General features: G+C 62.9%; 90 protein-coding genes, 1 tRNA gene and 3 pseudogenes (2 of these 94 cut by a window edge). 41 read left to right on the plus strand and 53 right to left on the minus strand.

Annotated features, from left to right (window positions below; all coding sequences use genetic code 11):
• The 4 genes from V1288_RS03660 to V1288_RS03675 form a co-directional block, all read left to right on the plus strand.
• A protein-coding gene (locus V1288_RS03660) for an AraC family transcriptional regulator (RefSeq protein ID WP_442893908.1) crosses the window boundary here: on the plus strand, window positions 1-356 show its 3' portion. The gene continues 331 nt to the left of window position 1, outside the view; the window shows 356 of its 687 coding nt (coding positions 332-687); the start codon falls outside the window, past its left edge; its stop codon occupies window positions 354-356.
• Window positions 357-635: 279 nt separating this feature from the next.
• Window positions 636-1988 carry a malonyl-CoA decarboxylase gene (locus V1288_RS03665; RefSeq protein ID WP_334355777.1) on the plus strand — a complete coding sequence of 451 codons (1353 nt, stop codon included), beginning with the start codon at window positions 636-638 and terminating at the stop codon, window positions 1986-1988.
• A gap of 46 nt (window positions 1989-2034) precedes the next feature.
• Window positions 2035-3180 (plus strand): DUF418 domain-containing protein, encoded by a 1146-nt coding sequence (locus tag V1288_RS03670; protein ID WP_334355778.1) that lies wholly within the window; start codon window positions 2035-2037, stop codon window positions 3178-3180.
• A complete protein-coding gene (locus V1288_RS03675; protein WP_334355779.1) occupies window positions 3177-3608 on the plus strand; it encodes a GNAT family N-acetyltransferase in 432 nt (143 codons plus the stop codon). Before V1288_RS03670 ends, V1288_RS03675 begins: the two co-directional genes overlap by 4 nt.
• 45 nt (window positions 3609-3653) lie before the next feature.
• On the opposite strand, the gene V1288_RS03680 is transcribed toward V1288_RS03675, so the two are convergent.
• The 8 genes and pseudogenes from V1288_RS03680 to V1288_RS03715 all read right to left on the minus strand — a co-directional run bounded on the left by V1288_RS03680 (window position 3654) and on the right by V1288_RS03715 (window position 9999).
• Complete coding sequence (locus V1288_RS03680; RefSeq protein ID WP_334355780.1) at window positions 3654-4715, minus strand: hypothetical protein; 1062 nt, start codon at window positions 4713-4715, stop codon at window positions 3654-3656.
• A gap of 255 nt (window positions 4716-4970) precedes the next feature.
• Window positions 4971-5252, minus strand: a pseudogene (locus V1288_RS03685) (mandelate racemase); the annotation flags it as partial.
• A gap of 124 nt (window positions 5253-5376) precedes the next feature.
• Window positions 5377-5625, minus strand: coding sequence for a DUF3297 family protein (locus tag V1288_RS03690; RefSeq protein ID WP_334355781.1), 249 nt, complete (start codon window positions 5623-5625; stop codon window positions 5377-5379).
• Window positions 5626-5642: 17 nt separating this feature from the next.
• On the minus strand, window positions 5643-6119 hold the full coding sequence (locus tag V1288_RS03695) for a glutathione peroxidase (RefSeq protein ID WP_334355782.1): 477 nt from the start codon (window positions 6117-6119) through the stop codon (window positions 5643-5645).
• Window positions 6120-6134: 15 nt separating this feature from the next.
• A complete protein-coding gene (locus tag V1288_RS03700; protein ID WP_334355783.1) occupies window positions 6135-7526 on the minus strand; it encodes an amidase family protein in 1392 nt (463 codons plus the stop codon).
• A gap of 71 nt (window positions 7527-7597) precedes the next feature.
• Window positions 7598-8164: a c-type cytochrome gene (locus V1288_RS03705; RefSeq protein WP_334355784.1), complete on the minus strand. Its 567-nt coding sequence runs from the start codon at window positions 8162-8164 to the stop codon at window positions 7598-7600.
• 124 nt (window positions 8165-8288) lie between these two features.
• Entirely contained in the window at window positions 8289-9575 is a 1287-nt protein-coding gene (locus V1288_RS03710; protein WP_334355785.1) for a PQQ-dependent sugar dehydrogenase, read from the minus strand.
• A 166-nt stretch (window positions 9576-9741) separates the two neighbouring features.
• Window positions 9742-9999 carry a DUF6894 family protein gene (locus V1288_RS03715; protein WP_212420398.1) on the minus strand — a complete coding sequence of 86 codons (258 nt, stop codon included), beginning with the start codon at window positions 9997-9999 and terminating at the stop codon, window positions 9742-9744.
• A gap of 306 nt (window positions 10000-10305) precedes the next feature.
• On the opposite strand from V1288_RS03715, the gene pqqA reads away from it, so the two are divergent.
• From pqqA to V1288_RS03750, 7 genes are all read left to right on the plus strand, one after another.
• The gene (pqqA, locus tag V1288_RS03720) at window positions 10306-10386 is read left to right on the plus strand and encodes a pyrroloquinoline quinone precursor peptide PqqA (RefSeq protein WP_035635412.1); all 81 of its coding nucleotides are present in this window, start codon (window positions 10306-10308) and stop codon (window positions 10384-10386) included.
• Between the two features lie 147 nt (window positions 10387-10533).
• A complete protein-coding gene (gene pqqB, locus V1288_RS03725) occupies window positions 10534-11463 on the plus strand; it encodes a pyrroloquinoline quinone biosynthesis protein PqqB (protein WP_334355786.1) in 930 nt (309 codons plus the stop codon).
• A gap of 20 nt (window positions 11464-11483) precedes the next feature.
• Window positions 11484-12239, plus strand: coding sequence for a pyrroloquinoline-quinone synthase PqqC (gene pqqC, locus V1288_RS03730; protein ID WP_334361188.1), 756 nt, complete (start codon window positions 11484-11486; stop codon window positions 12237-12239).
• A gap of 6 nt (window positions 12240-12245) precedes the next feature.
• Window positions 12246-12557 (plus strand): pyrroloquinoline quinone biosynthesis peptide chaperone PqqD, encoded by a 312-nt coding sequence (gene pqqD, locus V1288_RS03735; RefSeq protein WP_334355787.1) that lies wholly within the window; start codon window positions 12246-12248, stop codon window positions 12555-12557.
• Window positions 12554-13762, plus strand: coding sequence for a pyrroloquinoline quinone biosynthesis protein PqqE (gene pqqE / locus V1288_RS03740; RefSeq protein WP_334355788.1), 1209 nt, complete (start codon window positions 12554-12556; stop codon window positions 13760-13762). The genes pqqD and pqqE overlap by 4 nt, the downstream gene beginning before the upstream one ends.
• A complete protein-coding gene (pip, locus tag V1288_RS03745) occupies window positions 13752-14738 on the plus strand; it encodes a prolyl aminopeptidase (RefSeq protein WP_334355789.1) in 987 nt (328 codons plus the stop codon). The genes pqqE and pip overlap by 11 nt, the downstream gene beginning before the upstream one ends.
• 12 nt (window positions 14739-14750) lie before the next feature.
• Entirely contained in the window at window positions 14751-15419 is a 669-nt protein-coding gene (locus V1288_RS03750; protein WP_334355790.1) for a hypothetical protein, read from the plus strand.
• Here the strand turns inward: V1288_RS03750 and V1288_RS03755 are convergent.
• Together V1288_RS03755 and V1288_RS03760 are read right to left on the minus strand one after the other, a co-directional pair.
• Window positions 15416-15571 carry a hypothetical protein gene (locus V1288_RS03755; protein ID WP_334355791.1) on the minus strand — a complete coding sequence of 52 codons (156 nt, stop codon included), beginning with the start codon at window positions 15569-15571 and terminating at the stop codon, window positions 15416-15418. The genes V1288_RS03750 and V1288_RS03755 overlap by 4 nt on opposite strands.
• 148 nt (window positions 15572-15719) lie before the next feature.
• Window positions 15720-15935 (minus strand): hypothetical protein, encoded by a 216-nt coding sequence (locus V1288_RS03760; protein WP_334355792.1) that lies wholly within the window; start codon window positions 15933-15935, stop codon window positions 15720-15722.
• Between the two features lie 93 nt (window positions 15936-16028).
• Between V1288_RS03760 and chrA the strand changes: the two genes are divergently transcribed.
• The 4 genes from chrA to V1288_RS03780 all read left to right on the plus strand — a co-directional run bounded on the left by chrA (window position 16029) and on the right by V1288_RS03780 (window position 22324).
• Entirely contained in the window at window positions 16029-17225 is a 1197-nt protein-coding gene (chrA, locus tag V1288_RS03765) for a chromate efflux transporter (protein WP_334355793.1), read from the plus strand.
• A gap of 293 nt (window positions 17226-17518) precedes the next feature.
• Window positions 17519-19318 (plus strand): FAD-dependent oxidoreductase, encoded by a 1800-nt coding sequence (locus V1288_RS03770; protein ID WP_334355794.1) that lies wholly within the window; start codon window positions 17519-17521, stop codon window positions 19316-19318.
• A complete protein-coding gene (locus V1288_RS03775) occupies window positions 19288-21138 on the plus strand; it encodes a 2-oxoacid:acceptor oxidoreductase subunit alpha (protein ID WP_334355795.1) in 1851 nt (616 codons plus the stop codon). Before V1288_RS03770 ends, V1288_RS03775 begins: the two co-directional genes overlap by 31 nt.
• A 130-nt stretch (window positions 21139-21268) precedes the next feature.
• Window positions 21269-22324: a 2-oxoacid:ferredoxin oxidoreductase subunit beta gene (locus V1288_RS03780; protein ID WP_334355796.1), complete on the plus strand. Its 1056-nt coding sequence runs from the start codon at window positions 21269-21271 to the stop codon at window positions 22322-22324.
• 18 nt (window positions 22325-22342) lie between these two features.
• On the opposite strand, the gene V1288_RS03785 is transcribed toward V1288_RS03780, so the two are convergent.
• Genes V1288_RS03785 through V1288_RS03795 form a run of 3 tightly spaced genes read right to left on the minus strand, consistent with a single transcriptional unit; the run spans window position 22343 to window position 27120 of the window.
• Window positions 22343-23887, minus strand: coding sequence for a SpoVR family protein (locus V1288_RS03785; RefSeq protein ID WP_334355797.1), 1545 nt, complete (start codon window positions 23885-23887; stop codon window positions 22343-22345).
• Window positions 23884-25164 (minus strand): YeaH/YhbH family protein, encoded by a 1281-nt coding sequence (locus tag V1288_RS03790; protein ID WP_334355798.1) that lies wholly within the window; start codon window positions 25162-25164, stop codon window positions 23884-23886. The genes V1288_RS03785 and V1288_RS03790 overlap by 4 nt, the downstream gene beginning before the upstream one ends.
• A gap of 12 nt (window positions 25165-25176) precedes the next feature.
• Window positions 25177-27120, minus strand: coding sequence for a PrkA family serine protein kinase (locus V1288_RS03795; protein WP_334355799.1), 1944 nt, complete (start codon window positions 27118-27120; stop codon window positions 25177-25179).
• 501 nt (window positions 27121-27621) lie between these two features.
• On the opposite strand from V1288_RS03795, the gene V1288_RS03800 reads away from it, so the two are divergent.
• Window positions 27622-27831, plus strand: coding sequence for a hypothetical protein (locus tag V1288_RS03800; RefSeq protein ID WP_334355800.1), 210 nt, complete (start codon window positions 27622-27624; stop codon window positions 27829-27831).
• A 42-nt stretch (window positions 27832-27873) separates the two neighbouring features.
• On the opposite strand, the gene V1288_RS03805 is transcribed toward V1288_RS03800, so the two are convergent.
• Window positions 27874-28323: a hypothetical protein gene (locus V1288_RS03805; protein WP_334355801.1), complete on the minus strand. Its 450-nt coding sequence runs from the start codon at window positions 28321-28323 to the stop codon at window positions 27874-27876.
• Window positions 28324-28578: 255 nt separating this feature from the next.
• On the opposite strand from V1288_RS03805, the gene V1288_RS03810 reads away from it, so the two are divergent.
• From V1288_RS03810 to V1288_RS03835, 6 genes are read left to right on the plus strand one after another with little or no spacing between them, the layout of a single operon-like run.
• Window positions 28579-31425 (plus strand): bifunctional transaldolase/phosoglucose isomerase, encoded by a 2847-nt coding sequence (locus V1288_RS03810; RefSeq protein WP_334355802.1) that lies wholly within the window; start codon window positions 28579-28581, stop codon window positions 31423-31425.
• A gap of 12 nt (window positions 31426-31437) precedes the next feature.
• Entirely contained in the window at window positions 31438-32433 is a 996-nt protein-coding gene (gene gnd / locus V1288_RS03815) for a phosphogluconate dehydrogenase (NAD(+)-dependent, decarboxylating) (RefSeq protein ID WP_334355803.1), read from the plus strand.
• Window positions 32434-32439: 6 nt separating this feature from the next.
• Window positions 32440-33951, plus strand: a complete 1512-nt coding sequence (gene zwf, locus V1288_RS03820) for a glucose-6-phosphate dehydrogenase (RefSeq protein WP_334355804.1) — start codon at window positions 32440-32442, stop codon at window positions 33949-33951.
• 3 nt (window positions 33952-33954) lie between these two features.
• Window positions 33955-34710: a 6-phosphogluconolactonase gene (gene pgl, locus V1288_RS03825; RefSeq protein WP_334355805.1), complete on the plus strand. Its 756-nt coding sequence runs from the start codon at window positions 33955-33957 to the stop codon at window positions 34708-34710.
• A gap of 22 nt (window positions 34711-34732) precedes the next feature.
• Entirely contained in the window at window positions 34733-35221 is a 489-nt protein-coding gene (locus V1288_RS03830; RefSeq protein ID WP_442894008.1) for a gluconokinase, read from the plus strand.
• On the plus strand, window positions 35218-36021 hold the full coding sequence (locus V1288_RS03835) for a Cof-type HAD-IIB family hydrolase (protein ID WP_334355807.1): 804 nt from the start codon (window positions 35218-35220) through the stop codon (window positions 36019-36021). The genes V1288_RS03830 and V1288_RS03835 overlap by 4 nt, the downstream gene beginning before the upstream one ends.
• Window positions 36022-36405: 384 nt before the next feature.
• Here V1288_RS03835 and V1288_RS03840 read toward each other — a convergent pair whose 3' ends face one another.
• Window positions 36406-38205: a glycoside hydrolase family 15 protein gene (locus V1288_RS03840; RefSeq protein ID WP_334355808.1), complete on the minus strand. Its 1800-nt coding sequence runs from the start codon at window positions 38203-38205 to the stop codon at window positions 36406-36408.
• Between the two features lie 118 nt (window positions 38206-38323).
• Complete coding sequence (gene malQ, locus V1288_RS03845; protein ID WP_334355809.1) at window positions 38324-40276, minus strand: 4-alpha-glucanotransferase; 1953 nt, start codon at window positions 40274-40276, stop codon at window positions 38324-38326.
• A 314-nt stretch (window positions 40277-40590) separates the two neighbouring features.
• Here malQ and treS point away from each other — a divergent pair, with 314 nt between their 5' ends.
• Genes treS through treY form a run of 5 tightly spaced genes read left to right on the plus strand, consistent with a single transcriptional unit; the run spans window position 40591 to window position 52634 of the window.
• On the plus strand, window positions 40591-43863 hold the full coding sequence (treS, locus tag V1288_RS03850) for a maltose alpha-D-glucosyltransferase (RefSeq protein ID WP_334355810.1): 3273 nt from the start codon (window positions 40591-40593) through the stop codon (window positions 43861-43863).
• On the plus strand, window positions 43863-46010 hold the full coding sequence (gene glgB, locus V1288_RS03855) for a 1,4-alpha-glucan branching protein GlgB (RefSeq protein ID WP_334355811.1): 2148 nt from the start codon (window positions 43863-43865) through the stop codon (window positions 46008-46010). Before treS ends, glgB begins: the two co-directional genes overlap by 1 nt.
• 3 nt (window positions 46011-46013) lie before the next feature.
• Window positions 46014-48089 (plus strand): glycogen debranching protein GlgX, encoded by a 2076-nt coding sequence (glgX, locus tag V1288_RS03860; RefSeq protein WP_334355812.1) that lies wholly within the window; start codon window positions 46014-46016, stop codon window positions 48087-48089.
• Complete coding sequence (gene treZ / locus V1288_RS03865) at window positions 48086-49840, plus strand: malto-oligosyltrehalose trehalohydrolase (RefSeq protein ID WP_334355813.1); 1755 nt, start codon at window positions 48086-48088, stop codon at window positions 49838-49840. Before glgX ends, treZ begins: the two co-directional genes overlap by 4 nt.
• 4 nt (window positions 49841-49844) lie before the next feature.
• Window positions 49845-52634 carry a malto-oligosyltrehalose synthase gene (gene treY, locus V1288_RS03870; RefSeq protein WP_334355814.1) on the plus strand — a complete coding sequence of 930 codons (2790 nt, stop codon included), beginning with the start codon at window positions 49845-49847 and terminating at the stop codon, window positions 52632-52634.
• A 3-nt stretch (window positions 52635-52637) separates the two neighbouring features.
• Here treY and V1288_RS03875 read toward each other — a convergent pair whose 3' ends face one another.
• Window positions 52638-52949 (minus strand): polyhydroxyalkanoic acid system family protein, encoded by a 312-nt coding sequence (locus tag V1288_RS03875; protein WP_334355815.1) that lies wholly within the window; start codon window positions 52947-52949, stop codon window positions 52638-52640.
• Between the two features lie 166 nt (window positions 52950-53115).
• Here V1288_RS03875 and V1288_RS03880 point away from each other — a divergent pair, with 166 nt between their 5' ends.
• Complete coding sequence (locus V1288_RS03880; protein WP_166056303.1) at window positions 53116-53280, plus strand: DUF3309 family protein; 165 nt, start codon at window positions 53116-53118, stop codon at window positions 53278-53280.
• Window positions 53281-53404: 124 nt separating this feature from the next.
• Here V1288_RS03880 and ligD read toward each other — a convergent pair whose 3' ends face one another.
• Window positions 53405-56077, minus strand: coding sequence for a DNA ligase D (gene ligD, locus V1288_RS03885; protein WP_334355816.1), 2673 nt, complete (start codon window positions 56075-56077; stop codon window positions 53405-53407).
• A gap of 101 nt (window positions 56078-56178) precedes the next feature.
• Between ligD and ku the strand changes: the two genes are divergently transcribed.
• On the plus strand, window positions 56179-57060 hold the full coding sequence (gene ku, locus V1288_RS03890) for a non-homologous end joining protein Ku (RefSeq protein WP_334355817.1): 882 nt from the start codon (window positions 56179-56181) through the stop codon (window positions 57058-57060).
• Window positions 57061-57182: 122 nt separating this feature from the next.
• Entirely contained in the window at window positions 57183-58790 is a 1608-nt protein-coding gene (locus V1288_RS03895; protein ID WP_334355818.1) for an AMP-binding protein, read from the plus strand.
• Between the two features lie 7 nt (window positions 58791-58797).
• Here the strand turns inward: V1288_RS03895 and V1288_RS03900 are convergent, their stop codons facing one another.
• From V1288_RS03900 to V1288_RS03945, 10 genes and pseudogenes are all read right to left on the minus strand, one after another.
• Window positions 58798-59403, minus strand: a complete 606-nt coding sequence (locus V1288_RS03900) for a pyridoxamine 5'-phosphate oxidase family protein (protein ID WP_334355819.1) — start codon at window positions 59401-59403, stop codon at window positions 58798-58800.
• Between the two features lie 219 nt (window positions 59404-59622).
• The gene (locus tag V1288_RS03905) at window positions 59623-60672 is read right to left on the minus strand and encodes a serine hydrolase domain-containing protein (protein ID WP_442894181.1); all 1050 of its coding nucleotides are present in this window, start codon (window positions 60670-60672) and stop codon (window positions 59623-59625) included.
• A gap of 52 nt (window positions 60673-60724) precedes the next feature.
• Window positions 60725-61183 (minus strand): annotated as a pseudogene (locus V1288_RS34035) (serine hydrolase); the annotation flags it as partial.
• A 114-nt stretch (window positions 61184-61297) separates the two neighbouring features.
• On the minus strand, window positions 61298-61987 hold the full coding sequence (locus V1288_RS03915) for a response regulator transcription factor (protein ID WP_334355821.1): 690 nt from the start codon (window positions 61985-61987) through the stop codon (window positions 61298-61300).
• Window positions 61984-64701 carry a sensor histidine kinase KdpD gene (locus V1288_RS03920; protein WP_334355822.1) on the minus strand — a complete coding sequence of 906 codons (2718 nt, stop codon included), beginning with the start codon at window positions 64699-64701 and terminating at the stop codon, window positions 61984-61986. The genes V1288_RS03915 and V1288_RS03920 overlap by 4 nt, the downstream gene beginning before the upstream one ends.
• 41 nt (window positions 64702-64742) lie before the next feature.
• Window positions 64743-65345, minus strand: coding sequence for a K(+)-transporting ATPase subunit C (locus tag V1288_RS03925; protein WP_334355823.1), 603 nt, complete (start codon window positions 65343-65345; stop codon window positions 64743-64745).
• Between the two features lie 106 nt (window positions 65346-65451).
• On the minus strand, window positions 65452-67566 hold the full coding sequence (gene kdpB, locus V1288_RS03930) for a potassium-transporting ATPase subunit KdpB (protein ID WP_334355824.1): 2115 nt from the start codon (window positions 67564-67566) through the stop codon (window positions 65452-65454).
• Between the two features lie 25 nt (window positions 67567-67591).
• A complete protein-coding gene (gene kdpA / locus V1288_RS03935; RefSeq protein ID WP_334355825.1) occupies window positions 67592-69295 on the minus strand; it encodes a potassium-transporting ATPase subunit KdpA in 1704 nt (567 codons plus the stop codon).
• A gap of 99 nt (window positions 69296-69394) precedes the next feature.
• The gene (locus V1288_RS03940; RefSeq protein WP_016846764.1) at window positions 69395-69484 is read right to left on the minus strand and encodes a K(+)-transporting ATPase subunit F; all 90 of its coding nucleotides are present in this window, start codon (window positions 69482-69484) and stop codon (window positions 69395-69397) included.
• Between the two features lie 13 nt (window positions 69485-69497).
• On the minus strand, window positions 69498-69662 hold the full coding sequence (locus V1288_RS03945; protein WP_334361474.1) for a hypothetical protein: 165 nt from the start codon (window positions 69660-69662) through the stop codon (window positions 69498-69500).
• On the opposite strand from V1288_RS03945, the pseudogene V1288_RS03950 reads away from it, so the two are divergent.
• From V1288_RS03950 to V1288_RS03960, 3 genes and pseudogenes are all read left to right on the plus strand, one after another.
• A pseudogene (locus tag V1288_RS03950) lies at window positions 69642-69925 on the plus strand (hypothetical protein). The gene V1288_RS03945 and the pseudogene V1288_RS03950 sit on opposite strands and share 21 nt — an antisense overlap.
• 29 nt (window positions 69926-69954) lie before the next feature.
• Window positions 69955-70971, plus strand: a complete 1017-nt coding sequence (locus V1288_RS03955; RefSeq protein WP_334355826.1) for a magnesium and cobalt transport protein CorA — start codon at window positions 69955-69957, stop codon at window positions 70969-70971.
• Between the two features lie 106 nt (window positions 70972-71077).
• Entirely contained in the window at window positions 71078-72256 is a 1179-nt protein-coding gene (locus V1288_RS03960; RefSeq protein ID WP_334355827.1) for a LysM peptidoglycan-binding domain-containing protein, read from the plus strand.
• Window positions 72257-72304: 48 nt separating this feature from the next.
• Here V1288_RS03960 and fdhF read toward each other — a convergent pair whose 3' ends face one another.
• From fdhF to mobB, 8 genes are all read right to left on the minus strand, one after another.
• Complete coding sequence (fdhF, locus tag V1288_RS03965) at window positions 72305-75070, minus strand: formate dehydrogenase subunit alpha (protein WP_334355828.1); 2766 nt, start codon at window positions 75068-75070, stop codon at window positions 72305-72307.
• On the minus strand, window positions 75067-76779 hold the full coding sequence (locus tag V1288_RS03970; protein WP_334355829.1) for an NADH-ubiquinone oxidoreductase-F iron-sulfur binding region domain-containing protein: 1713 nt from the start codon (window positions 76777-76779) through the stop codon (window positions 75067-75069). Before V1288_RS03970 ends, fdhF begins: the two co-directional genes overlap by 4 nt.
• A gap of 309 nt (window positions 76780-77088) precedes the next feature.
• Window positions 77089-78744: an OFA family MFS transporter gene (locus V1288_RS03975; RefSeq protein ID WP_334355830.1), complete on the minus strand. Its 1656-nt coding sequence runs from the start codon at window positions 78742-78744 to the stop codon at window positions 77089-77091.
• Between the two features lie 408 nt (window positions 78745-79152).
• Complete coding sequence (locus V1288_RS03980; RefSeq protein ID WP_334355831.1) at window positions 79153-81156, minus strand: sensor histidine kinase; 2004 nt, start codon at window positions 81154-81156, stop codon at window positions 79153-79155.
• Window positions 81157-81169: 13 nt separating this feature from the next.
• A complete protein-coding gene (locus V1288_RS03985; RefSeq protein ID WP_334355832.1) occupies window positions 81170-82603 on the minus strand; it encodes a sigma-54-dependent transcriptional regulator in 1434 nt (477 codons plus the stop codon).
• A gap of 95 nt (window positions 82604-82698) precedes the next feature.
• Window positions 82699-82950 (minus strand): sulfurtransferase TusA family protein, encoded by a 252-nt coding sequence (locus V1288_RS03990; RefSeq protein ID WP_334355833.1) that lies wholly within the window; start codon window positions 82948-82950, stop codon window positions 82699-82701.
• A 41-nt stretch (window positions 82951-82991) separates the two neighbouring features.
• Entirely contained in the window at window positions 82992-84248 is a 1257-nt protein-coding gene (locus V1288_RS03995) for a molybdopterin molybdotransferase MoeA (RefSeq protein ID WP_334355834.1), read from the minus strand.
• Between the two features lie 8 nt (window positions 84249-84256).
• The gene (gene mobB / locus V1288_RS04000) at window positions 84257-84784 is read right to left on the minus strand and encodes a molybdopterin-guanine dinucleotide biosynthesis protein B (RefSeq protein ID WP_334355835.1); all 528 of its coding nucleotides are present in this window, start codon (window positions 84782-84784) and stop codon (window positions 84257-84259) included.
• Window positions 84785-84965: 181 nt separating this feature from the next.
• On the opposite strand from mobB, the gene V1288_RS04005 reads away from it, so the two are divergent.
• Both V1288_RS04005 and mobA read left to right on the plus strand, forming a co-directional pair.
• The gene (locus V1288_RS04005; protein WP_334355836.1) at window positions 84966-85853 is read left to right on the plus strand and encodes a formate dehydrogenase accessory sulfurtransferase FdhD; all 888 of its coding nucleotides are present in this window, start codon (window positions 84966-84968) and stop codon (window positions 85851-85853) included.
• On the plus strand, window positions 85846-86463 hold the full coding sequence (gene mobA / locus V1288_RS04010) for a molybdenum cofactor guanylyltransferase MobA (protein WP_334355837.1): 618 nt from the start codon (window positions 85846-85848) through the stop codon (window positions 86461-86463). Before V1288_RS04005 ends, mobA begins: the two co-directional genes overlap by 8 nt.
• Window positions 86464-86624: 161 nt before the next feature.
• Here mobA and V1288_RS04015 read toward each other — a convergent pair whose 3' ends face one another.
• The 3 genes from V1288_RS04015 to V1288_RS04025 are packed head-to-tail and all read right to left on the minus strand — an operon-like array spanning window position 86625 to window position 90882.
• Window positions 86625-87755: an FAD-dependent monooxygenase gene (locus V1288_RS04015; protein WP_334355838.1), complete on the minus strand. Its 1131-nt coding sequence runs from the start codon at window positions 87753-87755 to the stop codon at window positions 86625-86627.
• Between the two features lie 51 nt (window positions 87756-87806).
• Window positions 87807-89768 carry a molybdopterin biosynthesis protein gene (locus tag V1288_RS04020; RefSeq protein WP_442893909.1) on the minus strand — a complete coding sequence of 654 codons (1962 nt, stop codon included), beginning with the start codon at window positions 89766-89768 and terminating at the stop codon, window positions 87807-87809.
• Window position 89769: 1 nt separating this feature from the next.
• A complete protein-coding gene (locus V1288_RS04025) occupies window positions 89770-90882 on the minus strand; it encodes a molybdopterin-binding protein (protein ID WP_334355840.1) in 1113 nt (370 codons plus the stop codon).
• Window positions 90883-91060: 178 nt separating this feature from the next.
• Here V1288_RS04025 and V1288_RS04030 point away from each other — a divergent pair, with 178 nt between their 5' ends.
• Window positions 91061-92272, plus strand: a complete 1212-nt coding sequence (locus V1288_RS04030; RefSeq protein ID WP_334355841.1) for an ABC transporter substrate-binding protein — start codon at window positions 91061-91063, stop codon at window positions 92270-92272.
• A gap of 78 nt (window positions 92273-92350) precedes the next feature.
• On the opposite strand, the gene V1288_RS04035 is transcribed toward V1288_RS04030, so the two are convergent.
• Entirely contained in the window at window positions 92351-93319 is a 969-nt protein-coding gene (locus tag V1288_RS04035; protein WP_334355842.1) for a TAXI family TRAP transporter solute-binding subunit, read from the minus strand.
• Between the two features lie 171 nt (window positions 93320-93490).
• Between V1288_RS04035 and V1288_RS04040 the strand changes: the two genes are divergently transcribed.
• Window positions 93491-93566 (plus strand) — tRNA-Ile (locus V1288_RS04040).
• 414 nt (window positions 93567-93980) lie between these two features.
• Here the strand turns inward: V1288_RS04040 and V1288_RS04045 are convergent.
• Both V1288_RS04045 and V1288_RS04050 read right to left on the minus strand, forming a co-directional pair.
• Window positions 93981-94664 (minus strand): TetR/AcrR family transcriptional regulator, encoded by a 684-nt coding sequence (locus tag V1288_RS04045; protein WP_334355843.1) that lies wholly within the window; start codon window positions 94662-94664, stop codon window positions 93981-93983.
• 37 nt (window positions 94665-94701) lie between these two features.
• Entirely contained in the window at window positions 94702-94953 is a 252-nt protein-coding gene (locus tag V1288_RS04050; protein WP_334355844.1) for a hypothetical protein, read from the minus strand.
• Between V1288_RS04050 and V1288_RS04055 the strand changes: the two genes are divergently transcribed.
• The 3 genes from V1288_RS04055 (at window position 94952) to V1288_RS04065 (ending at window position 97334) form a co-directional block, all read left to right on the plus strand.
• A complete protein-coding gene (locus V1288_RS04055) occupies window positions 94952-95845 on the plus strand; it encodes an NAD(P)/FAD-dependent oxidoreductase (protein WP_334355845.1) in 894 nt (297 codons plus the stop codon). The genes V1288_RS04050 and V1288_RS04055 overlap by 2 nt on opposite strands.
• A 199-nt stretch (window positions 95846-96044) precedes the next feature.
• The gene (locus tag V1288_RS04060) at window positions 96045-96908 is read left to right on the plus strand and encodes a class I SAM-dependent methyltransferase (RefSeq protein WP_334355846.1); all 864 of its coding nucleotides are present in this window, start codon (window positions 96045-96047) and stop codon (window positions 96906-96908) included.
• Between the two features lie 156 nt (window positions 96909-97064).
• A complete protein-coding gene (locus tag V1288_RS04065) occupies window positions 97065-97334 on the plus strand; it encodes a DUF7660 family protein (RefSeq protein WP_247383583.1) in 270 nt (89 codons plus the stop codon).
• A gap of 870 nt (window positions 97335-98204) precedes the next feature.
• Here the strand turns inward: V1288_RS04065 and V1288_RS04070 are convergent.
• The 4 genes from V1288_RS04070 to V1288_RS04085 are packed head-to-tail and all read right to left on the minus strand — an operon-like array spanning window position 98205 to window position 105256.
• On the minus strand, window positions 98205-98528 hold the full coding sequence (locus tag V1288_RS04070; protein ID WP_247831473.1) for a DUF2149 domain-containing protein: 324 nt from the start codon (window positions 98526-98528) through the stop codon (window positions 98205-98207).
• Window positions 98528-99004: a MotA/TolQ/ExbB proton channel family protein gene (locus V1288_RS04075; RefSeq protein WP_334355847.1), complete on the minus strand. Its 477-nt coding sequence runs from the start codon at window positions 99002-99004 to the stop codon at window positions 98528-98530. The genes V1288_RS04070 and V1288_RS04075 overlap by 1 nt, the downstream gene beginning before the upstream one ends.
• Window positions 99004-102912 (minus strand): cobaltochelatase subunit CobN, encoded by a 3909-nt coding sequence (gene cobN / locus V1288_RS04080; protein ID WP_334355848.1) that lies wholly within the window; start codon window positions 102910-102912, stop codon window positions 99004-99006. Before cobN ends, V1288_RS04075 begins: the two co-directional genes overlap by 1 nt.
• A 10-nt stretch (window positions 102913-102922) precedes the next feature.
• Window positions 102923-105256: a TonB-dependent receptor family protein gene (locus tag V1288_RS04085; protein WP_334355849.1), complete on the minus strand. Its 2334-nt coding sequence runs from the start codon at window positions 105254-105256 to the stop codon at window positions 102923-102925.
• A 169-nt stretch (window positions 105257-105425) separates the two neighbouring features.
• On the opposite strand from V1288_RS04085, the gene V1288_RS04090 reads away from it, so the two are divergent.
• Window positions 105426-106097, plus strand: coding sequence for a DUF1007 family protein (locus V1288_RS04090; protein WP_334355850.1), 672 nt, complete (start codon window positions 105426-105428; stop codon window positions 106095-106097).
• Between the two features lie 409 nt (window positions 106098-106506).
• On the opposite strand, the gene V1288_RS04095 is transcribed toward V1288_RS04090, so the two are convergent.
• From V1288_RS04095 to V1288_RS04125, 7 genes are all read right to left on the minus strand, one after another.
• Complete coding sequence (locus V1288_RS04095; RefSeq protein ID WP_334355851.1) at window positions 106507-107313, minus strand: enoyl-CoA hydratase/isomerase family protein; 807 nt, start codon at window positions 107311-107313, stop codon at window positions 106507-106509.
• Window positions 107314-107341: 28 nt separating this feature from the next.
• Window positions 107342-108886 (minus strand): AMP-binding protein, encoded by a 1545-nt coding sequence (locus tag V1288_RS04100; RefSeq protein WP_334355852.1) that lies wholly within the window; start codon window positions 108884-108886, stop codon window positions 107342-107344.
• The gene (locus tag V1288_RS04105; RefSeq protein ID WP_334355853.1) at window positions 108879-109397 is read right to left on the minus strand and encodes a (2Fe-2S)-binding protein; all 519 of its coding nucleotides are present in this window, start codon (window positions 109395-109397) and stop codon (window positions 108879-108881) included. Before V1288_RS04105 ends, V1288_RS04100 begins: the two co-directional genes overlap by 8 nt.
• The gene (locus tag V1288_RS04110; protein WP_334355854.1) at window positions 109394-110209 is read right to left on the minus strand and encodes an FAD binding domain-containing protein; all 816 of its coding nucleotides are present in this window, start codon (window positions 110207-110209) and stop codon (window positions 109394-109396) included. Before V1288_RS04110 ends, V1288_RS04105 begins: the two co-directional genes overlap by 4 nt.
• Entirely contained in the window at window positions 110206-113208 is a 3003-nt protein-coding gene (locus V1288_RS04115; protein ID WP_334355855.1) for a xanthine dehydrogenase family protein molybdopterin-binding subunit, read from the minus strand. The genes V1288_RS04110 and V1288_RS04115 overlap by 4 nt, the downstream gene beginning before the upstream one ends.
• A 131-nt stretch (window positions 113209-113339) precedes the next feature.
• On the minus strand, window positions 113340-114182 hold the full coding sequence (locus V1288_RS04120) for an AraC family transcriptional regulator (RefSeq protein ID WP_334355856.1): 843 nt from the start codon (window positions 114180-114182) through the stop codon (window positions 113340-113342).
• A gap of 49 nt (window positions 114183-114231) precedes the next feature.
• Window positions 114232-115343 carry the 3' portion of a thiamine pyrophosphate-binding protein gene (locus tag V1288_RS04125; RefSeq protein ID WP_334355857.1) on the minus strand. The gene runs 616 nt beyond the window's last position, so 1112 of the gene's 1728 nt are visible here — the last part of the coding sequence; its start codon lies off the right edge, out of view; the stop codon is at window positions 114232-114234.

Raw genomic sequence — 115343 nt, forward strand, 5'->3', positions numbered from 1 at the left:
AGGCGGAGGATTCCGCGACCTTCATCCCGCTACCGCGCGAGCCGCGCTGCCGGCGCGCCGCCGACATCGTGCTCGCGGACCCGACCGGCAACCATGAGATCGAGACGCTGGCGCGCGAGGTCGGCACCTCGGTGCGGACGCTGTCGCGGCTGTTCTCATCGGAGTCACAATTGAGCTTCAAGAGCTGGTGCCAGCGTGCCCGGATTGCTGCCGCCATCGAGAAGCTGTCGACGGACGCGAACGTCTCGGTCAAGCAGCTTGCCTCGGATCTGGGCTATGCCAGCGTACCTGCGTTTTCCCACGCCTTCCGGCAGGTTACCGGCAAAACGCCGACGGAATTTGCCGGGAAGGAGTGAGGCTAAATCGTCATACGCGGGCTTGATCCGCGTATCCATCACTCTTCACGAAAAGGCTTTTTCCAAGGATCGATGGCCGGGTCCCGGCTATGCCAAGGCTTCGCCGGGCATTCAAGCGTAAGGCCGGCGTAGCTTCAGCGAAGTCGGCAAGCCCGGCCATGACGACATATAGTTTCGAGACATGACATATTTCCGTACGATCCATGCGCTTGATTGTGATCGGCAGCGACCTAAATCCCGTATAAGATTCCGGCGCCCCCACTGGATTCGACCCACCATATGGCCAACGCCTTCTTCTCCGATCTTCTCGCGACCATTTCAGAACGCGGCCGCACGCTGCTCCGGCGAGCCGGGCCGTCGAACGATGGCCAGGATGCATCGGAGCTGATCGAACTATGCAAGGCGCTGCTGTCGGGCCGTGGCGAAGCATCCGGCACCGCGATGGCGCGCGATGTGCTCGACCGCTACCATAACCTCGACGCTGCCGGCCGGCTTGCCTTCTTCGAAAGGCTGGCCAGAGACTTCGGCCCCGACCGCGAGAAGTTGTCGCAGGCGATCGAGAGCTGGCGCAGCCAGCCGAACGACAGCGATGCCAGCGACCTTCACTTTGCATCCGAGCCGCAGCGGCAGGAGTTGATCCGCCGGCTCAACCGTGCGCCGGGCGGCACCAGCGATTTGGTGGCGATGCGCGCCGACCTGCTTTCCCTGATGAAGGGCAACAAGGATCTGGCCGCGCTCGACCGCGACGTCGTTCATCTATTGTCTTCTTGGTTCAACAGGGGATTTCTCGTGCTACGCAGGATCGACTGGTCGACGCCAGCGAATATTCTGGAACAGATCATCCGTTACGAGGCCGTGCACGAAATCCGCGACTGGAACGATTTGCGCCGCCGCATCGACCCGATTGACCGCCGCTGCTACGCCTTCTTCCATCCCCAGCTTGCAGACGAACCGCTGATCTTCGTCGAGGTTGCACTGACCGAGGCAATTCCGACCGCGATCGCGCCGCTGCTCGCGGCCGAGCGTCAGCCGGTGCCGATCGAACGCGCCCGCACCGCCGTGTTCTATTCGATCTCGAATACGCAAAAAGGTCTAGGCGGCATTTCCTTCGGCAGTTTTCTGATCAAGCAGGTGGCCGAGGAATTGCGGCGCGAATTGCCGAAACTCGATACCTTCATCACGCTGTCCCCGGTTCCGGGCTTCATGCAATGGCTGAAGCAGGCCGATGACGTCCCGGTCAGCGACGAGGAGCGGACGCTGCTGGAGGCCCTCGACAAGCCGGACTGGTTCGAGAACACCGAACTGACCGCGCAACTACGCGCGGTGCTCGAGCCCTTGGCCGCGCACTATTTCCTCAAAGCCCGCACGCCAAAGGGCCGGCTGATCGATTCGGTGGCGCGCTTCCACATCGGCAATGGCGCGCGGCTGGAGAAGATCAACTGGCTCGGCGACCTGTCGCCAAAGGGCCTGCGCGAATCCGCAGGAGTCATGGTCAACTACCTCTACCGGCTGGAAGACATCGAGAAGAATCACGAGGCCTACGCCAACCAGGGCGAGATCGCCGCGTCCAGCGCGGTGAAGAAGCTGCTCAAGACCGAAGGCCGGCGATTACTGGACATGCGGCTGTCGTAGAGCGTTCGCGGCTTTCATTCGCCGCTCAGTTGGAAATCATGCTGCCATGGCCGATGGCGTCGCACCTCTCCGGCCGATCGACCCCGCCGAGCGGATCGCCGCCATCGACGTGCTGCGGGGCATCGCCCTATTCGGCGTTCTCGCGATCAACGTCGTCAATGAATTTCGCGTCTCGATCTTCGAACAGTTCCTTTCCCAGAAGTCTCCGGCATCGCCGATCGACAGCGCCATCGAAACGATCTTGACGCTGGCTGTCGAGATGAAGGCATTTGCACTGTTTTCGCTGCTGTTCGGCGCCGGCCTTGCCATCCAGTTCGAGCGGCTTGCGAACAGTGAGCGCCGCACCTCGCTTCTCATACGCCGGCTCGCCGTGTTGCTGGTCTTCGGGCTAATTCATCTCTGCCTGATCTGGAACGGCGATATTCTCACCGAATATGCGCTGGCCGGCCTGATCGTGCTGCCGTTCCTGTTTGGCCCGCGCTGGCTGCTGGCCGTCGCCGCGCTGGCATTTGTTGGGCTTTATCTTGCGATGCAGGCCTTTCCGCCGGCTGGATTGTCTCCCGGCACGGCCACGATCACGCAGCATGTCGCGGACGCTATCCGCATCTATGCGACCGGCGGCTTTCTCGACGTAGTGGCGTTCCGGCTCCGCGAGATTCCGCTCATCGTTCCATTGCACGCCTTTGTTTTTCCGCGCACGATTGGGCTGTTCCTTCTCGGAGCGTTCGCTTGGCGCACCGGCATTCTGCAAAGCCCACCCCGGCGCCTGCTGTCGACCGGCGCTCCCTGTGTTGGCCTCGGCGCGGCATTGATCCTTGCTGGTGCCGACGCTCTCGGCACCATCGTGCTGGCACTGGGTTACGCTGCCACCATCATCGGTATCGCCAATCTCGCGAGCGGAAGGAGGCTGCTTGGCTGGGCCGCGCCGCTGGGACGCATGGCCTTCACCAACTACCTCGCACAGTCCCTGATCTTCGGCTGGATCTTTTATGGCTATGGTCTCGGCCTGTTCGGCCGCCTCGGTGTCGCCAATGCGCTGACGATCGGTATTGCCGTCTACCTAGCGCAGGTCTTGCTTAGCGCGTGGTGGCTTGGCCGTTACCGATATGGCCCGGTCGAATGGCTATGGCGCACGCTGATGTATGGCGTGCCGCAACCGATGTCGCTCTTGAAAGCTGAGGCCGCACGATGACGATTATCTGGACCGACGACCGGGCTGGCGTAGACTGGCAGGAACTTGAAGCCCTCTACCGCGCCGCGCCGCTCGGCAACAAGAATGCGGACGATCTCGAAGTGGTGTTTGGCAACAGCATGTTTTGCTGTTTTGCCCGCGACAACGGCCGGCTCGTTGGCGCCGGCCGCGTTCTGGCCGACGGGCGCGATTGCGCCTATCTCTGCGACGTTGCCGTGCTGCCGAGCCATCAGGGGCTCGGTCTCGGAAAGCAGATCATCGAAAGGCTGGTCGACCAATCGCGATCGCACACCAAGATCCTTCTCTATTCGGTCGCCGGCCGCGAGCCGTTGTATGCGAAATTCGGCTTCCTGCGGATGAAGACGGCGATGGCGATTTTCAAGAATCGGCAATCGGCCATCGACAAGGGGCTGGTGTCCGAGAACTGATGGCGGACGGCGGTCGGACCGCCGCCGTCATCACGAGCCGCGCCGTTATGCGGACGCGGGCCGCAGCCGCAATAGCGCTGTGGGAAGATGGGCGGAGAGCCAGGCCGCGATGGCGCGCTCCTTGCGATGATAGAAGAGACCGGCCGCGATCACGGCAATTCCGATCAGCGACAGCGAGAAGGGAAACAGCAGCGAGTTCTTGAATACGACGTTTGCGAGATGTCCGAGATAGAGAGAGACGCCGAACGTACCGAACACCGCATAGACACGCCGCATCAGGATCACGGCAAGCGCCAGCAATCCGACATTGAGCAGGCAATAAACCGCCCTGCCCAGTTCGGTTGCGCTGTTCGAGGCGGTAATTCCGCCCCAGAAAGCCAGCAGCCCGAACAGATGCAGCCAGAAGGCAAAGTCGCCATTGCGGCCGCGATAGTCCACGGTCCAGGCCACGGCGAGGACAAGAAATCCGAACCAGATCGACACCCTGCGCCGCATCGCGAAGTCGAGATGATCCACACCGCTGATCCATGGCGCCAGGTCCATCGACATGAACCAGAGCGCGACCGCGATGAGCGCGACGATGAAGGGAAACCGGAAATAGCGCAACGCGACAGCGCCGGCCGCAACAGTCGCGATCTCCATGAAAACCCAACTGCCTTTGATCCAGACGTAGAAGTCGTGCACGGTACCCGGCTTGCCGAACTTGCCCCACCAGCCAAGCTCGTCTTGGATGCCGTAGACCGCGAGCGGCGCCATCGAGACCGCGACGGCGACCAGCAATCCGCCGGGAACGCGCAAATTCTTTCGGTGCCAGAGGTAATGACCCGTCACGGCAAATCCGATCGCATAGCCAATCGCGCAGGCCGTGAGCGCCCCGCCGCCCATCTGCGAAAACGCCACGGTCGAAAACAGGCCCATGGCGCCGATCACGATCAATGCGCCGGCGTACCAGAGCAGATGCGCGGCATCGAACTTCGCCGGGCCTGCGCCGTTGGCCGGTTCTCGCGCCTCACTGGCCGACAGAAAGGCAAGCAGGCGCTCCAGATCAATCGGGCTGATCACCCCGGCGCTTGCCGCACCCCGTAAACCCTTCGCCGAATATTGCATGTGACTATCAATCCCGAGCAAGGGGGTGCGGCGGCTCGCGCCGCTGTCCCGAGAAAAGAGCAAGGCTGTTACAAACCTGAGTATAGCAAATCTTGAGCGACGCTCAAGAATTATTTGAGCAACGCTCACAAAATTGGTGAACAATCCGTTGGCAGACCCATCCGGCAATCCGAACTGCCTGGCCCGCTACGCCGCCAGGGCCTTCATTTCCTTGTAAAGATCGGATTCTCCTTCGAATCCGATGCCCGGTAGGTCCCAGACCTTGTCCGGATCGAGATTGTCGCCATCGGCATCGAGCAGCGTCTTTGGATCGGCCTCCTTGAGCCGCGGCGCAAAGCGTTCGCGGATCAGTCCGCCCTGCCCGTAGCGGCCATTGGAATTGAAGCCGTAACCGACCACGCGCTTGCCGTCGCGCACGGCATCGGTGACGACGGCGACCAGGCTCGTCGTCATCTTGGTGAAGTCGATATAGGCGTTGCGGATCGGCGAGGAGATCGGTTTTGTGATTTCGCAGACGTCGACGATACGGACGGACATGAGATTGGCCCCTTATGCCTCCACCGTCATTGCGAGGAGCGAAGCGACGAAGCAATCCATCAAGCAACGCGTACGGAGGTATGGATTGCTTCGCTTCGCTCGCAATGACGAACGAAAGACCGCGTCAAGACGAACTCTTGTCGCGGAAATACGGCTCGACCGGGCCGTGCACCTTGATCGTCAGCGGGTTGCCGTAGCGGTCCTTGGCGTTGCCTGCGGTGACGCGCACCCAGCCCTCGCTGATGCAATACTCCTCGACATTGGTTTTCTCGACACCCTTGAAACGAATGCCGACGTCGCGCGCGAGGATCTCGGCATTGTAGTACGGGCTGTTCGGATCGACCGAGAGACGGTCGGGGAATTGGTCGTTCATCGCTTTGTTGGTCTCGCTCACAGCAGTGCCTCGATTTCTCTTCGTAGTCCCTCGGGCGTCACGGTCGGGGCATAGCGCCCGACCACCCTGCCCGACCGGTCGACCAGGAATTTGGTGAAATTCCATTTGATCGACGAACCGAGCAGCCCGGATTTCTCATTCTTCAGGTGGTTGAACAACGGATGCGCATGGCTGCCGTTGACGTCGATCTTGGCGAACATCGGAAACGTCACGTCATATTTGCGTTCGCAGAACTCTCCGATCTGTTTGGCGTCGCCCGGCTCTTGCCCGCCGAACTGGTTGCAAGGAAAACCGAGCACCGCAAAGCCACGCGGCGCGAGTTCGCGTTGCAATTGCTCGAGGCCCTTGTACTGCGGCGTGAATCCGCAGGCGCTCGCGGTGTTGACGATCAGGAGCACCTGACCTTCAAACCGCTTCAGCGGCACCTCGTCGCCGGCGAGCGACTGCGCCGTAAAATCATAAACGCCTGGCATCTCGTTCTCTCGAAGTCAGCCGGCGGGATCGATCGCCGCCGACGGTGTTCCACCCGCTTCGACCGCCTCGCCTGCTGCGAGGCAGAGATCTTCACGGTAGCGGCTGGCGACGAGCTGCACGCCGACAGGAATGCGCCCGACCAGCCCGGTCGAAACCGTTAGCCCGGGCAGCCCCATGAAGGGAATGGCGATCTGCGGCAATTGCGCATGCCAGACGCGCGCAAACGACGCCTCGTCCTTGCGGTCGAGCTGATCGGGGAACGGCAATTCGCCGGATACCGGCATCAGCAGCACCGCATAGTTTTCGAAGAACGCCAGCCATTCGCGGGTCAGCGTCGCGCGGCGCGTCAGCGTTTTCGACAGGTCGAACGAATGCACTTTGGCGCGGTTGCCGCGCAGGCAGGCCAGCGCGCCGGGATCGCCTTCGCGCTCGGCCGCTTCCAGTTGCGCCTCGTAGCCGTCACCGAGCCAGAGTTTTGTCTGGAGATCGGCGGCCTCGCGCAAGGGCGGCGTGTTGGCGATCTCCTCGACGATCCAGCCAGCGCGGGCGAGCCGCTTGCCCGCATCGGCGACCGCGGCTTTCACCTCGGGCACGGGATCGAGTCCATCCGGGTTGAGACACATCGCGACGCGCTTGGGCATCGCCGGCCCCTCGAGCGGCGCCGGCACCCACCAGGGATCGCGATAGTCCCTGGCCGACATCGCAGCCAGCGCGATCCTGATATCGCCGACGGTGCGCGCCAGCGGGCCCGAGACGGCGCTGATCTGTGGCCCGATCGGCCGCTCAGGGAGCGCCGCGTTGAAAGCTGCAATACGTCCCATGGTCGGCCGCAGGCCATGCACGCCGCAGGCGTAAGCCGGATAGCGGATCGATCCCGCAATATCAGTGCCATGTGCGATATGCCCGATGCCGGCCGCGACCGCAGCCCCCGCGCCGCCGGACGAGCCGCCCGGGGTGATCGAGGGATCGCGCGGGTTCTTGGTGTCGCCATGAATGAGATTGGTGGTGAACCAGCGATAGGAAAACGCCGGGCAGTTGGTGCGGCCCAGAATGACGGCGCCGGATTTGCGCAGATTGTCGATCACCGGGCTGTTGCTTTTTGCGATAGCGTCGCGCTGCAGCTTCAGCCCGTTGGTGGTGGCAAAGCCTTCCTGGTCGATATTGACTTTTACCGTCACGGGCACGCCCGCCAGCGGACCGACATCTTCGCCGCGCCCGATCGCAGCGTCGATAGCGGAAGCCTGCGCCAGGACGTCCTCGGGCCTGTGGTCGACGACGGCGTTGATCCTGGGGTTGACCGCGTCCAACCGAGCCAGCGCCGCAGCGGCCGCTTCCTTCGCCGAGACGTTCTTCGACCTGATCAGCGAAGCCATTTCCGCAGCCGACAGACGCCATAGATCGTGCATGCAAAACTCCATCCGTTGCCGCCCTTGTAGCGCCGGGCGCAGGGCAGCGCCAGCGGGCCGCCGCCCGGATTTTAGCGCATACGGGCGATGAAATAGGCGAGATCGGCGATCTGCTCTGGCGAGATCGGCGCCATCACGTCGGCCATGCTGGCATCATAGCCGTGGCGGCTGTTGTCCTTGTACTCGGCAAGCGTCTTGGCGAGATAATCCTGGCGCTGGTTGGCGATGCGCGGGACGTTTTCCTTGCCCGACAAATCGGGATTGTGACAGGTGTCGCAGCGGTGCTGCTGCACCAGCGCCTGCCCGCGCTGCATCCGCGCTGGATCGCCATTTTCCGCTGGCGGCGAGGGCTTCGGTATCCTGGCGATGAAGTCTGAAAAGAGGCGAAGATCGTCGTCGGTGAGCGGCTTCGCCATTTCGTTCATCGGCTCGAAGGTGCGCAGCCTTTCGCGAAACATGAAGAGCTGGATCAGGGTGTAAGGCGCCTGCTGGCCGCCGAGCGAGGGCGTGTTCTCGGTCTCGGACTGACCTTTCTCGCCGTGGCAGGCGAGACACGGCACGATGCGTTGTTCGATGGTTTCAGCCGGTGCGCATGTTGAAATCAACGCAAACGCCAGTGCCGTTATTGTTTTACGCATCAGCCATTTCCGGTACGTCGTCATTCCGGGGCGATGCGAAGCATCGAACCCGGAATCTCGAGATTCCGGGTCTGGTGCTAACGCACCAGCCCGGAATGACCAAGTGGAGCGTTCGTCGCTTCTCCTACGACTTCCCCGCCACCTTCTGCTTGCCGTAGGTGATGCGGTAGACCGCACCGTTCCAGTCGTCGGAGACCAAGAGCGAGCCATCCTTCATCGGCAGCACGTCGACCGGACGGCCAATATATTTGTTGTCTTCGAGGAAGCCGGTGAGGAACGGCTCCATCGACTTCATCGAGCCGTCCTTGTTCAGCTTGACGATCACGACGTCACCGCCGACTTTCTTGGTGCGGTTCCATGAGCCGTGCCGCGCGATGATGGCCGCGTTCTTGTAGCCCTTCGGGAACATGCTGCCGGTGTAGAACCGCATGCCGAGCGCCGCGGAATGCGGTCCCAGCAGGCCGACCGGCGCGGTGTATTCGCTGCAGGATTTGCCCCAGCCGAATTCGGGATCGACAATATTGCCCTGCAGACAGTAGGGCGCGCCGAAATGTTCACCAACCTTGGTGATGCGGTTGAGCTCGTCCTCCGGCACGTCTTCCGACATCCAGTCGCGGCCATTGTCGGTGAAGTAGAGCTGCTTGGTCACCGGATGCCAGTCGAAGCCGACGGTCTGGCGAACGCCCCTGGCGATCACTTCCGCGCCCGAACCGTCGAGATTCATCCGGCGGATCTGGCCGTGCTCGTCGCTGTGCAGCACGTTGTTGCCGGGCTGGCCGACCGGAACATAGAGCTTGTTGTCGGGGCCGATGCCGATGAACTTCCAACCGTGGGCCTCGTCCTTCGGCAGCTTGTCGTAGATCAGGGTCGGCTTCGGCGGGTTGTCGATGACGTCTTCAACCTTGTCGATCTTGGAGACCTTCGACAGCTCCGCGATGTAGAGCGTGCCGTCCTTGAACGCGATGCCGTTCGGACGGTAGAGGCCGGAGGCCAGCACCTTGACCTCGCGCTTGCCGTCCTTGTTGACGATGGCATAGACCTTGTCGACGAGGCGGCTGCCGACGAACACCGTGCCCTTGTCGCCCACGGCAAGCGAGCGCGCATTCGCCATGCCCGCGGCATAGACCTCGATGTTGAAGCCGGCCGGCACTTTGAGCTTCGCCGTCGGCAATTTGTCCGGCGCCGCGGGAATCGGCGGCGGCGCATTCGGCGCGAGCTTGGCGGCGGCTTCGTTGCCCGCGGGACGTCCCATCAACGGCGATCCCGGCGGAAGCGCGGGTGCGGCCGCAGGCGGTGCGTCGGCGGCAGGTGGCGATGCGGCGGGCTGCTGGGCCGCGGCGCCGAGCGTGAAGGCACCGAGGAAGGCACCGGCCAGCAACAGGCTGCGCGGTGCCGACGAATGGCTGATCATGGGTGTTCTCCCTGGCGGAAGCCTGTTCTCTACACGCGGCACATGGCAGTGCCGACGCCGGTGGCTTTCCGAGCGGCAATCTCCGATATTTTTCCGTCGAAGCGCAACCGGAAACATGCTTCACGGAAACTGCGCCGGCCGAATCGGCGGCCGGCTTCATCGCACGTCAGTGCTTCGTGACCGAGCCGCCGGGGGCGTCGAGGATCGCTTCGGCGAACGGAAACTCCAGCACGATTTCACCGTCGTCGTCGGTCACCTCGATGATCGCGCTCAGCAGCGCGCCATCGGCGCCGTCGGTCTTGAGCAGCTCCCGGATCATGGCGCGCGCCATTTCCCAGGCGCGATCGGGATCGACAAGCACTTCGCCGTCGGGATCTGAGATCAGCTCGTCGCCGATACGGGTGTTGAAATAATATCTCGGCATCGGCTGAAACCTGGCTCCGGTTGATGGCCCCGCAACCGGAGGCCGCCTCTATCTCACAAGTTCTTTATCCGGAGCCGGCTGCGCTCCGTCATACCCAGAATCGCCATTCGCGGTGGCGCGAACAACCGCGAAAGGCTTGATCCCACGTTGTTTTGAGCAACGTCCTCCACACAACCCCGTGAAATCTCTTTGCGACGCAGCATAAACAAATGGGGTTCCAGGCAAAAGATTTAACTGGCGAACTTTTTGATCCGCAGTACCTTAACCTGCAAGGGTGGAATCGCCCGGGTAGCAAGGGAGAGCCAAATGGCCTGGAAAGCGCCGAAAATCGTCGAAGTATCGGTCGGCATGGAAATCAACATGTATATGTGTGCCACCCGCAAGTAAGCGGCGCGCGTTTCATAGTCTCACGCAGGTGGACCTCCGGGCCTGACACGTTCCCGATCGCGGGACTGTGTCCGACGCCGGTGTCCACTTTGCGGCGTTTGTAATTCAGTTTGTGTCTTCAAATCCGAAATCTCCAGGAGACGGATCATGCTTCGCGTCGTCGTCCTGGGCGCCGCGGCAGGCGGCGGTGTTCCGCAGTGGAATTGCGGATGTCCGGTGTGCGTGAAGGCACGAAGCGACAATCCTGAGCTGCGCAGTACCCAAGCCTCGATCGCGGTCAGCGCCGATGGCGCGCACTGGTATCTTATCAACGCCTCGCCTGACCTGCGTCAGCAATTGATCGCGACGCCGCAGCTTCACCCCAAGGCCGGACAGCTCCGGCACAGCCCGATTGCCGGCGTAGTCCTGACCAATGGCGAGGTCGACGCGGTCGCAGGGCTGTTGTCGATGCGCGAGGGGTCGCCCTTTACGCTCTATGCGCATCAGCGGGTGCTTGCGATTTTGCGATCCAACAGCATCTTTAACGTGCTGGGCGAAAATAACGTGAAACGGCGGCCGATTGAGGTCGACAGGGCGTTCGAGCCCGCCCTGCCTGACGGCTCCCCATCCGGCATGGAAATCCTTCCCTTCGCGGTTCCCGGCAAGGGCGCGTGGTATCTCGAAGGCAAGGCGCATCCGGCGGGCGGCGATGCCGCGGGCGATACGCTGGGCTTACGGATTCTGGACAAGGGAACCGGCAGGTACTTCTATTTCCTGGCTGCCTGCGCGAGGGTGACCGACGAACTCAAATCGCGCCTAGCGGGTGCTGCGCTGGTCTTCTTCGACGGCACCGTGTGGCGCGACGACGAATTGATCGTCCAGGACCTCGGCACCAAGACGGGACAAGGGATGGGCCATATTTCAATGTCGGGCGAACATGGCGCGATCGAGAGCCTTGCCGGCCTCGATATCGGCCGCAAGATGTTCCTGCATATCAACAACTCCAACCCCGCTCTGCTCTCCAGCTCGGACGAGCGAAAGGAACTGGAACAAGCGGGCTGGCAGATTCCAGCCGATGGAACGGAGATCACGCTGTGAATGTCATGGCCAAGGCGGAAATGACCGCCCACTCGATCGGCAAGGGCATCACGCTCAACAATGCCGATGAACTCGAAGCGATGCTCCGCCACATCGGCGCGACGCGCTATCACAACCTGCACCCGTTCCACCGGCTGCTGCATGGCGGCAAGCTCAACAAGGGGCAGGTGCAGGCCTGGGCGCTGAACCGCTATTTCTACCAGAGCACGATCCCGCTGAAGGACGCGATGGTGATTTCGCGCTTCCGGGACCGCGCCACGAGGATCGAATGGCGGCACCGGATCGAGGACCACGACGGCGACCAGGACAGTGAAGGCGGCATCGAACGCTGGCTCAAGCTGACCGAAGGCCTCGGGCTCGACAGCGCCTATGTGGAATCGACCGAAGGCATCCTGCCGGCGACGCGGTTTGCGGTGGAAGCCTACGTGCATTTCTGCCGGGACAAGACGCCGCTGGAGGCGATCGCCTCCTCGCTCACGGAACTGTTCGCGCCGAACCTGCATGAGGAACGCATTTCCGGCATGCTGCAGCACTATGATTTCGTCAATCCTGACATCATGACCTATTTCAGCCGCCGCCTGACGCAGGCCCCGCGCGATGCGGGCTTCGCGCTGGAATACGTCAAGGCCAATGCGAAGACGCCGGCGGAACGCGAGGCGGTCTGCAACGCGCTGATCTTCAAGACCAATGTGCTATGGGTTCAGCTCGATGCGCTGTATCATGCCTATGTCGAGGGCCATATACCGCCCGGCGCGTTCGTGCCCAAAGGAGAGTAGTGATCGATGGCTGCGAGCCGCAACATCAGTGTCAGCGAGGCGAGCCGGCCGAAACTGCCGCGACACGCCCGGCTGAAATTCGATGAGACGCGGCAGGTCTGGGTAATCCTGGCGCCGGAGCGCGTGCTGGCGCCGGACGAAATCGCGGTGGAAGTGCTGCAGCTCTGCGACGGCGTACGCAGCGTCGGCGATATGGCCGATCAGCTCGCCGCCAGATATGCCGCGGCGCGCGAGGCGATCCTGACCGACGTTATCGGGATGCTGCAGGACCTCGCCGATAAGGGTTTTCTGACCGAAGCGCGTGAGAAGACGTCATGAGCGACATTCTCGCAGATGGCAAAACAACCAGCGCCGCGCCCAGTGACGGGCTCGCGGTTCTGGAATCGCAGCGTTCGACCGCGGAGACGTTCGGCATTCCCCTCGCCGTGCTCGCCGAGCTGACGCACCGTTGCCCGCTGCAATGCCCCTATTGCTCCAACCCGATCGAACTCGACCGCGGCGGCAGCGAACTGACGACCGACGAATGGAAGAAGGTCTTGAGCGAACTCGCCGAAATCGGCGTGCTGCAGATCCATTTCTCGGGCGGCGAACCGACCGCGCGCAAGGACCTGGTCGAGCTGGTGCAGCACGCGACCGACGTCGGGCTGTACAGCAACCTCATCACCTCGGCGATACTACTGACCAAGGAAAAACTCTCCGCGCTGGCCGATGCCGGCCTCTGCCACGTGCAGATCAGCTTTCAGGGCAACGAGCCCATGGTGGCCGATCGCGTCGCCGGATTGAAGAACGCGCATGAGAAGAAGATCGAAGCCGCGAAATGGACGCGCGAGCTCGACCTGCCGCTGACGGTCAACGCCGTCATGCACCGCCAGAACCTGCACCAGCTCTCCGACATCATCCAGATGGCCGTCGATCTCGACGCCGACCGGCTGGAAGTGGCCAATGTCCAGTATTACGGCTGGGCCTTGAAGAACCGCGCCGCCTTGATGCCGACGCTCGAACAGATCGAGGAGACCAGCCGCATCGTCGAGGAAGCTGTGGTGCGGCTTAAGGGCATTCTCGCCATCGACTATGTCGTGCCGGATTATTACGCGCTGCGGCCGAAGAAATGCATGGGCGGCTGGGGCCGCCAGTTCTTCAATATTTCGCCAGCGGGCAAGGTCCTGCCCTGCCACGCCGCGGAGAGCATCACCGGGCTCAAATTCGAATCGGTGCGGTCCAATCATTCGATCGCCTGGATCTGGCAGAATTCCGAGGCCTTCAACCGCTATCGCGGCACCGGCTGGATGCCGGAGCCGTGCAAGAGCTGCGAATTCCGCGAAGTCGACTTCGGCGGCTGCCGCTGCCAGGCCTTTGCGCTGACCGGCGATGCCGGCAATACCGATCCGGCCTGCACGCTGTCGCCGATGCACGAGCAGATCTTCAAGCAGGCCGAACGCGAGGCGGCCGCGCACCAGGACCGCTTCCTCTATCGCAATTTCGCCGGCGGCACGCTGGAGACGGAAGGCGAGCATGGCGCCTGACGCCGACGCCGGCAAATCCATCAAACCCGCCGATCCGTTTGCCCCGCTGACGTCGGAGCAGTTCCCAGTCAGCGACAGTCACGATATCTACGTCGAAAGCGTCGGCCGGCTAGGCGGCATTGCCGCGGTCTATCTGCATGGCGGGCCCGGCAGCGGCTGCCAGCCCGACCATCGCCGCCTGTTCGATCCCGAACGCTTTCACGCGGTGCTGTTCGACCAGCGCGGCGCCGGCCGCAGCCGCCCCAAGGGCTGCCGCGAAGCCAACACGCTGCCGCATCTGATCTCCGACATGGAGGCGATCCGCGAGAAATTCGGCTTCGAACGCTGGATGATCGTCGGCGGCTCGTGGGGCGCGACGCTGGCGCTGGCCTATGCGCAGGCCCATCCCGACCGCGTCACCGGCATCGTGCTGCGCGCCACCTTCCTCGGCACATTAGAGGAAATCGAAAACGGTTTTCTCAAGGTGTTGCCGCGGTTCTATCCCGGCCTTTACGACGACTTCCTGAGCGTGCTGCCCGAAGATGAACGCGCACAACCGATCCAGACCTATTTTCGCCGTATCCTCGATCCCAATCCTGACGTGAATATTCCGGCAGCGCGGGCATGGGGCGAAACCGAACGCATTCTTTCCGAACACGCGCCGAACCGCACCCGCCTCGATCTGGCAGCGCTCAGTTCATCGCGGGGCCTGCCGGCCACGCCGTTCATGGAAGCGCACTACTTCGCCAATAACTGCTTCATGCAACCCAACCAGTTGCTGCGCGACGCGGGCAGCCTGAAAGGCATCCCTGGCATCATCGTGCAGGGCCGCTACGACCTGCTGTGCCCGCCCGCGACCTCGCATGCGCTTGGCGCGCTGTGGCGCGAGGCCGAGATCCGCTTCGTCGAGGGCGCCGGCCACACGCTGTACGATTCCGGTGTCCGTGATGCCGTGATGAAGGCGATCGCGGACATGGCTTCCAGAACTGGCAAATAGGAATCAAGAAAAATGCCAATAGCCGGTAAAGGCATGCTGCTGACGTCGATGAACATCGATGCATCCGACGAGGCCGAATTCAATCGCTGGTACGACCGCGAACATCTCGAGGAACGCGTGGCGATCGCAGGCTTCCTCGAAGCACGTCGTTATGTCGCCCACGACGGCAACCCGAAATATCTCAGCCTCTACTCGACCGAAACGTTTGAGGTGCTGGACAGCCCGGCCTATCGCACGGCGCTTTCGAACCAGACCGCATGGTCGATGGCCAACATCGCCCGTTTCAGGAACATGATCCGTTCTGTCGCGCGCATCACGGTCAGCCGCGGCACCGGCCGCGGTGCGGCGCTCGGCATCATCAGGCTGCGTCCCTCGGCTGGCGGTGAGGACAAATTGCGCACCGCGCTCGCCGAGCAACTCGATCCGGCGCAACTCGACGGAATCATCTCCATGCATTTGATCGAAGGCGACCCGGCGCTGTCGAAGCCGATCACCGACGATCCCTCTGCGCCCAACCCCGGCGCCGGCGACTGGTTCGTGCTGATCGATGCGACCGATGTTGGCGCGTTGCCCGCGGCCATGCTGCGCTTCAGCGGCAATATCGCATTGAAGCCGCTGACGATCTCGAGCGGAATCTACCGGCTGATGTGGGATCTGACGAAGAGCGATATCGGCGGCTAAGCGCCCCGGCCGCTGCTGGCGGCCGCCGGCAGCTTGAGCGGCCATCCAAAGCTGACGGCACGGCCCGACAGGAAATCCCTGACCCAACGCTGCGCGGGACGTAGCAGATCGAGCAATTCGACACGCGACGTTGAACTGGTGGATGGCGGCATGATCGGGACGTTCCGGCGCGGGAACAAGTGGCAATGCCGCTATCCTAGGAACCGCCAATGAAGGCCCTATTAACGGGAGATACTGCAAACCAGCGGTCGGTGTTTGCTATTTGGCAAGAAACTTCCGGCACCGGTCCAATCGGCCAGCTCACTGCTTGCGCCAAGCGGCTTCGTTCTTCTTCTCGTAATCGTCGAAGGCCTTGGTGAGGCCGGTCAGAACTTCCGCCGAAGTCTCGAACATCGCTTTCAGTTGGGGTTCATCGACCTTGCTGATGTCCTGTCGCAAATGCGTGATGGTTTCCTGGAAGCGCTTCTTCATGTTCTGGGTATGGTGCTGTGGGGACCGATCGGCTGGGGATGCCATGCGCATTTCTCCTTTGCTAAAGGTCGTCTGAACAAACGCTTGGTGACATTGCCGGTTCCCGATATCGTTGCCCCGATGACGGAGTCGAACTACATGGCGGAAAAATCTGCGGGCAATATCGCCGAGGTTTTCGCCGCCTTCCTCAAGCTGGGGCTCACATCATTCGGCGGGCCGATCGCGCATCTCGGTTACTTCAGGGCGGAATTCGTCGAACGGCGAAAATGGCTCAGCGAAAGCAGCTATGCCGACGTCGTTGCGCTCTGCCAGTTCTTGCCCGGTCCGGCATCCAGCCAGGTCGGTTTCACGCTCGGCATTTTGCGCGGCAACGGCCTGCTCGGCGGACTGGCGGCGTGGTTCGCCTTTACCATGCCGTCGGCACTCACTCTGTTCGCCTTCGCGCTCGGTGCGACCGCCTTCGCCGGCCCTGTCGCCGAAGGGGTTCTCCACGGCCTGAAGCTGGTCGCGGTTGCGGTGGTCGCGCAGGCGATCTGGGGCATGGCCAACAGCCTGACGCCGGACCGGGCGCGGGCGGCGATCGCGCTCGCGGCTGTTGCGATCGTGGTTTTCATCGGCGGATCGTTTGGGCAGATCGGCGCCATCGCGCTGGGGGCTGTCGCCGGGCTCTGGCTGTGCCGCGGAAATGGGCCTTCCCCTGCCGGCCATCTCGGCTTTGCGGTATCGCGCGGGCACGGCGCGGTCGCGCTGGTGCTGTTTGCAGCGCTGTTCGTGATCGCGCCGCTAGTGGCGACGAAGACCGGTTCGCAAGGCCTCGCGCTGTTCGACGCTTTCTATCGTTCCGGTTCCCTAGTGTTCGGCGGCGGCCATGTCGTGCTGCCGCTGTTGCAGGCGGAAGTGGTGACGCCCGGCTGGGTCAGCAATGCGGATTTCCTCGCTGGTTATGGCATGGCGCAAGCGGTGCCCGGACCGCTGTTCACCTTTGCGGCCTATCTCGGCGCCATAGGACCTGCTCCCAACGGTCTCGCCGGCGCGGTGATCGCACTTATCGCCTTGTCCCTGCCGGGCCTGCTGCTGGTCTATGGCATGTTGCCGTTCTGGGATGCGCTACGCCTGCGTCCCACCGCGCAGGCCGCCATGCGCGGCACCAATGCCGCCGTCGTCGGCATCCTTGGCGCGGCGCTCTACAGTCCGGTCTGGACCAGTGCCGTGCTCACCCCGCGCGATTTCGCCGTGGCGCTCGCCGGCTTCCTACTGCTTGCGGTTTGGAAACTGCCGCCGTGGATTGTCGTCGTCCTTCTGGCCGCGACCGGCGCCATCCTGCGTCTGATCTGAGCAGACGTCATCGCATCCACGCAGATTCGTCTGCTCGACATGCACGAACGCGTGACGTTCGAAAGTAGAAAGCTGCACTGCACATGTTGCACTGCCACATAACGCTGCGACACCAGGTCCAAGCTCCCATGCATTGAAAGCTGGTGATCTCGCAAAATTGGCTTGTGTGCCGCGTCTGGAATGGCTCTAATAAGATAAGCCTATGATCCAATTCAAAAACCACAAGAACGCTCGTTAAGCGTTCGCAGGCAAAATAAGGCCGCGTTGTCGTTGTTGGCGCGGACAAGGTAGGAATGAAACCGACTGATATCTCGGCGCCAGACTACTTTCACAAAGTGGTCGATTGCCAATGGGCCTGCCCCGCACACACGCCGGTTCCCGAGTACATCCGATTGATTGCCGAGGGGCGTTATAGCGACGCCTATATGATCAACTGGAAATCGAATGTGTTTCCCGGAATTCTGGGACGCACCTGCGATCGTCCATGCGAGCCGGCGTGCCGCCGCGGCCGCGTCGAGGAAACCCCGGTCGCGATCTGCCGCCTGAAACGCGTCGCCGCCGACTTCAAGGACGACGTCAAGCACCGCATGCCGAAGCCCTCGGCGAAGAACGGCAAGCGCATCGCGCTGGTCGGCGGCGGTCCCGCCTCGCTTACGGTGGCGCGCGACCTCGCGCCGCTCGGCTATCACTGCACCGTGTTCGATGCCGATCCGAAGGCGGGCGGCATGATGCGGAGCCAGATTCCAAAGTTCCGCCTGCCTGACACCGTCATCGACGAGGAAACAGATTACATCCTCAACCTCGGCGTCGAATTCAAGGGCGGTCATCGCATCGACAGCCTGAAGCAGCTGCTCAACGAAAACTACGACGCGATCTTTATAGGCTCCGGCGCCCCGCGCGGCCGCGAGCTTGACATCCCCGGCCGCAGGGAGGCCGCGGGAAACATCCATATCGGCATCGAGTGGCTGGCGTCGGTTTCGTTCGGCCATGTCGAGAAGATCGGACGCCGCGTGATCGTGCTTGGCGGTGGCAATACCGCGATGGATTGCTGCCGCACCGCGCGCCGACTCGGCGGCGCTGACGTGAAAGTGATCGTGCGCTCCGGCTTCGAGGAAATGAAGGCGAGCCCCTGGGAAAAGGAAGACGCCCTTCACGAGGATATTCCGATCCTCAATTACATGGTGCCGGTGGCATTCAAGCATGTCAGCGGCAAGCTCATCGGCGTCACCTTTCAGAAGGTGAAAGCCGAATACGACGCTAAAGGCCGCCGCAATCTGGTGCCCTCTGGCGAGCCGGACCAGACCATTCCGTGCGACGACGTGCTGGTCGCGGTCGGTCAGGAGAACGCGTTCCCCTGGATCGAGCGCGATTGCGGTATCGAGTTCGACAAGTGGAACATGCCGCAGGTCGACCCCACGACCTTCGTCTCGACCAATCCAAAAGTGTTCTTCGGCGGCGACGCGGCGTTCGGCCCCAAGAACATCATCTGGGCGGTCGCACACGGCCATGACGCCGCGCTGTCGATCCACAAGATGATCTCGGGCGAAGACATCACCGAGCGCCCGCTTCCCGAAGTGCACGTTTCCTCGCAGAAGATGGGCATCCACGAGTGGAGCTACGACAATGATATCTCCGGCGACAAGCGCTACAAGGTGCCGCATCGCGACAAGGTGATTGCGCTGAAGGACATCAAGACCGAGGTCGAGCTCGGCTATGACGTCAAGCTCGCGCTCGGCGAGGCGCAGCGCTGCCTGAATTGTGACGTGCAGACCGTGTTCTCGGCGCCCGCCTGCATCGAATGCGACGCCTGCGTCGACATCTGCCCGATGGACTGCATCACGTTCACAGAGAATGGCGAGGAAGAGGACCTGCGGCAGCGGCTGAAAGCGCCATCGCCGCATCACGACCAGGCGCTCTACGTCGCCGAAGGCCTCAAGACCGGGCGCGTGATGGTGAAGGACGAAGACGTCTGCCTGCATTGCGGGCTATGCGCCGAGCGGTGCCCCACCGGCGCCTGGGACATGCAAAAGTACCTCATCGATATGACTCACGCGGGATCAACATGCCAGTCCAAAGCCCGATCAGCAGCGTAAACGATTTCGTCGTCCGCTTCGCCAACGTCAACGGCTCGGGTTCGGCCAGCGCCAACGAACTGTTCGCGCGCTCGATCCTGCGCCACGGCGTGCCGGTTTCTCCGCGCAACATCTTCCCCTCCAACATCCAGGGTCTTCCGACCTGGTACGAGGTGCGGGTCACCGAGGCCGGCCATCTCGGCGCCCGCGGCGGCGTCGACATGATGGTGGCGATGAACCCGCAGACCTGGGACAAGGACGTCGCCTCGATCGAGCCGGGCGGCTATTTGTTCTACGACTCGACCAAGCCGATGCCGACGTCGAAATTCCGCGCCGATATCAACGTGATCGGTGTGCCGCTGACTGCGATCACCAACTCGACCTATACCGATCCGCGCCAGCGCCAGCTCTTCAAGAACATCATCTATCTCGGCGCGCTCTGTGCACTGCTCGACATGGACCCCAAGGTCGTCGAGCAACTCATCGGCGAGCAGTACAAGGGCAAGGAGAAACTGCTTTCCTCCAACGTCCATGCGCTGCACCTCGGCCGCGACTGGGCTCTGCAGAACCTGAAATGCCCGATCGGGCTGCAGGTGAAGAAATCGGACAAGGTCGGCGATCGCATTTTCATGGAAGGCAACAGCGCGGCTGCGCTCGGCGCCGTCTATGGCGGCGCCACCGTCTGCGCGTGGTATCCGATCACGCCGTCGTCGTCGGTGGCGGAGGCGTTCACGAGCCACTGCAAGAAGCTGCGGCACGATCCCGAAACCGGCAAGGCCAAATACGCGATCGTGCAAGGCGAAGATGAGCTCGCATCCATCGGCATCGTGATCGGCGCCTCCTGGAATGGCGCACGCGCCTTCACCGCGACCTCCGGCCCCGGCATCTCCCTGATGACCGAATTCATCGGCCTGTCCTATTTCGCGGAAATTCCGGCCGTAATCATGAACATCCAGCGCGCCGGCCCCTCGACCGGCATGCCGACGCGCACCCAGCAATGCGACATCATCGCCTGTGCCTATGCTTCGCACGGTGACACCAAGCATATCCTGCTGTTCCCGGAAGATCCCGCCGAAGCGTTCGAGTTCGCGGCGCAATCGTTCGATCTTGCCGAGCGGCTGCAGACCATGATCTTTTTGATGCTCGACCTCGACATCGGCATGAACCACCGGCTGTGCCGCCCGCTGAAATGGGACGACGCCCGGCAATATGACCGCGGCAAGGTGATGACCGCGGAAATGCTCGACGAGCCCGGCCGCGATTTCGGCCGCTATCTCGATGTCGACGGCGACGGCATTCCCTATCGCACCTATCCCGGCACGCACCCGACCAAGGGCTCGTTCTTCACCCGGGGCACCTCGCGCGACCGCTACGCGCGCTACTCGGAAGAAGGCGCGGTTTATGCCGACAACATGCAGCGGCTGGTGCGCAAGTTCGAGACCGCGCAGGACATGGTACCACGGCCGTTGCAGGCCAATGCCGCCAAGCCGACCAAATACGGCGTGATCTATTTCGGCTCGACCGCACCGGCGATGGACGAGGCGATCGGGCTGTTGGAAGCACGCGGGCATCAACTCGACCGCATGCGCATCCGCGCCTTCCCGTTCCACTCCAGCGTGGCGAGCTTCATCGCGGACCATGATTTCGTTTACGTTGTGGAGCAGAACCGCGACGGGCAGTTACGGCAGTTGATCGTCAACGAGAACGGCATCGATCCGGTTCGGCTGGTGCCGATCCTGCACTATGACGGCACGCCTATCACCGCCCGCTTCATCGCCAACGCCATCGGCGACCACCAGGACCACCTCAAGGTGACCCCTCTCCGCAAGGCCGTGTCATGATCGATGCGTCGACTTCTCCGGCGTCATGCCCGGCCTTGTGCCGGGCATCCACGTCTTCCTTTTTCTCGGCCAAGACGTGGATGGCCGGGACAAGCCCGGCCATGACGAGCCGGGAGCCGCAGGTGTTGTCATGACCTACATTGCAAAGCCCAAGTTTCATCATCCCGGCCTGCCGAAGAACGAGCTCGGCTATACCCATCGCGACTACGAGGGGAAAATCTCGACGCTGTGCGCCGGCTGCGGCCACGACTCGATCACGGCCTCGATCATCGAGGCCTGTTACGAGTTGTCGATCGAGCCGCATCGCGTCGCAAAAATCTCCGGCATCGGCTGCTCGTCGAAGACGCCGGACTATTTCCTCGGCAATTCGCACGGCTTCAACTCCGTACACGGCCGCATGCCGTCGGTGCTGACCGGCGCCAACCTCGCCAACCGCGACCTGATCTATCTCGGCGTCTCCGGCGACGGCGACAGTGCCTCGATCGGCTTCGGCCAGTTCGCGCACTCGATCCGGCGCGCCGTCAACATGACCTATATCGTCGAGAACAACGGCGTATACGGCCTGACCAAGGGCCAGTTCTCGGCCACCGCCGACCGCGGCTCGAAGTCCAAGAAGGGTGTGATGAATACCGATAACGCCATCGACCTGGTGGCGATCGCGCTGCAGCTCGGCGCGAGCTTTGTGGCGCGCAGCTTCTCCGGCGACAAGACCCAGCTCGTGCCGCTGATCGCTGCCGCCATCCGGCACAAGGGCGCGGCCTTCATCGACGTCGTCAGCCCCTGCATCGCCTTCAACAACCACGCCGGCTCGACCAAGAGCTTTGACTATGTTCGTGAGCATAATGACGCGGTGAACCGCCTCGACGTGCTCACCGGCCGCGACCCGATTACGGTCGATTATGCGCCCGGCACCGTGCAGGTGGTCGAGCAGCATGATGGCACGAGGCTGGCGCTGCGCAAAATCGACGCCGACTATGACGCCAACGACCGGCTGGCGGCCATGACCTTCCTGCAGAAGCACGCGGCGAAGGGCCAGGTGGTTACCGGGCTGCTCTACGTCGATCCGGACTCCGAGGACCTCCACACCCATCTCGACACCGTCGAGACGCCGCTCAACACGCTGGAAGCCAAGGATCTGTGCCCCGGCTCGGCGGCGCTGGAAAAGATCAACGCCAGTCTCCGGTAACTACGCTGCCGCGGGTAACTACGCTGCCACGGAGATATTCCGCGGGTGTGCAACGTACTCCTTCAACACCGTGCCGGCCGCGTCGGCCTCGACGAGCGAGACGTCGTAGCTCCAGAGATCGGCAAGGTGCTGCAGCACGCGCTTGGTGTCGGCTTCGTTGAGCTGGGCGCCCTTTACTACGGTATGGCGCAACATCAGCCGGCGATCGCCGGCGAGGTCGACGTCGACGACTTCGATGTTCGCGTCGATGAAACCGACATCGTATTGCCGCGCCAGTTCGCGCCGCAGCCGGCGATAGCCGCGCTCGTCGTGGATCGCATCGACCCGGATGCCGGCCCGCTCCTCCGGATCGTCATGCAGGTGGAACATGCGGAAATGCCGGATCAGCCGCGGGCTCATGAACTGGCTGATGAAGCTCTCATCGCGATAATTGGCCCAGATGTCGCGTAGCACACCCATCGTATCGCCGGAGCCGGCGATATCCGGGAACCACTCGCGATCCTCGGCCTCCGGATTGGTGACGATGCGCTCGATGTCCTGCATCATGGCAAATCCCAGCGCATACGGGTTGAAGCCGGAATAGCGCCGGTCGTCGAACTCGGGCTGGAACACGACGTTGGTGTGCGACTGCAGAAATTCCAGGAAATTGCCGTCCGTCAGCCGTCCCTGCTGGTGCAGCCGGTTGATGATGCGATAGTGAACGTAGGTCGCCGTTCCCTCGTTCATCACCTTGGTCTGGCTCTGCGGATAGAAATACTGCGCGATGTGCCGCACGATCCGCAGCAATTCGCGTTGCCAGGGGCGCAGGCGCGGCGCCGTCTTCTCGAGAAAATACAGCAGGTTTTCCTGCGGCAGACCGAGCATCTGGCGGCGCCGCTCGACGTCCAGTATTGCGCCGCTTTTCGCCGGGCCGGTCGGAACGGTGCGCCACAAATCGTTGAATGCGGCCTCCTCGTGGGCACGGCGCCTGCCCGCCCGCTTTTCCTCCGCGCGAAGATCGAGACTCTTCTTGCCGGGATAGCGATCGATGCCGTGCGACATCAGGGCGTGCGCGGCATCGAGAGTGTGCTCGACCGCCAGCCGGCCGTGGCGTTCCTCGCAATGCGCCACATAGCGCTTGGCGAATTCGAGATAATCGAGAATGCCGTCGGCGTCGGTCCATTGCTTGAACAGATAGTTGTTCTTGAAGAAATGATTGTGGCCGAAGGCGGCATGCGCGATCACGAGCGTCTGCATCGTCGCGGTATTTTCTTCCATCAGGTAGGAAATACACGGCGACGAGTTGATGACGATCTCATAGGCCAGTCCCATCAGCCCCTTGCGATAGGATGCCTCCTGAAAGGCAAAGTGTTTGCCGAACGACCAGTGCTTGTAGAACAGCGGCATGCCGACCGACGAATAGGCGTCCAGCATTTGCTCGGCGGTAATGACCTCGATCTGGTTGGGATAGACGTCGAGCTTCAACTCGTCCCGCGCAACCTGCTCGCAGGCGCCGCAGATCCGTTGCAGCGTCCGGAAGTCCCACTCGGCGCCCTCAAACAGCAGTTGGTCGGTCGCGGTCACGACGCGCTCCTTTCCTGCTGGCTACGGCGCTGGAAGAGATCGTGAAACACCGGGAATATCTCGCTGCGCTCGTTGACCTTGCGCATCGATAGCGGCGCGCCGTTCGCGCGCAGGCCCTCGTAAAGGGTCCACAGCGACGAATTGGGCATTTCGTAGGACAGGCCGTTTTCCTGGCCGACCTCCAGATAGGCAAAGAACTGGCTGACCGGCAGGATATTGTTGGTCAGCAGCCGGCTGGTGACCTCGCCGTCCGCGTAGGAATTGTCGCCGTCTGAAGCCTGCGCGGCATAGATGTTCCAGTCCGCCGGCCGGAATCGCGACCGCACGATGTCGTGCATCGCCTGCAACGCGCTCGACACCAGCGTGCCGCCGGAAGCCGGTCCGTAAAAGAACGTCTGCTCGTCGACCTCCTCGGCCCGATCGGTATGCCGGATGAAAACGATCTCGACGTGGCGATAGCGCCGCTTCAGGAACACGTAGAGCAGCATATAGAACCGCTTGGCGAGATCCTTCATATGCTCGGTCATCGAACCGGAGACGTCCATCAGGCAGAACATCACGGCCTGCGCCACCGGCTTCGGCACCGTCTCGAAACGCCGGTAGCGGATGTCGATCGGATCGATGAACGGGATGCGGCGCATCTTGGTCTTCAGCGCCTCGATCTCGGCCATGAGTTCGGCGCGGCGCGCCTCGTCGCGGCAATCGGCAAGCTCGGCTTCGAGCGCCGCCAGCACCTCCGGCCTTGGCCGCCGCAGCGCGACGCGCCGCGCCAGGGCGCGACTTACCGTTCGGCTCACCGAAATATTGGCGGGCGAGCCAGAGGTTGTGTAGCCCGCCCGGCGAATGCCTTGGCTTTCGACCTCGGCCAGCTTTCGCTTGGCGAGGTCCGGCAATTCCAGGTCGTCGAGGAACAGGTCGACAAACTCGTCGCGGCTGAGAACGAAGCGGAACGTATCTTCGCTGTCGCCCTCGCCCGCACCCCTCCCCTTGCCACCGCTCGGGTTCGGCCGCGGGAGAATATCGCCCTCGATGAACTTCTTGTTTCCAGGCAGCACCATGTCGCGCGTGCCGCCCTCTCGGCGAAAGCGCGGCTCGTCCATGCCGTCGATCGGGACGCTGACCTCGCCGCCTTCCAGGACATCCTTGATGTCCCGGTCCTGCGACGATTTCTTCACGGCCCCCTGAACCAGCGCCTTGGCACGGCGCAGAAAGCGCTGGCGATTCTCGAGACTCTTGCTACCCGGATTCAGGCGCCGGTCGACAATATGAATGGCCACGTTTCATCCGCCTCAGCCAGCCTGTTTTACGCGCATGTACCACTCGACCAACCGGCGGACTTGCCGCTCGGTGTAGCCGCGCTCGACCATGCGCGCGACGAAGTCGTCATGCTTCTTCTCGGTCTCGCCGTCCTTCTTCGAGCCGAAGGAAATCACAGGCAGCAAATCCTCGACCTGGGAGAATATCCGCTTCTCGATTACTTCGCGAATCTTCTCGTAGCTGGTCCAGGACGGGTTCTTGCCACCGTTCTGGGCACGCGACCGCAGCGAGAACTTGACGACTTCATTGCGGAAGTCCTTGGGGTTGGCGATGCCGGCCGGCTTTTCGATCTTGGTCAGCTCCTGATTGAGCAGTTCGCGATCGAGCAGTTGTCCGGTGTCGGGATCCTTGAAATCCTGATCCTCGATCCAGGCATCGGCATAGTCGACATAGCGGTCGAACAGGTTCTGGCCGTAGTCCGCATAGGACTCGAGATAGGCCTTCTGGATCTCATGCCCGATGAATTCGGCATAGCGCGGCGCCAGTTCGGCCTTGATGAACTCGATATAACGCTTCTCGACCTCGTCGGGAAGCTGCTCGCGCCGGATCGCCTGCTCCAGCGTGTACATCAGATGGACCGCGTCGGCACCGACCTCATTGGTGTCGTGGTTGAAGGTCGCAGCGAGAACCTTGAAGGCGAAGCGGGTCGAAACGCCGTCCATGCCTTCATCGACGCCCGCGGCATCCCTGTATTCCTGAACGCTGCGCGCCTTCGGATCGGATTCCTTCAGGCTTTCACCGTCGTAGATCCGCATCTTGGCGAACACGGTCGAGTTCTCGTGCCTGTGCAACCGCGACATCACCGAGAAGCGCGCCAGCGTTTCCAGCGTGGCCGGCGCGCACGGCGCGGTGGCCAGCTCGGACCCCTGGATCAGCTTCTCATAGATCTTCTGCTCTTCGGTGACGCGCAGGCTGTACGGCACCTTGATGACGCAGATGCGGTCGATGAAGGCCTCGTTGTTCTTGTTGGCCTTGAAGCTTTGCCATTCCGACTCGTTGGAGTGGGCGAGAACGATACCGGTGAACGGGATCGCGCCGATGTTCTCGGTCCCGATATAGTTACTCTCCTGCGTTGCCGTGAGCAGCGGATGCAGCATCTTGATCGGCGCCTTGAACATCTCGACGAATTCGAGAATGCCCTGGTTGGCGCGATTGAGACCGCCCGAGTAGCTGTAAGCGTCGGGATCGTTCTGGGCGAAGGTCTCCAGCTTGCGGATGTCGACCTTGCCGACCAAGGACGAGATGTCCTGGTTGTTTTCGTCGCCGGGCTCGGTCTTGGCGATTGCGATCTGGCGCAGCCGCGACGGCTGGATCTTGGCGACGCGAAATTGCGAGATGTCGCCACCGAAGGATTCGAGACGCTTGTAGCACCATGGGCTCATCAGCCCGCTGAGGCGTCGGCGCGGAATGCCGTACTTTTCCTCGAGCATCGGCCCGAGCGATTCCGGATCGAACAGGCTGAGCGGGCTTTCGAACACCGGACTGAGTTCGTCACCGGCCTTCAACACGTAAATGGGGTGGACTTCCATCAACGACTTGAGGCGTTCGGCGAGCGAGGATTTTCCGCCACCAACAGGCCCGAGCAGATAGAGTATCTGCTTGCGTTCTTCGAGGCCTTGAGCGGCGTGGCGGAAGAACCCGACGATGCGCTCGATCGTGTCCTCCATGCCGTAGAAGCCGGCGAAGGCCGGATAAAGCCGCATCGTGCGGTTCAAGAAGATACGGCCAAGGCGAGGGTCCTTGGCCGTGTCAATCATCTGAGGCTCACCGATCGCAGCTAGCAATCGCTCGGTTGCATTGGCATATCGCATCGGATCGCTTCGACACGACTCCAGATATTCCGCCATCGACATATCGGTCTGGCTTCTGGCTTCGAAGGACCGGGCGAAAGCATTGAACAGAGAATCGTTGTACATGATCCGTCTCTCCATGGTCACCTGTAAATGCCGGACGCACCACTCGGGTTCCAGTGTCGGAGCGTCACAGCTTCCGTTCGCGAATCACAATCAGCACATAGGTCGATTGGACACGCGAGCGACTTCACAATGCAATGCAATAGTCGTGCTAACGACCTCCACCTCGTATTGATACGGTCCCATTTGGCTCGCGTTGTAGCCGTGCTGCAACATTTTTTACCGGTTTAGTACGGAGCACGCTGTAAGGGATTTTTTAAGGAATCTGGGCGGTCGCGCGGCTCGAATCCGCATCCGCCTGGCAAACCCGAAACAGCCAAACGAAGCAATTCGGGCTTCTGAGCGGCCCGAAAGTGCGATAACGGCGCCTTTTGTGACCTTCGGGCGGCCGGCCGGCGGCAAAAAACGCCATATGAACACGCGTTCATTTGGGGTCGGTGTTTGAGCGCACGCGGCGCCAACTGCAACTAAAGTAATATGCCGCGCGTTTAATCCGAGTCTGCCATGAAATACGTCTGGATCGTCGCCGCATTTGCCTCCGTCCCCGGAGCCGATGCCTGTCACGCCCAGGGGAGCGTCGACAAAGCCAAGGCCACCGCCTTCGACACCCAAATGCTCGGCGGCCCGCTCAGCCAGAAGACCTATGCCCGCTTCGTGCGTCGCTATGACGCCAATCATCTGGCGCAACATCCGAGCAGAAAGGCAGCGCGATGAGGCTATTGGTGACGGCCGAGGACGTACCGGAAGACAAGATCGTCAATTACTCGTTCCGCCTAGGGCTTCAAATATCGCCACCGCGCCGGCAATTTCGATTCCAGCGGCTATTGCAATCACATCGTCTCCGAGAACACCGGCGGAGAAATCCGGCTTGGCTGCGGCGTCGATTGCGAAGGCGGCGGCATTGAAGTGGCGATGAAAGACGATAAATCTGTGCTGGTCCGGCTGGAGCGGATCAGGATCTGGGAACGCAACAAGGCCAACGACGACGCCAGCAATGATCTGGTTGCCGGCGCCGACGACAAGATCTTTCGCGTCGATCGCGCGGACTTGCGCGAATGCGCCGAACTGGCGTGGTGCGCATCGCCGAGCTGCAATTGCAAGGCTATCTTTATCTGCGACCGTGAGGTCTGAGGCCTTCATCTTGCCGATTGACGTGAATCTTTCGCATCGATCGCTTATTTGGGCGATTTGGTCGCCGTAGTTCAACTGCGCATGACGGCCTCCTTCACGACTTCGTGCTTGTGCCCGTTGGTGTCACAATTCGGGATGCCGGTTCGACCGATCCGCTGGGATCGAGGCCGGCAAGACCAGCCATTTTCGGGATCGAACCGGTGCCAATGGCGTTATCGTCCCGGACCGTCCCATTCCACCCGGCTGCATGCCCAACCAAATGTTGACTTTCCGGCCCTGCCCCCGAAAGCTGCCGGAAACCCAAAAAACTGACCGAACAGAACAGGCACCATGAATCCCGTCAAAGCACTCGAAAACCATGGCCAGGCGATCTGGCTGGACTTCCTCGCCCGCGGCTTCGTCGCCAAGGGCGATCTCAAGGCGCTGATCGACACCGACGGCGTCAAGGGCGTGACGTCGAACCCCTCGATCTTCGAAAAGGCGATCGGCAGTTCGGACGAATATGACGGCGCGATCGGTCACGCCCTGAAGGTGGGCGACCGCCCTGTCGCCGACCTGTTCGAGACGCTCGCCATCGAGGACATCCAGAATGCCGCCGACGTGCTGCGACCGGTTTACGACCACTTGAACGGCACCGACGGTTTCGTCAGCCTCGAGGTCTCGCCCTATCTGGCGATGGATACCAAGGCGACCATCGCGGAAGCCGAACGGCTCTGGAAGGACGTCAAACGTCAGAACCTGATGGTGAAGGTCCCGGCCACGCCGGAAGGACTGCCCGCGATCGAGCATCTTATCGGCGAAGGCATCAGCATCAACATCACGCTGTTGTTCTCGCAAGACGTCTATCGCGAGGTGGCGGAGGCCTATATCGCCGGCCTTGAAAAACTCGTCGCCAATGGCGGCGATCCCGCGCCCGTCGCCAGCGTCGCCTCCTTCTTCGTCAGCCGCATCGATACCGCAGTCGACAAGCAGCTCGACGAGAAGATCGCCAGGGCCAACGACCCCAGCGAGAAGGAGCGGCTGAGCGCGCTAAAGGGCAAGGTCGCCGTCGCCAACGCCAAGCTCGCCTATCAGGATTACAAGCGGCTGTTCGCCGGCCCCCGTTGGGAGAAGCTCGCGGCCAAGGGCGCAAAGCCGCAGCGTTTGCTGTGGGCGTCCACCGGCACCAAGAACAAGGACTACAGCGATGTGTTGTATGTCGAGGAACTGATCGGCGCCAACACCGTCAACACCGTGCCGCCGGCAACGCTTGATGCGTTCCGCGATCACGGCAAGCTGAGGGACAGCCTCGAGGAAAATATCGAGGACGCAAGGCGCGTACTGGAAGAGCTCGAAAAGTCCGGCATCTCGCTCAACGCCATCACGGAAGAACTGGTCAAGGACGGCGTCAAGCTGTTCGCCGATGCCGCCGACAAGCTCTATGGCGCAGTCGCGCAGAAGCGCGCGGCTTCGCTCGGCGGCGGTATCGACCGCCAGCAACTCGCACTCGGCGACGGCATCAGGAAAGCCGTGGCGAAGAGCACCGAGGACTGGCGTGCGTCAGCTACGATCCGCCGGCTGTGGCAGAAGGACAAATCGGTCTGGACCGATGACGACGAGGACAAGTGGCTGGGCTGGCTCAACAGCCCCGCGGCCGCCGACGTCGCCGATTACGAGGATTTTGCCCGCCGCGTGAAGGGACAGAATTTCAGCGACGCTGTGGTGCTCGGCATGGGCGGATCGAGCCTCGGGCCGGAAGTGCTGGCGGAAACGTTTGCCAAAAAATCCGGTTTCCCGAAGCTGCATGTGCTCGATTCCACCGATCCCGCGCAGGTGCGCGCGATGGAGGATACGGTCGACCTCGCCCACACGCTCTTCATTGTCTCCAGCAAATCGGGCGGCACCACCGAACCGAACGTGATGAAGGACTATTTCTTCGATCGGGTTTGCAGGACTATCGGCAAGGACAAGGCCGGCCACCGCTTCATCGCCATCACCGACCCCGGCTCGTCGCTGGAGAAGACAGCGATCAAGCAGGGCTTTGCCCGCATCTTCCATGGCGATCCCGCGATCGGCGGACGCTATTCCGTGCTCTCGCCGTTCGGACTGGTGACGGCGGCCGCCGCCGGTATCGACGTTCGCAGCCTGATCACGCACGCCCTCGCGATGGCGCGGTCCTGCGGCGCCGACGTGCCGCCGCATGAAAACCCCGGCGTGCAGCTTGGGCTGGCGATGGGGCTCGCCGGCCTCGACGGCCGCGACAAGGTGACGATCACCTCGTCGGAGAAGGTCGCCGATTTTGGCGCCTGGGCCGAACAACTGATTGCCGAATCCACCGGCAAGGACGGCAAGGGCCTGATCCCGATCGACGGCGAGCCGCTGGACGCGCCGTCGCTCTACGGCAACGACCGTTTCTTCATCGATATCCGCACCGATGGCGAGGACGACGCCTCGCATGATGACCGGCTCAAGGCGCTGGAGGCGGCCGGGCATCCCGTCGCCCGCATCGTCATGAAATCCATCGAACATATCGGCCAGGAGTTTTTCCGGTTCGAGATGGCTACCGCCGTGGCAGGCGCGATCCTCGGCATCAATCCGTTCAACCAGCCCGACGTGGAGGCGGCCAAGATCAAGACCCGCGAGCTGACGGCTGCGTTCGAGAAGACCGGCGCGCTGCCTGCGGAGAAGCCGGTGGTTTCAACCGATGAGGCCGATCTCTACACAGACGCGCACAACGCCGCCGAGCTGCGCAAGGCCGGCGCCGACGGCACGCTCGGCTCCTGGATCAAAGCGCATCTCTCGCGCTCGGACAGCGGCGACTATGTCGCCCTGCTCGCCTATATCGCGCGCCGCCCCGGCACGATCGGCTCGCTGCAGAAGATGCGGCTTGCGGTGCGCGACACGCACCACGTTGCAACCTGCGCCGAATTCGGCCCGCGCTTCCTGCACTCCACCGGCCAAGCCTACAAGGGCGGCCCCGACAGCGGCGTGTTCCTGCAGATCACCGCCGACGATGCCGAGGATTTGCCGGTGCCCGGACAGAAGGCGAGTTTCGGCATCATCAAGGCGGCGCAGGCGCGCGGCGATTTCGACGTGCTCACCGAGCGCGGCAGGCGCGCGCTGCGCGTCCATCTCAAGGGCGACCTCGGATCGGGACTGTCCGTACTCGATGCCGCGATTGCGGAAGCGCTCAGTTAGGAAAGTCAGGCTATGCAACTCGGCATGATCGGGCTCGGCCGGATGGGCGGCAATATCGTCCGCCGGCTGATGAAGAACGGCCACACCAGCGTGGTATACGACAAGGACGCGAAAGCGGTCGCCGCACTCGCCGCGGAAGGCGCCGTCGGCGCCGACACGCTGGAAGATTTCGTGGCGAAACTCGAAAAGCCACGCACCGCCTGGGTGATGCTGCCGGCAGGCAAGATCACCGAGGCGACGATCGAGGCACTGGCGAAGCTGATGCAGCCCGGCGACGTCATCATCGATGGCGGCAACACGTTCTGGCAGGACGACGTTCGCCGCGGCGCGGCGCTGAAGGCAAAGGGCCTACATTATCTCGACGTCGGCACCAGCGGCGGTGTCTGGGGTATCGAACGCGGCTATTGCATGATGATCGGTGGCGACAAGGCAGTGGTTGATCGACTCGACCCGATCTTCAAGACGCTGGCACCGGGCATTGGCGACATACCACGCACGCAGGGACGCGAGAGCCGCGACCCGCGCATCGAGCAAGGTTATATCCACGCCGGTCCATCGGGAGCCGGACACTTCGTCAAGATGATCCACAACGGCATCGAATACGGCTTGATGCAGGCCTATGCCGAAGGGTTTGACATTCTGAAGAACGCCAATATCGAGGCGCTGCCTGCCGAGCATCGTTTCGACCTGAACGTTGCCGACATCGCCGAGGTGTGGCGGCGCGGCAGCGTGATCCCGTCCTGGCTGCTCGATCTCACATCCTCCGCGCTCGCGGAAAATCAGACGCTGGATAATTACTCCGGCTTTGTGGAGGATTCCGGCGAGGGACGCTGGACCGTGAATGCCGCGATCGACGAGGCCGTGCCCGCGGAAGTGCTGACGGCGGCGCTCTACGCGCGCTTCCGTTCGCGCAAGGATCATACCTTTGCGGAAAAGATCCTGTCCGCGATGCGGGCCGGCTTCGGCGGGCACAAGGAGCCGCCGAAAAAACCTGACACGAAGGCTTGAGCGGTCATGGCGGTCGGTCAGACAACGCAGAAGAAACCCGATCCCTGTTCCTTCGTCATTTTCGGAGTGACCGGCGACCTCGCGCACCGGCTGGTCGTCCCTGCCCTGTACAACCTCGCGGCAGCCGATCTCTTGCCGGACAAGTTCTGCGTGGTCGGTATCACGCGCGAAGGGATGTCGAACGACGCACTTCGCGACAATCTGATGAAGGGCCTGCGAGAGTTTGCGACCCGCCCGGTGGATGATAAGATCGCGCGGCGTCTGCTCGAATGCGTCACCTGCATCGAGGCCGACCCAAAGCGTCCACCCTCGTTCGACGCGATGAGCAAGCAGCTCGCCGAATTGGAAGCCGCGCGAAACACAGGCGGCAACCGGCTATTCTATCTGGCGACCCCGCCCAACGCATTCCTGCCGATCAGCCGCGAGCTTGGCCGCACCGGCATGCTGGCCGAGAACGGCGCGTGGCGGCGGCTGGTGGTGGAAAAGCCATTCGGCACTGATCTCGCCTCCGCAAAGGCGCTGAACAGCGAGTTGCTCAGACTCGTCGATGAGCACGAGATCTACCGGATCGATCACTATCTCGGCAAGGAGACGGTGCAGAACATTTTGGTGCTGCGCTTCGCCAACGGCATGTTTGAGCCGATCTGGAACCGCAACCATATCGACCATGTTCAGATCACGGTCAATGAACAGCTCGGCGTCGGCCACCGCGGCAGCTTCTACGACCAGACCGGCGCGCTGCGCGACATGGTGCCGAACCATCTCTTTCAATTGCTGTCGCTGGTCGCAATGGAGCCGCCGATCCGCTTTGACGCGCATTCGGTCCGCACGGAAAAGGCGGACGTGCTCGCCGCGATCCAGGTCCAAAGCGAGGCGGAGGCGTTGCGCAATTCGGTGCGCGGCCAGTATCTCGCCGGCCGGATCGGTGAGAGCGAGATTGCCGACTACCGCAAGATCGAGGACGTCGCACCCGGCAGCACCACCGAAACCTATGCGGCGCTGAAGCTGATAATCGACAATTGGCGCTGGGCCGGCGTTCCCTTTTACCTGCGCACCGGCAAGGCGCTCGGCGTCAAGCGCACTGAAGTCGCGATCAAGTTCAAGCAGGCGCCGTTCGCGATGTTCAACTGCACGCCTGTCGAAGCGCTGGCGCAGAATTACCTCGTGATCGGCGTAGCGCCGAACGAAGGCATCGCGCTGCAGTTCAACACCAAGGTGCCCGGCCCCTCGATCCTGATCGACGGCGTCGAGATGAAGTTTCGCTACAAGGACTATTTCAAGGCGGAACCCTCGACCGGCTACGAGACGCTGATCCATGACTGCATGATCGGCGACAACATCCTGTTCCAGCGCGCCGACAGTGTCGAAGCCGGCTGGAAGGCGGTACAACCGTTCATCGACGCCTGGAAGAAGGCCGGCGCGGAGGGATTGAAGACGTACAAGGCCGGCAGCGAGGGGCCCGAGCAAGCCAACGAGCTCTTGGCCCGCGACGGCCGAAGCTGGCGAAAGCTCGGGTGAGCGATGACGGCGAACGACAACCGCCACGTGATTTTGGCCGCCGATCCCGCGGCGCTGGCAACAGTCGCGGCCGAGCGTATGCTGGCCCGAATAGCGGCGAATAATGGCCGCGTGGCGATCTGCCTGACCGGCGGTTCGAGCCCGAAGCAACTTTATCAATTGCTCGCGACGGATGCGTATCGAAGCCGGATTCCCTGGGAGCGTGTACACTGGTTCATCGGCGACGAGCGCTTCGTGCCCGCGAGCGACCCGCTCAACAACATGGGCATGGCGCGGTCGATCTTTCTGGATCGGCTCGCACCGGCGGCAAACATCCATCCGATTCCGACCGCGACCGCCGACCCTGCCGATCCCGACCGGGGCGCTGCGCTGTACGAGCAGGAGTTGAAGTCGTTCTATGGCGCGGATGCGCTCGATCACGCCCGTCCCCTGTTCGATCTCGTGCTGATGGGCGTCGGTCCCGACGGCCATACGGCCTCGTTGTTTCCGGATGATCCTGCGCTTGAGGAGATCGCGCGCTGGGTCGTCGGCGTTCCCCGGGCCAATGTCGAGCCGTTCGTCCCACGGGTCACCCTCACGCTGCCCACCCTCGCCTCCTGCCGCGAAATGCTGTTCGAGGTTGCCGGTGGGACCAAGCGCGCGATCTTGACGCGCCTCTTCGCAGGCGAGAACCTGCCCGCCAATCGCGTGCGATCCACCGGCGAGACGGTCTGGCTGGTGGACCGGGAAGCGATTCCGGAGAATTTTGGTGGGCAGTAAGACTCCTTGTGCGCTGGTGGTGATGGGCGTTTCCGGCTCCGGCAAGAGCACCATCGCCGATCATCTCGCTGGACGACTCGGCTGGCGTTACGAGGACGGCGACAGGTTTCACCCGGCAGGCAACGTCGCGAAGATGAGCGCCGGCCATCCGCTGACGGACGAGGACCGCTGGCCGTGGCTGCAGGCGATTGCCGATGAGATCGACCGTCTCTCGGCCGCCGGTGAGCGCGCCGTCATCGCCTGCTCGGCGCTAAAGCGCGCCTATCGCGACGTTCTCGTCCACGGCCGCGACGACGTCTGCATCGTCTTTCTCGACGGCACGCAGGATCTGATCGCGGCCCGGCTTGCGTCCCGCAAGGGACACTTCATGCCGCCGGGCCTGCTCGCCAGCCAGTTCAGGACACTGGAGCGGCCGGGAGCGAACGAACGGCCGATCACGGTATCGATCGATGCACCGGTCGAGCGAATCGTGGATGATATCGTCAGTCAATTGAACCTGGTTCCCCAATGACCCGCATTGCGCTTGTTGTTTCCGACGTCGACGGCACCCTGTTGACGAAGGACAAGGTTCTGACCGATGGCGCAAAGGCGGCCGTGCGCAGGCTGCATGCGGCCGGCATCGGCTTCACCATTGTCTCCAGCCGGCCGACCATCGGAATGGGGTTTCTGATCGATCCGCTTTCGATCACGCTTCCCGTCGGCGCCTTCAACGGCAGTTCGATCGTCGACGCCGGGCTCAGACCAATCGAGCAGCACCTGATTCGGCCTGCGGTAGCGCAGCGCAGCCTCGACGTGCTCGCCGCGTTCGGCGTGGATATCTGGCTGTTCACCAACGCGCGGTGGTACACGCGCAATCCCGACGGCGAATACGTTCCGCACGAGAAACGCGCGATCAAGGCCGATCCGACCATCATCGCCGACTTCACGCCGTATCTCGCAGAGACCTGCAAGATCGTCGGCGCCAGTTCGGACGCCGCACTGCTGCAGCGTTGCGAGGTGGCGATGAAGGAAGCCGTCGGCCTGGAGGCGACCGCGGTCCGCTCGCAGACCTATTATCTGGATGTGACGCCCCCCGGTCATGACAAGGGCACCTTCGTGGAAAATATCGCCCGGCGACTAGGCATCCCGGCCGACGCGATGGCTACCATCGGCGACATGGAGAACGACCTGCCGATGTTTGCGAAAAGCGGCGTCTCGTTCGCCATGGGCGATGCCGCCGACAACATCAAGCAGCACGCCACGCATGTGACCGACAGCAACGAGCGCGACGGATTCGCGGCGGCAATCGAGACGGTGCTGCAGCTCGGATAGGAATTCTTTTTCGACACGTTTTCTTCACGCGCATCCGGCATTCACGTCGCTCGAAAATGCCATACGCCGGCGTGTCAAGCCTGGGTGAAGGATAAATCGAGGAATTCTCAAAGTCTTCGCACCGCGAATCCGCTTCTGTCGTCAGGCACGATCGGCAAGCGCGAGCCGGTGCCCGACCGCCGCCTCCTCCCATGAAGGCAGGTTCATCCCAGCCCGGGCCTGCCGCGGCCAGGACGGGTGCCGGCTCGCGCGACTCGTTGAGGCACAAGTTTTTAGAGGCGCAAGTTTTTGCCCGGCCTCGTCGGGCATTCTCCCGTCGTCCCTGCGAACGCAGATGGGCCGTCATTTCGAGCCGTGCGAAGCACGAATCCGGAATGACGGCCGCTATTTCGAGCGCTGCTTCGCCGGCTTCTCGGCCGATTGCTTCGTTACACTCAAATTATGCGCGGTGTTGATCAGCGCGATGTGCGTCAGCGCCTGCGGGAAATTGCCGGTCTGGCGGCCGGCCGCCGTATCGTACTCCTCGGCCAGAAGGCCGAGATCGTTGGCCACCGCGACTACGCGGCTAAACAGCTCTTGCGCGCGAGCGGACTCGCCCGCCAGCACATAGGCGTCTGCAAGCCACAGCGTGCAGGCGAGGAACGCACCCTCGGCCGGCTGCTTCTCCACTTCACGGGGATCGTGCCGCAGCACAAAGCCGTCGCGCATCAGATGCCGTTCGACCGCGGCGATCGTGCCGCGGACGCGCGGATCTTCCGGCGGCAAAAAGCCTACCGACGGCAGCAACAGGATGCTGGCATCGAGCATCTTCGAGCCGTAGGACTCGACGAAGGCGTTCAATTCCGGATCGAAGCCTTTTGCGCAGACGTCGAGATGGATGGTGTCGCGCAGCGCGCGCCACTTCTCGAGCGGCGCCTTGAAGCCGAACGTCTCGGCGCTCTTGATGCCGCGGTCGAACGCGACCCAGGTCATCACCTTCGACGAGACATAATGCCTGCCTGCGCTGCGGCGCTCCCAGATGCCATGATCCGGCTGATCCCATCGTTCGGCAAGGTGCTGCAGCACCGCACATTCCAGCGACCAGCTCGTTTCATCCAGCCCTAACTTGGCGGTGCGCCACTGGTGAAAGGCATCAATCAGTTCGCCGTAGACGTCGAGCTGCAGTTGTGCGTGCGCGGCATTGCCGACCCGCACCGGCCTTGCACCTTCGTAGCCGGGCAGCCATACGGCCTCCCATTCCAGCAGGCGGCGCTGGCCCATGATGCCGTACATGATCTGCATGTTGGCGGGAGAACCCGCCGCCGCCCGCAACAGCCACTGGTGCCAGGCGGAGGCTTCCTCGGTATAGCCCGAATTCATCAGCGCCAGCAGGGTGAAGGTGGCGTCGCGCAGCCAGCAGAAGCGATAGTCCCAGTTGCGTGCGCCTCCGAGCTTTTCCGGCAGCGAGGCCGTTGGAGCTGCGACAATGCCGCCGGTCGGGGCGTAGGTCTGCGCCTTCAGCGTTATCAAGGAGCGCATCACGAGGTCACGGCGCTCGCCCTGATAGGTGCAACGGCTGCACCATTCGGTCCAGAACGCTTCGGTATCCTTCAACGCATAGGAGGGGTCGATCGGCTTGGGCACGGGCAGATGCGAGGGACCATAGGTCAGCACGAAGGGAACGGTATCGCCCTCGCCGACCTCGAAATCGGCGACCGTCGTCAGATCTTCGCCGCGGGTCTCGACCGGTGTCCGCAGCACCGTCATATCCTGCCCGCAGATCGCGAGCAGCGCCGAACCGTCCTCGCTTTTCTTAACCCAGGGAATGTCGATGCCGAAGCCGAAACGGATTACCAGTTGCATATGCATCTTGACCCGGCCGCGAACGCCGCGCACCAGCCGCACCACATCGGAGGCATTGCCGCGCGGCGGCATGAAATCGATCAGGTCGACCGCGCCGTCGGCGGTCTCGAATCGAGTCTCAAGGATCAGCGTGTCGTCCCAATAGCGGCGCGAGGTGCCGGTAACTTCACCTGCCGGCGCGATCAGCCAGCGGCCGTGCTTCTCGGTGCCGAGCAGCGCGGCAAAGCAGGCATCCGAATCAAAAGCCGGCCAGCACAGCCAGTCGATCGATCCGTCCCGGCCGACCAGCGCCGCGGTTTCGCAATCGCCGATCAGCCCATAGTCTTCGATACGGCACGGCACGATGCTTCACCACTGGAGCGGGATGGCAGTTCCTCGAACTGTCATCCCGCTCTACCTTCATCCTTGAGCATGATCTTTTCGAAAAAACCGGCAACTACTTTTTCCGGATCATGCTGTATCAGAGCGCGGCGCGCGACCGCTCATGGGTTGCCGCCTTGAGCGCGGCGACGTCTACCGTGGATGTCATTTCCTCGATCGGCACCGGAAGCCGCCGCCGCCAGTTCGGATGCTCGTCGACGGTGCCAGGAATGTTGGGCTGATCCACCACCCCGAGCAGATCCTCAAGCGAGACCGCGAGCAGGCGCGATTTGGTGCGCGCCAGGAAATTCGTCACTGAATAGAGATCGTTGCGATCGATGGTGTGATGGTGGAGCACCTCGTCCAGCATCGCCAGCGCATGCCAGCGCGCATCGTCGCTCTCGCCGGGATCGATCCCGAGCGATCGCTTCAGCTTGAGATCGCCGAACGAGCGCCAGCCGGCGTAGGTTGAGAGATCGTGGGTATTGAAGGTGACGAGCGCATTCGTCAGGTAATGATCGATGTTGCGGAACGACCCGGCATCGTCGCGCTCGAACATCATCACGAGATACGACCAGATGCCCCAATCGGCAATCTGGTCGCGAAAGCCTTCCGGCACCGTGCCGAGGTCTTCGCCGATCACGACGCAGCGATTGGCAACGCTTTCCTGCGCGGTCGCCGCCAGCAGCGCCTCGAACGGCATCTGGACATAGACGCCGTCGCGGGCGCTGAAGCCTTGCGGCACCAGATAGAGCCGCTTCAGCCCGAGCACGTGGTCGAGACGGATGGCGCCGGCGTGGCGCATCGAGGCGCGCAGCATGTCGCGGTACGGCGCAAAGGACTCAAGCTCAAGCCCAGCGGCATTGAAGCCGGCGAGGCCCCAGGTCTGGCCGGCGGTGTTGAGCGGATCGGGCGGCGCTCCGACGCCGAGATGGCGGGAGATCGCCACCTGCTCGTTCCAGGCATCGAACCCGTCGGCTTGCACGCCGACCGCCACGTCGAGATAGAGCCCGACCTTCATACCGAGCTTCTTCGCCAGATCGGCCGCCGCCCCCAACTGCCGGTCGGCGGTCCATTGCGCGAATTCGACGAACTCGATCTCGCTGGCATCCTCGCCCTGGCGCATCGCAGCACATCGGGCATCGTCCGGCTGCCGCCACTCTACCGGCCATTCCCACCATGGCTTGCCGAATTTGTGCCGCAGCACCTCGAAGCAGGCAAAGTGCGACAGCAAGGTGCCGCGCTCGGCGCGGAATTTGTCAAAATCCTGTCGGCGGTCCGGCTTGGCGTTGGCCTTGAAGGCAGCGAAGGCGCTGCGGAGCGCCCGCCACTTCAGACCGGCGACGCCGACGTAATCGACGACATTGCCCGCCCGCAACGGCGCCAGCGCCTCGCTTGTTTCGGAATCGGGCCGAAATTCGGGAAGCTTTTCGACGTCGATATAGAGCGCGTTGAGAAACAGCCGGCTGTTCGGCGAATAGGGGCTGCAATCGGCCGGGCGATCGTCAAACAGGGCATGCAACGGATTGAGGCCGACGCCGTCGGCGCCGAGATGATCGGCGAGTTCGATCAGGCTGGCGAGGTCGGTGAAGTCGCCCATGCCCCAGTTGCGCGCAGAACGGACGCCATAAAGCTGGACCGCAAGCAGCCAGCAACGGTCGAATTCGCCGCCAAACGCCCGTTCCGGCGCCGAGATCAGCGGCACGTCCTCGGCGGTCGTGGCGTTGCTCACCTGCAGCCGGTAGACGCCATGCGGAAGGTCCCTGGGCCAGTCGATGGCGTGATCCGAGCTCTTACCCTTGGCGATAACGACGCCCGCCCCCGCAACGATTTTCCATTCCACCGGAAGCTTGGCCGTAGCCGGCAGTTCGGTTCGCGACGGCCGCCCGGAGCGGACCACCACGGGGTGTCCGACCAGCGGTCCCGGGGCCTGCGGCGGCAGGGCATCCAGGATGATTTTGAGCGCGGCAGCGTCCGTCACACGGCGGTGACCTTGGCCGTCCAGGAACTCGGTCTGGATTCCCTGGGCTTTGGCTTGAGCAAAAAGGTCCATTCGGCACGTACTTTGCACGCAAACATCAAACCGATGTCGCGAAATTGTCCAATTACGGGAAGGAGATAGAGGATGCGTAACGCCCGGACCCAGCAACGGTTCCACTGGAACCAAAGCGAGCCGAGCGGATTCTATCTCAGTCCGGAACGTCCCTTTCTGCAAACGAAACGGGGACGTCATTTCCATGGCACAATGGCATCACCGTGAACAAAAAAGCGCAAACCGCCGAGAGCTCCACCCCCGGCGTCTCCCTCGCTATCGAGGGTACCTATCCCCTGGATAAAGATGGCAGCATTGTACTGGAGGCAAAGAAGGTGCCAGCCATCGACGCCGTCACCGACGAGCTCTGGTACAAGGACGCCATCATCTATCAGCTCCACGTCAAGGCCTTTGCCGACAGCAACAATGACGGCATCGGTGACTTTGCGGGGCTGACCGAGAAACTCGGCTATCTGCAGGATCTCGGCGTCACCACGCTGTGGCTGTTGCCGTTCTACCCCTCCCCTGGCCGCGACGACGGCTACGACATCGCCGATTACGGCGACATCAACCCCGATTTCGGGACGATGAAGGATTTCCGCCGCTTCATCCAGGAAGCCAAGAAGCGCGGCCTGCGGGTGATCACCGAACTCGTCGTCAACCACACGTCCGACCAGCACGACTGGTTCAAGCGCGCCCGCCGCTCGGACCCGAATTCCTCTGCCCGCAACTGGTATGTCTGGAGCGATACCGACCAGAAATATCAGGGCACGCGGATCATCTTCACCGACACCGAGAAATCGAACTGGACCTGGGACCCGGAGGCCGGCCAATTCTACTGGCATCGCTTCTTCTCGCATCAGCCGGACCTGAATTTCGACAATCCACGCGTGGTGAGCGCGCTGGTGCAGGTGATGAAGCGCTGGCTCGACACCGGCGTCGACGGCTTCCGGCTCGACGCGATCCCCTATCTCTGCGAGCGCGACGGCACCAACAACGAGAACCTGCCCGAGACGCACGCCATCATCAAACGGCTGCGCAGTGAGCTCGACAATTACGCAAGGGGCAAGGTGCTGCTGGCCGAGGCCAATCAATGGCCGGAGGACGTGCAGGAATATTTCGGCCGCGGCGACGAGTGCCACATGGCCTATCACTTCCCGCTGATGCCGCGCATCTACATGGCGATCGCGCAGGAGGACCGCTTTCCGATCACGGACATCCTGCGTCAGACACCGGACATCCCGGGCAATTGCCAGTGGGCGCTGTTCCTGCGCAATCACGACGAGCTGACGCTGGAAATGGTCACCGACGTCGAGCGCGACTATCTGTGGTCGACCTACGCCAACGATCCCCGTGCGCGCATCAACGTCGGCATCCGCCGCCGGCTGGCGCCCTTGATGGACAATGACCGGCGCAAGATCGAACTGATGAACTCGCTGCTGCTGTCGTTCCCGGGCACGCCGATCATCTATTACGGCGATGAGATCGGCATGGGCGACAATATCTATCTCGGCGACCGCAACGGGGTGCGCACCCCAATGCAATGGACGCCGGACCGCAATGGCGGCTTCTCCCGCGCCGATCCGGCAAGACTCTACGCGCCGACCATCATGGACCCCGTCTACGGCTATGAATCGGTCAATGTCGAGGCGCAGTCACGCAGCCTGTCGTCGCTGCTATCGGCCACCAAGCGCCTGATCGCGGTCCGCAAGTCGACGCTCGCCTTCGGCCGCGGCACCATGACGTTCATCCGCCCGGAAAACCGCTCGGTGCTGTGCTACGTGCGTCAATATCAGGGCGAAGTCATCCTGTGCGTTGCCAACCTTTCGCGATCGGCGCAGGCGACCGAACTCGACCTTTCCGCCTTCAAGGATCGCATTCCGCTGGAAATGCTCGGCCGCACCCGCTTCCCGGCGATCGGCGAACTGCCCTACATGGTCACGCTCGCACCTTACGGCTTTTACTGGTTCGAGCTGCAGGAGCGCGACAAATCGGCGCCGCCGCCGCAGCGCGCGGTGCCCGAATTCGAAACGCTGGTGGTGCCGCTGAACGCGACCTGGGTGTCGCTGGCGCGCGAACGCGGCGTGTTCGAGCGCGACGTGCTGCCGGGACATCTGGCGCGCAGCCGCTGGTATCCGGAACGGTCGGCGAAGGCGATCCGGCCGACGCTGACGTCGGCCATTCCGTTCTGCGACATCGGCGACAACCGGCCGTGGCTCGCCTTTTTCGAGACGACGCAGCGCAATGTCACCACGCGCTACGTGCTGCCGATGCAAATCGAATGGGTACGCTTCGACCGCGAGCGCTACAATCCGCAAGCGCTGGCCGCCGTTCGGCAAGGAGCCCGCGAAGGCACGCTGCTCGACGTCGCCAACGACCAGATCTTCATCTCCCTGCTGTTGCGCAACCTGCAGCAATCGCTGACGGTCGATGAGAGCGAACAGGGCTTGCGGCTCGAATTCCGGCCGACCAGCCGCTTCGGTGACAAGCCGATCCGGCAGCCCGAACACATCCGCACCGTCGAGTCCGACCAGCCGCGCAGCACCGCCCTGGTGGACAACGACTATGTCGTCAAGATCTACCGCACGCTTCAGCCCGGCCCCAATCCCGAGATCGAGATGGGACGCTTTCTCACCGATGTCGCCAACTTCGCCAACACGCCGGCGCTGCTCGGCAGCGTCGAGTTGGTCGAGGGCAACGAGAAGAGCGCGGTCGGCGTCGTCCACGCCTTCGTCGCCAATCAGGGCGACCTCTGGACCGTGAGTGCGGCCTATCTCGATCGCTTCGTCGAGGAACAGCGTCTCTTGACGGAGAGCATCCACCCCGGCGAGCGCGAGGAAGAGATCCCTTATCTGCGTCACATGTCGCAGGCCGGGCGGCGCGTGGCCGAACTGCACGTTGCGCTGGCCGGCAACAGCGAGCCTGCCGAATTCGCGCCGGAGCCGACTGCGCGCGACGATGTACAGCGCTGGATCGACGATGTGACGCTCTGCGCCGGGCGCGTTTTCGATGCACTCAGGCAGCGGCGGGATACGCTGAAGGAAGCTGACCGGACGTTGGTCGATCAGGTGCTGGCGTTGCAGCCAACCCTGCCGGACCGGCTCGAAAGGCTGCTGCCGCGCGAACTCGACGCCGCCAGCATCCGCTGCCATGGCGACCTCGACCTCAGCCAGTTGCTGATCGTCAAGGACGACATCTTCATCATCGACTTCGAGGGCGCGCCGCGGCGCACCATCGCTGAACGCCGGCGCAAGGCACCCGCTGCGCGCGACGTCGCCAGCCTGATCCGCTCGATCGATTATTCGGCAACCGCTGCCCTTGAGCGCGCGCTCAAGGTAGCCCAAGATGAGCAAGGCAAGCTCGGCGCGGCGCTTGGCGAGTGGCGCGACCGGGCGACCGTCGCATTTTTCGCCGCCTACAGCGAAGCCATGGCCGATCAACGGCTGTGGCCGACCGATCCCAGTGCCGCCGAGGGCATCCTGACCTTCTTCCTGCTCGAGAAGGCCCTGAACGAAATCGAATACGAATTGTTATATCGACCAGACTGGCTACGCATGCCGCTCACCGGAATTATCCGAACGTTGTCGCAACCACCATTCGAGGCCTAATGACCAAGCTACCCGCTGAGGCCTATGCAATCATCGAAGGCAAGCATTCCGACCCCTTTCATTACCTCGGCTTGCACAGCGAAGGCGGTCGCAGCGTGGTGCGCGCTTTCATTCCCGAAGCCTCCAACGTGGAGGCGATCGGCGAGCATGGCGAGACGGCGCCATTGGAGCGAATTCACGATGCCGGACTGTTCGCAGGCGCGCTGCCGAACGGCGCCAAGCGCTACCAGCTCCGGGCCCGCTTCGGCGAAAACGTCGTCGATCTCGACGATCCCTATCGCTTCCCGCCCGTGCTCAGCGACTTCGATCTCTATCTCCTGGGCGAAGGCACCCACCGGCGGATCTACGACAAGCTCGGTGCCCATCCGATGACGCTCGACGGCGTCGACGGCGTCGCGTTTGTGGTGCTGGCGCCGAACGCGAAGGCCGTCAGCGTGGTCGGCGATTTCAATTTCTGGAACGCGCGGCGGCATCCGATGCGGGTGCGCGGCGTCGGCTATTGGGAATTGTTCGTGCCCCATGCCCGCGCCGGCGACCGCTACAAGTTCGACATCACCGACTCCGACGGGCGGCATCTGCCGCTCAAATCCGATCCGGTAGCCTTTGCGGCTGAAGTGCGCCCCTCAACGGCCTCGATCGTCGTCGACGAAAGCAGGATTCCGCATCCGCGCGCCGCGCCGTCAGGCATCAACGCGCTGGGCGCGCCGATCTCGATCTACGAGGTGCATCTCGGCTCCTGGCGGCGCAAGAACGGCAATGAATGGCTGAGTTATCGCGACCTCGCCGAACAGCTTCCGGCCTATGCGAAGGATATGGGCTTTACCCATATCGAGTTTCTGCCCGTCAGCGAACATCCGTTCGACGGCTCCTGGGGCTATCAGCCGACCGGCCTGTACGCCCCGACCAGCCGGTTCGGCATGCCGGAGGACTTTTCCGCCCTCGTCGATGCCTGCCATCGTGAGGGGATTGGTGTTTGGCTCGACTGGGTGCCCGGACATTTTCCCGACGATCCGCACGGGCTCGGCTATTTCGACGGTACCGCGCTCTACGAGCACGCCAATCCGCTGCAGGGCCGCCACCTCGACTGGGGCACGCTGATCTATAATTACGGCCGCACCGAAGTGGTCAACTTCCTGGTCTCCAACGCGCTGTTCTGGCTCGATCGCTATGGCGTCGACGGCCTGCGCGTCGACGCGGTCGCCTCGATGCTCTACCTCGACTACAGCCGGCCCGCCGGCGAGTGGATTCCGAACCGGCATGGCGGTCGGGAAAATCTCGAAGCCATCGAGTTCCTGCGACGCTTCAACATCGAACTGTTCGGGCATTTTCCGGAAGCCACCACGGCTGCGGAAGAATCCACCGCATGGCCGCAGGTTTCGCAACCGGTCGAATATGGCGGGCTCGGCTTCGGCTTCAAATGGAACATGGGCTGGATGCACGACACGCTGAAATATGTCGGCAAGGATCCGGTGTACCGCAAGCACCATCACGGCGACATCCTGTTCGGCCTGCACTACGCGTTTTCGGAGAATTTCATTCTGCCGCTGTCGCATGACGAAGTAGTGCACGGCAAGCGGTCGATCCTCGGCCGCATGCCCGGCGACGAATGGCAGCGTTTTGCGAATTTGCGCGCCTATTACAGCTTCATGTTCGGTCATCCCGGCAAGAAGCTGTTGTTCATGGGCTGCGAGTTCGGCCAGGAGCGCGAATGGAATCACGATCATTCGCTCGACTGGCACCTCCTGGGGCAGCGCCGCCATAGCGGCATTCAGAACCTGATCCGCGACCTCAACCGCCTCTATCGCAGCGTACCGGCGCTGCACGAGATGGACTGCAACCAGGCCGGATTTGAATGGGTCATCACCCATGATTCCGGCGGCAACGTCTTTGCCTGGCTGCGCAAGGGCTTCGATGCGAAGGCGCGCTGTCTCGTGGTCGTGAACTTCTCGCCGAATGTTTATCAGAATTATCGCGTCCGGGTGCCGTTTGCCGGCAAGTGGAAGGAAGCGCTCAATTCCGACTCCGCCCATTATGGCGGCAGCAATGTCGGCAATGTCGGCGAAGTCCATACCCTGGAAGGCAGCATCCCCGAGCTCTCACTGACCATTCCGCCGCTGGCCGCGATCTTTCTCGTACCGGAAAGCTGACGCATGCGATTGTCCGCGGGAAGCCCTGCCCGCCTCGGAGCAAGCTGGGACGGACGGGGCACAAACTTTGCGCTGTTTTCGGCCAATGCGGAAAAGGTCGAGCTTTGCCTGTTCGACGGCCAGGGACGGCGCGAACTCGAGCGGATCGAACTTCCCGAGCGCAACGAGGACGTCTGGCACGGCTACCTCAACGACGTCTCGCCCGGCCAGCTGTATGGCTATCGCGTCCACGGCCCCTACGCGCCCGAGCGTGGGCACCGCTTCAACGCCAACAAGTTGCTGCTCGATCCTTATGCCAAGCGGATCGCCGGGCGCCTGGTGTGGAGCGATGCGCATTTCGGCTATCGCACCGGCAGCGCGCGCGAGGATCTTTCCTTCGACCGCCGCGACAATGCGCGCGGCATGCCGAAGGCGGTCGTGGTCGACGAGACCTTCAACTGGGGCCGCCGCGAGATCCGGCCGAACGTCGCCTGGGAAGACACCATCATCTACGAAGCCCACGTCAAGGGCCTGACGCAGAAGCGCGACGACGTCGCGCCGGGTTGGCGCGGTACCTATGGCGGGTTGTGCTCGCCGGCGATGATCGACCATCTCAAGAAGCTCGGCGTCACCACCATCGAATTGCTGCCGATCCACGGGCTGATCGATGACCGCGTGCTGGTTGAGCGGAAGCTTGCCAACTACTGGGGTTACAACACATTGGCGTTCTTCGCGCCGGAACCGCGCTATGCGCAGGACAACGCGCTCGACGCGTTTCGCACTACGGTAGCGCGGCTGCACGACGCCGGCATCGAGGTGATGCTCGACGTGGTCTATAACCATACCGCCGAGGGCAATCATCTCGGACCAACGCTGAGTCTCCGCGGCATCGACAACGCGTCCTATTATTGGCTCAACAAGGACAATCCGCGCTACTACGACGACTTCACCGGCTGCGGCAGCTCGGTCAACCTCACCCATCCGCGCGTATTGCAGATGGTGATGGATTCGCTGCGCTACTGGGTCGAGGTCTGTCACGTCGACGGCTTCCGCTTCGACCTCGCCACCACGCTGGCGCGGATGCCGAACGGCTTCGACCGCAATTCCGCGTTTCTGACCGCGGTGCGGCAGGACCCGGTGCTGGCAACCGTAAAGCTCGTCGCCGAGCCATGGGATCTCGGCATGGGCGGTTATCAGGTCGGCGCGTTTCCATCGCAATGGTCGGAATGGAACGACCGTTATCGGAGCGCAATGCGGCGCTACTGGAGCGGCGAAGGCAGCCTGATCGGCGAAGTATCGCGCCGCATGACCGCTTCATCCGATCTGTTTCATCACGACAACCGAGCGACGCGCGCCAGCATCAATCACATCACCGTCCATGATGGGTTCACGCTGGCCGATCTGTTCAGCTACAACGAGAAGCACAACGAGGCCAACGGCGAGGACAATCGCGACGGCTCCAACGACAACCACAGCAACAATTGCGGCCATGAGGGCCCGACCAGCGACGCGGCGATCGTTGCGCTGCGCCGGCAGCTCCGCAAGAACCAGCTCGCCTGCCTGTTCCTTGCGCAAGGCACGCCCCTGATGCTGGCCGGCGACGAGGTCGGCAATTCGCAGAACGGCAATAACAACGCCTATTGCCAGGACAACGAGACCGGCTGGGTGAGCTGGGACAATCTCGGCAAGCCAGGCGATGATCTCACCGGTTTCGTCGGCTACATGACCGCGCTCCGCCGGCGCTTTCCCCAACTCCGCTCCCAGCGCTGGCTCTCCGGGCGGAGAAAGGACGGCTCCTTTGGCGTGCTGTGGTTGACGCCCGCAGCCGAGGAAATGCAGGAAGCCGACTGGAATTTTCCGGAAGGCCGGTTTCTCGCTTACGTGCTGGGGCCATTGGAACAAGGACAGCCGCCGATCTTTATCGTCCTGAACGCCGCCCCTGAAGAGATTGCTTTCACTTTGCCCAGGATGCCCGAGTACAAAAACTGGCAGCAGCTGCTGAACACGACTGAGGCCGTTGAGGCCAACAGCGAATTCGCATCCGGCGCCAAGACCAGCGCACCGCCGCGGTCGGTGCTTGCCTTTGCGGGCGCGGCATGAATGACCGGCAATTCGGCCCCTGTCTCGCCAACTACGGCACGCGGTTTCGGCTGTGGGCGCCGGCGGCGAAACGCGTCGATGTCATGCTGGAGCAGCCTCACGCGATGAAGCGCGGCGAGGACGGCTGGTTCACCGCCGACATCGCAGGCATAAAGGCCGGCGCGCGCTACAAATTCCGCATCGATGATGAGATCGACGTGCCGGATCCGGCGTCGGCGTTTCAGCCCGATGATGTCTTTGGCCCGAGCGAGGTGATCGATCATGAAGCCTATCCGTGGCAGGCCGCGGGCTGGCGTGGGCGGCCGTGGCAGGAGGCCGTGATTGTAGAGGCCCATGTCGGAACTTTCACCAGGCAAGGCAGCTATCGCGCGATGATCGACAGACTCGATCATCTCGCAGAGACCGGCATTACCGCGCTGGAATTGATGCCGCTGGCGGATTTCGCGGGTGCGCGCAACTGGGGCTATGACGGCGTCCTGTGGTACGCGCCCGACAGCGCCTATGGCCGCCCCGAAGATCTCAAGGCGCTGATCGATGCAGCGCATCTGCGCGGACTGATGGTGATGCTCGACGTGGTCTATAATCATTTCGGCCCCGAAGGAAACTATCTCGGCCGCTACGCGCCCTCCTTCTTCACCGAAGCCCACACGCCCTGGGGCAGCGCGATCGACTATCGCGTGAAGGAAGTCCGCGCCTTTGCGATCGAGAATGCGCTCTCCTGGCTGCGCGACTATCGCTTCGACGGGCTGCGGCTCGATGCCGTCAACTCGATCGTCGAGCCGGGTGGGTTGTCGCTGCTGCACGATCTCAGCGCTGCCGCCGGAAAGCTCGCCGCGGAAACCGGCCGGCATATTCACCTCGTGCTGGAGAACGGCGACAATCGCGCCAGCATTCTGGACGCCGCGCAGGATCCGCCGCAGGGAAAATACCGCGCGCAGTGGAACGACGACTATCATCACGCCTGGCGCGTGATGATGACCAGCGAGAAGCAGGGCTATTATATCGACTACCAGCGCTCGCCGATTTCGGATATCGCGCGCTCGCTGTCGTCAGGCTTCGTCTACCAGGGCGAGCCATCGGCGTTTCGCGGCGTCAGGCGTGGCGAGCCAAGCGGCCATCTCGCGCCGACAGCCTTCATCAACTTTCTGCAGAACCACGACCAGATCGGCAATCGCGCGCTGGGCGACCGGCTCGAAAGCTACGCGGATGGGCAAGCTATCGAAGCGGCACTCGTAGTGCTGCTGCTGGCGCCATCCATTCCCATGCTGTTCATGGGCGAGGAATGGGGCTCGAAGGCGCCGTTCCCGTTCTTCTGCGATTTCGGTGGCGATCTCGCCGACGCGGTCCGCAAGGGCCGCCGCGCCGAATATGCCTGGGCCTATGCGGAATTCGGCGACGAGGTGCCGGATGCACTCGACCCATCGACGCGCGATTCCGCCGTGCTCGACTGGAACGAGCGCGACGTGCCGGCGGCACGGAAGCGGCTAGCGCTGGTGCGGGACCTGTTGAAGGTTCGCCGGCAGGAGATCGTCCCACGGCTTGCGGGCGCCGCCTTCGGCGAGGCGCACGCAGCCAATCGCCTGCTGACGGCCCATTGGCGGATGGGCGATGGCGCAACGCTCCGCCTGCGCGCCAACCTGTCGGACCAGGCCATCAGCCATGCGGCCGGAGCGCCCGCGGGAACCCTGATCTGGGGCAGCGAGTTGGGCGACAGCGTCCCGCCATGGACGGTGCTCTGGCGCATCGGATAGGAAAATGCCCCCGGCGATCCCGATCGCGACCTACCGCCTGCAATTGTCTGCGGATTTCGATTTCGACGCCGCCGCTGCCGTGGTGCCCTACCTGAAGGCGCTCGGCATCACCCATCTTTATGCCTCGCCCTTCATGCGCGCCCGCAAGGGCAGCGCGCACGGCTATGATGTCACCGACCACGCCCAGTTCAATCCGGAGCTCGGCGGCGAAGCCGGCTTCGAGCGGCTGAGCGCCGTGCTGCGGCAACACGATCTCGGGCTGATCCTCGACTTCGTGCCCAACCATGTCGGCGTGCACTACGACGATAATCCATGGTGGCTCGATGTGCTGGAATGGGGCCCCGCCTCGCCGCACGCAGCCTCCTTCGACATCGACTGGGAGCAGTTGCCATACCGCGCACGTGGCGGCGTGCTGTTGCCGATCATCGGCTCATCTTACGGCCAGGCATTGGAAAACGGCGAGATCGAACTGCGCTACAATTCCGCCGAAGGCAGCTTTTCGGCCTGGTATTTCGAGCATCGGCTGCCGATCGCGCCGGAACGCTACGGCGAAATCCTGCGCATGATTCTCAAGGACGCGAGCGCGGAAGCGAGCGCGCCCGGCAAAGCCATGCTTGCGCTGGCCGCCAATTATCAGGGGCCGCGACGGCCCAACCGCAAGGAAGCGCCAGCCTTCAAAGCCGAACTGAAAGGCACTCCGGGAGCCGCCGAGATCATCGCGCGCGGGCTGGACGCCTATCGCGCCGGAGAGGATCGCGCCGCGCAGACACTGGCGCTGCACCATCTGCTCGAGCGCCAGCACTACAAGCTCGGTCACTGGCGGCTTGCCTCCAGCGACATCAACTACCGGCGCTTCTTCGATATCAATACACTGGCGGGCTTGCGTATCGAGGACGCCGGCACGTTCGAGGCGATTCACCGGCTGGTTAAACGGCTCATTGCAGAAGGAAAGCTGGGGGGATTGCGGCTCGACCACATCGACGGCCTGCGCGATCCCGTCCAGTATTTCCAGCGCCTGCGCCGGCTGATCCGCGAAGCGCATGGCGGCCGCAACCGGCCGTTCTACGTGGTGATCGAAAAAATTCTCGGCGAACACGAAAGGCTGCCGTCATTTGCCGGCGTTCACGGCACCACCGGCTATGAGTGGATGAACGCCATCACCCATGTGCTGACCGACGGAAGCGGCCTGGAGCCACTCGACGAGATCTGGCGGCAGGTCAGCAACCAATCGCCAAAACTCGAACCGATCCTGCGGGACGCAAAACGCCGCGTGCTGGAAACGCTGCTGACCAGCGAGTTCACGGTGCTGACGCGCCTGCTGGCGCGGATCGCCAGCGGGCATTACTCCACCCGCGACTATTCTGCCGACAGCCTGCGGCAGGCGCTCGAACTCTACGTGCTGCACTTTCCGGTCTACCGCAGCTACCTGACATCGTCGGGCCCATCCGCGCATGATCGCCAACTGATATCCGGGACAATCGAACGGGCACGCGCCGACTGGTTTGCCGCCGATGACGGCATTTTCGACTTCCTGCGCGACGCGTTGACGATGGATCTGATCAAACCCGGGCGCGCGCACCACAGCGCGCCGCGCGTGCGACGTTTCGCGCTGAAGGTGCAGCAGTTCACCGGTCCCATGATGGCGAAGTCGCTGGAGGACACGACCTTCTACCGCTACCACCGCCTGCTCGCCCTCAATGAAGTCGGCGGCGATCCGGCCGCAAAAGCGCTTTCGGCCGGCGATTTTCACCTGATGATGCAGGCCCGCGCCGCCGAGTGGCCGCATGGGATGACGGCCACTGCGACGCATGACACCAAGCGCGGCGAGGATGCGCGAGCACGCATCATGGCACTTTCGGAAATTCCGGGCGAATGGACCAGCACGGTGGCCCGATGGAAGCTGCTCAACGCGCCGCATCTGCTCGTCGATGGTGATTTGCGCGCGCCGTCGGCGACATTCGAATACATGCTGTATCAGGCGCTGCTGGGGGCATGGCAGCCGGACGAGGCCTCGTTTGCTGAACGGATGCAGGAATATGCGCTGAAGGCCGCGCGCGAGGGCAAGCAGGAAACGAGCTGGCTCAATCCCCACACGGCCTATGAGGAGGGCGTAAAAGACTTCATCGCCAAAATCCTCGATCCTGCTCTCTCAGGGGAATTCTTGAACTCCCTGCAAACGTTGGCGCAGCGGCTGTCACTGCTGGGCGGCTTGAATTCGCTCAGTCAGGTCACGCTGAAGGCCATGATGCCGGGCGTGCCGGATTTCTATCAAGGCACGGAGCTTTGGGATTATTCACTGGTCGATCCCGACAACCGGCGGCGGGTCGACTTTGCCGAACGCGCAGGGCGGCTCGACGCGCTGGAGAAGCCGGATTGGAATCGGCTGATCGAGAAGTGGCCGAGCGGTCATCTGAAGCTGGCCTGGACGCGACACCTGCTCCAGCTTCGAACCGAAAGCGCCGATTTATTCACGAACGGCGACTACGAGCCTTTGCCAGTGAGCGGACCGCAGCACGATCATTTCATCGCGTTCGCCCGACGGCGCGGCCGCGAGGCTGCGATAACCGTGGTTACGCGTTGGTTTGCGCCGTTGACCGACGGCGGCAGACACTGGCCTGGACCGGAGAATTATGACGCCGCACTCAACGTCGGCGGCTATGCGGTGGAGGGTTTTGCCGACGCCGATGCCACGCAGTTGCGGCTGTCGGATCTGCTGGCGCATCTGCCGGTCGCCGTGCTGAAAGCCAGGTTCAACGGCGCGACAACGCAGGCACGAAAGCGCAACCGTACCTAAGCGTCAACTTTTCTTGGTTAGCAACAGCTTGCCGCGGTTCTGGATCGCGGCCTGGGCCACCTCGGCAAAGCGCTGCAACAGCCATGGCAGCACGACTTCTACCTGCACATGATCTTCCGCAACATCGACATGGCCGGCGGCGGCCTGCCCGAGGGCGCGAACGCGGAAGATCATGCGGTTGTCTTCCCATCGCTCCTCATCGACGCTCAGCACCGGCACGCTGGAAGCGGCGCGCGAAAGCCCGGTCTTCAGGCGGCGCATGGCCTCGTCGCGTCCCAGACTATGCGGAATGGAAACTACCAGCGGCTTAGTCATCGCAAAAATCCTCTCCTCAACTTAAGCGTATGTAACTACACACGGTTCGAAGGGAAGAGGCGCAGGGACCGTCGCGACGCAATAAGGAACTTTGATGAATCCGATTTGTTGTTCCTGTCACAGGGCAGAACAAACAAGAGGGCCCTACCGGGCTGAGGAGAGACTCATGTCAATCGGCACCATCATCCTGATCATTCTCGTCATCGCCCTGCTGGGCGGTTTCAGCGGCATCGGCGGCGGACCGTTCTATGGCACCGGCTACTACGGCGGCGGTGGGCTGGGCCTGGTGATCGTGATCCTGCTGATCCTGCTGCTGCTCGGAAAGCTTTGAGCGGAATCGCAAGGTGGGCAAAGGCGCGCTTGCGCCGCGCCCACCTTTTCTTACGCGATCAAAGACGTTGGCATGCTTCCGCCTTCGCTCGTTAAGCTACGGCGGACAAGTCGCTTTGCCTACCTTATTTTCCAGCGAGCTTTTTCATCGCCGCCTTGATCGACGCTCCGGCGTCATCGTAGCCGTCCCACGCCTTGGTCTTTGCCAGCAGCGAAGGCACGGTGCGAACCGTGTACTTCTTCGGATCGAGATCGCCGCGCACCTGCGTCCAAGTCACAGGCATCGAGACAGTAGCGCCGCCGCGCGCACGCGGCGACAGCACGGCGACCGCCGTCGACATCCGGTCGTTGCGAAGATAGTCGAGGAAGATTTTTCCCTTGCGCAGCTTCTTCGACATGTTGAGCAGGTAGCGCTCGGGGTCATCATTGGCCATCCACTGGCAGATGCCTTGCGCGAAGGCCTTGGCTTCCTTCCAAGTGACCTTGTCCCTTGCGCCGTAGAGCAGTGGCGCCACCACGTGCAGGCCCTTGCCGCCGGTGGTCTTGCAGAAGCTTTCGAGGCCAACGGCCGTCAACCGCTCACGCATGTCCTTTGCTGCTTCGATCACTTCGGAGAATTCGACCTCCGGCGCGGGGTCGAGATCGAACACCAGCCGGCCCGGCGTGTCATAGGCATCGGGTGCACAATTCCAGGGATGCAGCTCCAGCCCGCCGATCTGCGCCACCGCGGCCAACCCCTCGATCCGGTCGATCTGCAGATAGGGTTTGCGGTCGCCCGAAACCTTGGCCAGTTCGAACAGGTTGGACGCGCCTTGCATGGCGTGGCGCTGGAAGAATTTTTCGCCGTGGATGCCATCGGGCGCGCGAACGATCGAGCATGGACGGCCCTTGAGGTGGCCAATCATCCATTCGCCGACCGCCTCGAAATATTGTGCAAGATCGAGCTTGGTGACGGCCTCGCCGTCACCGGCATCAGGCCATAGCTCCTTGTCGGGCTTGGAGATCACGACGCCCATGACTTCGCCGGTCTTCTTGTTCGTGGCTGGCTTTGCCCGGGTCGCTGCTGCCTTGCCCTTGCCCCCAGCCGGCTTGGGCTGTGCGACCTCGGCCTTGGACGGTGTTTCGGCCTCCACCTCTTCGGCCGGCTTGTCCTGCCGCAGACCCTTGAACGCGGCCTGGCGGATATTTCCATCCGCCGTAAAGCCCGCGAATTCGATCTCGGCGACCAGTTCGGGTTTCAGCCAATGCACATCTCGGGTCTTCTTCGGCGCGTTCTTGCCGCCAAACGGGCTCTTGTCGGAGGCTGCTGCCTTCAGCGCCGGCATGATGCGGCGGACCTTGTCTTGCCCGAAGCCGGTGCCCACGATGCCGACAAAGGCGAGATGGTCGCCGCGATAGACGCCCGCCATCAGCGAGCGGAATTTGCCGTTGGTGGTCTTCCAGCCACCCAGCACCACCTCATGCCCGGCCCGGCACTTTGTCTTGGTCCAGATCTCCGTACGCCCCGAGCGGTAGGGCGCGTCGAGCTTCTTGGAGACAACCCCTTCCAGTTCGAGCTTGCATGCCGACTGCAGCACGGCATCGCCGCCGCTTTCGAAATGCTCGACATAGCGGATCTGCTTTCCCTTGCCCTTGCGCGCTTCCAGGAGCTGCTTCAGCCGCGCCTTGCGCTCGCCGAGCGGCAGGCCGCGAAGATCTTCGCCCCCGGCGAACAGCAGGTCGAATGCATAGAAGATCAGGCTCTCGCTGTCGCCGTCCGATAGTGCCGCCTGCAGGGTGGAGAAGTTGGGCGCGCCGTTGTGATCGAGCGCGACGATCTCGCCGTCGATCAGCACGTCCGGAAGCGACTTCGCCTCGTTGGCGATCGCCTTGAACTTGTCGGTCCAGTCGAGCCCCTTGCGCGTGTTGAGTACGGCATCGCCGTCCTCAACCCGCAACTGCACGCGATAGCCGTCGAACTTGATCTCGTGGCACCATCCCTCCCCGCCGGGCGGGCGCCCGACCACCGTGCAGAGTTGCGGCGCGACGAAATCCGGCATCGCCGCGACCTTCCTCGGCTTTGCTGCTGGCGCCGGTGTGCGCGTCTTGGTCTCCGGGGTGGCTCGCAGTGCCACGGTCTTCCTGCTGGCGCGCGCCTCGGCGGCATCGCCACGATTCGACTGCCAGACCGCGTCGGCCTTTGTTTTGCTCGCCAGCATGAACGGTGTTGGCGCCTTGCCCTTGCCTTGCGCGATCTGCACCATGGTTCGCCCCGAGGCCACGGAGCGATCCTCCTCCAGGAGGTCGTTGGCCTCGCCTTCTTTGGCGTACTCGTCGCGGTGCTTGATCAGGAGCCAGTTGGTGCGCTTGCCGCCGTAGCGGTCGCCCTTCATCCGCACCAGAACCCAGCTTCCCTGCAGCTTGTCGCCCTGCAACGTGAATTTCAGGTCGCCCTTCTTGAAGCCGCGCTCGGGATCGTCGGACTCCCAATAGCCGCGATCCCACAGCATGACGGTGCCGCCGCCATACTGGTCTTCGGGAATGGTGCCTTCGAAATCGCCATAATCGAGCGGATGGTCCTCAACTTCGACCGCCAGCCGCTTGTCATGCGGATCGAGCGATGGCCCCTTGGTGACCGCCCAGGATTTGAAGACGCCATCGAACTCCAGCCGGAAATCGTAGTGCAGCCGGCTCGCGTCGTGCTTTTGAACGATGAATCGCCGCTGCCTTGCCGGCGCGACCTTGACCTCGCCGGAGGGCTCCGTCGTCTTGCCGAAGTCGCGCTTCTTCCGGTACGTGCTGAGTTTCTTCAACGCCACGGCCAAACCTCAATCAACACCCGCGCCCCTGCGGCAGTGCCCGGAACGAAAACCCATACTAGCCGTTGAAGTTCCTAAACCCAACTATGCCGGAGATTGCAATGCCCCCCCGCGCCTATTGGAAAGGCACGTTAAAACTCTCCCTGGTGTCATGTCCGGTGGTGCTGTATCCGGCCTCGACATCGGTCGAGAAAACCCGCTTTCACATGATCAACAGAGAGACCGGCAACCGGCTGAAGCAACAGATGATCGACGCCGAGACCGGCGACGTCGTCGAGAGCGACCAGAAGGGCCGCGGCTATGAGCTAAAAAAGGGCCAGTATGTCGAGATCGAAAAGGAGGAACTCGAAGCTGTCCAGATCGAGAGCAATCACACCATCGAGATCGACAGTTTCGTGCCGAGGGAAGAAATCGACAAGCGATATTATAACCATCCCTATTACGTCGCCCCCGACGGCAAGGCGGCGGTGGACGCCTTCGCCGTGATCCGCGACGCCATGAAGGATGAGGACCGGGTCGCGCTGGCGCGCATCGTGCTGACCAACCGCGAGCACGTCATGGCGATCGAGCCGCTCGGCAAGGGCCTGCTCGGCACCACGCTGCGATATCCTTACGAACTGCGCGACGAGGAGGACTATTTCGACGGCATCAAGACGCCCAGGATCACCAAGGACATGGTCGAACTCGCCGGCCATATCCTGCATACCAAGGCCGCGCATTTCGATCCGTCGAAATTCAAGGACGAATACGAAGACGCGCTGAGGGCGCTGGTGCGCCGGAAAGCCTCCGGCAAGCCGGTCAAGGTCGCTGAGCGCGAGGAGAAGCCCGACAACGTCATCAACCTGATGGACGCGCTCAAGGCGAGCCTTAAGGGCAAGTCGGCGAAACGGCGGGCGCATGCCTCGACCGCGCGGCGAGCACCGGCACGCCGGACGGCAAAAAGGGCGCACCGCTCCGCGGCCAGGCATCGCAAGGCAAGCTGACGACTCTTGGGCCGCCGCCACGCCGCCAGTCCACTCCCGCTTGCATTGATGGCCGCCGGAAGGCATTTTCCCCTGAGAACCTGACGCCACGACAATAATGGCGCTGGACCGGGGAGGATTTGATGGCATTAACGAAGTCGCACGTCGCAGGCCCGACGACGCCTGCGGTGCGGGAGATGACGTTCGGCGACCTCTTGCGCAAGGCGGCTGAGGCGGCGCCCGATCGCTTGGCCCTGATTGCAGGCGTGCCTGATCCGAAGCTGCGCCGTCAATGGACCTACGCGCAATTCTATCATGAAGCCCAGCGGACCGCCCGCGCGCTGCTGTCGCGCTTTCGGCCGGGCGAGCGCATTGCCGTCTGGGCACAGAACCTCCCGGAATGGGTGATGCTCGAATTCGGCGCCGGCATGGCGGGCATGATCCTCGTCACCGTGAACCCGGCCTTTCGCGCCCGAGAGCTCGAATATGTGTTGAAGCAGTCGCGCTCGGCCGGAATCTTCGTCGTCGACGGTTTTCGCGGCAATCCGATGCTGGAGACGGTGCAGGCGGTGGCGCCGAACTGCCCCGAACTGCGCGAGATCATCTGTTTCGACGACTGGAATGCGTTCATCGCCGCGGGCGATGACGAGCACATCAAACTGCCGGCCGTCAGTCCCGACGATCCCGTCATGATCCAGTACACCTCGGGCACCACGGGCTTTCCGAAGGGCGCCCTGCTCCGTCATCGCGGACTTCTCAACAACGGCGCCGATACCGCCGACCGGATGGGCGTCGATGCCGGCGACGTCTTCATCACCACGATGCCGCTGTTTCACACCGGCGGCTGCGTCTGCTGCGTGATCGGCGCGGTATCGAAAGCCTCGACCCAGGTGCTGGTCGAAGCGTTCGAGCCCGGGCTGGTGCTGGAAATGCTCGGAACCTATCGCGGCAATGCGATGCTGGGCGTTCCCACGATGCTGGTCGCGATGCTGGAGCATCCGACATTCGCGGCGACCGACCTCTCCTCGGTCAAGGCGATCTGCTCGGGCGGCTCGACGGTGCCGGCCGCGCTGGTGCGGCTATTGGAAGAAAAGCTCGGCGCGCCGTTCACGATTGTTTTCGGACAGACCGAATGCTCCCCGGTCGCGGCGCAAACCCGCACCACCGACAGCGTCGAGGACAAGGCCAATACGATCGGCCTGCCGCTTCCGAACATGGAAACAAAGATCATCGACCCCGCGACCGGCGAGACCGTTCCGGTGGGCACGATCGGCGAGTTCTGCACCCGTGGCTACCACGTAATGCTCGGTTACTTTGAAATGCCGGATGCGACCGCAGCCGCGATCGATGCGGACGGCTGGCTGCATACCGGCGATCTCTGCGCGATGGACGCGCGCGGCTATTGCACGGTGGAGGGCCGCCTCAAGGACATGATCATCCGCGGCGGCGAGAACATCTATCCGCGCGAGCTGGAGGAGCTCTTGTTCAAACATCCGAAGGTCGGCGAAGTCGCCGTGATCGGCATTCCCCACGAGAAGTGGGGCGAAGAGGTCGCGGCCTTCATCCGCCCGGCGCCCGGCGCAACAATCGAAAAGGAAGAACTGATCGACTACATGCGCGCCTCGCTCGCCCCGCACAAGACGCCGAAGCACTGGTTTGTCGTGGACGCGTTCCCGCTGACGGGATCAGGCAAGATCCAGAAGTTCAAGCTGCGCGAAGCCTGGAGCAAAGGTGAGATGGCGGCGATCTAGGTCGCCGCTAACCCTTGAATGTCGGCTGCCGTGGATGAATGCAGTCCTTGAAGTCCGCAAAGCCCTTCCACGCCGGCTCCGGCGCGGCCTGTCCGGCGGCGGGTACGTACATCGACGGTTCGATCGAACTCATCGTCGGAATATAGCGCGGACAATTCGGAAAGATCGCCCGCGCGGTGACACGAACGACAAGCTGCGCGCCGACGGTCTCCGCAAGCAGCGGATCGCGGTCACTCACGCGTGCGCTGCCGTTGACCCGCAGACGCCGTGGCTTGTCATGCATGGCGATGAAGAGCAAGCCGACATCGGCATTGGCGACGATGTTGCCGAGACTCTTGAACATGCCGTTGCCGTCATAGTCGGGGAATGCGATCTCGGAAGGTCCGGTGATGCGCACAAAGCCCGGTGCCCCGCCCTTGAACGAGCAATCGGGCCGCCCCTCGGCGTCGGCCGTCGCCAGGAAAAAGTAAGGAAGGCCTTCGATGAACTGCTTGTCGTCAGCCGAAAATTCCTTGCGCATCAACTTCTCTTCCAGCCGGTCCGAAATCCGGCGGCTGTCGAACTGATCCTGCAATTGCCGGTTGCCTTCGTGATACATGACGCTCTCAGCCATGGCCGTGCTTCCTCCTGCCTGAGTTTCCTGCGCGCGAGCTCAGTCTGGATCAAACTGCACGATTGAGCATACCACTTTACGGTTGCAGCGCGTGCGGCAAGCTGACCCGCACGCTCGATGGCAAACCGGCGCATGAGGAGCTATTGGCTCTGGCTGCCGCGGCCGTCGGGAAAGTAACGTCAGAATTGAAAGATGGTTTCGGCGAGAGGCGGCCGCCTCTCACTCCTTCACTTCTCCGTACAGCGTTGCCTTGGTGCCATCGGTATTTTCAAAGGCGATTTCAACCTTGTTGCCATCGAAAGCGAGAATCCAAAGCTGCGTTTCGCTACGTCCGAGTATTCGGCGCTCCAATGCAAATCTACGCTCGTCGAGCCAGCGTCCCTTGGATGCATTGATCCCATAATTAACCGGCGGGCTTCTTCGATAAATCCCGTCAAGTCCGAGAAGTCCTGAAAAGTGCCCCTCAGGCTGGTCCGCCCTTCCAGCATAGGTGATGATTTCCCAGAACGGATCCGGATCGGTGAGGTTCAGCGCGAACGTCTTTACTCTCAGAGTGTTGCTGCTCACCTGATAGGTCTTCCCCGATATCTGTTTCGCCAGTTCGGGGGTCTTGCCGAGCGGCGACGGCCGCTCCGTGGCCGCTTCGCGAACCGATGCCGCGAGCAGGGATTGCGCAATAACATCAGGCGGCAGCGGCTGGTCCGACTTGACGGCGCTGGCGATATCATCGATCAGCCTGATTGTTGGATAAAACTGGTCGTCGCGCAGAATGCCGGTCATGACGGCAACAATATCCAGCTTCGGAAGAACGAGGATCAGTTGCGAATGGCGACCTCGCGCCATGTAGGCCCCCTTTTCGGGCAGCGACCACCACAGATTTGCGTAGCGAAACCCGAAAGTCGCCGTAACCTTTCCTTCCCTCGCCCGATCGACCCATGACGATGGGATGATCTGCTTGCCGTCCCACATTCCGTTGCGGAGGTAGAGATAGCCAAATCGGGCCATGTCGTGCGGCGCAAGCGACAGTCCGGCTTCGCCGTCGATGACTCCCTGGGCGTCGGGCCGGCCCCAGCGAGCGCTGGTGATGCCAAGCGGCCCGAACAGTTCCCTCTTCGCAAAGTCCAGCGCGTTCTGACCGGTCTTCCTGTTGATGAGCGCGGACAGCACGTATGGATTGCCGCTGTTGTAATAGAATTTGGCACCGGGAGTATCCGACATCGGCTGGCTTAGCACGAAAGCGGTCCGATCCGGCGCCTGATACATCCGCATGAGGGTCTCGTCGGGGCGTATAGGATTTCTCCTGCCACTCGAAGCCCGAGGTCATGTCCAGCAGGTGCTGAACGGTAATCGCCTTCTTGGCTTCGTCGATGTTGGGAATTTGCTTGTCGGCGAACAAGTCCATGACCGGATGATCAACGCTGTCGAGCAGGCCCTGTTTGATTTCGATGGCCGTCAACGTGCTGACAACACTCTTCGTTACCGACCTCAGGTCGTGGGTAATGTTAGGCTGATAGGGTGCATAATAAGCATCAAGCACGATCTTCCCGTGCCGGGCGATCAGCAGGCTGTCCTGCTTGTAGCCCCCGACGGTCTCTACCAGCCGGGCGAGCGTACCGGATTGCATCCCCTGCTCTTCGGGGGTTGAGACCGGCCAGGCCTTGGTGGGCCATACCGCTTCCTGAACCTGATTATCCGCCGTGCCTGCAATCGAACCGGAGGCGGTGAAACATTGAAGCCCGGCGAAAAGCACTACGGCTGTCGCGTGACGCAGACGCAGCATCGGAGGTCCCCCTATGATCGCTATTATCTTCTCGAACGGAAAACTTTCTTCAGTAGAGCGTTTCTTTTTACGCTACGCAAGATTGTTTCGTGCTCAAACGACATCGTGTGCCCCTTAATCCGGCGCGCGCAACCGATAGCCGATGCCGGTCTCGGTCAGCACGAATTGCGGGCGCTCGGGATCGGCTTCGATCTTCTGCCGGAGCTGGCGGACATAGACGCGCAAATATTGCGCGTCCGTCAGTTCGTCCCAGAGCTCCTTCAGCAGAAAGCGGTGGGTCAGCACCTTGCCGGCGTGCTGCACCAGCACGCGCAGCAGATCATATTCCTTCGGTGAGAGTTTTACCTCTCGCTCACCGACCTTGACGATGCGGCGGACCAGGTCGACCGAGAGATCGCCGGCGCGAAACACCGGCCGCTCGCCCTGCACCTGCAATTGGTGCCGCAGCGCAGCGCGCATCCGCGCCAACAGCTCATCCATGCCGAACGGCTTTGTCAGATAGTCGTCAGCGCCGAAGTCGAGCGCCTGCACCTTGCCGGCCTCGTCGCCGCGGCTCGACAGCACCACGATCGGCACGCTGTCGTTGCGGCCGCGGATCATGCGCAGCAGGTCATGGCCCTGGATGTCGGGCAGGCCCAGATCGAGGATGATCAGCGCCGGATTTTCGGTCAGCTTCTCCAGCGCGATCTTGCCGTTCGAGGCTTCCAGGATGTCGTAGCCTTGCGTGCTCAGCCCCATCCGCAACAGCTTGCGGATCGGCGGCTCGTCGTCGATGACCAGGACCTTGATGGCGGGAGCATTCATGCGGCGGTATCCAGCGCACTGTCGGTGGCCGGGACTGGCAGCCGAATTGATATCACCGCCCCACTGCGGTCGCTGCGATTGGCGGCCGAGATCGTGCCATGCATCGCCTCGACAAAGCCACGGGAAATCGCAAGGCCAAGACCGGTGCCGGGACGAACGTGATCGCCCTTCTGCGCGCGATGGAATTTGTCGAACACGCTCTCCAGCTCTTCCGGCGGGATACCGTTGCCCTCGTCCAGGATCTGCAGCGAGACCTTTCCCTGATCGCGCGTTCCCCTGATCGAAATCGTAGTGCCTGATGGCGCGTACTTGGCGGCGTTGTCGAGCAGGTTGAACAGCACCTGCTCGAACAACACGGCATCGAGCTCCAGCATCGGCAGATCGGAGCCGAGTTCCAGCGACACCTTGTGATGCACGAGGATCTTGCCGGCGCGGCGCAGCGCGCTGCCGACGATCTCGCCGACATCGTGCCGCGCGGTATTCGGCACGATCGCGCCGGATTCGAGTTTGGTCATGTCGAGCAGGTTGGCGATGAAGCGGTTGAGCCGCTCGGATTCGTCGATCATGGTGACGAGCAGATCGTTCTTCTGTGCATCGTTAAGGCCGGCGCCGAGATCGCGCAGGGTAGAGGCGGCGCCGAGCACCGAGGCCAGCGGCGTCTTCAGATCGTGCGAGATAGAGGTCAGCAGCGCGCCACGCAGCCGGTCAGATTCTACGGTGCGCTTGACGCGATCCATGTCCTCGACCAGCAGCACCCGCTCGATTGCGAGCGCGCCCTGATCGACCAGGGCGTCCAGCAGGCGACGCTGATCCGGCGTCAGCAGCGGTCCGGTCCGATCGTCGTCGATGCCGATGACGCCGATCGGGCCGCGTCCGGTTCGCATCGGCAGGAACAGCCGCTTGGCGCCCGGCAGTGTGTCCGAGCCGCGCCCGGCCGGACGGTCGTTGTCCCAGGCCCAGTTGGCGGCGGCGAGATCGGCCTGGTCAAGCTGGTCTTCCGGCGGATAGCCGGACTTCACGGTCAACACGCCCTCTTCCGGCAGCAGCAGCACCACACGCACCTTCAGCATCAGCGCGGTCTGATAGGCGGTCGCCCACAGCACGTCGTCGAGCGTCGCGGTGCTGGCGAGTTTACGGCTGAAGGCGTAGAGCAATTCGGTGGTCCGCATCCGGCCGATCGCGGTATCGGCCTGCGACCGCACCCGCGCAGCGACGTTAGAGACCAGCAGCGCAATCAGCATGAAGAAGAAGAACGCCGCGACATTGGTCGGGTCGGCGATGGTGAAGGTATAGTACGGCGACATGAAGAAGAAATTGTAGCACAGCGATGCCGCGACGCTCGCCAGCAGTGACGGCCATAGCCCAAAGCGCACCGCAACACTCACCACGGCGGTGAGGAACACCAGATCGACATTCTCGACGCCGCCGAACAGCGGCTGGATCACCGCGGCGGCGGCAAGGCCGATCGCGACGAACAGCAGCGCCATCAGATAAGGCCGCGCGTTGAACGGTTCCTGCCGCGCCGCGGTCTGCACCGCCGGCTTCGCCACGCCCTGTTCGTCGCCGGCGATCACGTGGACGCTGATGTTGCCGGCGCGCCGCACCAGATCGCGTACGACAGAACCGCGCGTCAGTTCGAACCACCATGAACGCGTCGACTTGCCGATGATGATTTGGGTCACGTTGTTGGCATGCGCGAAATGGATGACGTCGTCGGCAATACGGCGGCCAACGCCGGGAATGGTGAGCGCCTCAGCCCCGAGCGCTTCGGCAAGCCGCATGGTGTCGGCTAGCCGGTCGCGCTGCTCGTCGGTCAGTTGTAAGCTGCGCCGCGTCTCGATGCTGATCGCCGTCCATTGCGCGTGCAGCCGGTCCGCCAGCCGTTTGGTGTAGCGCACGAGGCCGGCTGCGCGCGGGTCTTCGCTGACGCAAACCAGAATGCGCTCGCCCGCCGCCCACGGACCTGCGATAGCGTTTGCCTGCATATGGGTGAGCAACTGCTCGTCGACCCGCTCGGCGGTGCGCCGCAGCGCCAGCTCGCGTAGCGCGGTCAGGTTGCCCGGCGAGAAATAATGCTCCAGCGCGCGCTCGGCCTGTTTGGGGACATAGACCTTGCCCTCCTTCAGCCGCTGGATCAGGTCGTCAGGGGTCAGGTCGATCAGCTCGATGGCGTCGGCCCGGTCGAACACCTTGTCCGGCACGGTTTCGCGCACCCGCACATGCGTGATCTGCGCGACCACGTCGTTGAGGCTTTCGATGTGCTGGATGTTGACCGCCGTATAGACATCGATGCCATGGGACAGCAGTTCCTCGACATCTAGATAGCGCTTGGGATGGCGGCTGCCCGGCGCGTTGGTGTGGGCGAGTTCATCGACGAGCGCAATCTGCGGCCGCCGCGCAATCAGCGCATCGAGGTCCATCTCCTCGAGTATCTGCTCCTTGTAGGCGAGCCGCCGGCGCGGCAGCACTTCGAGGCCGTTCAAAAGCGCTTCGGTTTCGGCCCGGCCATGGGTTTCGACGATGCCAACGACGACATCAGCGCCCGCTTTTTTCTTGGCGTGAGCGCTCTGCAGCATCTCGTAGGTTTTGCCGACGCCGGGAGCGGCGCCGACGAAGATCTTGAGCCGGCCCGCGCGGCTGTCCTCGCGCCGGGCCGCTTCCAGGAGGGCTTCCGGCAAGGGACGCTGTTGGGGGTCGCGGCGGGTTTTGACCATGCGGCAATATAGTCCTCACCCCTCGGCGGGCCTAGCGGGTCTCATTTGGAAGCCTCGTCCAATGCGAGATTCAACGCCAATACGTTAACGCGCGGTTCGCCCAGCAATCCAGCCATGCGGTCCTGGATGTGCTCGGTGACCAGCTGGCGGACCCGGGCTTCTGGCAGGTTGCGCGCCTTCGCCACCCGCGGCACCTGGAACAGCGCGCCCTCCGGCGAAATATCCGGATCAAGCCCGCTCCCCGAGGTCGTGACGAGGTCGACAGGCACAGCAGCGGACGGATTTTCGGCCTTCAGCTTCTCGACGTCCTCCTTGACCCGGTCGTTCAGCGCCTTGCTGGTCGGCCCGAGGTTGGAGCCGCCGGAATTGGCGGCGTTATAGGGCGCGGACACGGTCTTGCTCGAATCGGCTGGGTCCGGCGCCAGCGTCGCCGAAGGGCGGCCGTGGAAATACTTGTCGTCCTTGAACTCCTGCCCGATCAGGGTGGAGCCAATGATCTTGCCGTCCCTCTCGATCAGGCTGCCTTGCGCCTGCTTCGGAAAGATTACGCCGGCAATCGCGGTCATGGCGAGGGGATAGGCGAGGCCGATGATCGCGGTAAGCAGCAGCAGGATGAGGATGGCGGGACGAATTTCTCTGAGCATTGTGCGTCTCCTTGGTTCTCATTGCGAGCGAAGCGAAGCAAGCCATGGGGCGGCAAAGAAAGAATGGATTGCTTGGTCGCTCCGCTCCTCGCAATGACGGCTAGAGTTAGGCTAAGCCCAAAACCGCGACGGCGAGGTCGATGGCCTTGATGCCGATGAAGGGAACGATGATGCCGCCCAAGCCGTAGATCAGCAGGTTGCGGCGCAAAAGCGCCCCGGCGCCTACGGCGCGGTACGCCACGCCTTTCAGCGCCAGCGGGATCAACGCGATGATGATGAGCGCATTGAAGATGATCGCCGACAGGATCGCGCTCTGCGGGCTGGCGAGGTGCATGACATTGAGCACCTCAAGCTGCGGATAGAATGCCAGGAACATCGCGGGGATGATGGCGAAATATTTCGCGACGTCGTTGGCGATCGAAAACGTGGTCAGCGCGCCACGCGTCATCAAAAGCTGCTTGCCGATTTCGACCACCTCGATCAGCTTGGTCGGGTTGGAATCGAGATCGACCATATTGCCGGCTTCCCGTGCGGCCTGCGTGCCGGTGTTCATGGCGACGCCGACATCAGCCTGCGCCAGCGCCGGGGCGTCGTTGGTGCCGTCGCCGCACATCGCAACCAATTTGCCCTTGGCCTGTTCGTCGCGGATCAGCTTCAGTTTGTCCTCCGGCGTCGCCTGCGCCAGGAAATCGTCGACGCCGGCTTCGGCGGCGATGGCGGCCGCCGTCATCGGATTATCGCCGGTGATCATCACGGTGCGGATACCCATGCGGCGCAGCTCGGCAAAGCGTTCGCGGATGCCGCCCTTGACGATATCCTTCAGGTGCACCACGCCGAGGAGGCGACCATCCCTGGCCACCGCGAGCGGAGTACCGCCGGCTTTCGCGATCTCGTCTGCGATGCTCTGGAGTTCGCGGGCCGCCTCCGAGCTGACGGTCGGCTGCAGCGCGCGAACCGCGTTGCCGGTGGCGATAGTTTGGGCATTCCCACCGCCGATATAGTTCAGGATCGCGTCCACCGCGCCCTTGCGGACCGAGGAAGATCCGGCATCGATGCCGCTCATGCGCGTCTGCGCGGTGAACGGAACAAATGTCGCGGCAAGCTCATGCATCTCGCGGCCACGAATGCCGTATTTCTCCTTGGCCAGGACGACGATGGAGCGGCCTTCGGGCGTCTCGTCAGCCAGCGAGGCGAGCTGCGCCGCATCGGCGAGTTCCTGCTCAGTGGCACCCCGAACCGGACGGAAAGCCGCGGCCTGACGGTTGCCCAGCGTGATGGTGCCGGTCTTGTCCAGCAGCAGCGTATCGACGTCGCCAGCGGCCTCGACCGCGCGGCCGGACATCGCCAGCACGTTGAAGCGCACCAGACGGTCCATGCCGGCGATGCCGATCGCCGACAACAGGGCGCCGATCGTGGTCGGGATCAAGGTGACGAACAGCGCCACCAGAACGATCACCGATATCGAGCCGCCTGCATAGGCCGCATAGCTCGGGATCGTCACGGTCGCGAACACGAAGATGATGGTCAATCCAGCCAGCAGGATGTTGAGCGCGATCTCGTTCGGCGTCTTCTGCCGTTCGGCGCCTTCGACCAGCTTGATCATGCGGTCGATAAAGGTCGATCCTTGGGCTGCGGTGATGCGAACGCGGATCCAGTCGGACAGCACCTGCGTTCCGCCGGTCACCGCCGAGCGGTCGCCGCCGGACTCGCGGATCACAGGCGCAGATTCACCGGTGATCGCGGCCTCGTTGACGGAGGCGACGCCTTCGATCACCTCGCCGTCGGAGGGGATGTTGTCGCCGGCCTCCACCAGGACGATATCGCCGACCTTGAGCGCGGTGCCGGGCACGAGACGATAGGCTTTGTCCGATCCCGTCAGCAGCTTGGCCTGGCTCTCGGTGCGGGTCTTCTTCAGCGATTCGGCCTGCGCCTTGCCGCGGCCTTCGGCGACGGCTTCCGCGAAATTGGCAAACAGCACCGTGAACCACAGCCATAGGATGATCTGAAACGTGAAGCCGAGATTTGCACCGCCCGTGACGAGGTCGCGCAGGAAGATGACCGTGGTCAGCGCCGCCACGACCTCGACCACGAACATCACGGGGCTCTTGATCATCAGGCGCGGGTCGAGCTTGACCAAGGCCGATTTGATCGCAGGCACGAGGATCTTGGGGTCGAGCATCGCCGACGCCGTCGCCTTTTTCTGTAGCTTCATGGCTTCCATGGACGTAACTCCGAAAAGGAATCTATCAGAACAGCGTGTTGGCATTGCCGGCGAGGTGCTCGACGATCGGCCCGAGCGCCAACGCCGGGAAGAAAGTGAGGCCGCCGATGATCAGGATGACGCCGACGACGAGGCCGACAAAAAGGCCGCCGGTGGTCGGGAACGTGCCCACCGATGGCGGGATTGATTTTTTCTCCGCGAGCGAGCCTGCAATCGCCATTGCCGGCACGATCATGAAGAAGCGGCCAACGAACATCGCCATCGCACCGGTCAGATTGTAGAAGAACGTGTTGCCGGTGAGGCCCGCGAAAGCAGAGCCGTTATTGCCGGTTTGAGAGGTGTAGGCGTAAAGCACTTCGGTGAAGCCATGCGGACCGCCATTGGCCATTGACGCCACCGCCGGCGGGAACACGACCGCGACGGCCGTCCAGCCAAGGATCATCAGCGGCAGCACCAGGATCGCGAGCATCGCCATCTTGACCTCGCGCGCCTCGATCTTCTTGCCGACATACTCCGGCGTGCGGCCGACCATCAGGCCGGCAACGAAGATCGCCAGCACCACGAACAGCAGCATGCCGTACATGCCGGCGCCGACGCCGCCGACGATGATTTCGCCGAGCTGGATGTTGATCAGCGGAATCATGCCGCCAAGTGCGGTGAAACTATCGTGCATGGCGTTGACCGCGCCGCACGAGGCCGCCGTGGTGATGACCGCGAAGAGTGAGGAAGCGACGATTCCGAAACGGACTTCCTTGCCTTCCATGTTGCCGCCGGACAGGCCGAGCGCGCTCAGCGCCGAGGTGCCGTTGGCTTCGGCCCAATAGGTGACGGCGACACCCGACAGGAACAGCACGCCCATCACGGCGAGGATCGCCCAGCCCTGACGCTGGTTGCCGACCATGCGGCCGAACACGTTGGTCAGCGCCGCGCCAAGCGCGAAGATCGAGATCATCTGCACGAAGTTCGACAGCGCGGTGGGGTTTTCGAAGGGATGCGCGGCATTGGCGTTGAAGAAGCCGCCGCCATTGGTGCCGAGCATCTTGATGGCGACCTGCGAGGCGACGGGGCCTACAGCAATGGTCTGCTTGGCGCCTTCCAGCGTCGTCGCCTCGACATAGGCACCGAGTGTCTGCGGCATGCCCTGCCAGACCAGGAACAGCGTATAGATGATGCAGATCGGCAGAAGCACATAGAGGGTGCAGCGCGTCACATCGACCCAGAAATTGCCGATGGTGCGCATCGAGGAACGGGAAAAGCCACGGATCAGCGCTACCGCAAGCGCGATGCCGGTCGCCGCCGACAGAAAATTCTGGTGCGTCAGGCCGACCATCTGCGTCAGATAGGACAGCGTGCTCTCGCCGCCATAGTTCTGCCAGTTGGTGTTGGTGAGAAACGAGATCGCCGTGTTGAAAGACAGATCCGGGGCGACGGCGGATTGCTCTACCGGATTGAGCGGCAACAGGGCCTGCAGCCGCATCAGGCTATAGATGACGAGGAAGCCGCCGACATGGAACAGCAGCATGGCGACCGTATAGCTCAGCCAGTGCTGCTCCCGCTTCTCATCGACGCCGCCGATCCAGTACAGCGCCGTCTCGACCGGCCGCAGGACGGGAGAGAGGAAAGTGCGCTCGCCGTTGAAGACGCGAGTCATGTACCAGCCGAGCGGTTTGACCAGCGCGACTACGATGGCGCAATACAGAGGAATTTGAATCCATCCGATGACGGTCATTGTCAGGAACCCTTCAGCAGCAGGCGAATGAGCTCAATCAATGGCGCCGAGGCGACGACAAACGCCAGGACGACCTCGACCAGCGTGATCGTGGCGCGCTCAGAAGCGCTCGGGCCGCAGCAGCGCGTAGGTCAGGTAAAACAGCAGGCCGAGCGAGACGAGACCGGCAAGCGAGTAATCGAAGATCATGGTGCTCTCCTCTCTACAACCGCTCGCAGGCATAGGCGTAACCAATGCCTGCCACGAAGAAGCCGAAGGCGAGCGCCAGCATGAGAATGTCCAGCATGGGAATGTTCCTGCGCGACTTGATTCGCGAACCGAATGGACGGTTTCGCGTTTTGCTGGACTGAGGTGCCACCGGCTGCATAGGTTTTCGAGACGGAGGGAATGGCAACGTTATAGGAATCTCATAAAGACGCGCCCGTCGTCCTTGCGCACGCCCCAGGCCATCAAGTATGCACTGTTCGAGAACGGGCATCATCCCGAGACCATCATCCCGAGACCATCATCGAATTGTCGCGCGAGATTGAGCTCGATATGCGGGGCGGCGCCCTATCCCGATCGACCGGCCGGCTGGACATTCCATTTGACGCCGCTTGCTCGGGTGCTAGCTTCATCGAAGGCAAATGACCATAACACAGCGATCGATGGAGGAAGCCATGAACGTAGCATCGTCTCCCTCCCCCGTGACAGAAGCGGTATCTTCAGAAGGCGTCGTGGCCGCCGGTGTCTATGTCGATGGCCGGCGCATCGCCAACATCAATATCGATGAAGCCTCAAGCTGGCGCAGCCGGCCGGGCCATGTGGTCTGGATCGGACTGCATGAACCTGACATCACGGTGCTGCACCGCGTGCAGCAGCAGTTCGAGCTGCATGATCTCGCCATTGAGGACGCCGACCACGCCCATCAGCGGCCGAAGATCGAGCAGTACGGCGACGCCCTGTTCATCGTGGCGCGCACCGCGCAGCTCGATGGCGACAGCATTGCATTCGGAGAGACGCATCTGTTCGTCGGCGAAGGATATATCGTCTCGGTCCGCCATGGCGCCTCGACGTCCTACAAGCCGGTACGCGAACGATGCGAAAGCTGTCCGCGGGCACTGGCTCGTGGGGAGGACTACATCCTCTACGCCATCCTCGACTTCATCGTCGACAACTACTCCCCCGTTCTCGAAACCATTCAGGAGGAGGTCGAGACGATGGAGGCGCAGGTGCTCGCGAGCGCGATGACGCAGGCGCAGATCGAGCGTCTCTATCAGCTCCGACGCGACCTGTTGCGCCTGCGCAATGCGGTCGGGCCGCTGGTGGAGGTCTGCCGCCGGCTTGAGCATGACAATTTGCCGATGGTGCGATCCACTATGCAACCGCTGTTCCGCGACGTGACGGACCATGTGCGGACCGTTCAGGAGCAGATCGACTCGCTCCGCGAGGTATTGGCGTTTGCTTTCGAGGCGAGCTTGCTGGTGGGCCAGGCGCAGGAGACCGCGGTATCCAAGAAGCTGGCGTCATGGCTTGCCATCATCGCGGTGCCGACCGCGATCGCCGGCATCTACGGCATGAATTTCAAGCACATGCCGGAGCTGCAGTGGGAGTACGGCTATTTCAGCGTGATCGCCGCAATCCTGCTCGTATGCACCGGCTTGTTCTGGCGCTTCCGACGCGTCGGCTGGTTGTAGGCTGACGAGTGGAAGGCCCGGTTTTCGCAACGCAAAGTGGTACCCACCTTGCTCGAGAAAGCATAGAGTATTGACGAACCAGCGATCCGGCAGACGGGCGAATATCATGACAGCCACTTCGACGAGCCGAACTATCATACCCATCATGGCGCTTGTTGCAGCCTGTGGCGTGGCAGTGGCCGGCACCATTTTGTACGTCCGCCGCGGGCCGCCGGCCGACACCAGCACTGCAGCCGTCGCGCCGACGATCTCAAAGCCTGCATCGGACGCGCGAGAGCAAAGCCCCGCCCCGCTCGCAACGGCGAAAGCGGAAGCCAACGCCATCGTGGACGCGCTGGCAGGATCACCCCCACCACCGGAGAACAGCGACGGCGTGCCGACGTTCGATGTTGCCCGCATCGAACCGACGGGCGAAGCCGTCATAGCCGGCCGGACAGCGCCCGGCGCGACGGTGGAACTGCTGCGTAATGGCGAAGTGCATGATCGCGCGGTCGCGGATCAATCCGGACAATTCGTCATCGTCCCGCCGCGGCTTCCATCTGGCACCTACGACCTGACGCTGCGCTCCAGGCAGCCGGACGGCAAGCAGACCACGTCCAAACAGAATGTGACGGTGGCACTTGAGCCGAAAGCGACCGACCGGCCGGTCGTGGCGCTGATCACGCCGAACAAGCCAATCGTCATGCTGTCGCAACCGGCGGCGGCAAAACCGGCGGCTGGCGCCGTGATCGTGGAGACGGTCGAGATCGAGCCGGGTGGCAAGTTCCACGTGAGCGGCCAGGCACGCCCCGGCGCGGCATTGCGGCTTTATCTCAACGACAGCTTTATTACGTCGGTATCGGCCGCCGCTGATGGGCGTTTTGCGGTCACAATCAATGAAGGGGTCGCACCGGGCAGCTACCGCGTGCGAGTGGACGAGGCATCGACTTCCGGCTCTGTACGCGCACGTGCCGAGGTGCCGTTCAATGTTCCTGACACGGTGACCGCATCTGTGCCGGCGCAGACCACAGCGTCGAAGCGCCCGGAGTCTGCCGCTGCGCAACAACCACAATTGGCGGCTGCAGGGGCTGTCGTTCTGCCAGACGGAGGTTCGCCTTCATCCACCGTGGTCGTGCCAAAGATCACGACCACGACTGTGTCACGCGGCGACAGCCTCTGGCGTCTCAGCCAACTCTCGTACGGCGCGGGCACGCGCTATGCCATCATCTACAAGGCGAACCGGGAACAGATCCGCAATCCCAACCTGATTTATCCCGGCCAAGTCTTTGTCCTTCCGGCGAAGTGAAGCGCATCCATCGCGCCGTCACATCGCTGCAAGACGATTGCCTCTCGCCTACTCCGCGGCCGACTGCAGCGCCACCTTTTCGACCCGCACGGCGCAGAACTTGAATTCGGGGATCTTGCCGAATGGGTCGAGCGCCGGGTTGGTCAACAGGTTCGCCGCCGCCTCCGCGTAGCAGAACGGCATGAACACCATGTTTTCAGGCACGTCGCGGTCGGAGCGCAGCTTGACCTCGACGGCGCCGCGGCGGGTCTGCAGGCGAATGAAGTCGCCGGGCCAGACGCTGAGCTTGCGCATGTCCTTCGGTGACATGAACGCCACCGCTTCCGGCTCGATCTGATCGAGCACGCTGGCGCGGCGGGTCATCGAGCCGGTGTGCCAATGTTCGAGCACGCGTCCCGTGGACAGCACCATCGGATATTCGGAATCGGGCACCTCGTCGGGCGCGATCACCTTCGCCGGCACGATCTTGCCGCGGCCACTCGCGGTCGGGAAGCCCGTGGTGAAGATGATCTCGTTGCCGGGCTGGTCGGAAGCGTCCACCGGATAGGTCACCGCGCCCTCGCGCACCAGCCGATCCCAAGTGATGTTGTTCAGCGACGGCATCACCTGCGTCATCTCGGTGAACACGTCGGCCGGGCCGTTGTAATTCCACGGCAGGCCCATGCGCTTGCCGATCTCCTGGATGATCCAGAGATCCTGCCGTGCATCGCCCGGCGGCCTGATCACCTCGCGTGCGAGTTGCACGCGGCGATCAGTGTTGGTGAAAGTGCCGGATTTTTCCGCAAAGGCCGAGGCCGGCAGGATGACGTCGGCATGGAACGCCGTTTCCGTCACAAAGAGATCCTGCACCACCAGATGATCGAGCATGGCCAGCGCGTGGCGTGCGTGCTGCAGATCGGGGTCCGACATCGCGGGGTTTTCGCCCTCGATATACATGCCGGTAATCTCGCCGGCGTGGATCGCGTTCATGATTTCGACGACGGTGAGGCCGCGCACGGGATCGAGATCCTGATGCCAGAGCTTTTCAAAGGGCTCTCGCAGATCGGTTCGCCCGACCGGCTGGTAGTCCGGCAAAAACATCGGGATCAAGCCGGCGTCGGACGCGCCCTGCACGTTGTTCTGGCCACGCAGCGGATGCAGGCCGGTGCCGGGACGGCCGACCTGGCCGGTGGTCAGCGCCAGCGCGATCAGGCAGCGCGCGTTATCGGTCCCGTGGATATGCTGGCTGATGCCCATGCCCCAGAAGATGATGGAGGCCTGCGAGCGGGCATAGACGCGCGCGACTTCCTTCAGCGTCTCGGCAGGGACGCCGCAGATCGCTTCCATCTTCTCCGGCGGGAATTCCTTGATGCGCTCGGCGAGTTCGTCAAAGCCTTCGGTATAGCCCGCGATATACTGCTGGTCGGTCAGCCCTTCGGTAATGATGGTGTGGAGCATCGCGTTCAGCATCGCGACGTCGCTACCGGGCTTGAACGCCAGATGCCGCCAGGCGTGGCGCGACAGAGACTGCCGGCGCGGATCCATCACGATCAGCTTGGCGCCGCGCTTGGCTGCATTCTTGATATAGGTCGCGGCGACCGGATGATTCACGGTCGGATTGGCGCCGATCACGATGATGACTTCGGCATCCATCGCAGCCGCAAACGGCGCCGACACCGCGCCCGAGTTCAACCCTTCCATCAGCGCCGCCACGGATGAAGCGTGGCATAGCCGCGTACAGTGATCGACATTGTTGGAGCCGAAGCCGGTGCGCACCAGCTTCTGGAACAGGTAGGCCTCTTCGTTCGAGCCCTTGGCGGAGCCGAAACCGGCCAGCGCCTTGACGCCCTTTTCGTCGCGGATCTTGACGAGGCCCTTGGCTGCGATATCGAGCGCCTCTTCCCACGAGGCTTCGCGGAAATGGGTGAACGGATTGGCCGGATCGACCTGGTCGTTGGCATCCTTCTTCGCATTCGGCAGCCGCACCAGCGGCTTTGTCAGGCGATGCGGATGATGGATGTAGTCGAAGCCGAAGCGGCCCTTGACGCAGAGACGGTTGTGGTTGGCCGGGCCATCGCGGCCCTCGGCGTAGATGACCTTCTCGTCCTTGACCTGATAGGTGACCTGGCAGCCGACGCCGCAGAACGGGCAGAGCGAGTCGACCTTCTTGTCGGGGTAGGTGACGCGGGTCTGGTTCTCGTCCAGCATCACCGAGGGCATCAGGGCGCCGGTCGGGCAGGCCTGCACGCATTCGCCGCAGGCAACGCAGGTCGATTCACCCATCGGATCGTCGAAGTCGAACACAATCTTGGCGCCGGCATTGCGATAGGCCATGCCGATGACGTCGTTGACCTGCACCTCGCGGCAGGCGCGCACGCACAGGCCACACTGGATGCAGGCATCGAGATTGACGCTCATCGCGGGATGGCTGGTATCGCCTTGCCAACGCTCGGCCGCCGGAAAACGGCTCTCGGTGACGTCGACCTTTTCGGCCCAGTGCCAGAATTTCGAATCGGGATCATGCGAGGTTTCGCGCGCCGGCTGGTCAGCAACCAGCAACTCCATCACCATCTTCTGCGCCGCGACTGCACGCGCGCTCTCGGTCTTTACCTTCATGCCGACGCTCGGCGTGCGTTTGCAGGACGCGGCCAGCACGCGCTCGCCCTCGATCTCGACCATGCAGGCGCGGCAATTGCCGTCGGGCCGGTAGTCCGGCTCCGGCGAATAGCAGAGATGCGGAATTTCCTTCTGGTGGCGTTTCGCCACTTGCCAGATGGTCTCGCCGGCGTTGGCCTCGACCTGTTGACCGTCGAGTTCGAACTTGATCTTGGTCATTCCGCGGCCTCTTTCGGCACGAATTCTTCCGGAAAATATTTAATCACTGACGTCAGCGGATTCGAGGCGGCTTGGCCAAGCCCGCAGATCGAGGCATCGCGCATCGCCTGGCTCAGCTGGTCGAGCAATTCGCGGTTCCAAACTGGACGCTGCATCAGGAGTGCCGCCTTCTGGGTGCCGACCCGGCACGGCGTGCACTGGCCGCAGCTTTCGTCCTCGAAGAACTTCATCAGGTTCAGCGCCGCGCCCTTCACGCTGTCCTGCTCGGATAGGATGACGATTGCGGCGGAGCCGATGAAGCAGCCGTATTTTTCCAGCGTGCCGAAGTCGAGCGGGATGTTGTCCATCGAGGCCGGCAAAATGCCGCCCGAGGCGCCGCCCGGAAGGTAAGCGTGGAAGGTGTGGCCGTCAGCCATGCCACCGCAGAACTCATCGATCAGTTCGCGCACGGTGACGCCTGCCGGCGCCAGCTTCATGCCGGGATTTTTGACGCGGCCCGACACCGAATAGCTGCGCAGCCCGTGACGGTCGTTGCGGCCGTGGCTCTTCCACCAGTCGGCGCCCTTCTCGACGATGTCGCGCACCCACCACAGCGTCTCGATATTGTTGATCAGCGTCGGCAGGCCGAACAGGCCGACTTGGAACGGATAAGGCGGCTTGTGCCTTGGCAGGCCGCGCTTGCCCTCAATGGACTCCAGCAGCGAGGATTCCTCGCCGCAGATATAGGCGCCGGCGCCGCGGCGCATGTGCAGCACGGGGCCGCCCGGCGGCAGCTTCGCAATTTCGCGCGTGAGGATTTCGCGCGAGGCCGGGTATTCGTCGCGGATGTAGATGTAGACGTCGGTCGCCTCGACCACATGGGCGCCGATCAGCATGCCCTCGATGAAGCGATGCGGATCGGTTTCGAGGTAATAGCGATCCTTGAAGGTGCCGGGTTCGCCCTCGTCGCCATTGATCGCCATCAGCCGCGGTCCGGGCTCACCGAGCACCGCGCGCCATTTGCGTCCCGTCGGGAAGCCGGCACCGCCAAGCCCGCGCAGCGAGGCGTCGTCGAGCGACTTCAGCAGGTCTTCTCTCGTCATGGCGCCAGAGCGCAGGCGGTTCAGCAGTGCATAACCGCCGCCGGCGACATAGGCGTCGTAATCGACATATTTCGGCAGATGCGCATGCGTTTCGCCGCCCTTCGCCGCGGCGAGCACGGTTGTGACCGTGGCATGATCGACGAAGTGATGACCGACCTCGGCCGCAGGCGCGGTATCGCAGCGGCCGACGCAGGGGGCGCGCACCACGCGAATGCCCGGGCCTGCGCTGTCCTGCAGTTCGTGCAGCAGCTTTTCCGCGCCCAGCATCGCGCAGGTGAGCGAATCGCAGACCCGGATCGTCAGCGGCGCGATGTCGGGCGCGCCTTCCTTCACCACGTCGAAATGCGCGTAGAAGGTCGCGGTCTCGAACACTTCGGCAAATGACAGCTTCATCTCGTCGGCCAGCGCCGCGAGATGCGCCGCCGAGATCTGGTGATACTTGTCCTGGATCAGGTGCAGGTGCTCTATCAGGAGATCGCGGCGCCGCGGCCGATCGCCGAGCAGCAACTCGATCTCGTGGGCGGCGGTGGGGTCAACCTGTCGGCCCTTGGGGGTCGCCTTGGCCCGCTTCCGTCCCGCGCCGGGATGTTCGAACGAGCGGACCTCGTGCACGTTATGGATGGTCATTGATAAGCGTCTCGTTCCCTCGACCTGAATTCGATCAACTCTAATCTCTGGTATGCCAGATGCCAAGCGAATTGTGATGTCTTGATAGGTATTTAAGTCGCTGGCGGTGGGCGTGGTTCGGGCGTTCGAACGCCCTCGGCGATCCTCGCCGGTGTAGACTTGCCTGACCGAGCAATGAGAACGCGAAACGACCGCAGGATCAATAAAGCTGTTCCATGCTGCGATTGCGAAAACATATCGACCGGCGGCCCGAGCAGACATTGGAAGACGCCGCGGGAAGCAAGTTCACACCCCGCGGCGTCCTCGGCGTCATAGGATCTTGACGGCGCTTTCCAGCGTCTTCCACACGCCCCAGGCCAAGGGAACGCCCACGAAGGCCCAGAACAGCGCGGCCTTGGTGTCGAGCCCGCCGAATCCGATGCCATAGGAGCCTGACGGACCCGATGCGCCCGCGCTCGCCGTTGCCGCCTGCAACTTGGCAACCTCGGCTTCGCTCATGTGCCACTTCGCATCGACCGGCTTGATCAGGTAGTTGCAGATCAGGCCCGCGATCAGCATCGCGCACAGGATGTACATCGTGGTGTTGTAGAGCTGGTCGCGCGGCACGCCTGCGGCAAGCTGGAACTCGCGAATGTAGTTCACGACCACGGGACCGATGATGCCCGCCGTCGACCACGCCGTCAGCAGACGGCCGTGGATAGCGCCCACGAACTGCGTGCCGAACATGTCGGCGAGATACGCCGGCACGGTGGCGAAGCCGCCGCCATACATCGACAGGATGATGCCGAAGCCGATCACGAATAGAAGCTTCGAGCCCATCGCCGCGAATGTCGGCGCCAGCGCATAGAGCACGATGCCCAGGATGAAGAACGTATAATAGGTGTTCTTGCGGCCCATCTTGTCCGACAGCGACGCCCAGAAGAAGCGGCCGCCGATATTGAACAGCGACAGCAGGCCGGCGAAACCAGCCGCGATGCCGGCAATCGTCGCCTTCTGCGCCGCGTCGAGTTGGTTGAAGCCAATGTCGGGCAATCCGATCAGCTTGCCGGCGAAGATTTCCTGCAACATCGGCGAAGCCATGCCGATCACGCCGATACCTGCCGACACGTTCAGGCAGAGCACCCACCAGATCAGCCAGAACTGCGGCGTCTTGTGCGCGTCCTTCAGATGAACATGGTTCTGCGAGATCATCGCATTGGCTTTGCTGGGCGGAGTCCAACCCTCGGGCCGCCAGCCCGCCGGCGGAATGCGATAGCGGAAGGCGCCGATCATCATGAACACGAAATAGATGGCGCCCATCGCGATGAAGGTTTCCCAGGCGCCGACCGAGGTCGGCGACTTGAAATAGTTCATCAGCAGGTTCGCCAGTGGGGCACCGATCATGGCGCCGCCGCCAAAGCCCATGATGGCCATGCCGGTCGCCATGCCGCGCCGGTCCGGAAACCATTTCACCAGCGTCGATACCGGCGAGATGTAACCGAGGCCGAGCCCGATGCCGCCGATGACGCCGGAGCCGAGCCACAACAGCCACAATTGATGGGTGATGATGCCGATCGCACCAAGCACGAGACCGCCGCACCAGCACAGCGCCGACACGAAGCCGGCCTTGCGCGGTCCGACGCGCTCCAGCCAGCCGCCCCAGATCGCGGCGGAAACGCCGAGCAGCACGAAGAACAGCGTGTACATCCAGCCCATGCTGGCGACTTTCCAGTCGCAGGTGGTGGTGAACAATTCCTGCATCAGCGTCATGTCGGGGCAGGCCTTCGGCGCGGTCACGCCGATCGCGCGCGACAGCGGCAGCCAGAACACGCTGAAGCCATAGGCCATGCCGATGCACAGATGAATGCAAAGCGCAGCCGGCGGCACCAGCCACCGGTTGAAGCCGGCGGTCGCAATCGTCCGCTCCTTGTCAAGGAATCCCGTTCCGGCACCGGGTATGCTCCCGGCGCTGCTGATTGTTGTCATCGCTATTTTCCCCTGCGGCCCACTGTTGAACTGGGCGTTTTTGCCGTCTTCGATCCCGTCGTCTTCAGCCATGCAGTGGAACAGCCCCATCCGCTGTTCCATGCAGTTCCGGAACGCGCGGGGATCGCCGCGCGCGTTCGAGAATCCACCCTGATATTTTGATTATGCCCGCAAGCCATGCCGGCCAATTGAGGTGAGAATTTGCCGGCATGAGAAGCGCGGCCGACAGCTCATCTCAATTGCACACCGCTGGTCATCGCTCCTCCCCTTTCAACTTGTTGAAGAGGAGTGAGCAATCCGTGTGCCAAATCGCACGATGCAAGAAATCAATGACTTGTGAGTGACGCCACCGCGGATCGGGACAAAATGTCCGGACTAGCTGGACAAAATGTCCAGCCCGGCCGGCGATCAGTCGGCTTCCGGAAGCCACACGCGGAATCTGCTTCCGCGGCCGACTTCGCTTTCCGCCGTAATCTGGCCGCGCTGGCGCTTGATCAATGTCTGACTTATGGAAAGACCAAGGCCGGTACCCTCCCGGCGCTTCGTCGTGAAGAAGGGATCGAACACTTTCCCCACCACATCCGCTGGCATGCCAACGCCGGTGTCGGCCACTTCGATGATGATACCCGGATTGCCGTCTCGCTCGGCATCGAATGACCGCAGCGCGAGCGTACCGCCGTCCGGCATGGCGTGGATTGCGTTGACGATCAGGTTGATCACAACCTGCTGCAGTTCGGTGCGGTTCATCAGGACCAGACGGCTGGCCCGGTCCTCTCTCACCACGGCGATTTCCGTCTTGTTCAGGAGATGCTGCACCAGTGGCAGGCAGTCCGCGACGACGCTTCCGGGCGCATGACGCTCGACATAGCCGGCATATTCTTCCGGCCGGGCAAACTGCAAGAGCTTGGTGACGATCTGGCTGATGCGGTGGATCTGCTCGTCGACCAGGCGGAATTCGACCTTGGCTTTTTCGGTGTCGGCGCCGATCACGCTGCGGATGACGTCGAGATTGCCCTGCATCACCGCGATGGGGTTGTTGATCTCATGGGCGACGCCGGCAGTAATTTCGCCGATTGCGGCAAGCTTCTCGGACATGATGAGCTGCTTGGTGGTCGCCTCCAGCTTCAGATTGGCGTGCTCGAGGTCCCGCGTTCGCTCGCGGACGCGGATATTCAATTCCTCGTTCCACTCGCGCAACTGGCGGTCGCGTTCCTGGATCTGGTCGAGCAGGGTATCGAGATGGATCGCCACGCGACCGATCTCGTCGGCCGACGCCGGCAGTTTGGTGCGGGCGGACAAATTGCCGCTCTCCACTTCGCCGATCGTCGCTGTGACCCGCTCGAGCGGCATGAATATCGACTGCGCCCAGCGCAGGAAGATCGGCACGGTTGCCGCCGTGATCACGATGAATGCCAGCGCGACGATCAGCAGCGTCTCATACTTCGCGTCGCTGAAGGGCTTTTGCAGAAAGCCGACATAGAGCATGCCGACGCGCTTGCCATAGGTGTCGACGAGCGGCTCGTAGGCCGAGATGTACCAGTCGTTCACCACGAACGCGCTGTCGAGCCAGGTACGTCCCTCACCCATCACCGCGGAGCGGACCGCCGCCGATACCCGTGTTCCCAGCGCGCGCCGCCCCTCGAACAGGCGCACATTGGTCGAGATCCGCACGTCGTCCAGGAACAGCGTCGCCGTTCCCTGGCTGCCCTCGGGCAGGCTGGCCTCGCGATAGACGAGGTCGTTGATCGTATCGATGAATTCAAGATTCTGATTGAGAAGAATGCCGCCGACCAGGGCAGCCGGCGCTCCCCCGGGGGTCGTCGCCCGGCTCGCCGCATGCACGACCACGCCGTGGGTTTCCGCGCCGCGGTCGGTCGGTACGGCGTTCGGCGTCGGCACGAGGTCGAGACGCGCACGTTCGGCGAGATCAGGCGAAATCGCCGCAAGCTCGTCATTGGTGAAGACGTCGACGCCGGCTGACGGGGCCTCTCCCGACAACGCCGCGGTGATGATCGGCCAGTCGCCCTTTGGCCGTCCCGGAAACACGGGCGACGAGGCGAGGATCTTTCCGCTCGCGTCCACCAAATAGAGAAAGTCGAGACCGATCTCCTTGCGGGAGGTTTCGAGCAGTTCGGCCACGGCGGACAGTGGATCGTGCTCCTCCACATCGCGGAACCGGGCGGAGAGGCTGAGTGCGCGGATCTGAACGCCGGTTTTTTCGAGAATGCGGGCCAGATATTGATGAGCGATGGTGAGATCGCCATTCACCTTCGAAATCAGGGTGGCATCGAACCTCGCATTCCAGCGGTAGATGGCAACCCCGAGCAGCAGCGGCAGGATGACCAGCATGGGCAGCAGCGCGATCGCCAGCAGCCGGAAACGAACGGAGCGACCGCGCGCCGGCCCGTTCATGCTGCTTGCCCGCTCAGACATTCCATAGCGCGAATTTGCGGTCGATGGTCTTGCGGGAGATTCCAAGCCTGCGCGCGGCCTCCTCGCGGTTGCCGCCGGTCTCTTTCAGGACAGAGAGAATGTGCCGGCGCTCCAGATCAGCCAGGCTGTCGGCGGCGGCCGGCTGGCCATCGCTTCGCGGCCCAGCGAAATCGTCCGGGAACGCGCCGAGAATCAGCGTGCGTTCGATCAGATTGCGCAGCTCCCGCACATTGCCCGGCCAGTCGTAACTCGCCAATGCGGCGCGGACCGAGCTGTCGATCGGAACCGGCGGCATACCGAGCTGCGCCGAGAGCTTGCTCATGAAGATGGTGGCGAGTTCCTGCACGTCGTCGCCGCGATCCTTCAAGAGCGGCAGATGAATCTGCATGACGTTCAGGCGGTAGTAGAGGTCGGCCCGAAAGCGCCCCTTCTCCACTCCCTTCTGCAGATCGGCATTGGTCGCAAAGATGAAGCGAAGATCGACCGGCACTTCACGCTCGGAGCCGACTGGGCGGACGCGGCGGTCCTCCAGAACGCGGAGCAACTTGCTCTGCATCGGCAGCGGCAGCTCACCGATTTCATCCAGAAATAACGTGCCGCCGTGCGCATAGAGGAACAGGCCTTCACGGCCGCTGTCCGCGCCGGTGAAGGCGCCCTTGATGTGGCCAAACAGTTCGGCCTCGATCATCTCGGGCGGAATTGCTGCGCAGTTCACCGGCACGAACGGCTTGTCGGCGCGGTCGGATAGCGAATGAATTGAGCGCGCGGCGACTTCCTTGCCGGTGCCGGATTCGCCGGTGAGCAGGATCGACGTCGGCAGGCGGGCGACGCGGGCAATGGTTTCCCGCACGCTTCGGGCGGCCGGCGATGCCCCGATCAGATTGTCGCGCAGGAACGTCCTATCGGATGAAGCGCGCAGCGCATAACGCAGCACGTAGTTTTCGCGCTGCAGCCGGACCCGGTCGAGACAACGCGCCACCGCATTCAATATCTGGTTCGAACGGAACGGTTTCAGCACGAAATCGGCCGCGCCGGCACGCAGCGCCTGGATCGCCGTGTCGAGATCGGCATAGGCCGTGATGAGGATGGCATCGGCAAAGAAGCCGACGGCCCGCTGCTCCGCCAGCCAGTCGACGCCGTTCTTGCCCGGCATGATGTTGTCGAGGATGACGACATCGAACCGGCTCTTGTCGAGCAGGCGCGAGGCTTCGTCCGTGTCGGCCGCCTCCGCCACATGCTTGCAACGCGGCCCCAGCGTGCGCATGAGGAAATTCCGCATGCCGGGCTCGTCGTCGACGATCAGAATCGAGGCCTGCGCCAGCGCACCGAACTCGGGGCCGCCGGCCGATTTGCCAAGTTTTGCCGCCGGTTCATTGGCCGCGGCAGGAGATGCCGATGCGCTCGCCTTCGATGTCAGGAGGTTCATGCAGGGATTTGTAGGACCGAATGTCGCACCCGGCAATCATGCGTTCTAATGAAGTCGTCTAATTGACGCGCGAGGGTTGTGCCCAACGAAACGGCTCAGGCATTCGCCTTTTCTATCGAGCCATTTGATTTTTCTATCAAGAAAACGATGCGACTTTGGCTGCGCTCAGTGATTTCGACCTTGTCGCCGGTCTCGCGAATGAGGTTCGGGATGTCGATTACCGACAGCGGATCGGTGCAGAGCACTTCCAGCCGATCGCCGGGCGGCAAGGTCTTCAGCGCCTTGCGCGTCTTCAATGCCGGAAGCGGGCATTTCAGCCCGGCAAGATCGAGTTTTGTCGTCGTCATGCGCCGACCATGGCGAAGCGAGCCCGCATCGTCAACGGACTTCAATTGAACAAGCCTGCATAGGACAGGAACCCGATCATCTCACCGGGCGCGACCTGCGTGATTTCTTCGCCAAGCTCGACCAGGCCGTCGGTATCCGCCAGCGAGGACAAAAGGCCAGCGCCTTCGCGTGGAAACTTCACCGCTTCGAGCGCGCCATCGGCACCCTTGCGCAGGGTGACGCGGACATATTCGCGGCGCGAAATCTTTTTCCTGTAGCTGAAGGCGGCGCGAACCGGCATCGGCATCAGCTTCTCCGGCTGCGCGCCGGACAGCGCCAGAATCGTCGGCCGCACCACATGGACGAAGGTAACAAAACTCGCCACCGGATTGCCGGGCAAGCCGATGAATGGTGTGCCGCCGATGATTCCCATCGCAACGGGGCGGCCCGGCTTGATCGCCATCCGCCACAGCACCAGCCTGCCGACGCTTTCGACGCTCGCCTTGACGTGATCTTCCTCGCCGGTCGAAACGCCACCGGTGGTGAGGATCAGGTCGTGCGTGCCGGCGACCTCCTGCAGGGCACGGGCGAGCGCGGCGCGGTCGTCCCTGAGGATGCCGAGATCGCTGACCTCGCAGCCGAGCCGGCTCAACATCGCCATCAGCATGAAGCGGTTGGAATCAAACAATTGCGCCGGGGCACGCGCTTCGCCCGGCGAAGCCAGTTCGTTGCCGGTGGAGAACACGGCAACGCGAATGCGCCTGACGACATCGAGTTGCGCCAGGCCGAAGGCTGCGGCGAGCGCGACATCCTGCGGCCGCAGCCTTTGGCCGGCCTTCAGTGCCGCGAAGCCTGCCGGAATATCTTCACCCGCGGGCCGCACATTGGCGCCGGGCTTGAGGCCGGCAGGCACCACGACCTTGTCGCCTTCGACGCGCACGTCTTCCTGCATGAACACGGTATCGGCGCCTTCGGGCATCGGCGCGCCGGTAAAGATGCGTATCGCCTGCCCCGGCTTGACCGGCGCAGATACGGAGCTGCCTGCCTGAACGCGGCCGACCACCGGAAACGTCCCCTCTTCCTTCTGCGGCAGGTCGCGGCTCGAAACCGCATAGCCGTCGACTGCGGAATTGGTGAAGGGCGGCAGCGGCAGCGGCGCCAGAATGTCGTGCGCGAGAATGCGGCCATCGGCGCGGGCGAGCACGACGGTCTCGATATCCACGACCGGCGTCACGCGCGTGGCAATGAGACCCACGGCCTCATCGACCGACATCATCGGACCACCGAAGGCAAAGCAATCGTCGGACAATTGCGCCATGTGCCTGATCAGCCCTCAGCTTCGCATTTCGCCAGCACGTCTTCGAGCGAGATCGCCGATTTCAGCATCATCGCCGCCACCGCCTCGATATCGTCGAGATGGGCGGTCGGCAGGGCGGTTTCAACCGCCGTATCGGTCGCAATGCCGACAATGCCGGGATCGTCCGGAAACAGCAGCGGCTTTTCATTCGCGGCGCGATAAACCTCGATTTTGCGGTGCGGCTCGCGCTTAAAACCCTCGACCACGACGAGATCGACCGGCGTCATCTTTGCCAGCAGTTCCGGCAGCCGCGGCTCGGCCGCGCCACGCAGCTCGTGCATCAGGGCCCAGCGCTGGCTGGAAGATACCAGGACTTCGGCCGCACCAGCCTCGCGATGCTTCCAGGAATCCTTGCCGGGCATGTCGACGTCGAAGGCATGATGGGCGTGCTTGATGACGGAGACGCGCAGGCCCTGCTTTTGCAATTGCGGGATCGCCCGCGTCAGCAAGGTGGTCTTGCCGGCGCCGCTCCATCCCGCGAGGCCTATTACCTTCATTACGTTCTCCGGAACCGGCTCTGACCGTCATTGCGAGGAGCGAAGCGACGAAGCAATCCACGCTTTCTTTGCTGCGCTATGGATTGCTTCGCTTCGCTCGCAACGACGGTGTTGGCCACATTGTCCATACCCTGAAATGCTTTATATCGGCTGGAAGCCATTGTCATGCTAACCTGCGGGTATGATGAAAATCGACAAAGCCCCAGCTCCCCTGATCGTGCCGAATCCCGAGGATCCGCGGCTGACCGAGCGCGTCGCCGGGACCGACCAGACGGGTGCGGCGGTCGAAATCCAGGTGCCGGTGGAACGGCCGCTGACCCTGTATCTGAACGCCCAGGAGATCGTCACCATGATGACGATCGGCGACTATCCGGAATACCTGGCGCTCGGCTATCTCCTCAACCAGAACATGCTGAAATACGACGACGTCGTCACCGAGGTCGAATATCACGACGACCTTCAGGTGGTGGTGGTGCGCACCGAGCATCACACCAACTTCGAGGCAAAACTGAAGAAGCGCACGCAGACTTCCGGCTGCGCGCAGGGCACGGCGTTCGGCGATCTGCTCGAAGCGGTTGAAAGCGTCGCGCTGCCTAAGGCGGAATTACGCACCTCCTGGCTCTACCAGATGACGCGTACGATCAACACCATGCCCTCGCTCTACCTGGAAGCCGGCGCGATACATGGCTGCGTGCTGTGCAAGGAAGGCGCGCCGGTGTGTTACACCGAGGATGTCGGCCGCCACAACGCCGTCGACAAGATCGCGGGCTGGATCTATCGCCACGGCGTCGATCCCGCCGACAAGATCCTCTACACCACCGGCCGCCTTACGTCGGAGATGGTGATCAAGACGGTGCGGATGGGAATTCCCATTCTCGTCTCGCGCTCGGGATTTACGGCATGGGGCGTCGAACTGGCGCGGCAGGTCGGGCTGACGCTGGTCGGGCGCACGCGCGGCAAACGCTTCATCGCGCTGTCCGGCCAGGAACGCATCGTGTTCGACCAGGACCTCGACTATGTCGCGGAAGAATCGGCGCGGCACAAGCGCAAGGGCGAAAGCGATGACTAGTATCCCCGGCGTGCTGCTGGCCGGCGGCCTCGCGCGCAGAATGGGCGGCGGCGACAAGCCGATGCGCACGATCGCCGGCCGCACCATCCTCGATCGCGTGATCGCGCGCCTGAAGCCGCAATGCGACGGCTTGATCCTCAATGCCAATGGTGATCCCGCTCGCTTTGCCGCGTTCGGCCTGCCAGTCATTGCAGATGGCGTCGCCGATTTTCCCGGCCCGCTCGCAGGTATCCTCGCGGCGCTCGACTGGGCTGCGGCCAACCGGCCAGATGTTGAATTGGTGTTGAGCGCCGCCGCCGACTGCCCGTTCCTGCCGCGCGATCTGGTGTCGCGGCTGCATGGCGCGCTCACGGCGGAAAACGCCGAACTTGCCGTTGCCGCTTCCGACGGCCAGTCACATCCGGTGATCGGACTGTGGAGGATCGGCTTGCGCGAGCAACTTCGCCACGCGCTTGTGGTTGAGGATATCAGGAAGATCGACCGCTGGACCGCCCGCTACAAACTCGCCACCGTGGCGTGGCCGACAATGCCACTCGATCCGTTTTTCAACGCCAATACCATGGACGATATTGCAGAGGCCGAGCGGTTGGCGGCGTTGGATGGGGGTTAACTCGTGCCCCGGATGCTGTGCAGCACCAAAAGCGCGTTTACGCGCGTCTTCGATGCGCTATAGATCCGGGGGCCCATCGTCGAGCAAGGTGGGTCCCGGTTCTGCAGCGCACCGCTGCGCCGCGTCCGGGACACGAATTCGCCATTGAGCGCATGCCCTCTCTACGCCGCCAGCGGCACTGTCCAGGCGTCGTAGCCGTACACCCAATCCGTATCGGTCTTGCCGCTGAGCCAGGTGTTGGCGCGCGAGATTTGCTGGATACGTTCCGTTCGCGCCTTGCGTGTCGCCTCGAAGCGGCGAAATGCATTTGCAACGCCTTCCCGCTCGACGCCGTCGAGGCAGCGCGACAGCACCGCGGCGTCCTCAATCGCCATCGCCGCGCCCTGGGCCATGTAGGGCGTCATTGGGTGGCAGGCGTCGCCGAGCAGCGTCACGTTGCGGTCGGCCCATCGCTCCAGCGAATTGCGGTCGACGATCGCCCATTTGTGCACGTCGGGGCATACGGCCAGCACCTGTTCAACCTGGCGGTCGAAGCCGGCGAATGCTTTGCGCAATTCCCTGACATCGCCCTTCGCCGACCAGGACTCGATACGAAAATCCGGCTCCGGCTGGCTGGTGACGAGGTAGATCTCGCTGCGGTCCGGCCTGACGTAATAGATGACGATGTGGCGGTCGTCGCCCCACCATTTGGTGCAATCGTCGATCCGTTCGCCGCCGAGCAGCGCGGCGGGATAGGTGGTACGGTAGGCGATCCGCCCGGTGAAGTTCACCGGCGAGACGCCGAACAGCATATCCCGCACCACGGAGTGAACACCGTCGGCGCCGATCACGGCGTCAGCAACGGCGGTTGCGCCACTGGCAAAGGTGAGCCGGACGCCTTCGCCGGTTTCTTCCAGCCCGGCCAATTTGTGATTAAGTCTGATGCAGGCATCGGGAACGGCGCTGGCAAGCGCCGCATGGAGATCGCCGCGATGCGCCAGCAGATAGGGCGCGCCGAACTTCTGCTCGGCGCTTTCGCCGAAGATCATGTCGAATTTGACTTCGCCAGTGCGCCAGTCGCGATTATTCCAGGAGCGTGGATAGAACGACTGCGCGCGCAGTCTCGCCTCCAGCCCCAGCCCACGCAGCGCCTTCATCGCGTTGCAACCGATCTGGATGCCGGCGCCCAGCCGCGCGAATTGCGTGGCCTGCTCGCAGACGGTGACGTCGATGCCGACCCGCCGCAGCGCCGCGGCGGTCGCGAGCCCACCCATGCCGGCGCCGATGATCGCAATCGATAGCGGTCTTGCCATTGCCGTCCCTGCCCGAGCCGTTTCTGTTGACGGCTTCTCACCTGTGGCGCGTCAGACCGGCCGAAATCCCGCCTGCTCCAGCGCCGCGCGTGCCGCGTCCGACGCCAGTGCTTCGAGGAAGGCCTGCACGGCCGGCCGTTGCTTGCGCGCCTTTACCAGCGCGAAATCATAATGCTCTTCGGCGAAGGGAATGAAACCCAGGTTTGACGCATGCGCGACCGGCGCAATGGTCATGCCCCAGTCAGCACGGTGCTGCGCGACCGCCGCCGCCACCGCATTGTGCGAGCGCGGCTGATTCCAGTAACCGTCCGGACGCGCGCCGGCGAGCAGCCGGTCGATCAGGATGCGCGTACCCGCGCCTTGATTGCGATTGACCATGATGCAGGCAGGATCGGCGAGCGCTGCGCGGACCGCGGCTTCGGCTGACATCCCCTCGAAGCGCCGGTCGCCCGTGCGGAAGACGATGCCCTGCATGCGCCGCCATCCCGGCAGCAGTTCGAGCCCGTCGCTGAGATAGGGCGTGTTGTAGGTCTCGGTCTTCTCGTCGAACAAATGGATCGGCGCAAAATCGCACTCGCCGCGTTTGGCGGCCGCGAGGCCACCGAGGCTGCCGACGGCGATCGAACGCACGACGAGCCCGGCATGCGCCAGCGGCGCGGTGACGAGATCGAGGCCGGTGCAGTGGCTGCCGACGATGACGAGATCCGGCACCCGCACATGCGGCGTGAACAGCGTGACCTCGGCCTCCCTGCCGGCCGGCATCTGGTCGGCCAGCGCATCGATCCGCAGAAAGCCGTCAGCCTGTGCAAAGGAGGTGATCGCGCCGGAGCCTTTTCCCGTAGGGTAAGCGATCAAACCATCCGCGCCCTCGACCAGCGACACCATGACGAATTCAGTCCGGCCCAGCTCGGATGCGATCCGAACCGGTACGCGTGCATTGACCATGGCATCCGAACGCGGCGGCAGGCCCGCCATCCGCCGCAGCACCGGCACGATCATGTCGTGAAAGGTGAACATCGCCGAGGTTGGAAATCCCGGCAGGATGATGACGGGCTTGCCGTCGCATACCGCCAGGCACAGCGGCTTGCCTGGCTTCAGCGCCACGCCATGCGCGATGATGCCGGGCCTACCGAGCCGGCCGATGATGCGGTGGGAGACGTCGCCCGCGCCCTTGGACGTGCCGCCCGACAGCACCAGCATGTCGCTGGCTTCCAGCGCCTTGCGCATCGCGGATTCGAGTTGCGCTTCGTCGTCCGGGATCGCGCCGAAAAAATGCGCCTCGCCGCCGTTCTCCGAGATCGCGGCTGTCACGATCGCGCCATTGGTGTCGTAGATTGCGGCGGGCTGCAGCGGTTGGCCGGGCTGCACCAGTTCGTCGCCGGTGGAGATGATGGCGACGCGCGGCCGGCGCGCGACGGAAATCTGCGCGATGCCGCAGGCCGCCAGCATGCCGATCTCGCGCGAGCCGATGATGGCGCCGGCGCGCAGCAGCGCCTCGCCGCGGGCGATATCGGAACCGGCATAGGAGACGAATTGACCGGGGAAAGCCGCGCGGCGGATTTCGATCGCGCGAGGCCCCGCCGGCTGCGTATGCTCGACCATGACGACGGCGTCCGCGCCGCGCGGCACCGGACCGCCGGTCGCGATGGGTGTGGCCGTTCCCGACAATACCGGCCGCGCCGGTGCGGTGCCGCAGGCGATCATCTCGTCGTTCAGCATCACGCGGACCGGCGAAGCTTCGCCGGCGACCGCGAGATCGGCCGAGCGGACTGCAAAGCCATCGACATTGGAGCGGTCGAACGGCGGCACGTCGATCGGCGCCACGACATCCTCGGCCAGCGCGCAGCCGAGTGCGTCGGCGAGCGGCCGTTGCTCGCCCGGCACGGCGCGCGGAAACAAGGCGGCTTCGAAACGCGCCAGCGCATCCTCGCGCGACAGGACCGTCAGGAACTGGTCCTGCTCGCTATTGTCGCGATCCTTCGGTGAGGGCGTATTGATCATTCCCGAACTCATATCAGTCCCGCAACATATAGGCATCGACCGGGCTGCCTGCCGCAAATCCTTCCGAGCCGCCTGATACCACGAGCCAGGCCTCGGCGCGGGCGATCGACTCAAGCGACAATTCGCTTACCGCCAGCGGGATCCACATGTCCTGCTTCCGCTCCAGCAGCACGATCTCGGCGAGGCCGACGTGAGATGCAATCTTGCGCGCCAGCGGCAAATTGACTGTCTTGCGCAGGCGCCGGCCCGAAAGGCGATCGACCGCGGGAAGCGCCAGCGTCCACCATGCCGCAAGGGCCTGATCCGGCGCGCCCGGCAGCACCACGACGGGAATCTTACTGAGGCGCCCGACGGCCGAGGTGCGACCAGGTTGCAGGGCAATGCCGTGGGCGAGAATTTTGCCACGCGCAGCCAATGCCATCACTGCCGCGTCGGTGCGGCCGACGCCGGAGCCGCCGATGATCAGGAGCAGATCGCACGCGCCATCATCGAGCGCCGCGGCAATCGATCCGGCATCGCGGCCTGCGGCGGTCGATGACACGACGTCGGCGCCGGTGGCCCGCGCGCTCTCCGCGATCAGATCCGCCGTCACGGCGCCGCCGGGAACATTGACGATGCGCAGCCTCGGGCGGCGGACTTTCAATCGTTCCAATCCGGCCGCGCACGCCACCAGGAGATCGCGCGGCAGCACGCGCCGCCCGGCCTCCGCGACGAGACTGCCGGCGGCGATATCACCGCCTGCCCGGCGCACGCCCTGCCCCGGAATCGCCTCCGCCAGCACCTGCGGCAGCGGGCCTGACACGTCGACGGAATCGGAATCAAGCACGCAGTCGCAAGCTTCCGGCATGGCCTCGCCGGCCTCGACCCAGACCGGCGGCGCCGACAATGGCAACGGCGCATAGGAAGACGCGCCGACGAGATCGCGGGCGCAAAAGGCGTAGCCATCCGCCGCGGCGATGTCGCGCTGCGGATGGGCCTGGAGCGGCGGCATCTCCGCGGCGATGCAACGCAGCGCTTCCTTGAGGGTTAATTCCACCGGCGCGACCGGTTCCACGCCGTTGAGCAGGGCGTCGAGCGCCCTATCGAGCGGTGTCAGCGAGGTCGGCAGGCGCTGGGGCGAGGTCATGGCCCGGCTATGCCCTGAATCGGGCCGGAAATAAACAGAACCGGGGGACTGCCGTCATCGTGCCCCTCCGGACCACGTTGACGCCGTCCCAAAATAGTTGCAAATGAGACCAATTGGCGGATCAACCGTCTGCAAAAACCAACGGCCAACGTGCCGATTCCAGGGAGGAGAAGACAGGATGTTCGCCGGGAACCTATCCAGGCTGGGAATACTCGCGGGCGCGCTGCTGGCATCGACCGCCGCGCTCGCGCAAGTTTCAGACGATTTGGTCAAGATCGGCGTCCTCACCGACATGAACGGTCCGGCGGCGACGCCGACTGGCCAGGGCTCGGTCACGTCAGCGCAAATGGCGATCGATGATTTCGGCGGCAAGGTGCTGGGCAAGCCGATCAGCATCGTCGTCGGCGACCATCAGCTCAAGCCCGACATCGGCGGCGGCATCGCGCGGCGCTGGTACGATGTCGACCAGGTCGACGTGATCGTCGACGTGCCGGTGTCGGCGGTCGGCCTCGCCGTGCAGAACATCGCCAATGAAAAGAAGAAACTGTTCATAACGCATTCGACTCTCGCCGCGGATTTCCACGGCAAGTTCTGCTCGCCCTACGCCATGCAGTGGGTGATCGACACCCGTTCGCTCGCGGTCGGCACCGCGCAGGCCGTGGTGAAGCGCGGCGGCGATAGCTGGTTCTTCATTACCGATGACTATGCGTTCGGCCACTCGCTGGAACGCGACGCCTCCAGCGTCGTCACCGCCAATGGCGGCAAGGTGCTGGGTTCAGTGCGCCCGCCGCTTGCCACGCCCGATCTGTCGTCCTTCGTCCTGCAGGCACAGGCCTCCAAGGCCAAGATCATCGGCATCGCCGCCGGTCCGCCCAACAACATGAACGAGATCAAGACCGCCGCCGAGTTCGGAGTCTTCAAGGGCGGTCAGCAGATGGCAGCGCTGCTCGCGCTGATCACAGACATTCATTCGCTGGGATTGCCGGCGGCGCAGGGCCTGTTGCTGACGACGTCGTTCTACTGGGACATGGACGACAAGACGCGCGAATGGTCGAAGCGCTATTTCGCCAAGATGAACCGGATGCCGACGATGTGGCAAGCCGGCGTCTATTCCTCGGTCACGAGCTATCTCAACGCCATCAAGGAAGCCGGCACCGACGAGCCGCTGAAGGTGGCGGCGAAGATGCGCGAAAAGCCGATTGAGGATTTCTTCTCCCGCAACGGCAGGCTGCGCGAGGACAATCTGATGGTACATGACCTCTGGCTGGTGCAGGTCAAGAAGCCGGAAGAATCGAAATATCCGTGGGATTACTACCAGATCCTCGCCAAGATTCCCGGCGATGAAGCGTTCGGCCCGCCCGATCCGGCGTGTGCGATGGCGAAGAAATAAACGGGCGAATGGCGAGTAGCGAATGGCGAGTAGTAGGTGGCGAACCTCGCCATTCGCTACTCACCATTCGCCATTCACCTACTTCGCCACCCCGATCTCCCTAAAATACTTCATCACGCCGGGATGGATCAGCGCCGCATTCGGCGCCGCCGCAACCGTGTTCGCGGCCGTGGTCTCACAGGCCTGCGGCAGCTTCTTGCAGAGCGCGGCCTCGGCCCCATGCAGCGTGCGCGCCAGCCGGTAGGTGACGTCGTCAGGCAGGCTTTCGCGCGCCAGCACAAAGCTCCACGAGCCGACGGAATCGATCGCTGCCGGCTGGTTGGTATAGCTGTTGGCGGGGACTGTCAGGGGCTTCAGGAACGTGTGCTTGGCGCGGATGCGCGCGATGTCGCCGCCGTCAGGCGCGATGAACCGTGCGCCGCCCGGCGCCTGTGCCATCGCAGCAAAACCCGGCCAGCCGATGCCCGCGCCCCACAGCGCCGCCGCGCGGCCATCCTGCACCATGGCGGGGCCGTCGCCGGCGCGGTCGAGATAGATCGATTTGAAGTCTTCGTCCTGCTTCAGCCCGATGCCGTCGAGAATATAGCGCGACAGGATCGGCAGGCCCGACCCCTTGGCGCCGAAGGCGACCGGCTGGCCGACCAGATCCCTGATCGTTTTGTAGGGACTGTCCGCCCGCACCACGAACATGCCGGGGCTGGAATACATCGCGGTGAGGATTTTCAGTTTCGTTGCCGGCTGCCGGCCGATGCCCATGAAGGCCTCATAGGCCGGCTCGCCAGCCACCAGCGCGATATCGAGCTGGTCGGATTCCAAGAGCGGGATGTTTTCGTTGGAGCCCTTGGTGTTGCGCGGCTCGACCGAGAGCGCCGGATCGGCGGCGTTCACGATTTCGGCGAAGGCATTGCCATAGACCGGAAAGCCGCCGCCCGGCGTCGCGGTCCCCAGGCTGATCGTGGTTTTGGTAATGGCCTTGCCTCCCTCCTGCGCCGCGGCGGCGCCGGCAAACAGCAGCAGGCCGGCCCAGACGATCCCAGCGAGTTTCATTTTTGGCCTCAAGCGTTTGGTGACGAATGATGCAGCGGAGGTTGTAGGCAAGCGCAGGGCCTGATGAAAGCCTGTTTTTGGATCCCAAGGGCGGCATTGCCGTATCGCTGTCATGCCTGTAAACGATGGCGGCACCGTTGCCGGCCGCCGCTTTTCGGCCGTTCCGCGGCGGGGCCTGTAGCTCAATGGTTAGAGCCGGCCGCTCATAACGGTCTGGTTGCAGGTTCGAGTCCTGCCGGGCCCACCAACAAATCAATCACTTTATGCGGACACTTTGAAAACGACTCGATTTCCGCTTTAAGAACGACTCGATTTCGTTTTGAAAACGACTCGATCTCAGATCTCCCTGAAACGCCTGTCAAATTTCTCCTCGATTTTTTCGCCGAATTTGCGACCCGAAAAAAGTGAGGGGGGTCTTTTCTCGTCGAGGGCTGTCCGCTGCATCTCCAAGGAAGATGGGTGCCGCCGATTGACCGGACGCCCCTTTTCTTCCCAACTGACAAGAGCGGGTGGGCGCGCGGGAATCATCGTGCGGACTGGTATCGCAACCGATAGTTCAACAAGCGTATTTTTCCGCGATCTTGTCGCCAATCGAAAGCTCTTCGGCCTCCATGATTTCAAACCGGTCTCGGTTATTTTGACAACATCGGTCACGCACGATTCAAATTTTGTTTTTTGACCTTGGGGCAGGCAAATATCCGCCCACGTGGTCGTTGCAACCGTGCGCGGCGATGAACATGGCGACGGCCGACCGGCAATAGGATTCGATTTCGTTGTCGTCCTCTGCTCTCGCCTGATCGAAGCGTGCGATAATCAGGAGATCGGATCCTTTGAAAAGCGCGGCAAACAAGCGGGCGGAGCGGAGAGGATCGGGCACGTTCAGAAGCGCCTTCGCGTGCAACTGACGCAACAGGGCCTCGATTTGGGCGATGACATGGGCGGGGCCGGCTTCGTAATGGAGCTTGCTTAACGAGTTTTGATTCGTCTTGTCGGCCATGACCATGGCTTCGACACTGCGGACGTCTGATCTCAACAGCGTGCGAAGCAGGGATGATCCGACCGCCATGAGCTGATCTTCGACCGAACCGTCGACGCCTTCAAGAAGGGCCTGTGGTGCAAACAACTGATGGCAGCCGGCCGCGATGGCTGCGCTGAACAGCGCCTCCTTGTTCTCGAAGTGCCGATAGATGCTGAGCTTGGATATCTTCGCCCGCTGGGCGACCTTGTCCAATGTCGTCGCTTGAAAACCCAATTCCACAAAGAGTTCGCTCGCGGCGTCGACTATCGTTTGGCCAAGCGCCTGGTTGGCGGGCCGGCCGCGCCGGCCCTGGCTGTTTTCGGTCACGACAATTCCAGTACTTGACAGTATTATAATTCTTGCATTACGATACCATGTAGTATCTGAAATGTGCAAGCCAATGGGTAGGTTTCAACCTGTCCTCCAAATCAAGTTCCCCGGGCCGCCCGGCGATATCGAATGCGGCATTGTCCGGCCGGTCAACACAGTGATGGGCGACTTTCTCGCAGATGCCGAAGCCCTGCTCGCTGCCCGTCTCGAGCGCGTATCGCTGGACGATATTGCGCGCCAGGCCCAGCCCAACCCCCTCCATCCACAACACGGAGCCCATCACCATGGATGACGTCATCATCATCGGCGGCAGCTTTGCCGGTCTCGCCGGCGCCCTGCAGCTCGGCCGTGCCCGCCGCAAGGTCACCGTTCTCGATACCGGCCTGCCACGCAACCGCTTCGCCGGCCACTCGCATGGCCTGCTCGGCCACGATCACAAGCCGCCGCTGGACATCCTCGCCGAGGCGCGGCAGCAGCTGGCGCGTTATCCCACGATCAGGCTGGTCAATGCCGGGGCCGACAGCGTATCCGGCACCATCGACGATTTCTCCGTCCTCACTGGCGATGGCGAACGCCTTGGGGCGCGCCGCCTGATCCTGAGCTATGGCGTCGCCGACCAGATGCCTGATGTTCCGGGCTTTGCCGAAGGCTGGGGCACGTCCATCGTGCCCTGCCCCTATTGCGACGGCTTTGAAGTCGCCGGCCAGCATTGGGGCCTCGTCTGGTCCGGCCCGCAGTCGCACAATCAGGTCAGGCTGTTCCACGATTGGACCGACAGGTTGACGCTCTTCGCCGATGGTCACGACATTCCGCCCGATATCCGGGCCGATCTGGCGCGCCGCAACATACCTGTCGTCGAGGGCCGGATCACCGAGATCGCCCATCACGGGGGCCATAGCGCCACCGTCAAGCTCGATACCGGCCCCGATGTCGTGGTCGACATCCTGTTCGCCCATCCGCGCAACAAGCCGTCCGCAAGCCTGCATGAATCACTGGGTCTCGCCACGGTCGATACGCCCCTCGGCATCGCCCTCAAGGTCGACGAGCGCCGCGAAACCAGCATGCCCGGCATCTACGCCGCCGGCGACCTCGCCAACCCCCTCATGGCCTCGGTCACCACGGCATCATGGCAAGGCGCGATGGCGGGTATCTTCGCCCAGCAGTCGATGCTGGTTTGAGAGCACAGATTCCCTTCTCCGGTTGCCGCGGGCGCGGTTGTCCTTCGAAGTCCGGCGCTAGGCGGCACCGATCTCGACGCATGAGACGATCACACGCAGGTCTGGCGCCTTATCGCTGGTGGACGCGGGATCGCTGGAGACGATGCGCGCTTTGGCATCGGATAGCTTAGTTAAGAACGAATCAGAACAAGGATATGTCATGGCACAGCACAATGCCGATCAGGTCGCCGACTGGAATGGCCAAAGCGGGGAGCGCTGGGTCGCCCACCAGGCCCGGCTCGATGCCAGGCTGGCGGTGTTCGGCCAGGCCGCGATCGAAGCCGCCGCGCCCGCGACGGGCGAGCGCGTGCTGGACGTCGGCTGCGGCGCGGGCGCGTCGAGTCTGGCTCTGGCCGCCCGCGTCGGCGCGGGGGGCCAAGTGCTGGGCGTGGACATATCCGAACCGCTGATCGGCCGAGCGCGCGCGCTTGCGCTACAGGATACGCCGGCCCTGTTCCGGGTGGCCGACGCCAGCAGCGCCGAGCTGCCCGAGGGGGCGTTCGACATCCTGTTCTCGCGTTTCGGGGTGATGTTCTTCGACGATCCGACAGGGGCGTTCGCCCATATGCGCCGCGCGCTCCAGCCGGGCGGGCGGGTCGCTTTCGTCTGCTGGCGTGGCGCGGCCGAGAACGATTGGGTGCGCCTGCCGATGGGCGCGATCAAAGGCATCGTCCCGCCGACGGCGCTGCCCGATCCCGAAGCGCCCGGCCCATTCTCGTTCGGCGACCGGGGGCGGGTGGCTCGCATCCTGACGGCGGCCGGCTTCACCGATATCGCTATCGCGCCCTTCGATGCTTCCATCCCGTTTGGCGAGGGCGCGACGCGGGACGCGGCGATCGACGACGCGGTGAAGATGACGTTCGAGGTCGGCCCGCTGTCGCGCGCGCTCGCTGATCAGCCCGACGACATCCGCGCCCGCGCCTCGGCCGCGGTTCGTGCCGCCTTCGCGGGCCGCCCCGGCGAGCGGTCGGTGATGATCGACGGCGCGACGTGGATCGTCATGGCGCGCAATCCGGCAAGCTGACAGGGATTAGCAGGGGAGACGCCCCGCTCGGTGGAGGGGGGCGTCTTTGGCCGGTCAGCGGGACCAGATGAGGGCGTATTCGCCGGCGGTCTCGGAGAGTAGAGAGTTAGTTAGTTGGCCAATCGGTCAGGGTACGCAGAAGAGATGGGTGCTGACATGAGTCACCGGCTTATCGATGCCGCTCCCTCGAATGCGTCCGAGCTCTCCGCTTATGTGGAGAGTCTCCGCGAGCACTTGCTGGCGCATCCGGAGGAATGGGAGCAGGTTACGCTGGACCAATATCTCGAAGCTTTCGCAGCTGTGCTGCGAGACCATCAAGGGCCGAGCCCCCTTGGCCAAAGCCGCCTCCTGGACGGGCATGAGCGGGAAAGCATGCCTTACGCCGTCCTTGCTCGACTGCTGCATGCGGCCAGCATCTACGAGTAGCCCTGACGCGCCTTCGGTTGACCCTGGCGAGCCGGAGCGAATTCGATCGAGCGATCGCCGGCAACATCGTGCGAATACGGCTTTCAACTTCGTCCTGAACCAGGACTATCAGCGACTGAGCCGAAGCTGCCGGACCGAGCGCCCGCCGACACAAAAAACGGGGCGAATTCCGCAGCGTCTCGAACGACTTGCAGGATCGAGTCGTTTTCAAAACGAAAGCACCGCTGATCGAGTCGTTCTTAAGGTCAAGATCGAGTCGTTTTCAAAATGCAGGAATCAGCAAACTCAAGCACTTAGCCGAGTCGTTTTCAAAGTGTCCCCACACACACTTGTACGGACACTTTGAGAAAGACTCGATTTCCGCTTTAAGAACGACTCGATTTCGTTTTGAGAACGACTCGATCTCAGATCTTCCTGAAGGAACTTGCGAATTTCGCCTCGATTTTTTCGCCGATTCTGGAGTTCGAAAAACCGAGGGGTCAATTCAGTGTTCTTCTGTTTCCATACGCCTTGCATGTCCCCACTCCCGCCTAAGGCCGAGTTCACCAGGTACAAGCCGTGAAAAAGCCGCTAATGAAGTTCGTGTTCCATGAGCAAGAAGTCGCCGCGGTCACCTTTCGTGCGATGGTGGAAATCGGGCGCGTCGTCCCCGCAGCTTGCGCTGACCCCGCGGCTCAGGCTGTTCGCATCAATGGGTATGAGACGCTCGAAGGCGGCATCGGCGATTTCAGCGGCGGCATCGCAGTCGCACGCCCGTTCAAGGGCAGCTATCGAGCAATGCGCCGCGGATGCGTGGCCAGCTGGATGCCTCGTTCCGGACAGGGGCGGTCCGGCTCGCGCAAGCGCCACGCCGACGTCCGGTTTTCCGCCTCAACGCATGTCATCCTTACCTTCCGGTACATAAATCATACGGCCATCCGGCAGCCGGTAGGTGATGCCGGCGCGGATGCCCTCGCCCTCGCCGATGGAGCCGTTGGTTTGGTAGCGGGTCAGCTCGCGACCCTCCTTCACAGTTATCTTCATGTCGGCCTTGCCAGGGTTCTCGACGACAACGACGCTCTGGTTCGAGAACGGATTGAGCGGATTGCGGACGATGATAATCATCAGCATCGCCACGACGACGAGAAAGACGTCGATCAGGTTGACCAGCGAGAGGATCGGATCGTCGCTTTCGCCCTCTTCAAGGAAACGCATTAAGACACTCCCTTCTCGCGCTCGAAAGCACGCAACTCCTCGAGCAGCCAGCGGCGGCGCACCGTCAGGATAAAATAGGCTATGGAGGCGCTGATGAGCGCAAGGATGACCGCAGAGAAGGCCACCACGAAATTCTCGCCGACGCTGCGCGCATCGCTGCGCGTCAGGGCGAGCAATGCTGGCCCCATCGGGATCATGGTCGCGACAAGTCCGAGCATGGGCGCACTTCGGGACACCACGCTCAGCCATTCCAGCCGCCGGAGAATCCAGATTTCGAGATCGTCGCTGACGGCGTTCGTCTTGCTCTGGTGCGCCGCAAGCTGCGACCGGTAAGTGCCGTGCCACCGTTGCCACGCTTCCATGACGAACGCGCCCAGCGCGACAAAGGCGTAAAGCAGCGCGCTGACGATCAAGACTAAAACGGGAAAGAGGAAGAGCTTCGCGATCTCATAAAGAGCAGATTCAAACGTCGACATTAGGCATTTCCTAAAGCTGCCAAGCTGTTCCGGCGCCATTGCACGTAGAGGCCTGCGCCGAAGCAAGCCAGCATCATGAGAAGCGCCATAGCACTGTGCCACCATGATCGGCTCTCCCCGGCCCCGGCGACGACCGGCTCAAGTACAGGACCGGTCACGGTCTGTGGAGGATTGATCTCGGCCTGCTTGGCAGCGGCCGGCGGCGGCTGTTGTGACGGGCGCGCGATACCAAACCCGGCCCCCATCTGGTCGACGAAGGCTTTTGTCAGCTTCTCGCCCATGAGGACATTCTTTTGGGCCAACTCGTCGACGCGCGCGACCAACTCGCGGCGAGTGTGTTCCGGTGCATCCCAATAGCCTTTCCGAATGGCTTCGATCATGCGTTCTATGATCTGGAGCTGCGCCGTCGGATTGTGTTGTTCAAACCAAGCTCCGAGCTTGAGATCGCGAATGTCGCGTATGAACGTGTCGTGCACGGTTTGCCATTGGTCCGCACGCACCATATTGGGATCGACGACTTGCCAACCCCAAAGATTGTTCACGGCATTGAGGATTTCCAGAGTGCCGGCATAACCCTCTTTCTGTATCGTCGAGATCCAGTGTGGATTGAAATACCGCGAACGGGTTTCATCGGAGAGCAAACGTGCCGCCGATGTGATGCGCGCGGTATTTTCGCGAAGGTCCGCGATGTAGAGCGACGGTGAAGCGCCATCGAGGTGCCGGATCGCCAGCGACAAGCCACCGAGAAATTCGAACGGATGGTCTGTCGAGAGAATGCCGTGCAGTTTGGAGGAACGCGACAGAACGGCGGCCTGGACGCCTTTGAGCTGCTCGGCGAACAAGTTGGTTTCACCATCTCCACGGATGCCCCAGAGCTTCGAGCCGTAGGCGTACTGCGTGCGGCCGAGGAACGCTTCGGCGAGGCTTGAATCCTTCTCCCACGACGCCGATTTCAACACGGCCTCCGGCAGGCCCGTGCCGTAGTCGCCCATGGCGTTGCTGAACATGCGCAGCCTAGCCAGTTGAAGCGCCCGTTCCCTGGGCTGGCCTTGAGCGACCAGGCGCTCGGCCGATGCGCGGGTGTTCTGGAACAAGGGATTGTCGCCCTCGTCGAGTTGCGCGAGCTGTTCGATCGCGTCCGCCAGCTTCCGCATGAAGCTGTCAAACTGGTCGCGATAGACGCTGGTGATCTGCATCACGACGTCAATGCGCGGACGTCCGAGTTCCTGCCGCGGGATGATGGCGAGCGCCGCCAGGCGTCCACCGCTATTCCAGACCGGCCTGAGCCCAAGCGCGTGAAGTATCTGGCTCTCGACGATGCCGAGATGCCGCATCGTCTCGGAGCCCCACATGCTGAAGGCGAGTTTGCGCGGTGTCTCGCCTTGGTGATCCTTGCGATAGGCATCAATTAGCTGCTGCAAGGCTTTCGCCCCGGCTTCGTGGGCCACGCGGGTCGGCACCTTGTCAGGCTCGAAGGCAAACAGGTTGCGTCCGCTTGCCATATCAGGATTGCGGATTGGATCGCCGCCCGCACCGGGAGGAACAAAGCCGCCGCCAAGCGCCAGGAGGAGGCCTTCGATCTCCCCGGGATGCTGAAGATTGAGATCGAGGCCGACCGCTCGTTTGATGGCGTCGGCAAGTTCCGAGTCGGCAAGGGTTTCGACCGGCACCCCTTCGCGAAGGTGGCGGCGGAGGAGCCTGTAAGGCGCGCTATCTTGCAGCGCCTTGAAGTCGACGGCGAAGAACTCTTCAGGCTCCGTGCCGAGCTTTTTGTAGAAGGGCTGCCCGAGTTGCTGCATGACCGTCGAAAGACGCTCATCCGGCGAAGACGGCTCACCGAAGGTGTGAAGCCCGAGCGGCATGGCGTGTTGGGCCAATTCGTGCAGATGATCGTGTAGTTCCGACAGGAATTTCGGGAAGTCGCCGTCGATGGCTTTCTCGTCCCAGCCCATGTCGCGATGATAGTTATGTTTGACGACGGCCTTTCGGATGTCTTCGCCGGTCTGTTCTTTCACCGCGCCGTTCTCGAGTTGCATGAATTCGTGGATCTTCGTATGCAGGTCGCGCAGCTCGTTATAGAGGCCAGCGGGCGCGAAGGCCGGCGTCTGGTGACTAACCGTGACGGCGCGGCCGCGGCGTTTGGCCTGGATGGCTTCGGCAACATTGTCTTGAATGTAGGGATAGATCACCGGCATGTTGCCGACGGCCAGCATGGGATAATCGTGAACCGAAAGACCGCGATCTTTCCCGGGTGTCCATTCCTGCGTTCCATGAGTACCGAGATGGATAAGCGCGTCCGCGCCCAGCGTCTCTCGCACATAGAGATACGTCGCAAGATAGGCGTGATCGGGCGGCTGCTTCGTGTCGTGATAATTTTCCCCTGGCCTTCCGCCGCGTGGCGGCTGCGGCATGATGGTGAGCTTCCCCACCTCGAAGCGCGGAATGACGAACTGCTTTTCGCCTCCGATATCGCGCACGGCGGAGTGCTGCTCGGGCTCTCCCCATTTTGCCAAGAGCTCTGACTTCCGCTGTGCGGGCAGCGCGTCCAGCCACGAACGGTAGGCTCGAACGGGCAACGTTCCGGCCAACCCACGCCCGCGCAAGGCATCCAGGGTCTCGGGCCGGTAGTAGCCTGCCAGCATGGCTTGTCCGGCTTCGATCAAATCGGCCTCACTTGTCGGCTTGACGGCATAACCCGCCTTCGCAAGCGCAGCCGTCATCTTCTCGAGGCTCCTTGGAATATTGAGGTTGGAGGCGGAGAAGTTCTTCTCGCCCGGCGGGTAGTTCCAGAACATCGCCGCGAGCTTCTTTTGATCAGCCGGCGTGTGACGCAGGGCGACAAGTCGTTCGAGTTTGCCGAGAAGCGCTTCGATCTGCTTTTGAATGGGAGCCGGCTCGCCATTGTGTAGCGCGTCGACCACCAGCGGATCGCTCGCACCCCATCCTTCGGGAACGGCAAGGAACGCTGCAGCGAGCGGCGCGGCCATGCCGCTTTCGGCCCGGTCCCACGCGTCAGCGTCGCCTTCGCGGTAGTTGACGACCTGGACGACCGGGATTCCGAGCTTGAGGAATTCCGCGCTGCGCGCTGAGCCGTTTTGCATGTGGGTTGCGATGACAAGCACGTCGGCCTTGGCGGGGACGAGCAGCTTTTCCAGCCCTTGCGGGTCGGCCGCCTCAAGCCAGAACGCCATCGGCAGCAATCCGCGATTCTCACTTTGGCGGATCATCGCGTCGACGACTTTTGTTTCCATATTCGCGATCAGGCCCGGATAGATCGCGATACCGATATGCCCTTTGGGTCTGGTGACCCGGCCTTCTGCCCAACGCAGGTAATCTGCGACGGACGTAAAGGCCGTAGGCGCGTCAGGGTGATAAATGCCGGTCGAAGGAAGAGGGGTCGGCGACGCAATATGCGTGGGATCGCGGCTATCGCGTAAGGCGGCCCAGAATTCGAAAAGCGCTTTGAGATTTTCCTCCCCGCCGTGGCTGTAATGGGCCATCAGGCGACGCGCGATCAGCGGGGGGAGATTGCCGAAGGCCGGAGGTCCTCCACCGATCCGTATCCACGGTACCGCCGTGTCTTTCAATGCTGAGCCGACGCTTTCCTGGACGCGCGCCAGGTCCATCGGGCGCGGCGTGTCGAGAATGACCAGACCCGCGCCGCCGATCCAATCGGCGGGCGAGCCCGGTGTGCGGGCGACAAAGACACTTTCCAGCGCCAGTCCCTGCGCCCCCGCGAAACCCGCCAGCTTGTCGAGCTTTCCAGGAAGCACAAAGTCATCGGTGATGATTCGCACCACGTTCGTGCGTGTTGAAGCGTTCGGGCGTACATCCTGCGAAAAGGCCTCTCCCGCCCCGGCTACGAGGACAAAGGTCAGGAGCAACGCTGAAGCGAAATGGCGTCCCACGGGAATACCCTCAATAGAAACGCTTGGTGAAGCCTGCGTAGAAGGCGCGACCGGTGCCCGGATAAACTGACGGTGTGCCGGCGGCGATGTCTGCTGCCCGCAAGCTCGGAGTAAAGTCGCCCACATAGGCGACATCGGTGAGATTCCGTGCCTCGAACCATAGCGTGAGCGAATTATCGGGCGCTTTCCATCCCAGCTTCGCGCCATAGAGCGCATAAGCCGGCACGACGAAGGCATTGCCGCCCGAATTGTCGAAGGTGGTGTAGCGCTCGCCGATGTAGCGGATGTTGCCCGATACATAGAATCCGGAGGGGTGACGGTAGCCTAATTCGCCAAAGGCCTGATGCTTCGGAATGACAGGAAGCGTGCTGCTCCCGAACAGTGCATCATTGTCGAAACGGAAGTGGTTGAAGTTGTAGACGGCATTCAGGAAGACGTGGTCGCCGGGATTGAAGACATCCACGAACGGGCGGGTGCGGAAAGCCGTCTCGATCCCGTCGTGGATGGTGCGGTCGGCGTTGAAGGCCGCCTGACTTCCCGAGAGGCCGCAAGAGTATTGTCCGTTCACTTGCGCTCGCTGGCCGGGGGTCAGGCGGGAAAGCGGGATGAGGCCAAGCGCGCATTGCGACAGAATCTCGTCGCGTAGCTGCATGTGATAGAGTGTTACATCGTAATTGAAGCGGTCCCACCCGCCGCGCACACCGACCTCCGTCGTCCACGCTTTCTGCATGCGAAGCCGATCCGTCAGGGCGAGTTGCACGTTCGGATTGCTGAATCCGTTCACGGTCTGCTCGATGCCGAGCAGCGAGAAGATGTCACCGCTGTTAGGCACCTCGGTGCTGCGCGAGATATTGCCGTAAAGGAAATGGTTGGAGAGGTACTCCCAGTTTGCGCCAAACTTCGGATTGACGGCCTCAAATTCGCGATCGTAGTTGCGGCGGCCAGTCGAACTGCCCGGGCCAAACAGGCCACCGGCGATGACGGGACCGCTGTACTCGTCTTTCAGCGTGCGATTGGTCCAGAAGGCCTGCAAACCGGTGAAGAGGTGCACGCGCGGCAAGACTTCGAGTGCTGCTTCCGCGTAACTTTCGTGCAGCCATGACGTGAAGGCGTCGTTGTAGACGAGCGCGGCCTTCTGATTGCCCGACGATCCGGGCACCCACTGGAAGTCCCGATATCGGGCGGTCTCATAAGTCGGGCGGTAGCCGGCGACCAACTCCAGCGGCTTGCCAGCGATTTCCCCCTTCTGTTCCATGCGGAAGGAGACGCCATGATCCTTCCACGCCACATCGACGATGCCGGCGCGCGGCGACGGTAGATGATCGAAGGCTGTTGCAATGTAATACGGCGAGATCTCGATCGACGTCGATCCTAGCCGGAACAAGGTCTTGTTTACGATACGGGCGTAGTCAAAATCGGCACGCAAATTATAGGGGAACGACGTGTTGCCAGGGTCATATCCGCTTCGGCGATAGATCGGGAGTTGATTGAGTGGAATACTGGTCGGCAATTCCTGCTTGTTGCTTCCGATCGCAACATAAGTGCGGCTGTCGACGATGTCGTTCGGACGCCAGCCGACATTGCCGCTGAAGCGCTTCGTATCATTCTGCGAAAAGTATTCGTACCCCTTGTTGTGATAGGCGTTCGTCTGAAGATAGTAGTCGAAATTGTCCTTGGCTCCGCCGTATTCGAGCTGACCCTGCAGATTTCCGTAGCTTCCGAACGCGCCGGAGATCGCTGCACCTGGCGCAGTGAGGCCCGTCTTGGAGACGAGATTGATAGCGCCGCCGGTGGCGAGCGCGCCATAGCGCAGGCTGTTCGCGCCACGATAGACCTCGATGTAATCCACCGCCTTGAGATCGAAGATCGACGGTGTATTGCCGCTTTCGATGCGGCCTAGCGGTACCCCGTCGATGAAGGCGCGCACGCCGCGACCGCTGCGCGGCCCCGTTTGCGACGAGTCACTGCCACGCATCGAAATCGTGCCCTGCCCGTTTTCGCCTTTGTCGGTGACGTAGACTCCAGGCGTTTGCTCGAGCGCTTCGCGAATGTTCGCCTGATTGCCCGGGTCCTGTTGTGTAACGGAAACCACCGCCTCGGCGCCCGGCCTGCGCAGGAAACGCTCGCGCTGGGCTTCGAAAGGCGCCGGATTGTTCGGGATCTCGCCCCGCGGAATTGGCAGTGCGGAGCCAGCCACGCGGCCGGCGGGGCGACTGCGAGCCGCAGTCGTTCGGGGCGCGGGACGCTGCGCGGGCGCCTGTACGGTGATCGTCTCAAGAAGAACAGGATTTGCGGGGGGAGCGGCCGCCTCTTGTGCCTGAATGGAACCGGCACCAAAACCCACCAAATGTGCAACCAAACCCGCACTAAATCGACCCGCCCGCCCGTTTTTTGACCGACTCCCCCTCAAATCGCCCCACAACTTCACGATCAGTCCCCAACTACGTAATGTTATAACATAACGTCTCCGTATCGGACAATGATGTCAAGGTCAACGTATGAGGGAGTGGACGATGGGCTATGAAGGTTTAAGAAGCATCGCGCGGTACGTGCGCCGACTGAGAAAGAGCCTCATTGCGGGCACGGCAGTATTGCTCGCTCTGGTCGATCCTGCCGACGCGCACCCGCACGTATGGGTGACGATGCAAAGCGAGATCGTTTACGCGGAAGACGGCACGGTAACGGAGATCCGCCACCGGTGGACCTTCGACGAGATGTTCTCGACCTTCGCAGTGCAAGGCCTCGATAAGCGCAAGAAGGGAGAGTTTTCTCGGGAGGATCTCGCCGGCCTTGCCCAAGTAAATGTAGAGTCTTTGCAGGAGTACCGTTACTTCACTTTCGTGTGCTCGTCGTCCAAGCGCGTCTTGCTTCAAAAGCCAACCAACTACTGGCTGGATTACAACGACGGCCTGCTGACGCTGAACTTCACCCTTCCATTGAAGACACCGGTAAGCGCGCAAACGCTCAGCCTTGAATTCTACGATCCCGTCGGCTTTGTCGATTTCACCCTCAGCGAGCGCAATGCGATGAAGCTCATCGGCGCGCCGGCCGCCTGTAAACTCAACATTCGCAAGCCGCCCGCGGGACCGTCGACATCGACCCTCAGCGAGGCATTCTTCAATTCGCTTACGGCATCGAGCAACTGGGGTGAGCAATTCGCCAACAAGATTACGATTCAGTGCTGAGTATTTGTCTTGCGAGAGTCGGGACGCGCCGATAGGCGGGCACACCCTTAAATTCAGTTGATCCATTTCCGGGTCAGCGATGGAGAAAGTCAATGTCACCGTTTGACATCGCTAGGCGAGCTTTGATCGAACCGATCGGCGCAAACGGCCCTGCAGCTCCGCCGCCAAATTTGTGGATTGGGAGGGATAAAATGGAGGAGCTATCTGAAGAGCTTGTTGTGGTCGTGATCCAAACCGTTCCGTAGCGCCCGCGCCACCCGCATCGCGCGGGCACCGTCCTTTGGTTATCTGCCGACGTCTCCGTCATCGCAAATCGGCGCGTCAATCTCAGCCATGACCCACCCTCCCCGCTTTGACTATTGCCGCGGCTCGCTCAATTGCCGAACCGCGGCGGTTACTGCCTCGCGTGTCAGCGGCCACCGAACTTCGGCGGCCGCTTGGCATTGAAGGCCTCGACGCCTTCCTTGAAATCATCCGACTGGCGCAGGCGGCTGTAGCAGTGGCCCTCGAGTTCGATCGCGATCGCGAGCGTCGAGTCCTCGGTATCGTTCAGGAGCTTCTTGGCCGTTCGCTGCGCGAGCGGCGAGAACGTGCGAAGCTCGTCCACCAGCCTGTCGGTCGCCTTCTCCAATTCCGCATCCGGCACGCATTCCGTCACGATGCCCCACTCCAGCGCTTGCTTCGCCGAGATGCGCTTGGAACGCATGACGATGTCCTTGGTGCGGGTGATGCCGACCATCTTCTGCAACCGTGCCGAGCCGCCTGATCCCGGGATCTGTCCGAGCTTCTGTTCCGGCAGCGCGTACTGCGTGGTTTCGGACGCGATCCGAAAATCACACGCGAGCGAGAGCTCAAAACCGACGCCGAAACAATAGCCACGGTTGGCGACGATCACCGGCTTGGCGCAGCGTGCCGGCGCGGCGATGTTCCAGGCAAGCTTCGAGACATGTTCGGGACTTGCCTCCATGAAACCACCAATATTGCCGCCGCTGGAGAAATGCTCTCCTTCCGACCGCACCACGATGATGCGAACGCGCGGATCCTCGTCGAGCGTTTCGAACGTCAGCCGGAGTTGGTCGCGCTGCGGCATCGCCACGATGTTGTAGGGCGGTCGGCCGAGGACGATGTCGGCGCGTTCATGCGCCTCGTCAATTTCGACCTTGAACCCGTCCAGCTTGGCAAGGCGAGGATCGGCAAATGTGTAGGGTGACGGCATCTGTGCTTCCTTCTGTTGATGCTTAAGGTCAGGCGGCGTCCGGCGGTGGCTGGCGCTCGGTCTCGTAATCCCCGGCCACGAGCAGTCGCCGCAGCAGCTTGCCGACCGGCGATTTCGGGATAGCGTCGACGAAGACGTAGCGTCGCGGCCGCTTGAAATTGGCGAGCCCCGAGGTGCGGCAGAACTGCTCCAGCTCCACCTCGGATACGAGCTTGTTGCGCTTGACGAAGGCGGCGACGATCTTGCCCCATTTCTCGTCGGCAATGCCGACCACCGCGACCTCGGACACGGCGGGATGCAGCGACAGACAGCTTTCGATCTCGACCGGAGAGACGTTCTCGCCGCCCGTAATGATCATGTCGTCGACACGGCCCGTGACGTAGAGATCGCCATCCGGATCGACAAAGCCGGTATCGCCGGTGAAATACCAGCCCTCGCGCAGCGCCTTGGCATCCGCTTCGGGCCGCCGCCAGTAACCTTCGAACGCCTCATCGCCGGCAAGCAATGCGATGATCTCGCCCTCCTCGCCGACCGCGGCAAGCTCCGCGATCGAGCGCGCGCCGACCCGCACCACCCTGACATGCTGGTTGATGCCAGCCTTGCCCGCTGAGCCTGGTTTCGTCGCGGCATTCTGGTCGATCGTAAAGGTGTAGATCTCCGAGCTGCCATAGTGATTGACGAACAGTTCCGGCCTGAACGCGTCGTTCAGCTTCTTCAACAGTCCATCGGTCATGGACGCGCCGGCGAAGCCGAGTTTGCGTACGCTCGACACGTCGGTCGCGGAAAACGCCTCGTGGTGGACGAGATCGTGGTACAGCGTCGGCACCAGATAGAGGTTGCTGATCTTCTCCCTTTCGATCAGCGCCAGCGCCTGGCGGCTGTCATAGCGCGGCAGGCAGACGAAGGTGCCGCCGATCAGGGACATCGCGAGCAGGGAGCGAACGCCCATGGTGTGGTAGAGCGGCATCACGCCGAGGGTGCGCTCGCAGCGACCATAGAGGTTTTGCGCGACATGGGCGATCGCCGCAGCCCGTTCGGCGCGATGCCGCCGCGGCACGCCCTTCGGCCGCGAGGTCGTGCCCGACGTGTAGAGCATGATCGACCAGGCGTCGGCGCCCACGCGCGGCTCGGCGTCAGGCGCGCTGCCCTCGATCATCTCGGCAAAGCGGATCGCCTCGCCTGCTCCCGGATCGACTCGGACGCGCCGCAATTGGCCGGCGCGCGACGACTCCCTCACGGCCTCCGCGGAGACGTCCTGATAGAAGATGGCGCAGGCCTCGGAATTCTCGATGCAGAAATCCAGCTCGTCGGCCTTGGCGCGCCAGTTGATCGGCGTGATGACGATCCCTGCGAACTGGCAGGCCCAGTGCAGCGTGGCCGCCTCCCAGCGGTTCTGCAACAGGGTGATGACGTGATCTCCCGGCTTCAGGCCGAGTTGGTCGAACGATCCCACCAGCGCCGAGATCTTCTCGAACCATTGCCGATAAGTGAGGCGGAGATCGCCATCAACCAGCGCAATGGCGTTGGGATCGCGCGACGCACTGGCAACGAAGCTGCTGCCGAGATCAAGCATCTGAGGTCTCTTCCGTGGCGGTGGCAAGCTCGGCGGCCGCTTCCAGCGCCGACTGAATGATCGGGGTGTAGCCGGTGCAACGGCACAGATGGCCACTCAGGAGATCGCGGATCCCGTCCTCGGTCGGCGCCGGCTGCCGGCTCAGATAGTGGTCGAGCGACATCAGGATTCCGGCAGTGCAGAAGCCGCACTGGAGCGCATGGTTGCGCCGAAAGGCGCTTTGTAGCGCGCCGAGCCGGTCCGGCGAGGGCGCGAGCCCTTCGACCGTCCTGATATCGCAACCATCGACCTGCACCGCGAGCGTGAGACAGGCGCGCGTGAGCATGCCGTCGACAACGACGGTACAGGCGCCGCAGACGCCGTGCTCGCAGCCGACATGAGTGCCTGTCGCACCGAGCTGATGGCGCAGGAAGTCGGAGAGCAGCATGCGCGGCTCCGCTTCCGCTTCGACCGGCTTGCCGTTCAGCGCGAGCCGAACGGGATGGCGGCCGTTGGCGCCGAGGCGGGTCATTGCAGCACCTCGCCGATCAGATCGCGGCCGATCATCCGCACGAGGTCGCGGCGGTAGCGCGCGGTCGCGTGGACGTCATCGCGTGCATCGAGTTCATAGGCAAATCCGTTCAAGGCGTCATCGAGCGCGCTGCCTTCAAGTCGCGGCCAGTCGCGCGCGGTCGGAACGTCGGCGATGCCGCCCACGGTGAAGCGAATCCCGGCCGGCGTCGCCATCGCCGCGCAGGCGACGATGGCGAAATCGCCGTGCCGTCGCGCAACCTCGCGGAACGCAAAGCGCGCTTTGCGGATGATTGGAAGAGATATGCCTTCGATCAGTTCGTCATCTGCGCGCGCGGTCAGCATCATGCCGGCGAAAAAGTCCTTTGCCGCCACGCGCCGCCGCCGCTTCGCGCTGCGCAGATGCACCTCGCCGCCGAGCGCGACCAACGCGAGCGGCATCTCGGCGCTGGGATCGGCATGCGCGAGCGAGCCGCAGATCGTGCCGCGACTGCGGGTCTGCGCGTGCCCGACCCATGGCAGCGCGAGCGCCACGAGTGGCAGGGCCTCGGCGAGAGCAGGCCAAGCCAGCAGCTCGGCCTGGCGCACCGCGGCGCCGACGACGACGGCGCCCGCCTTCTGCTCGATATGACGGAGCTCCTTCAGGCGCATGATGTCGATCAGCAGCTTTGGCTTGGCGAGACGCATGTTGAGCATCGCCATCAGCGACTGGCCGCCGGCGAGCACGCGCGCATTGCCGCCTTCCTGCGCGAGCCCCTCGAGGACTTCGCCGGCGGTTTCGGCGCGGACATAGTCGAACGCGGCAGGCTTCATCGGCGCCCTCCGAAGAGGCCCGCAAGCCTTGCAAGCAATGCGAAGAGCGAGAAGCCGCCCGCGGCCCCGCCACCGCCGGCCTTGCGGGCGAGCGCCATGAAGAACTGCGCGATGATCACCCGCGTAGCGCCGTCCAGCAGACGGCCACCGATGCTCGCGACCTTTCCGCCGATGGCAGCGTCATAGCTATAGGTCAGCCGCGTGCCGCCCCTGCCGTCGCCCTCGAGCGTGATGCGTCCCTCGGCACTGCCGAAACCGAGCGCGCCGTCGGCACGTCCGCGCAGCGTGACTGCGCGCGGCGGGTCGAGATCGAACAGATCGACGTCGGCGCGATAGCGCCCGGTGACAGGGCCGATGCCGAGCGTCACGTCGGCGCGGAAGTGTGTCTCGGAAATCTGGTCGACGTGCTGGCAACCCGGAATGACGGATTGCAGCGTTGCTGGATCGAGCAGCATGGTCCAGACCTGCTCCGGCGCTCCCTTCACGGCGGCTTGCCCCGCACCGCGAAGCCGCCGGTCTCCTTCCCGGGCCGGCGCGGCGATCGAGCGGCCCGCTGGAGGCGGTGGTTCGGCGCCGCGCACGAGGTCCGCGAGCCGTGCCGGCACCAGCGGCAGCGTGACATCGGCGAGCCCAAGCGCATCCGCCACCGCATTGGCGATGCAGACCGGCGTCGACATGCAATTGCCTTCGCCGACGCCCTTCGCTCCGAGCGGTGTGAAGGGCGACGGCGTCTCCATGTGGATTATCTGCGGCTCCGGCACCTCGGTAGTGGTCGGCAGCAGATAGTCGGCCAGCGTTCCCGTCAGGAAGCTTCCATCATCGCCGTAGGCATATTCCTCGTAGAGCGCAGCGCCCAAGGCCTGCGCGAAGCCGCCGTGGATCTGCCCGTTCACCATGCCGGGATGCAGGATCGTGCCGCAATCATGCATGGTCACGTAGCGATCGACGCGTGTTTCAAGGGTGGTGCGATCGATCTCCACGCCGCAGAAATCGAAGATGAAGCCGTGGCAGAGCGAGGAGTTGATGCGATCCTCATCGTCAGGCGGCGTCAGTTCCGTGGGCGTCCAGAACACGGTCTCGCGAATGGTCTGACCGGCGTCGTCCGGAAGGGAGCCCGGCGACCAATGGCCGAGCGCGGCCACGCGTGAGAATGCAATCCGGTTTTCCGGATTATGCCGGGACGCGACGAACCCTTTGGCGAATACGATATCCGCCGGTTCGACATTCAACTGGCTGGCGGCGATGCGGGCGAGACGGTCGGCCACGCGTTGGGCCGCCAGCTTGGCGGTGCCGGCTACCGCTGCGGCGAAACGGCTGGCATAATTGCCGGACGCGATTGACCAGGCGTCCTTGGCGGTGTCGATCTCGGTATTGACCCGGACATCTTTCGGCTCGAGGCCGAAGACGTCGGCGACGACCTGCGAGAGCACGGTGCGATGGCCCTGCCCCTGCGGCACGGAGGCCACGTGAACCGTGACGCTGCCGACGGGATCTAGGCCGACGGTCGCGGTGGCCTGCGCGCCGTTCTTCGACCCTGCCTTGCGGCGCTCGGCCGCCGACAGCACGGTCGTGATATAGCCCATGTTGGACACACTGGGCTCGACAACCGCGGCAAGACCGATGCCATACAGACGCCCCTGCGCACGCGCCTGCTCGCGGCGCGCCTTGAGTTCGGCAAGCTTGCCCTCCTCGGCCGCTCTCATGACCGCTTCCCGGTAATTGCCGGAATCCAGCAACGCGCCGGTCGCGGTGCGATAGGGAAAGGCATTCGCATCGATGAGATTGCGCCTGATGATTTCGAGCGGGTCGAGGCGGAGGCCGATGGCGATGCGTTGCACCAGCCGCTCCAGCGCAAAGTAGACCTGCGGTCCGCCAAAGCCGCGATTGAGGCCGGTTGGCGTCTTGTTGGTGACGACGACACGATTGCGGATCCTGACGTGGCGGATGTCGTACGCGCCCGTCATGTTGCCGTGCATGCGGTAGAGGGTTGCCGGCTCGGGTGCACGCAAATGCGCGCCGCAATCCTCGACCTGGTTCCAATCGAGCGCGAGAATTTTGCCATCTGCGGCAACGGCCGCCGACAAGGTCGTGGCCCGGTTGGTCGCGGATACGGATGCGGCGAGGTGCTCGAGCCGGTCCTCGATCCACTTGACCGGTCGGCCTGCGACGCGAGCTGCTGCTGCGATCAGCACGATGTACGAAAAGACCCCCTGCTTGACGCCGAAACTGCCGCCGGAGTCCGGAGGCGTGCGCAGCCGCAACCTATTACCCGGCACCTTGAGGGCGCGCGCAATCACGGTATGGATGCTGAACGGACCCTGGAAATTGGCCAGGATCTCGAAGGCATCCTCCGCAGCATCATGCGAGGCGATGACGCCGTAGGTCTCGATCGGCGTACAGGAGTTGCGGGGATATCTGATATCGATCGAGAAACGGTGCGGCGCGTTCGCAAAGGCATGCTCGGGATTTCCGTAGCGGAACGTGCGATCGCTTGCGAGATTTTCCGGAAAGCCGTCGTGCAGGAGGGGAGCCTCCGGCGCAAGTGCGCCGAGCGGATCGACGACGGCGGCTCGTGGGCGATACTCTACGGCAATCAGCTCGGCTGCGTCTTCGGCTCGGGCGCGGTCCGTCGCCACGACCACCGCCACCGGCTCGCCGACATAGCGTACGCGATTGACCGCGATCGGCCAGCACTCGACGGGCGCTTTCACTCCCACGACAAGACTCGATGTGACGGCCTTGACCTGCTCGCCCGTGAGGACTGCCGCAACTCCCGGCAGCAGCTTTGCCGCTTCGGTATCGATTGCAAGGATATCGGCATGGGCATGCGGCGAACGCAGGATCGCCGCGTGAAGCGTGCCCGGTTGAACGCCGAGATCATCGATGAAGCGGCCGCGACCGCTCAGCAGCGCGGCATCCTCGACGCGTTCGATCGAGCGGCCGACCCAAGGCCGGCCTTCCATGTCGACAGATGCGGATCGAGCCGCAGCATGCGCCATTTCCGACATTCCTCCCGATCGCGCGCTCTGCGACGCCATGTGGAGCAGATGTAAGAACGCCGGCCCGCCGGGCCATACCGTCAGCTCTCACCACTTACCAAATCGTCTCATTTGCAAGTCCGCGGCAATAGTCAGTTGGCAAGGCGCGAGACGTTGCGAAACTCGCGCGGACTCACGCCGGTGTGATCGCGGAAGAAGCGCGTGAAATGCGCCGGCTCCGGAAAGCCGAAGCGCTCGCTGAGTGCGCCGAAGGGCACATCCTGATGCATCACCGCATCGAGTACCCGCTCCATGCGTACCACATTCAGATAGATCTTTGGCGACACACCGAGCGAAGCCTCGAACAGGCGAAAGAACTGCGCACGCGACAAGCCCGCGTCCTTCGCGAATTGATCGACGCTGGCGCACGAACCGTCCCGGGTTCGCATCGCTTCCGTGACGCGCCTGATCCGCCAGTCGCAGCTCTTCGCATTCATGCCGCGGATCGAATTCGGAAAACGGCGCCAGGACGTGAAGCGCTCGATTACCGCGATCATGAGCTCCGAGAGGGCTTGTTCATGGACACGGGTGCAGTCCGGATGCTCCACCAACTCGGCGGCCAGCCGGAGCGTGAGCTGACGAATCCGCGGCGAGATTTCACCCGAACGCTGCTCGAAAAAGCCGGGCGCGCCGCTGGCCGCCCAGCCGGGACGAAACTCCCTTAGCCAATGCGGTTCGACGTAGAGCGCGAGAATGAGAGTCCGCGGTCGCGCCGGGTCGTGCACGTAGGCATGCGGCGTCCAGGCATCGACCAGCACAGCGTTGGTATCCGTGAGCGGATATGCCCTGTCGCCCACCAGGAATTGCGTGTCGGCGCCTTCAACCTTGAGGAGGACGTGGCACTGCGGGTGCGCGTGACGCACCAGCGAGCGGTCCATGTCCAGGAGCGCAACCCGACCAAAGGCGCCGTGAGCAATGCGCAGAGCTGTCGACATACTGTCCTCCTCTTCACAAGCTGCTTCATTTCAGCGCAAGGCGGGCACCTCACGAGGATCGTATCGCGTGCCGCGACGCCAGCGCACGCTCACGCAATTGCGTCAGCGTGGCAGCCGGAGCAATGGCTTCTGCATCGATCTTCAGTTCCAGGAGGGCTGGCTTTCGCCGCTCGTCTGCAAAGGCCCTTGCCCGGGCAAAGGCCGCAGCAAAGCTGTCGGTTTCCAGGACCTGTTCGCCATAGCCGCCAAAGGAGCGGGCCAGCGCCACGAAATCCGGATTATCGAGCGCGGTCGCGTGAACGCGCCCCGGATATTCCTTCTCCTGGTGCATGCGGATCGATCCGTACATGCCGTTGTTGACGACAATGACAATCACGCCGAGGCCATGTCGCGACGCGGTCGCAAGCTCATTGGCGCTCATCAGAAAGCAGCCATCTCCGGCAAAGCAGACCGCGGTGCGGTCAGGGTGGACCAGTTTGGCCGTGATCGCCGCAGGGAGGCCATAGCCCATAGCTCCTGATGTGGGCGCAAGCTGCGTCCTGAAACCGCCATATCGGTGAAACTTGTGGACCCAGATCGCGTAGTTGCCCGCCCCGTTCGAGATGATCGCATCTTCCGGCAGGGCATCGCGCAAGAACAGCATCACCTTGCCGAGATCAACCGGACCCGGCATGGATCCCGGCGGCACCTGATCGGCGATGAATTCCTCGCGCGCGGCTGCGAGCCACTCGCTCCGTCGCGTTTCCGTCTCGGGTCTGTATCTTTGCGAGGGCCGTAATCCAGCCAGCGCGGCGGTAATCTCGGGCATGCCGGCGTTGATCGAAAGATCGGCCTGATAGACGCGGCCAAGCTCGTTCGGATCGGCATGGACATGCACGAAGCATTGAGCCGGGCGAGGAATTTCAAACAAGGTATAACCTAACGTCGTAGTCTCACCCAGGCGCCCACCCATGGCGATGATCAGGTCGGCGCCGCGAATGCGTTCGATCAGCTTTGTGCTTGGACCAAGGCCGGCGTGGCCGACATAATGCGAATGCCGGTTGTCAAGAATGTCCTGACGACGGAAGCCGGCGACAACCGGCAGGCTGAAGGTCTCGACGAAGCTCTTGAGGTCCGCGCAGGCTCGGGCATTCCAACCGCCGCCACCTACGATGACGAGGG

Origin of the sequence: Bradyrhizobium sp. AZCC 2176, assembly GCF_036924645.1 — a bacterium.
Classification (GTDB): domain Bacteria; phylum Pseudomonadota; class Alphaproteobacteria; order Rhizobiales; family Xanthobacteraceae; genus Bradyrhizobium.

What these genes read in the sequence shown, in the direction of transcription:
- V1288_RS03665 (WP_334355777.1), top strand. Translation starts at nt 636, where the DNA reads ATGGCCAACGCCTTCTTCTCCGATCTTCTCGCGACCATTTCAGAACGC.
- V1288_RS03670 (WP_334355778.1), top strand. Translation starts at nt 2,035, where the DNA reads ATGGCCGATGGCGTCGCACCTCTCCGGCCGATCGACCCCGCCGAGCGG.
- V1288_RS03675 (WP_334355779.1), top strand. Translation starts at nt 3,177, where the DNA reads ATGACGATTATCTGGACCGACGACCGGGCTGGCGTAGACTGGCAGGAA.
- V1288_RS03680 (WP_334355780.1), bottom strand. Translation starts at nt 4,715, where the DNA reads ATGCAATATTCGGCGAAGGGTTTACGGGGTGCGGCAAGCGCCGGGGTG.
- V1288_RS03690 (WP_334355781.1), bottom strand. Translation starts at nt 5,625, where the DNA reads ATGAACGACCAATTCCCCGACCGTCTCTCGGTCGATCCGAACAGCCCG.
- V1288_RS03695 (WP_334355782.1), bottom strand. Translation starts at nt 6,119, where the DNA reads ATGCCAGGCGTTTATGATTTTACGGCGCAGTCGCTCGCCGGCGACGAG.
- V1288_RS03700 (WP_334355783.1), bottom strand. Translation starts at nt 7,526, where the DNA reads ATGCACGATCTATGGCGTCTGTCGGCTGCGGAAATGGCTTCGCTGATC.
- V1288_RS03705 (WP_334355784.1), bottom strand. Translation starts at nt 8,164, where the DNA reads ATGCGTAAAACAATAACGGCACTGGCGTTTGCGTTGATTTCAACATGC.
- V1288_RS03710 (WP_334355785.1), bottom strand. Translation starts at nt 9,575, where the DNA reads ATGATCAGCCATTCGTCGGCACCGCGCAGCCTGTTGCTGGCCGGTGCC.
- V1288_RS03715 (WP_212420398.1), bottom strand. Translation starts at nt 9,999, where the DNA reads ATGCCGAGATATTATTTCAACACCCGTATCGGCGACGAGCTGATCTCA.
- pqqA (WP_035635412.1), top strand. Translation starts at nt 10,306, where the DNA reads ATGGCCTGGAAAGCGCCGAAAATCGTCGAAGTATCGGTCGGCATGGAA.
- pqqB (WP_334355786.1), top strand. Translation starts at nt 10,534, where the DNA reads ATGCTTCGCGTCGTCGTCCTGGGCGCCGCGGCAGGCGGCGGTGTTCCG.
- pqqC (WP_334361188.1), top strand. Translation starts at nt 11,484, where the DNA reads ATGACCGCCCACTCGATCGGCAAGGGCATCACGCTCAACAATGCCGAT.
- pqqD (WP_334355787.1), top strand. Translation starts at nt 12,246, where the DNA reads ATGGCTGCGAGCCGCAACATCAGTGTCAGCGAGGCGAGCCGGCCGAAA.
- pqqE (WP_334355788.1), top strand. Translation starts at nt 12,554, where the DNA reads ATGAGCGACATTCTCGCAGATGGCAAAACAACCAGCGCCGCGCCCAGT.
- pip (WP_334355789.1), top strand. Translation starts at nt 13,752, where the DNA reads ATGGCGCCTGACGCCGACGCCGGCAAATCCATCAAACCCGCCGATCCG.
- V1288_RS03750 (WP_334355790.1), top strand. Translation starts at nt 14,751, where the DNA reads ATGCCAATAGCCGGTAAAGGCATGCTGCTGACGTCGATGAACATCGAT.
- V1288_RS03755 (WP_334355791.1), bottom strand. Translation starts at nt 15,571, where the DNA reads ATGCCGCCATCCACCAGTTCAACGTCGCGTGTCGAATTGCTCGATCTG.
- V1288_RS03760 (WP_334355792.1), bottom strand. Translation starts at nt 15,935, where the DNA reads ATGGCATCCCCAGCCGATCGGTCCCCACAGCACCATACCCAGAACATG.
- chrA (WP_334355793.1), top strand. Translation starts at nt 16,029, where the DNA reads ATGGCGGAAAAATCTGCGGGCAATATCGCCGAGGTTTTCGCCGCCTTC.
- V1288_RS03770 (WP_334355794.1), top strand. Translation starts at nt 17,519, where the DNA reads ATGAAACCGACTGATATCTCGGCGCCAGACTACTTTCACAAAGTGGTC.
- V1288_RS03775 (WP_334355795.1), top strand. Translation starts at nt 19,288, where the DNA reads ATGCCAGTCCAAAGCCCGATCAGCAGCGTAAACGATTTCGTCGTCCGC.
- V1288_RS03780 (WP_334355796.1), top strand. Translation starts at nt 21,269, where the DNA reads ATGACCTACATTGCAAAGCCCAAGTTTCATCATCCCGGCCTGCCGAAG.
- V1288_RS03795 (WP_334355799.1), bottom strand. Translation starts at nt 27,120, where the DNA reads ATGTACAACGATTCTCTGTTCAATGCTTTCGCCCGGTCCTTCGAAGCC.
- V1288_RS03800 (WP_334355800.1), top strand. Translation starts at nt 27,622, where the DNA reads ATGAAATACGTCTGGATCGTCGCCGCATTTGCCTCCGTCCCCGGAGCC.
- V1288_RS03810 (WP_334355802.1), top strand. Translation starts at nt 28,579, where the DNA reads ATGAATCCCGTCAAAGCACTCGAAAACCATGGCCAGGCGATCTGGCTG.
- gnd (WP_334355803.1), top strand. Translation starts at nt 31,438, where the DNA reads ATGCAACTCGGCATGATCGGGCTCGGCCGGATGGGCGGCAATATCGTC.
- zwf (WP_334355804.1), top strand. Translation starts at nt 32,440, where the DNA reads ATGGCGGTCGGTCAGACAACGCAGAAGAAACCCGATCCCTGTTCCTTC.
- pgl (WP_334355805.1), top strand. Translation starts at nt 33,955, where the DNA reads ATGACGGCGAACGACAACCGCCACGTGATTTTGGCCGCCGATCCCGCG.
- V1288_RS03830 (WP_442894008.1), top strand. Translation starts at nt 34,733, where the DNA reads ATGGGCGTTTCCGGCTCCGGCAAGAGCACCATCGCCGATCATCTCGCT.
- V1288_RS03835 (WP_334355807.1), top strand. Translation starts at nt 35,218, where the DNA reads ATGACCCGCATTGCGCTTGTTGTTTCCGACGTCGACGGCACCCTGTTG.
- malQ (WP_334355809.1), bottom strand. Translation starts at nt 40,276, where the DNA reads ATGGACCTTTTTGCTCAAGCCAAAGCCCAGGGAATCCAGACCGAGTTC.
- glgB (WP_334355811.1), top strand. Translation starts at nt 43,863, where the DNA reads ATGACCAAGCTACCCGCTGAGGCCTATGCAATCATCGAAGGCAAGCAT.
- glgX (WP_334355812.1), top strand. Translation starts at nt 46,014, where the DNA reads ATGCGATTGTCCGCGGGAAGCCCTGCCCGCCTCGGAGCAAGCTGGGAC.
- treZ (WP_334355813.1), top strand. Translation starts at nt 48,086, where the DNA reads ATGAATGACCGGCAATTCGGCCCCTGTCTCGCCAACTACGGCACGCGG.
- treY (WP_334355814.1), top strand. Translation starts at nt 49,845, where the DNA reads ATGCCCCCGGCGATCCCGATCGCGACCTACCGCCTGCAATTGTCTGCG.
- V1288_RS03875 (WP_334355815.1), bottom strand. Translation starts at nt 52,949, where the DNA reads ATGACTAAGCCGCTGGTAGTTTCCATTCCGCATAGTCTGGGACGCGAC.
- V1288_RS03880 (WP_166056303.1), top strand. Translation starts at nt 53,116, where the DNA reads ATGTCAATCGGCACCATCATCCTGATCATTCTCGTCATCGCCCTGCTG.
- ku (WP_334355817.1), top strand. Translation starts at nt 56,179, where the DNA reads ATGCCCCCCCGCGCCTATTGGAAAGGCACGTTAAAACTCTCCCTGGTG.
- V1288_RS03895 (WP_334355818.1), top strand. Translation starts at nt 57,183, where the DNA reads ATGGCATTAACGAAGTCGCACGTCGCAGGCCCGACGACGCCTGCGGTG.
- V1288_RS03900 (WP_334355819.1), bottom strand. Translation starts at nt 59,403, where the DNA reads ATGGCTGAGAGCGTCATGTATCACGAAGGCAACCGGCAATTGCAGGAT.
- V1288_RS03905 (WP_442894181.1), bottom strand. Translation starts at nt 60,672, where the DNA reads ATGCGGATGTATCAGGCGCCGGATCGGACCGCTTTCGTGCTAAGCCAG.
- V1288_RS03915 (WP_334355821.1), bottom strand. Translation starts at nt 61,987, where the DNA reads ATGAATGCTCCCGCCATCAAGGTCCTGGTCATCGACGACGAGCCGCCG.
- V1288_RS03920 (WP_334355822.1), bottom strand. Translation starts at nt 64,701, where the DNA reads ATGGTCAAAACCCGCCGCGACCCCCAACAGCGTCCCTTGCCGGAAGCC.
- V1288_RS03925 (WP_334355823.1), bottom strand. Translation starts at nt 65,345, where the DNA reads ATGCTCAGAGAAATTCGTCCCGCCATCCTCATCCTGCTGCTGCTTACC.
- kdpB (WP_334355824.1), bottom strand. Translation starts at nt 67,566, where the DNA reads ATGGAAGCCATGAAGCTACAGAAAAAGGCGACGGCGTCGGCGATGCTC.
- kdpA (WP_334355825.1), bottom strand. Translation starts at nt 69,295, where the DNA reads ATGACCGTCATCGGATGGATTCAAATTCCTCTGTATTGCGCCATCGTA.
- V1288_RS03940 (WP_016846764.1), bottom strand. Translation starts at nt 69,484, where the DNA reads ATGATCTTCGATTACTCGCTTGCCGGTCTCGTCTCGCTCGGCCTGCTG.
- V1288_RS03945 (WP_334361474.1), bottom strand. Translation starts at nt 69,662, where the DNA reads ATGCAGCCGGTGGCACCTCAGTCCAGCAAAACGCGAAACCGTCCATTC.
- V1288_RS03955 (WP_334355826.1), top strand. Translation starts at nt 69,955, where the DNA reads ATGAACGTAGCATCGTCTCCCTCCCCCGTGACAGAAGCGGTATCTTCA.
- V1288_RS03960 (WP_334355827.1), top strand. Translation starts at nt 71,078, where the DNA reads ATGACAGCCACTTCGACGAGCCGAACTATCATACCCATCATGGCGCTT.
- fdhF (WP_334355828.1), bottom strand. Translation starts at nt 75,070, where the DNA reads ATGACCAAGATCAAGTTCGAACTCGACGGTCAACAGGTCGAGGCCAAC.
- V1288_RS03970 (WP_334355829.1), bottom strand. Translation starts at nt 76,779, where the DNA reads ATGACCATCCATAACGTGCACGAGGTCCGCTCGTTCGAACATCCCGGC.
- V1288_RS03975 (WP_334355830.1), bottom strand. Translation starts at nt 78,744, where the DNA reads ATGACAACAATCAGCAGCGCCGGGAGCATACCCGGTGCCGGAACGGGA.
- V1288_RS03980 (WP_334355831.1), bottom strand. Translation starts at nt 81,156, where the DNA reads ATGAACGGGCCGGCGCGCGGTCGCTCCGTTCGTTTCCGGCTGCTGGCG.
- V1288_RS03985 (WP_334355832.1), bottom strand. Translation starts at nt 82,603, where the DNA reads ATGAACCTCCTGACATCGAAGGCGAGCGCATCGGCATCTCCTGCCGCG.
- V1288_RS03990 (WP_334355833.1), bottom strand. Translation starts at nt 82,950, where the DNA reads ATGACGACGACAAAACTCGATCTTGCCGGGCTGAAATGCCCGCTTCCG.
- V1288_RS03995 (WP_334355834.1), bottom strand. Translation starts at nt 84,248, where the DNA reads ATGGCGCAATTGTCCGACGATTGCTTTGCCTTCGGTGGTCCGATGATG.
- mobB (WP_334355835.1), bottom strand. Translation starts at nt 84,784, where the DNA reads ATGAAGGTAATAGGCCTCGCGGGATGGAGCGGCGCCGGCAAGACCACC.
- V1288_RS04005 (WP_334355836.1), top strand. Translation starts at nt 84,966, where the DNA reads ATGATGAAAATCGACAAAGCCCCAGCTCCCCTGATCGTGCCGAATCCC.
- mobA (WP_334355837.1), top strand. Translation starts at nt 85,846, where the DNA reads ATGACTAGTATCCCCGGCGTGCTGCTGGCCGGCGGCCTCGCGCGCAGA.
- V1288_RS04015 (WP_334355838.1), bottom strand. Translation starts at nt 87,755, where the DNA reads ATGGCAAGACCGCTATCGATTGCGATCATCGGCGCCGGCATGGGTGGG.
- V1288_RS04020 (WP_442893909.1), bottom strand. Translation starts at nt 89,768, where the DNA reads ATGAGTTCGGGAATGATCAATACGCCCTCACCGAAGGATCGCGACAAT.
- V1288_RS04025 (WP_334355840.1), bottom strand. Translation starts at nt 90,882, where the DNA reads ATGACCTCGCCCCAGCGCCTGCCGACCTCGCTGACACCGCTCGATAGG.
- V1288_RS04030 (WP_334355841.1), top strand. Translation starts at nt 91,061, where the DNA reads ATGTTCGCCGGGAACCTATCCAGGCTGGGAATACTCGCGGGCGCGCTG.
- V1288_RS04035 (WP_334355842.1), bottom strand. Translation starts at nt 93,319, where the DNA reads ATGAAACTCGCTGGGATCGTCTGGGCCGGCCTGCTGCTGTTTGCCGGC.
- V1288_RS04055 (WP_334355845.1), top strand. Translation starts at nt 94,952, where the DNA reads ATGGATGACGTCATCATCATCGGCGGCAGCTTTGCCGGTCTCGCCGGC.
- V1288_RS04050 (WP_334355844.1), bottom strand. Translation starts at nt 94,953, where the DNA reads ATGGTGATGGGCTCCGTGTTGTGGATGGAGGGGGTTGGGCTGGGCCTG.
- V1288_RS04060 (WP_334355846.1), top strand. Translation starts at nt 96,045, where the DNA reads ATGGCACAGCACAATGCCGATCAGGTCGCCGACTGGAATGGCCAAAGC.
- V1288_RS04065 (WP_247383583.1), top strand. Translation starts at nt 97,065, where the DNA reads ATGAGTCACCGGCTTATCGATGCCGCTCCCTCGAATGCGTCCGAGCTC.
- V1288_RS04070 (WP_247831473.1), bottom strand. Translation starts at nt 98,528, where the DNA reads ATGCGTTTCCTTGAAGAGGGCGAAAGCGACGATCCGATCCTCTCGCTG.
- V1288_RS04075 (WP_334355847.1), bottom strand. Translation starts at nt 99,004, where the DNA reads ATGTCGACGTTTGAATCTGCTCTTTATGAGATCGCGAAGCTCTTCCTC.
- V1288_RS04090 (WP_334355850.1), top strand. Translation starts at nt 105,426, where the DNA reads ATGGGCTATGAAGGTTTAAGAAGCATCGCGCGGTACGTGCGCCGACTG.
- V1288_RS04095 (WP_334355851.1), bottom strand. Translation starts at nt 107,313, where the DNA reads ATGCCGTCACCCTACACATTTGCCGATCCTCGCCTTGCCAAGCTGGAC.
- V1288_RS04100 (WP_334355852.1), bottom strand. Translation starts at nt 108,886, where the DNA reads ATGCTTGATCTCGGCAGCAGCTTCGTTGCCAGTGCGTCGCGCGATCCC.
- V1288_RS04105 (WP_334355853.1), bottom strand. Translation starts at nt 109,397, where the DNA reads ATGACCCGCCTCGGCGCCAACGGCCGCCATCCCGTTCGGCTCGCGCTG.
- V1288_RS04110 (WP_334355854.1), bottom strand. Translation starts at nt 110,209, where the DNA reads ATGAAGCCTGCCGCGTTCGACTATGTCCGCGCCGAAACCGCCGGCGAA.
- V1288_RS04115 (WP_334355855.1), bottom strand. Translation starts at nt 113,208, where the DNA reads ATGGCGCATGCTGCGGCTCGATCCGCATCTGTCGACATGGAAGGCCGG.
- V1288_RS04120 (WP_334355856.1), bottom strand. Translation starts at nt 114,182, where the DNA reads ATGTCGACAGCTCTGCGCATTGCTCACGGCGCCTTTGGTCGGGTTGCG.